The 110037-nt window shown below is 70.7% G+C and carries 103 protein-coding genes and 2 riboswitches (2 of these 105 only partly in view); of the genes, 31 read left to right on the forward strand and 72 right to left on the reverse strand.

Going from position 1 to position 110037, the window contains the following annotated elements:
- Positions 1-223, forward strand: the 3' end of a protein-coding gene (gene prsT / locus NYO99_RS07960; protein ID WP_268166626.1) for an XrtA/PEP-CTERM system TPR-repeat protein PrsT. 2555 nt of this gene lie to the left of the window's left edge; 223 of the gene's 2778 nt are visible here — the last part of the coding sequence; the start codon falls outside the window, past its left edge; it ends in the stop codon at positions 221-223.
- Positions 224-254: 31 nt separating this feature from the next.
- Here the strand turns inward: prsT and NYO99_RS07965 are convergent, their stop codons facing one another.
- Together NYO99_RS07965 and NYO99_RS07970 are read right to left on the reverse strand one after the other, a co-directional pair.
- Positions 255-1523, reverse strand: a complete 1269-nt coding sequence (locus NYO99_RS07965) for a D-amino acid dehydrogenase (RefSeq protein WP_268166627.1) — start codon at positions 1521-1523, stop codon at positions 255-257.
- Positions 1524-1536: 13 nt separating this feature from the next.
- Positions 1537-2166: a LysE/ArgO family amino acid transporter gene (locus NYO99_RS07970; protein ID WP_268166628.1), complete on the reverse strand. Its 630-nt coding sequence runs from the start codon at positions 2164-2166 to the stop codon at positions 1537-1539.
- A gap of 73 nt (positions 2167-2239) precedes the next feature.
- On the opposite strand from NYO99_RS07970, the gene NYO99_RS07975 reads away from it, so the two are divergent.
- Positions 2240-3145, forward strand: a complete 906-nt coding sequence (locus NYO99_RS07975; protein ID WP_268166629.1) for a LysR family transcriptional regulator ArgP — start codon at positions 2240-2242, stop codon at positions 3143-3145.
- A 208-nt stretch (positions 3146-3353) separates the two neighbouring features.
- Complete coding sequence (locus NYO99_RS07980) at positions 3354-3575, forward strand: hypothetical protein (RefSeq protein ID WP_268166630.1); 222 nt, start codon at positions 3354-3356, stop codon at positions 3573-3575.
- A gap of 15 nt (positions 3576-3590) precedes the next feature.
- On the opposite strand, the gene NYO99_RS07985 is transcribed toward NYO99_RS07980, so the two are convergent.
- The 4 genes from NYO99_RS07985 to NYO99_RS08000 are packed head-to-tail and all read right to left on the reverse strand — an operon-like array spanning position 3591 to position 6515.
- Positions 3591-4664, reverse strand: a complete 1074-nt coding sequence (locus NYO99_RS07985; protein WP_268166631.1) for a nucleotidyltransferase domain-containing protein — start codon at positions 4662-4664, stop codon at positions 3591-3593.
- Positions 4661-5572 (reverse strand): HprK-related kinase A, encoded by a 912-nt coding sequence (locus tag NYO99_RS07990; protein WP_268166632.1) that lies wholly within the window; start codon positions 5570-5572, stop codon positions 4661-4663. The genes NYO99_RS07985 and NYO99_RS07990 overlap by 4 nt, the downstream gene beginning before the upstream one ends.
- The gene (locus tag NYO99_RS07995; protein ID WP_268166633.1) at positions 5572-5889 is read right to left on the reverse strand and encodes a hypothetical protein; all 318 of its coding nucleotides are present in this window, start codon (positions 5887-5889) and stop codon (positions 5572-5574) included. The genes NYO99_RS07990 and NYO99_RS07995 overlap by 1 nt, the downstream gene beginning before the upstream one ends.
- Before the next feature lie 5 nt (positions 5890-5894).
- Positions 5895-6515: a hypothetical protein gene (locus NYO99_RS08000; RefSeq protein WP_268166634.1), complete on the reverse strand. Its 621-nt coding sequence runs from the start codon at positions 6513-6515 to the stop codon at positions 5895-5897.
- Positions 6516-6757: 242 nt separating this feature from the next.
- Here NYO99_RS08000 and NYO99_RS08005 point away from each other — a divergent pair, with 242 nt between their 5' ends.
- Positions 6758-7399, forward strand: coding sequence for a hypothetical protein (locus NYO99_RS08005; RefSeq protein ID WP_268166635.1), 642 nt, complete (start codon positions 6758-6760; stop codon positions 7397-7399).
- Here the strand turns inward: NYO99_RS08005 and NYO99_RS08010 are convergent.
- Positions 7389-9038 carry an alkaline phosphatase family protein gene (locus NYO99_RS08010; protein WP_268166637.1) on the reverse strand — a complete coding sequence of 550 codons (1650 nt, stop codon included), beginning with the start codon at positions 9036-9038 and terminating at the stop codon, positions 7389-7391. The genes NYO99_RS08005 and NYO99_RS08010 overlap by 11 nt on opposite strands.
- Positions 9039-9240: 202 nt before the next feature.
- Between NYO99_RS08010 and NYO99_RS08015 the strand changes: the two genes are divergently transcribed.
- The gene (locus NYO99_RS08015; RefSeq protein WP_056266878.1) at positions 9241-9477 is read left to right on the forward strand and encodes a hypothetical protein; all 237 of its coding nucleotides are present in this window, start codon (positions 9241-9243) and stop codon (positions 9475-9477) included.
- Between the two features lie 148 nt (positions 9478-9625).
- Entirely contained in the window at positions 9626-10339 is a 714-nt protein-coding gene (locus tag NYO99_RS08020) for a 16S rRNA (uracil(1498)-N(3))-methyltransferase (RefSeq protein WP_268166638.1), read from the forward strand.
- Positions 10340-10369: 30 nt separating this feature from the next.
- On the opposite strand, the gene NYO99_RS08025 is transcribed toward NYO99_RS08020, so the two are convergent.
- Together NYO99_RS08025 and NYO99_RS08030 are read right to left on the reverse strand one after the other, a co-directional pair.
- A complete protein-coding gene (locus NYO99_RS08025) occupies positions 10370-11902 on the reverse strand; it encodes an alkaline phosphatase D family protein (RefSeq protein ID WP_268166639.1) in 1533 nt (510 codons plus the stop codon).
- An 8-nt stretch (positions 11903-11910) separates the two neighbouring features.
- The gene (locus NYO99_RS08030) at positions 11911-13197 is read right to left on the reverse strand and encodes a THUMP domain-containing class I SAM-dependent RNA methyltransferase (protein ID WP_268166640.1); all 1287 of its coding nucleotides are present in this window, start codon (positions 13195-13197) and stop codon (positions 11911-11913) included.
- Positions 13198-13254: 57 nt separating this feature from the next.
- On the opposite strand from NYO99_RS08030, the gene NYO99_RS08035 reads away from it, so the two are divergent.
- Positions 13255-14124 (forward strand): alpha/beta hydrolase, encoded by an 870-nt coding sequence (locus NYO99_RS08035; RefSeq protein ID WP_268166641.1) that lies wholly within the window; start codon positions 13255-13257, stop codon positions 14122-14124.
- Between the two features lie 39 nt (positions 14125-14163).
- Here NYO99_RS08035 and NYO99_RS08040 read toward each other — a convergent pair whose 3' ends face one another.
- Positions 14164-15102 (reverse strand): alpha/beta fold hydrolase, encoded by a 939-nt coding sequence (locus NYO99_RS08040; RefSeq protein ID WP_268166642.1) that lies wholly within the window; start codon positions 15100-15102, stop codon positions 14164-14166.
- A 124-nt stretch (positions 15103-15226) separates the two neighbouring features.
- Here NYO99_RS08040 and NYO99_RS08045 point away from each other — a divergent pair, with 124 nt between their 5' ends.
- Entirely contained in the window at positions 15227-16063 is an 837-nt protein-coding gene (locus tag NYO99_RS08045; protein WP_268166643.1) for an AraC family transcriptional regulator, read from the forward strand.
- A 60-nt stretch (positions 16064-16123) separates the two neighbouring features.
- Here the strand turns inward: NYO99_RS08045 and NYO99_RS08050 are convergent, their stop codons facing one another.
- The 8 genes from NYO99_RS08050 to NYO99_RS08085 form a co-directional block, all read right to left on the reverse strand.
- Positions 16124-16603 carry a hypothetical protein gene (locus NYO99_RS08050; protein WP_268166644.1) on the reverse strand — a complete coding sequence of 160 codons (480 nt, stop codon included), beginning with the start codon at positions 16601-16603 and terminating at the stop codon, positions 16124-16126.
- 9 nt (positions 16604-16612) lie between these two features.
- Positions 16613-18106 (reverse strand): RNA polymerase factor sigma-54, encoded by a 1494-nt coding sequence (locus NYO99_RS08055; protein WP_268166645.1) that lies wholly within the window; start codon positions 18104-18106, stop codon positions 16613-16615.
- Between the two features lie 166 nt (positions 18107-18272).
- The gene (lptB, locus tag NYO99_RS08060; protein ID WP_268166646.1) at positions 18273-19055 is read right to left on the reverse strand and encodes an LPS export ABC transporter ATP-binding protein; all 783 of its coding nucleotides are present in this window, start codon (positions 19053-19055) and stop codon (positions 18273-18275) included.
- A complete protein-coding gene (gene lptA / locus NYO99_RS08065) occupies positions 19052-19657 on the reverse strand; it encodes a lipopolysaccharide transport periplasmic protein LptA (protein WP_268166647.1) in 606 nt (201 codons plus the stop codon). Before lptA ends, lptB begins: the two co-directional genes overlap by 4 nt.
- Positions 19658-19763: 106 nt before the next feature.
- Positions 19764-20417 carry a thiol:disulfide interchange protein DsbA/DsbL gene (locus tag NYO99_RS08070; RefSeq protein ID WP_268166648.1) on the reverse strand — a complete coding sequence of 218 codons (654 nt, stop codon included), beginning with the start codon at positions 20415-20417 and terminating at the stop codon, positions 19764-19766.
- A gap of 23 nt (positions 20418-20440) precedes the next feature.
- Positions 20441-21100, reverse strand: coding sequence for an SPOR domain-containing protein (locus NYO99_RS08075; RefSeq protein ID WP_268166649.1), 660 nt, complete (start codon positions 21098-21100; stop codon positions 20441-20443).
- Positions 21097-22812 carry an arginine--tRNA ligase gene (gene argS / locus NYO99_RS08080; RefSeq protein WP_268166650.1) on the reverse strand — a complete coding sequence of 572 codons (1716 nt, stop codon included), beginning with the start codon at positions 22810-22812 and terminating at the stop codon, positions 21097-21099. Before argS ends, NYO99_RS08075 begins: the two co-directional genes overlap by 4 nt.
- A gap of 27 nt (positions 22813-22839) precedes the next feature.
- On the reverse strand, positions 22840-23475 hold the full coding sequence (locus NYO99_RS08085; protein ID WP_268166651.1) for a LysE family translocator: 636 nt from the start codon (positions 23473-23475) through the stop codon (positions 22840-22842).
- 222 nt (positions 23476-23697) lie between these two features.
- Here NYO99_RS08085 and NYO99_RS08090 point away from each other — a divergent pair, with 222 nt between their 5' ends.
- Both NYO99_RS08090 and NYO99_RS08095 read left to right on the forward strand, forming a co-directional pair.
- Positions 23698-25044 carry a serine/threonine-protein kinase gene (locus NYO99_RS08090; RefSeq protein ID WP_268166652.1) on the forward strand — a complete coding sequence of 449 codons (1347 nt, stop codon included), beginning with the start codon at positions 23698-23700 and terminating at the stop codon, positions 25042-25044.
- Positions 25045-25120: 76 nt separating this feature from the next.
- A complete protein-coding gene (locus tag NYO99_RS08095) occupies positions 25121-25429 on the forward strand; it encodes a PsiF family protein (RefSeq protein WP_268166653.1) in 309 nt (102 codons plus the stop codon).
- Between the two features lie 58 nt (positions 25430-25487).
- Here the strand turns inward: NYO99_RS08095 and NYO99_RS08100 are convergent, their stop codons facing one another.
- The 15 genes from NYO99_RS08100 to NYO99_RS08170 all read right to left on the reverse strand — a co-directional run bounded on the left by NYO99_RS08100 (position 25488) and on the right by NYO99_RS08170 (position 44563).
- Positions 25488-28484: a TonB-dependent receptor gene (locus NYO99_RS08100; RefSeq protein WP_268166654.1), complete on the reverse strand. Its 2997-nt coding sequence runs from the start codon at positions 28482-28484 to the stop codon at positions 25488-25490.
- 135 nt (positions 28485-28619) lie between these two features.
- The gene (locus tag NYO99_RS08105) at positions 28620-29579 is read right to left on the reverse strand and encodes a peptide ABC transporter ATP-binding protein (RefSeq protein ID WP_268166655.1); all 960 of its coding nucleotides are present in this window, start codon (positions 29577-29579) and stop codon (positions 28620-28622) included.
- Positions 29576-30529: an ABC transporter ATP-binding protein gene (locus NYO99_RS08110; RefSeq protein ID WP_268166656.1), complete on the reverse strand. Its 954-nt coding sequence runs from the start codon at positions 30527-30529 to the stop codon at positions 29576-29578. Before NYO99_RS08110 ends, NYO99_RS08105 begins: the two co-directional genes overlap by 4 nt.
- A 661-nt stretch (positions 30530-31190) precedes the next feature.
- Positions 31191-32084: an ABC transporter permease subunit gene (locus NYO99_RS08115; RefSeq protein ID WP_268166658.1), complete on the reverse strand. Its 894-nt coding sequence runs from the start codon at positions 32082-32084 to the stop codon at positions 31191-31193.
- Entirely contained in the window at positions 32084-33097 is a 1014-nt protein-coding gene (locus NYO99_RS08120) for an ABC transporter permease (protein WP_268166659.1), read from the reverse strand. The genes NYO99_RS08115 and NYO99_RS08120 overlap by 1 nt, the downstream gene beginning before the upstream one ends.
- Positions 33097-34035 (reverse strand): N-acetylmuramoyl-L-alanine amidase, encoded by a 939-nt coding sequence (locus NYO99_RS08125; protein WP_268166660.1) that lies wholly within the window; start codon positions 34033-34035, stop codon positions 33097-33099. The genes NYO99_RS08120 and NYO99_RS08125 overlap by 1 nt, the downstream gene beginning before the upstream one ends.
- A 118-nt stretch (positions 34036-34153) precedes the next feature.
- Complete coding sequence (locus NYO99_RS08130; protein WP_268166661.1) at positions 34154-35059, reverse strand: hypothetical protein; 906 nt, start codon at positions 35057-35059, stop codon at positions 34154-34156.
- Positions 35056-35892 carry a pectate lyase gene (locus NYO99_RS08135; protein ID WP_268166662.1) on the reverse strand — a complete coding sequence of 279 codons (837 nt, stop codon included), beginning with the start codon at positions 35890-35892 and terminating at the stop codon, positions 35056-35058. The genes NYO99_RS08130 and NYO99_RS08135 overlap by 4 nt, the downstream gene beginning before the upstream one ends.
- A 263-nt stretch (positions 35893-36155) precedes the next feature.
- Positions 36156-36746, reverse strand: coding sequence for a DUF2894 domain-containing protein (locus tag NYO99_RS08140; protein ID WP_268166663.1), 591 nt, complete (start codon positions 36744-36746; stop codon positions 36156-36158).
- A gap of 2 nt (positions 36747-36748) precedes the next feature.
- Complete coding sequence (locus NYO99_RS08145) at positions 36749-37435, reverse strand: OmpA family protein (protein ID WP_268166664.1); 687 nt, start codon at positions 37433-37435, stop codon at positions 36749-36751.
- Positions 37428-40133, reverse strand: coding sequence for a coiled-coil domain-containing protein (locus NYO99_RS08150; protein ID WP_268166665.1), 2706 nt, complete (start codon positions 40131-40133; stop codon positions 37428-37430). Before NYO99_RS08150 ends, NYO99_RS08145 begins: the two co-directional genes overlap by 8 nt.
- Positions 40130-40813, reverse strand: a complete 684-nt coding sequence (locus tag NYO99_RS08155; protein WP_268166666.1) for a DUF3348 family protein — start codon at positions 40811-40813, stop codon at positions 40130-40132. The genes NYO99_RS08150 and NYO99_RS08155 overlap by 4 nt, the downstream gene beginning before the upstream one ends.
- 171 nt (positions 40814-40984) lie before the next feature.
- On the reverse strand, positions 40985-41962 hold the full coding sequence (locus NYO99_RS08160) for a DUF481 domain-containing protein (protein ID WP_268166667.1): 978 nt from the start codon (positions 41960-41962) through the stop codon (positions 40985-40987).
- A 104-nt stretch (positions 41963-42066) separates the two neighbouring features.
- Positions 42067-42318, reverse strand: coding sequence for a translation initiation factor IF-1 (infA, locus tag NYO99_RS08165; protein WP_268166668.1), 252 nt, complete (start codon positions 42316-42318; stop codon positions 42067-42069).
- A gap of 355 nt (positions 42319-42673) precedes the next feature.
- On the reverse strand, positions 42674-44563 hold the full coding sequence (locus NYO99_RS08170; RefSeq protein ID WP_268166670.1) for a M3 family oligoendopeptidase: 1890 nt from the start codon (positions 44561-44563) through the stop codon (positions 42674-42676).
- A 241-nt stretch (positions 44564-44804) separates the two neighbouring features.
- On the opposite strand from NYO99_RS08170, the gene NYO99_RS08175 reads away from it, so the two are divergent.
- Positions 44805-46055, forward strand: a complete 1251-nt coding sequence (locus tag NYO99_RS08175) for a diguanylate cyclase domain-containing protein (protein ID WP_268166671.1) — start codon at positions 44805-44807, stop codon at positions 46053-46055.
- 22 nt (positions 46056-46077) lie between these two features.
- On the opposite strand, the gene NYO99_RS08180 is transcribed toward NYO99_RS08175, so the two are convergent.
- The 14 genes from NYO99_RS08180 to NYO99_RS08240 all read right to left on the reverse strand — a co-directional run bounded on the left by NYO99_RS08180 (position 46078) and on the right by NYO99_RS08240 (position 59074).
- Positions 46078-47997, reverse strand: a complete 1920-nt coding sequence (locus tag NYO99_RS08180) for an ATP-binding protein (protein WP_268166672.1) — start codon at positions 47995-47997, stop codon at positions 46078-46080.
- Positions 47978-48793, reverse strand: a complete 816-nt coding sequence (locus tag NYO99_RS08185; protein ID WP_268166673.1) for an alpha/beta fold hydrolase — start codon at positions 48791-48793, stop codon at positions 47978-47980. Before NYO99_RS08185 ends, NYO99_RS08180 begins: the two co-directional genes overlap by 20 nt.
- 181 nt (positions 48794-48974) lie before the next feature.
- Positions 48975-49286 carry a DUF1330 domain-containing protein gene (locus tag NYO99_RS08190; RefSeq protein WP_268166674.1) on the reverse strand — a complete coding sequence of 104 codons (312 nt, stop codon included), beginning with the start codon at positions 49284-49286 and terminating at the stop codon, positions 48975-48977.
- 81 nt (positions 49287-49367) lie between these two features.
- Positions 49368-49673: an HNH endonuclease gene (locus NYO99_RS08195; protein ID WP_268166675.1), complete on the reverse strand. Its 306-nt coding sequence runs from the start codon at positions 49671-49673 to the stop codon at positions 49368-49370.
- Positions 49674-49790: 117 nt separating this feature from the next.
- Positions 49791-50753 (reverse strand): SRPBCC family protein, encoded by a 963-nt coding sequence (locus NYO99_RS08200; RefSeq protein ID WP_268166676.1) that lies wholly within the window; start codon positions 50751-50753, stop codon positions 49791-49793.
- Between the two features lie 90 nt (positions 50754-50843).
- Positions 50844-51107, reverse strand: a complete 264-nt coding sequence (locus NYO99_RS08205; protein WP_268166677.1) for a hypothetical protein — start codon at positions 51105-51107, stop codon at positions 50844-50846.
- 95 nt (positions 51108-51202) lie between these two features.
- Positions 51203-52858 (reverse strand): sensor histidine kinase, encoded by a 1656-nt coding sequence (locus NYO99_RS08210; protein ID WP_268166678.1) that lies wholly within the window; start codon positions 52856-52858, stop codon positions 51203-51205.
- On the reverse strand, positions 52855-53817 hold the full coding sequence (locus tag NYO99_RS08215; protein WP_268166679.1) for a transporter substrate-binding domain-containing protein: 963 nt from the start codon (positions 53815-53817) through the stop codon (positions 52855-52857). Before NYO99_RS08215 ends, NYO99_RS08210 begins: the two co-directional genes overlap by 4 nt.
- Positions 53814-54209 carry a response regulator gene (locus NYO99_RS08220; RefSeq protein WP_268166680.1) on the reverse strand — a complete coding sequence of 132 codons (396 nt, stop codon included), beginning with the start codon at positions 54207-54209 and terminating at the stop codon, positions 53814-53816. Before NYO99_RS08220 ends, NYO99_RS08215 begins: the two co-directional genes overlap by 4 nt.
- Before the next feature lie 96 nt (positions 54210-54305).
- Positions 54306-54833, reverse strand: a complete 528-nt coding sequence (locus NYO99_RS08225) for an LURP-one-related/scramblase family protein (protein ID WP_268166681.1) — start codon at positions 54831-54833, stop codon at positions 54306-54308.
- 249 nt (positions 54834-55082) lie between these two features.
- Positions 55083-55289 carry a retron Se72 family effector protein gene (locus tag NYO99_RS21365; RefSeq protein ID WP_422395482.1) on the reverse strand — a complete coding sequence of 69 codons (207 nt, stop codon included), beginning with the start codon at positions 55287-55289 and terminating at the stop codon, positions 55083-55085.
- A complete protein-coding gene (locus tag NYO99_RS08230; RefSeq protein ID WP_268166682.1) occupies positions 55282-56457 on the reverse strand; it encodes a reverse transcriptase family protein in 1176 nt (391 codons plus the stop codon). The genes NYO99_RS21365 and NYO99_RS08230 overlap by 8 nt, the downstream gene beginning before the upstream one ends.
- A gap of 4 nt (positions 56458-56461) precedes the next feature.
- Complete coding sequence (locus NYO99_RS08235) at positions 56462-56653, reverse strand: hypothetical protein (protein ID WP_268166683.1); 192 nt, start codon at positions 56651-56653, stop codon at positions 56462-56464.
- Between the two features lie 411 nt (positions 56654-57064).
- A complete protein-coding gene (locus NYO99_RS08240) occupies positions 57065-59074 on the reverse strand; it encodes a sigma-54-dependent Fis family transcriptional regulator (protein ID WP_268166684.1) in 2010 nt (669 codons plus the stop codon).
- Between the two features lie 284 nt (positions 59075-59358).
- On the opposite strand from NYO99_RS08240, the gene exaC reads away from it, so the two are divergent.
- Positions 59359-60882: an acetaldehyde dehydrogenase ExaC gene (exaC, locus tag NYO99_RS08245; protein WP_268166685.1), complete on the forward strand. Its 1524-nt coding sequence runs from the start codon at positions 59359-59361 to the stop codon at positions 60880-60882.
- A 77-nt stretch (positions 60883-60959) separates the two neighbouring features.
- Positions 60960-61370, forward strand: coding sequence for a DUF779 domain-containing protein (locus tag NYO99_RS08250; protein WP_268166686.1), 411 nt, complete (start codon positions 60960-60962; stop codon positions 61368-61370).
- A gap of 8 nt (positions 61371-61378) precedes the next feature.
- Here the strand turns inward: NYO99_RS08250 and NYO99_RS08255 are convergent, their stop codons facing one another.
- Positions 61379-62029 carry a PEP-CTERM sorting domain-containing protein gene (locus tag NYO99_RS08255; protein ID WP_268166687.1) on the reverse strand — a complete coding sequence of 217 codons (651 nt, stop codon included), beginning with the start codon at positions 62027-62029 and terminating at the stop codon, positions 61379-61381.
- 135 nt (positions 62030-62164) lie between these two features.
- Positions 62165-63121, reverse strand: coding sequence for a sodium-dependent bicarbonate transport family permease (locus NYO99_RS08260; protein WP_268166688.1), 957 nt, complete (start codon positions 63119-63121; stop codon positions 62165-62167).
- Between the two features lie 75 nt (positions 63122-63196).
- Here NYO99_RS08260 and NYO99_RS08265 point away from each other — a divergent pair, with 75 nt between their 5' ends.
- Positions 63197-64138, forward strand: a complete 942-nt coding sequence (locus NYO99_RS08265) for a LysR family transcriptional regulator (RefSeq protein ID WP_268166689.1) — start codon at positions 63197-63199, stop codon at positions 64136-64138.
- Positions 64139-64155: 17 nt separating this feature from the next.
- Here the strand turns inward: NYO99_RS08265 and NYO99_RS08270 are convergent, their stop codons facing one another.
- Together NYO99_RS08270 and NYO99_RS08275 are read right to left on the reverse strand one after the other, a co-directional pair.
- Positions 64156-66120, reverse strand: a complete 1965-nt coding sequence (locus NYO99_RS08270) for a phosphatase PAP2 family protein (protein ID WP_268166690.1) — start codon at positions 66118-66120, stop codon at positions 64156-64158.
- A 103-nt stretch (positions 66121-66223) separates the two neighbouring features.
- Positions 66224-67486 (reverse strand): glycerophosphodiester phosphodiesterase family protein, encoded by a 1263-nt coding sequence (locus NYO99_RS08275; protein WP_268166691.1) that lies wholly within the window; start codon positions 67484-67486, stop codon positions 66224-66226.
- 176 nt (positions 67487-67662) lie between these two features.
- Here NYO99_RS08275 and NYO99_RS08280 point away from each other — a divergent pair, with 176 nt between their 5' ends.
- Complete coding sequence (locus NYO99_RS08280) at positions 67663-68130, forward strand: M15 family metallopeptidase (protein WP_268166692.1); 468 nt, start codon at positions 67663-67665, stop codon at positions 68128-68130.
- Here the strand turns inward: NYO99_RS08280 and NYO99_RS08285 are convergent, their stop codons facing one another.
- The 4 genes from NYO99_RS08285 to murQ are packed head-to-tail and all read right to left on the reverse strand — an operon-like array spanning position 68131 to position 72716.
- Positions 68131-69429: a glycoside hydrolase family 10-like protein gene (locus NYO99_RS08285; RefSeq protein ID WP_268166694.1), complete on the reverse strand. Its 1299-nt coding sequence runs from the start codon at positions 69427-69429 to the stop codon at positions 68131-68133. It lies immediately after the preceding gene.
- A gap of 4 nt (positions 69430-69433) precedes the next feature.
- The gene (locus NYO99_RS08290) at positions 69434-70567 is read right to left on the reverse strand and encodes an acyltransferase family protein (RefSeq protein ID WP_268166695.1); all 1134 of its coding nucleotides are present in this window, start codon (positions 70565-70567) and stop codon (positions 69434-69436) included.
- On the reverse strand, positions 70564-71838 hold the full coding sequence (locus NYO99_RS08295; RefSeq protein ID WP_268166696.1) for an MFS transporter: 1275 nt from the start codon (positions 71836-71838) through the stop codon (positions 70564-70566). Before NYO99_RS08295 ends, NYO99_RS08290 begins: the two co-directional genes overlap by 4 nt.
- The gene (murQ, locus tag NYO99_RS08300) at positions 71835-72716 is read right to left on the reverse strand and encodes an N-acetylmuramic acid 6-phosphate etherase (RefSeq protein WP_268166698.1); all 882 of its coding nucleotides are present in this window, start codon (positions 72714-72716) and stop codon (positions 71835-71837) included. The genes NYO99_RS08295 and murQ overlap by 4 nt, the downstream gene beginning before the upstream one ends.
- Positions 72717-72920: 204 nt before the next feature.
- Here murQ and NYO99_RS08305 point away from each other — a divergent pair, with 204 nt between their 5' ends.
- Positions 72921-73448, forward strand: coding sequence for a peroxiredoxin (locus NYO99_RS08305; protein WP_268166699.1), 528 nt, complete (start codon positions 72921-72923; stop codon positions 73446-73448).
- Positions 73445-74824, forward strand: a complete 1380-nt coding sequence (locus NYO99_RS08310) for an amidase (protein ID WP_422395483.1) — start codon at positions 73445-73447, stop codon at positions 74822-74824. The genes NYO99_RS08305 and NYO99_RS08310 overlap by 4 nt, the downstream gene beginning before the upstream one ends.
- Here the strand turns inward: NYO99_RS08310 and NYO99_RS08315 are convergent.
- Positions 74814-75293 (reverse strand): hypothetical protein, encoded by a 480-nt coding sequence (locus NYO99_RS08315; RefSeq protein WP_268166700.1) that lies wholly within the window; start codon positions 75291-75293, stop codon positions 74814-74816. The genes NYO99_RS08310 and NYO99_RS08315 overlap by 11 nt on opposite strands.
- A gap of 185 nt (positions 75294-75478) precedes the next feature.
- On the opposite strand from NYO99_RS08315, the gene NYO99_RS21345 reads away from it, so the two are divergent.
- The 3 genes from NYO99_RS21345 (at position 75479) to metW (ending at position 78912) form a co-directional block, all read left to right on the forward strand.
- A complete protein-coding gene (locus tag NYO99_RS21345) occupies positions 75479-77038 on the forward strand; it encodes a methyl-accepting chemotaxis protein (protein WP_326494825.1) in 1560 nt (519 codons plus the stop codon).
- A 2-nt stretch (positions 77039-77040) separates the two neighbouring features.
- Positions 77041-77116: riboswitch (SAM riboswitch) on the forward strand.
- 45 nt (positions 77117-77161) lie between these two features.
- Complete coding sequence (gene metX, locus NYO99_RS08330) at positions 77162-78340, forward strand: homoserine O-succinyltransferase MetX (protein ID WP_268166701.1); 1179 nt, start codon at positions 77162-77164, stop codon at positions 78338-78340.
- Positions 78337-78912 carry a methionine biosynthesis protein MetW gene (metW, locus tag NYO99_RS08335; RefSeq protein ID WP_268166702.1) on the forward strand — a complete coding sequence of 192 codons (576 nt, stop codon included), beginning with the start codon at positions 78337-78339 and terminating at the stop codon, positions 78910-78912. The genes metX and metW overlap by 4 nt, the downstream gene beginning before the upstream one ends.
- 54 nt (positions 78913-78966) lie before the next feature.
- Here metW and NYO99_RS08340 read toward each other — a convergent pair whose 3' ends face one another.
- The 4 genes from NYO99_RS08340 to NYO99_RS08355 all read right to left on the reverse strand — a co-directional run bounded on the left by NYO99_RS08340 (position 78967) and on the right by NYO99_RS08355 (position 84254).
- The gene (locus NYO99_RS08340; RefSeq protein ID WP_268166703.1) at positions 78967-79194 is read right to left on the reverse strand and encodes a hypothetical protein; all 228 of its coding nucleotides are present in this window, start codon (positions 79192-79194) and stop codon (positions 78967-78969) included.
- Positions 79195-79241: 47 nt separating this feature from the next.
- Positions 79242-81053 carry an MORN repeat-containing protein gene (locus tag NYO99_RS08345; RefSeq protein ID WP_268166704.1) on the reverse strand — a complete coding sequence of 604 codons (1812 nt, stop codon included), beginning with the start codon at positions 81051-81053 and terminating at the stop codon, positions 79242-79244.
- Positions 81050-82396 (reverse strand): hypothetical protein, encoded by a 1347-nt coding sequence (locus NYO99_RS08350; RefSeq protein ID WP_268166705.1) that lies wholly within the window; start codon positions 82394-82396, stop codon positions 81050-81052. The genes NYO99_RS08345 and NYO99_RS08350 overlap by 4 nt, the downstream gene beginning before the upstream one ends.
- Before the next feature lie 76 nt (positions 82397-82472).
- Positions 82473-84254 carry a GGDEF domain-containing protein gene (locus NYO99_RS08355; RefSeq protein WP_268166707.1) on the reverse strand — a complete coding sequence of 594 codons (1782 nt, stop codon included), beginning with the start codon at positions 84252-84254 and terminating at the stop codon, positions 82473-82475.
- Between the two features lie 80 nt (positions 84255-84334).
- Between NYO99_RS08355 and NYO99_RS08360 the strand changes: the two genes are divergently transcribed.
- Together NYO99_RS08360 and NYO99_RS08365 are read left to right on the forward strand one after the other, a co-directional pair.
- A complete protein-coding gene (locus NYO99_RS08360) occupies positions 84335-85810 on the forward strand; it encodes a M20 family metallopeptidase (RefSeq protein ID WP_268166709.1) in 1476 nt (491 codons plus the stop codon).
- A gap of 13 nt (positions 85811-85823) precedes the next feature.
- Positions 85824-86771 (forward strand): LysR family transcriptional regulator, encoded by a 948-nt coding sequence (locus NYO99_RS08365; protein ID WP_268166711.1) that lies wholly within the window; start codon positions 85824-85826, stop codon positions 86769-86771.
- Here NYO99_RS08365 and NYO99_RS08370 read toward each other — a convergent pair whose 3' ends face one another.
- Complete coding sequence (locus NYO99_RS08370) at positions 86772-87290, reverse strand: hypothetical protein (protein WP_268166712.1); 519 nt, start codon at positions 87288-87290, stop codon at positions 86772-86774.
- Positions 87291-87372: 82 nt separating this feature from the next.
- On the opposite strand from NYO99_RS08370, the gene NYO99_RS08375 reads away from it, so the two are divergent.
- The 3 genes from NYO99_RS08375 to rsmA are packed head-to-tail and all read left to right on the forward strand — an operon-like array spanning position 87373 to position 91828.
- Entirely contained in the window at positions 87373-89739 is a 2367-nt protein-coding gene (locus tag NYO99_RS08375; protein WP_268167364.1) for an LPS-assembly protein LptD, read from the forward strand.
- Positions 89736-91049, forward strand: coding sequence for a peptidylprolyl isomerase (locus NYO99_RS08380; RefSeq protein WP_268166713.1), 1314 nt, complete (start codon positions 89736-89738; stop codon positions 91047-91049). Before NYO99_RS08375 ends, NYO99_RS08380 begins: the two co-directional genes overlap by 4 nt.
- The gene (rsmA, locus tag NYO99_RS08385; RefSeq protein WP_268166714.1) at positions 91037-91828 is read left to right on the forward strand and encodes a 16S rRNA (adenine(1518)-N(6)/adenine(1519)-N(6))-dimethyltransferase RsmA; all 792 of its coding nucleotides are present in this window, start codon (positions 91037-91039) and stop codon (positions 91826-91828) included. Before NYO99_RS08380 ends, rsmA begins: the two co-directional genes overlap by 13 nt.
- 247 nt (positions 91829-92075) lie before the next feature.
- Here the strand turns inward: rsmA and NYO99_RS08390 are convergent, their stop codons facing one another.
- From NYO99_RS08390 to NYO99_RS08400, 3 genes are all read right to left on the reverse strand, one after another.
- Complete coding sequence (locus NYO99_RS08390) at positions 92076-92471, reverse strand: barstar family protein (protein ID WP_056873061.1); 396 nt, start codon at positions 92469-92471, stop codon at positions 92076-92078.
- Between the two features lie 45 nt (positions 92472-92516).
- Positions 92517-92939: a guanyl-specific ribonuclease gene (locus NYO99_RS08395; RefSeq protein ID WP_422395484.1), complete on the reverse strand. Its 423-nt coding sequence runs from the start codon at positions 92937-92939 to the stop codon at positions 92517-92519.
- A 233-nt stretch (positions 92940-93172) separates the two neighbouring features.
- Positions 93173-95470 (reverse strand): NADP-dependent malic enzyme, encoded by a 2298-nt coding sequence (locus NYO99_RS08400; protein ID WP_268166715.1) that lies wholly within the window; start codon positions 95468-95470, stop codon positions 93173-93175.
- 105 nt (positions 95471-95575) lie between these two features.
- On the opposite strand from NYO99_RS08400, the gene thiL reads away from it, so the two are divergent.
- Genes thiL through NYO99_RS08415 form a run of 3 tightly spaced genes read left to right on the forward strand, consistent with a single transcriptional unit; the run spans position 95576 to position 97564 of the window.
- Positions 95576-96514, forward strand: a complete 939-nt coding sequence (thiL, locus tag NYO99_RS08405; protein ID WP_268166716.1) for a thiamine-phosphate kinase — start codon at positions 95576-95578, stop codon at positions 96512-96514.
- On the forward strand, positions 96511-97056 hold the full coding sequence (locus tag NYO99_RS08410; RefSeq protein ID WP_268166717.1) for a phosphatidylglycerophosphatase A family protein: 546 nt from the start codon (positions 96511-96513) through the stop codon (positions 97054-97056). Before thiL ends, NYO99_RS08410 begins: the two co-directional genes overlap by 4 nt.
- A 16-nt stretch (positions 97057-97072) precedes the next feature.
- Entirely contained in the window at positions 97073-97564 is a 492-nt protein-coding gene (locus tag NYO99_RS08415) for a CinA family protein (protein ID WP_268166718.1), read from the forward strand.
- Here NYO99_RS08415 and NYO99_RS08420 read toward each other — a convergent pair.
- The 6 genes from NYO99_RS08420 to NYO99_RS08445 form a co-directional block, all read right to left on the reverse strand.
- Positions 97561-98340 carry an ABC transporter permease gene (locus NYO99_RS08420; protein ID WP_268166719.1) on the reverse strand — a complete coding sequence of 260 codons (780 nt, stop codon included), beginning with the start codon at positions 98338-98340 and terminating at the stop codon, positions 97561-97563. The two genes, NYO99_RS08415 and NYO99_RS08420, sit on opposite strands and share 4 nt — an antisense overlap.
- A complete protein-coding gene (locus NYO99_RS08425) occupies positions 98337-100433 on the reverse strand; it encodes an ATP-binding cassette domain-containing protein (protein WP_268166720.1) in 2097 nt (698 codons plus the stop codon). Before NYO99_RS08425 ends, NYO99_RS08420 begins: the two co-directional genes overlap by 4 nt.
- A 10-nt stretch (positions 100434-100443) precedes the next feature.
- Positions 100444-101112, reverse strand: coding sequence for an ABC transporter permease (locus NYO99_RS08430; protein WP_268166721.1), 669 nt, complete (start codon positions 101110-101112; stop codon positions 100444-100446).
- Positions 101109-102008 carry an ABC transporter ATP-binding protein gene (locus NYO99_RS08435; RefSeq protein WP_268166722.1) on the reverse strand — a complete coding sequence of 300 codons (900 nt, stop codon included), beginning with the start codon at positions 102006-102008 and terminating at the stop codon, positions 101109-101111. The genes NYO99_RS08430 and NYO99_RS08435 overlap by 4 nt, the downstream gene beginning before the upstream one ends.
- Entirely contained in the window at positions 102005-102394 is a 390-nt protein-coding gene (locus tag NYO99_RS08440) for a GntR family transcriptional regulator (RefSeq protein ID WP_268166723.1), read from the reverse strand. Before NYO99_RS08440 ends, NYO99_RS08435 begins: the two co-directional genes overlap by 4 nt.
- Before the next feature lie 86 nt (positions 102395-102480).
- On the reverse strand, positions 102481-103683 hold the full coding sequence (locus NYO99_RS08445; RefSeq protein WP_268166724.1) for an HD-GYP domain-containing protein: 1203 nt from the start codon (positions 103681-103683) through the stop codon (positions 102481-102483).
- A gap of 83 nt (positions 103684-103766) precedes the next feature.
- Positions 103767-103837, forward strand: a riboswitch (S-adenosyl-L-homocysteine riboswitch).
- Between the two features lie 19 nt (positions 103838-103856).
- On the opposite strand from NYO99_RS08445, the gene metH reads away from it, so the two are divergent.
- Both metH and NYO99_RS08455 read left to right on the forward strand, forming a co-directional pair.
- Entirely contained in the window at positions 103857-106550 is a 2694-nt protein-coding gene (gene metH / locus NYO99_RS08450) for a methionine synthase (protein WP_268166725.1), read from the forward strand.
- 116 nt (positions 106551-106666) lie between these two features.
- On the forward strand, positions 106667-107269 hold the full coding sequence (locus NYO99_RS08455) for a glycine zipper 2TM domain-containing protein (RefSeq protein WP_268166726.1): 603 nt from the start codon (positions 106667-106669) through the stop codon (positions 107267-107269).
- Between the two features lie 7 nt (positions 107270-107276).
- Here NYO99_RS08455 and NYO99_RS08460 read toward each other — a convergent pair whose 3' ends face one another.
- Together NYO99_RS08460 and NYO99_RS08465 are read right to left on the reverse strand one after the other, a co-directional pair.
- Entirely contained in the window at positions 107277-107933 is a 657-nt protein-coding gene (locus tag NYO99_RS08460) for a pyridoxamine 5'-phosphate oxidase family protein (protein ID WP_268166727.1), read from the reverse strand.
- A 90-nt stretch (positions 107934-108023) separates the two neighbouring features.
- Positions 108024-109541, reverse strand: coding sequence for a YifB family Mg chelatase-like AAA ATPase (locus tag NYO99_RS08465; RefSeq protein ID WP_268166728.1), 1518 nt, complete (start codon positions 109539-109541; stop codon positions 108024-108026).
- A 286-nt stretch (positions 109542-109827) separates the two neighbouring features.
- Here NYO99_RS08465 and NYO99_RS08470 point away from each other — a divergent pair, with 286 nt between their 5' ends.
- Positions 109828-110037: the beginning of a TorF family putative porin gene (locus NYO99_RS08470; RefSeq protein WP_268166729.1), read on the forward strand. 510 nt of this gene lie beyond the right edge of the window; 210 of the gene's 720 nt are visible here — the first part of the coding sequence; it begins with the start codon at positions 109828-109830; the stop codon falls past the right edge of the window.

The following is a 110037-nucleotide window of genomic DNA, read 5'->3' on the forward strand; positions in this document are numbered from 1 at the left end:
CACCGTGCTGGCCAACGAGAAGCAGTTCAGCAAGGCGCTGACGGTGCAGCGCGCGCTGGTGTCCGACCAGCCCGACCAGCCCAGCTACAAGCTCAACCTGGCGCAGATCCTCATCCAGTCAGGCGACAAGGCCAAGGCCCGCACCGAGCTGGAGGCGCTGGCCCAGCTGGGCAAGAAGTTCCCACAGCAGGCCGAGGTCGAGGCGCTGCTCAAGACGCTCTGACGCGGCGCCGCCTCGGCCGCGGGCCGGGGCGTCAGTAGAAGCCGAACTGCAGGTCCGGCTTGCGGCCGGCGATGAGCTCCGCCATCGCCCGGCCCGAGCCGGCGCCATGCGTCCAGCCCAGCGTGCCGTGGCCGGCGTTCAGCCACAGGTTGCGCGCGCGCTTGCTGCGGCCGATGTACGGGATGTTGGTGGGCGTGCTGGGCCGCAGGCCGGTCCAGTAGTTGGGCTCGCTGGTGTCCGCCACGCCGGGGAACAGCTCCTCGTAGCGCCGCACCAACGCCGCGCAGCGCACGCGCGCCGTGGGCGAGTCCAGGTTCAGGTCGAAGCCCGACAGTTCGGCCGTGCCGGCGATGCGGATGTGGTCGCCCAGCCGCGAGATCGCGATCTTGCGGCTGTCGTCCAGCAGGCTGACGGTGCTGGCCGCCTCGGGCTTCTTGAGCCGCAGCGTGGCCGAGTAGCCCTTGGCCGGGTAGATGTTCAGGTGCTCGCCCAGCGGCTGCACCAGCGCGGCCGTGTACGAACCCATCGCGGCGACGAAGGCGTCGGCCTTCACGGTCTTGCGTTCGCCGCTGCGCACATCGGCGATCTGCACGGCCTCGATGCCGTCGCCACCGCGCTGCAGCGTCAGGATGTCGTGCTCGTACAGGAACTGCGCGCCGCGCGCCGCGCACAGCGCTGCCAGCTTCTGCGTGAAGACCTTGGCGTCGCCGCTCTCGTCGCTGGGCGTGAAGGTGCCGCCGGCCACCTGTGAGCCGAAGCTGGCCAGCGCGGGCTCCACCTTCAGCACCTCGTCGCGGTTCAGCACGCGGCGGTCCACGCCGTGGCGGCGCATGATCTCGGCGCCCGCGGCCCCGGCGTCGAAGTCTTCCTGGGTGGAGAAGAAGTGCAGGATGCCGCGCTCCAGCCGGTCGTACTCGATGCCGGTGCTGGCCACCAGGGCCTTCAGCGACTCGTGCGAGTAGCGGCCCAGTTGCACCAGCTGTTCCACGTTGCGCTCGAAGGCCGCCGTCGTGCATTGCGTCAGGAAGGACAGGCCCCAGCGCCATTGGTTGGGGTCGAGCCGCGGGCGGAACAGCAGCGGCGAGTCATCGCGCAGCAGCCACTTGGCCACCTTGAACGGCGCGCCCGCGTTGGCCCAGGGCTCGCAGAAGCTCACCGAGATCTGGGCACCGTTGGCGAAGCTGGTTTCCAGCGCGGCGTCGCGCTGGCGGTCGACGACGATGACGTCGTGACCCTCGTCGAGCAGATACCAGGCGGTGGCGATGCCGATGATGCCGGCGCCGAGGACAACGATCTTCATGAGCGGGTGGCCCTTAGAGCGGTTGCAGGAGGAGTTGTAAACCCAGGCTGGCCATCAGCAAAGCGACCAGCCCGTCGAGGACCCGCCAGGTGTGGGCGTTTTGCAGCTTCGGCGCCGCGGCCGCTGCGCCGAAGCCCAGCAGGCTGAACCACAGCGCCGACGCGACACAGGCGCCCGCCGCGAAGGCCGTGCGCAGCTCCGGCGGCTGGCGCGCGCCCAGGCCGCCCAGCAGTACGACGGTGTCCAGGTAGACGTGTGGGTTCAGGTAGGTGAAGGCGAACGCGGCTGACAGCGTTGCGCCCAGGCTCGTGGCCGAGCCGGCAGCGGAGAGCCCCGACGCTGGTCGCCAGGCGCGCTTGGCAGCCAGCACCGCGTAGCCCAGCAGGAAAGCGGCGCCGCCGAAGCGGAAAGCCTCCAGCAGCAGCGGGCTGCCTTGGATCAACGCCCCCAGGCCGAACACGCCCAGCGCGATCAGCAGCCAGTCCGACAGCGTGCAGACCGCCACGACGGCGCCCACATGCTCGCGCCGCAGCCCCTGTCGCAGCACCAGCGCGTTCTGCGCGCCAATGGCCAGGATGAGCCCGGCGCCCATGGCCAGGCCCTGCGCAAAAACGACGGCGGGCGTGGCGAGTGGTTCGGGCATCGCCAGATTCTCCGAAGCGAGGCCGAAATCAAGAAGCCCCATTCATATTCTTCGCCATACATTAGTGCTTCTTATGAACGACTTCGATCCTGCCGCCCTCGACTGCCTGGCTGCGCTGGCGGACGAGCAGGGCTTCGAGCGGGCTGCTCAGCGGCTGTCCATCACGCAGAGCGCCGTGTCGCAGCGCCTGCGATCCCTGGAGACCCAGGTGGGCCAGCCGCTGGTCGTGCGCTCCCGGCCGCTGCGGCTGACGGAGGCTGGCAAGGTGCTGCTGCGCTTCGCCCGCCAGTTGCAGGCGCTGCGCGTGGACGTCGCCCGGGAGTTGGGCGAGCGCGTCGCGCCGCAGTCGCGGCTGGCCATTGCCGTCAATGCCGACAGCCTGGCGACCTGGGTGCTGCCGGCGCTGGACGAGTTGGTTCAGCAGGGCCTGCGCGAGGGCTACGGGCTGGAGTTGGTGGTGGACGACCAGGACTTCACCCACGACAGCCTGCGCCAGGGTGCCGTGCTGGGCTGCGTGTCCACGGTGGCCGAGGCGCTGCAGGGCTGTCGCGTTCAGCCGTTGGGCGTGATGCGCTACGTGGCCGTGGCGAGCCCAGGCTTCCTGGCGGCGCAGTTGCCGGAAGGCCTGCACGCCGGCAACTTTGCCGACACGCCCTTTCTCGTCTTCAACCGCAAGGACGACAGCCAGGCGCAGTGGGTGGCCCAGGCCTTCGGCGTGCGTGCGCCGCGCCTGCGCGAGCGCTTCGTGCCGTCCAGCGAGGCCTATGTCAGCGCTGCCGTCATGGGCTGGGGCGTGGGCGTGGCGCCTGAGGTCCAGGTGCGGCCGCTCGTCGAGGCCGGACGGCTGGTGGTGTTGCGGCCGGAGGTCGGTGTCGACGTGGCGCTGTACTGGCACCAGTGGCAGCTGCAGGCCCGTGGCGCGCTGCTCGACCGCATCGGACAGGCGCTCGCCGACGGCGCGCGGCGGGCGCTGGGCTGATCCGCAGGCGCGTGATCGCGCCGATGTGACGTATGGCCGCGACAGCTGGCCTGAAGAACGTGGGGCGGGCCCCACCCTGAACGTGTGGTATTTGCAGGTGGGGCAATATTTACTCACAGTTGCAGGGTTCGCTTGTCACACGAATCCCGCACACTGCCCAGCACTCCAGCCGATGTGGTTGTCGGCGCTTCACCCCAAGAGGTTCGTCATGCGATTCGTCCCAGCGCTGCGCTTCTTCCGCCGTGACGCTGCCGTGCGCAGCGAGCCGGATCCCGCCGACCTCGGTACGGCCTTCGGCCTGGACGCGTGCCTCGATGGCGGCGGCATCAGCGAATACCGCAACCAGCCGCCGAGCGACTACCTGGAGTCGCAATCCGGTCGCGGCACGCCGGACTCGCCGCTGAGCTGGCTGTCGCGTCGCAGTGCCTAAGGGCAGGCGCGACGCTCAGGGCCGATCGACCAGCCGCTGGGTTTGTGCCGGGCGCAATGCCTTGCGCAGCAGGTGGTAGGTCAGCAAGGGCCAGGGCATGCGCAGCCAATGCGCGCGCACGTAGAGCGCCCGGCAGCACCAAGCCGTCCAGCCGTCAACCGTGCTGCTGTGCAGCGGGCGTAACACGCGGCCGTAGATGAAATCCAGGCGGCCGTCCGGCTGGTCGGCGCCGGTTTCGCGCAGCACCGAGTCGGGAATCGGGGTGTGCAGCACCCGATGGCAATGGCGCAAGGCCAGTCGCAGCGCTTGGGTCAGTCCATGGTGTTGGGCGCGAGCCACCAAGCGTGGCCAGAAGTTGGGCTCCGCGGCGAAATGCTGCATCAGCAAGTCGAGGTCGCTGAGGTCGCGCAGCAGGTTGTCCGGCTCGCCTTCGTGGAACAGATGGGTGGCACTGTGCAGCACCATGTCCACTGGTGCGAGCACGAAGACGCCAGGCATGCCGCTTACTGGCACCTTGTCCTCAAGCAGTGCGGCAGCGTCCACGTGGCTGCGGCTGGTGGGCGGCAGCAGCGTGTGGTGCACGTCGAGCGCCGAGCCGCGGAAGATGTGCTGCAGCGGGGGCAATTCGTGCATCCAGCGTCGGTAGTAGCGCTGGTCGTAAGCGTCGACGGTGTCTCCGCTCCAACCCTGCAGCGCAAGCAGCGATTCGGCTTCGTCCAGGGACTGACGAGGCAGCAGGATGTCCACATCCGCGAACACCCGGCCCGAGGCCGCCGGTAAGTCAGTGGCGACGTAGGCGGCGCCCTTGAGCAACACCAGTGGCGCCTTCAGCGGCGCCAGTGCTTCCAGCAGTTTGCCGACTTCCAGGTGCACTGACAGGTGCTGGCGTTCGGCCATCGCCGCGGCTGAGCGCAAATGGGCAGACGGCCGGACCGGCACGTCGATGCCGGTTGTGGCGAGCAGGTGGTGCAGCCGTCCCAGCAGGTTGGCATGCCGTGCCTGGCGCACGAGCAGATCCCAGTCCGACAGCGAGAGGTTGCTGGCGACCTTCGGCTCGCGCAGCACGCGTGTCAACAGCGGAATCATCATCCGGGCCGCCGTGCCAAGTCGTCGAACACCTGCATTGCTTCGTCGAGAAGACCGTAGCGAAAGCTGAAATGTTCGCAGCGCGCGGTCAGGTCGCCAACAGTCTCGAATCCTTGGCGGCCGAGGATGGCGTAGTTCATCGCGTTGTCGGCGATCTGCAGAAATGCCTGGCCCCGCGGCATGGGTTCAAGCGTGGCTGCGGCACCCGCCTGGTACTTGGGCAGCACCATCCAGCAGGGGCGTGCCGGTCGGGTGCCGGCATGCACGCTGGTCGCGGGTGGCGCCATCAGCGCCACCGTGCCCTTGGTGGTGTCGTGGATGGGGCGGGTCAGAAAGGCATCGGGCGCGAAGCGTCGGATGACGTCAATCGACGCATTCTTCAGGTTGACCGGGCGGGCCAGGCCGCGGACGAGGCCGGCATCCAGGTCCACCAGCGTCAATTCATCGCTGAGCAGGCGCCAGCCGCGGTTGACCAGTGCTGCGCACAGCGTGCTTTTGCCAGAGCCCGGCGGTGCGGGGAGGATGACGGCGCGGTCATCCCGCGCGACGCATGCTGCATGCAGCACGAGCAGGTGATGGCTGTAGGCTGTGACGCACCAGTTCAGCCCCCACTCCAGCATCGGCAGCGCCTGGGCGCGTGGCAGAGGTGTGAATGGGGAAACACCGTCCGCCAGGAACTGCACCTGGGGCCGCAGCCAACGCCGCAGCCCATGGGGCGCGGTCACTTCCACGTGGAAATCGACCATGTCGTCCGCTGGGGCCAGTTCATGCTCGCCATAGAGTGCCGCAAGCTCTTCGGCAATCGGGCCGACGTCGGTGCGCAATTGGCAGTTGAATGGCCCCGTGACGATGCGCAGTCCACGGCGCAGGGCTGCGCGACGATCGGCGGTGCTGAGTTCCTTGACGCGCATCAGCGGTTGGCAGCACAGGTTGCGAAGCCGGCCTGCTGGAGTTCTGCCAGCGCGTGTATCACCTGGCTGCGCGCTTCCACTGGGTTGGCGTTTGAGTCATCGGCGGCCAAGACTTCGGCAACGAGCGCATCCAGCGGCAGTAATTCGCCCAGGCGGCGTGTGCCGACGTCCAACAGAAAGTGCGCGAGATGGGAGATCAGCAGCGTCTCGCCTGAACCGGGGTCGAAGCACACCATGCCATCGTCGAACTCTCGCGACATCAGGCGCTGTGCGCTGGGCGCAAATTGCCAGTGCTGCCCCAGGCCGCTCACGGCCATCAGGCTCAGACGACCTGGTTGGTCAGGTACATCAGATAAGCGATGACCTTGGCCTTGGTCCAGGCCACCGTCTGGTTGGGGGGCGTGTAGCCAGTGCCCATGACACCGAGGTTCCACATGTCGACAAAGCGCTGCTTCGACGGCCAGTTGGAATCATTGCCGCTGTGCACCGCCTGCAGGTAGCAGGCCATCACCAAGCCGTACTCGCTGGTGTCGCCCTTGGCGAGCCAACTGCTCACGGTAGTTGCGCTGGTGTCCGCACCCAGCTTGAAGCCCAGGGAGGCGACAGTCGTGCTCTTGGTGATGGAGTACGTCGACGTGCCGTACTTGTACGCGAACGGGGAGGTGGTGTTGCAGTAGGTTGCCGAGTTCCAGTCGGACGCCTTCAGACCAGGCTGCGCGCAGTTCTTGGGGCCGCGGCTGAGATTGCCAGACACCGTGAAACCGGAGGGCAGCTTGCACGTGGTGGCACTGACCGAAGCCGGCTTGAGGGCCACCAGGGCCGGTGCGCCAATGGCGCCGGCGCGCAGCAGGCTGCGCCGTGTCTTGGAGACACCGGAGGCGGCCACGGGCGCAGGCTGCGCTTGCGGCGTCTGCTGCGGGTCGTGGGGTCGGTGTTCGCTCATGACGGGGCCTCGTGAATCCGTTTAGCCGTGTTCTGGACAGGGCGCCGATGCTAACGGAGGGGTCGACGCTTGGCCGGAAGTGTTTCACACAAGCCTCGGGCAGGGCGAGGGCGCGCCCCCTTGATTGGGTGGCAAATCGGCAGGTGAATCTGCGCATTGATGGGCTGCTTGACGAAAACCTGTCACACGAAGGCGCTGCGCGTGTGCGCACAGGCGGCCTGGACCTGGGTTCCAATGCGGACGTGAATCCAACCGATCTCTGGTGGCAGGTGTTTCGCGAAGGCCCTCTGCTGTTGGCTTGGTTCGATGCCGATGGGCGTCTGCAGCAGGCCAACACGGCCTACCGTCAGGCCTGGGCGTTGGGCGAGCGCGACGCGCCAAAGCGCTGCGACATGGCTGCTGCTGCGCATGTGGCCGGGGTCGGGCCGGCGGACCGCGCGGCGCGTCGGTCATCGTCTGATCGCCGTGGGTATGAGCAACTCTGGCTGGACGGCCGCCGCCTGTGGTGGGTAGAACAGCCGGCGCCAGACGGCGGCTGTATTTGCGTGGGCGTGGATATCAGCGGGCTGGATCGCCCGCGCCCGCCAGGTGGCCAACTGCTCGACGCACAGGCCGGGATGACACTGCTGCAGTCGCTGCTCAGCGACGCGCGTGCCTGGCCGCTGTGTGTCGCCACGACCTTGCCTGGCGTCGAGGCGCAGACGCTGCTGGCCAGCATCCGTGCCGACGATGGGTGTGCCCGCTTGGCCGACGGGCGCTTGCTGTTGATCCTGCCGTCCACCGGCCCGGCTCAGGCTGCTGCGCTGTGCGAGCGCCTGGGCGGGCTGGAGATGACCGAGGCGCAGTGGGGCGAGTCGGCGACGGAGTTGCTGCTCAGGGCTTGAGGCCCAGATCCCGCCCCTGCGATTGGGCTGGTGCCGGCAGCCCGGCCACGGCGGCCAGCGTGGGCGCCAGGTCGGCCACTTCTGCGGGCGTGCTGATTTCGCCGCGGCCCACGAACGACGGCCCCCAGAACAGCAGCGGCACATGGGTGTCGTAGCGGTGGGGCGTGCCATGCGTGCTGCCGCCGGGGCGGTAGCTGGCAATCCAGTGCGGCTTGAGCACGATCTGCAGCTGCGCGGCGCGCGTGGGGTCGAAGGACTTGCGCATCGCGGCCAGGTACGGGGTGGCCACGTCATCGCCCAGCAGCTGCTCGCGGGTGAAGACCGTCTCCACACCCGGCAGCTTGAGCAACTCCTCGCGTGCGGCGGCCTGCACGGCTGCGAAGTCCAGGCCGCGCTGTGCTGCGAGCTGGTCGTTGAGCAGCAGGCCGGCGGCCGAGAAATCGCGTGCGAGCTTTTCCACGCCGAACCGGCTGGCCAGCGCGGCATTGACGGCGGCCAGCGACGGCGCCGACGCAAAGCGGCCGGCGTCGCGGCCCTGGGTGAGCGCCCATTCGGGCGTGTCGGAGAAGCCGTGGTCCGCTGTCAGCGCCAGCACGTAGTTGCCTGCGCCCACGGTCTTATCCAGGAACTGGAAGAAGGCCTGCAGGTGGCGATCCAGGTGCAGCAGGTGGTCATGCGACAGCCGTGATTCGGGGCCGTAGGCATGGTTGATGTAGTCGTGGCTGGACAGGCTGACGGACAGGATGTCCTGCACGCCACGCTGGCCCAGCTTCTCGTTCGTGACGGCAGCGCGCGCGAACGCCAGCGTCAGCTCGTCGCCGAAGGGCGAAGCCAGCAGGTTGCCGTAGTAGCGTGGGCCAGGCGCATCCATCTTGTCGCCGATGACAGCAGGCAGGCGGTTGCCGTTGCCGCTGGCGACCTGCCAGGACTGGCCGTCGGGCACGGAGCGGGCATAGGCCGACTCGGGCAGCAACGGTGCCCAGGTTTTCTTGAAGAACGCGTCGGCCGGCTTGCCGGCGTTGAAGCCCTTCACCCAGGCCGGCAGCGCGGGCATGTAGTAGGTGCTGGACGAGAACTGGCCCGTCTCGCTCATGTACATGTAGGCGGTGCCCAGGTGTCCGGCCGGCAGGATGGCGCCGCGGTCCTTGCCGGAGATGCCGATGACCTTGGAGGCCGGCGAGCGCGTGCGCAGCACGTCACCCAGCGTCCGCACCTTCAGGCTGCGCGGGCTGGTGCCGGCCAGCGGCGCTGTCGGGTTGTCGAGGTAGGTGTGTGCCGCGTCTCCGGTGTTGTAGACCGGTGCGCCGGTGGCCGGGTCGCGCCACTCGTTGCTGATGATGCCGGTGCGTTGCGGGTGGGCGCCCGACAGCATCACCGCGTGGCCGGCCGCCGTGACGGTATGGCCGTGGCCGTAATGCGCGTCCGAGAACCAGCGGCCGCGGTCCAGGAAGCGGGCGAGGCCGTCGGCCGCGAGCTGGTCGCGGTAGCCGGTGACCTGGCGCATGGGCAGGCCGTCGACGACCATCAGCACCAGCAGTTGCGGGCGTTGCGGCGAGTGTGCGGTCGGCGGGGTGGAGCAGGCCGTGAGGCCCAGGGCCAGGCTCAGGCCCAGCAGGTGGCGGCGGGTTGGTAGCGGCATGGGAGGCGCATGGATGTCGTGGCCGCAAGCTTACGCCGCGCCGTTGGGTGGCCCGGTGCGAACGCCGCCGTGCGTGTGACGCCGCAGGCCAAATTCAAGGGGTGTTGAAAGCCCTAGGCCGGACACCCCGGACATGGTGGAAAATACAGGGCCCCAGCGCCTGCCCGGCGTTCCTCACTCACAACTCTTCGACAGGACCAGCGTGGCCAAAGAAACCACCAAGACCACCATCGAAGCGGATGGTCTGCGCTACCGCTCCAAAGCCCCGGGCTCGCCCTTCGCGGCGACCTCCTCCTTCGGCGCAGCAACCATGTCCTGCTTCCTCTGCGGCAAGCATCGCCCGCGCGCCATGCTCAAGTCCAAGAAGCTGCTGGGCAAGTCGCAGCCCGTGTGCTCGCCGTCCTGCAAGGAGCTGGACGCGCAGATCGCCGCGAAATGATGCCCCTCGCCCGGGCTCGCCGCTGAACGCGGGCGAGTCCGGTCGATCCCCCGAGGGGACGACGATGTCCGCAGCATCGAGCTGCGAACATCGCCAGACGGGCCGGCTTGGGAGCGGCCCGGCGCTCGGCCCGTGAAGGCACTACGTTTTGCCTCGATTCTTTGTTGATACCCCGTTGATCCAGCCCGGCGAGATTGCTTTGCCGGCGGGTGCTGCACGCCATGTGCAGGTGCTGCGTCTGCAGCCGGGCGACGCGCTGACGCTGTTCGACGGCAGCGGCCCGGAATGGCGGGCCGAGGTGACGGCAATGGGGCGCAGCGAGGTGCGGGTGAACCTCATCGACGCCGAACAGCCGCAGCGCGAGCTGGCGCGCGCCGTGACGCTGGCCGTCGTCATGCCGGCCAATGACCGCATGGACTTCCTCGTCGAGAAGGCCACCGAGCTGGGCGCCGTGGCGCTGCAGCCGCTGATGGGTGAGCGCTCGGTGCTGCGCCTGGCTGGCGAGCGGGCCGACAAGAAGCGCGCGCACTGGCAAGGCGTGGCCATCGCGGCGGCCGAGCAGAGTGGGCGCACGGTGCCGCTGCACGTCGAGCCCGTGCAGACGCTGCCGGCCTGGCTGGCCGGCTTGCCGGCACCTGCCGCCGACGAATGGCGCGGCCTGCTGAGCCCGCGTGCGGCGCAGCCACTGGCTGGCCTGGCGCCGTCGCGCGCGCTGTTCCTGAGCGGCCCGGAAGGGGGCCTGAGCGACGCCGAGGAAGCCGCAGCCCGTGCGCGGGGCTTCGTGGCCGTCACGCTCGGCCCGCGCGTCCTGCGGGCGGACACGGCGCCGCTGGCCGTGCTGTCCTGGCTGGCTTTGTCCTGAGCGGGCCGGGCGGCTCGCAGACCTTCTTGCTCAGGTTTTGACCAGGCGCGGCTGACCGGCCTCGACCGTGAAGCTGGCCGCCGTGCGCACGGCCGGCGTGTTGGTGGCGAGGCTGTCGACGACACGGAAATCGCAGCGCAGGCGCTGTGGCGTCACGTCGATCAGCGCGTAGCCGCAGGCGCTGCCGTCGGCGTAGCGGGCATGCGGGTTGGCGGCCAAGATGTCGGGGGTCATGCGCGGGAAGAAGGACTTCATCGTGATGCCGGCGCCGACGAACTCCGTGGCCACCGGCTTGCCGTCGGGCTGGCGGATCTCCGTGGCCCAGTTCTCGTGCAGGTCGCCGCCGAGGAATACGGCGCCCGGCGTGCGCTGCGCCTGCAGGCGCTCCAGCAGGCGCTGGCGCGAGGCGGGATAGCCGTCCCAGCCGTCGATCCAGACCCGGTGCCCGCCGCCGAAGGGGATGCGGCGCGGCGCCACCATGGTGGTCTGCAGCATCAGTTGCCAGGGGCGTTCGGTGTCGGCCAGGCCGTCGAGCAGCCAGGCTTCCTGCTCGCTGCCGAGCAGCGTGCGGTCGGGACGCTGCAGCCCCGCGCAGTCATCGGGGGCCACGAGGCCGCGCAGCCCGGTGCAGGCTGGCGCGCTGCGGTACTGCCGGCAGTCCAGCAGGTGCAACTGGGCCAGCCGCCCCCAGGCCTGGCGGCCGTACAGGCGCAGTTCGTCGCCCGTCTGCGTCAGCCCCGCGAGGCCGCGGCGCAAGGCCGACAGCGGCAGCGGCATGTGCTCGTAGTAGGCCTGGTAGGCGGCCGCGCGGCGGCGGGCGTCGCCGCTGCCCAGCCCCTGCAGCGGCGCACCGGCGTAGTCGTTGACGACCTCGTGGTCGTCCCAGGTCACCAGCCAGGGCACGGCGGCGTGGGCGGCCTGCAGTGTGGGTTCGAGCTTGTGGGTCTCGTGATGCAGCCGGTAGCCGCCCAGATCGGTGGCGGGCGTCAGCCCGCGCGGCAGGGCGGCCGTGGGCCAGGCGCCGGACTCGTAGATGTAGTCGCCGACGAAGGCGATCAGGTCCACACCGTCCTCGATCAGCCGCGTGTAGGCGCCGAACAGGCCGGTGCCCAGCCGCTGGCAGGAGGCCAGGCCCAGGCGCAGGCGGTCGACGGCCTGGTCGGCCGCCGGCAGCGTGCGCGTGCGGCCCACGGTGCTGGTCGCGTCGCCGATCAGGAAGCGGTAGAAAAAGTGCGTGTCAGCCGGCAGGCCCTGCAGCTCCACGTGCACGCTGTGCGCCAGCAGGGGCAGGGCCTGCACGGTGCCGGCGCGCAGCACCTGGGCGAAGCCGGGGTCGGCGGCCAGTTCCCAGCGCACGTCCAGCGTTTCGCGTGCCCAGGGGTTGTTCAGCGGGTTCAGCGGCATCAGCCGCGTCCACAGCACGACGCTGCTGGCCGTGGGGCTGCCGCTGGCCACGCCCAGCTGGAAGGGGTCGGCCTCCAGCCTGGGGGTGGCGCCATGGGCGCTCGTGAGCTGGCCGAGGCCGGCAGCAGCCAGGACACGGAAGAGGTCGCGGCGCTGCATGGGCGGCGTCAGGTGGGCGTGTCCGCGGGCGCGTCGCTGGGCTTGCGTGCCGAGCCCTTGATGAGGTCGAAGCGGAACAGCCGGCATTCGATGGGGCCGTTCCACATCGGCACGCGGCGCGCTTCCTTCAGCCGCATCTTGCTCGGCAGCTTCATGTCTGGGCTGAGCATCCAGGCCGTCCAGCCGGCGGGGTTCTCGGTGTATTGGCGCTTCCAGTGCGCAGCCAGGCGGGGGAAGAAGTCGTCGCCGCCGTCGCGTTCCTCGCTGCCGCCGGCATCGCGCGTCATCGCGGCCTTGCCGCGCACCTCGATGCGCTCGCCGTAGGGCGGGTTCATGACGATGGCGCCGGGCATGCTGTCGGGCAATTGCGGCGCAGGGCGCTCCAGCGCGTCGCCGCCGTTGAACTGGATGTACTGCGCCACGCCCGCGCGCTCGGCATTGCGGCGCGCGAAGTCGACCATGCGGAAGGCCACGTCGCTGGCGTAGATGGGCACGGCTGGCGCGTGGATGCGCGCGCGGGCGGCCTGCGCCATCTCGCCCCAGGCGACCTTCATGGCCGGCGTGGAGAAGGGCAGTTGGTGCTCGAACGCGAAGCGGCGCTGCAGGCCGGGGGCGGAGTCGCAGGCGATCAGCGCGGCCTCGATGGGGATGGTGCCGGAGCCGCAGCAGGGGTCGTGCAGCGCGCCGCCTTCCTCGGGCGTGCCACGCCAGCCGGCGGCGGCCAGCATCGCGGCGGCCAGCGTCTCCTTCAGCGGGGCGTCGCCCTTGTCGATGCGCCAGCCGCGCTTGAACAGCGGTTCGCCGGAGGTGTCGACGTAGATCGCCGCGCGCTCGGGGCCCACGTGCAGCACGACGGGCAGGTCGGGGCGCTGCGTGTCGACGCTGGGGCGCTCGCCGGTGTGCTCGCGCAGCTGGTCGCAGATGGCGTCCTTGATGCGCAGCGCGGCGAAGTTCAGGCTCTTCAGCGGCGAGCGCTGCGCGGTGGTGTCGATGCGCAGCGTGTGCTTGGGCGTCAGCCAGTCGCGCCAGTCGACACGGCGGGCCAGCGAGTAGAGGTCGTCTTCGTGGCGGTAGGGGCCTTCGATGATCTCGACGAGCACGCGCTGCGCCAGCCGGCTCTCGAGGTTGATGCGCATGACGTCCTCGGCCGTGCCGAGCACGCCGCAACCGCCGCGCAGGGCTTCGACCTTGCTGCGCACGCCGGGCGGCAGGAAGCGTTTGAGCTCGGCCTCCAGCAGCGGCTCGACGCCACCGGGGCAGGACACGAAAAGGGATAACTTGTTGGGCAGGCTCACGCCGGCATTGTCGCCGGCCCTAAACTGGATAGCGTTATCCAAGCCTGGAGCCTGACCGTGAAGCGAATCGTTCTGTCCCTGGCCTTCCTGTTCGGCGCTGCGCAGGTCCAGGCGACTGACCCGGCGCCGGCCTACCCTGCGCACACCATCCCCAACACCCAGCTGCGTGCGCTGCCCAAGAACGCCGACGGGCGGGCCTACCAGCTGCACATCCACCTGCCGGGCTCATTTGCCAAGGAGCCCCAGCGGCGCTACCCGGTGCTGTACGTGACCGACGGCTACTGGGACTTCGCCACTGTCGTCGCGTCGTACAACAACCTGGCCTACGACAAGGTCGTGCCGGAGTTCATCGTTGTCGGCCTGGGCTATGCGGGCGACAACCTGGACTACGGCGAGTTGCGTGGCTGGGAGCTGTCGCCGGTGAAGCTGGGGCCGCTGGCCTTTGGCACCGGCCATGCCGACAAGTTCATCGCGTCGCTGGAGAAGGACATCTTCCCGCTGCTGGAGCGCGAGTACCGCGCCGACCCGGCGCAGCGCTACCTCGCCGGCAGCTCGCTGGGCGGGCTGTTCACGCTGCATGCGATGTACGCCAAGCCGGAATTGTTCAAGGGCTACATCGCGGCCAGCCCGGCGGTGGTGGTGGGGGGCGACTGGATCGTTGGCCAGGCCAGGGCCTACGCCGCGACCGGCAAGCCGCTGAATGCGCGGCTGTATGTGACGGGTGCCGCGCATGAGTGGCCTGGATTCCTGGCTGGCATCCAGCGCTACCAGGCGCTGCTGCCGACGCTGAAGCACCCGGGCCTCGTGTTCCAGAACCGCACCATCGACGGCGAGCGCCACGCCGGCACCAAGGCCGAGAGCTACACGCGCGGCATGCGCTTCGTGTTCGAGCTGCTGGCGCCGGAGACGGGCAAGTCGAAGGACTGAAGAGGTCACCCGGCTCTTGGCCGGGTGACCTCTTGCTGCTTACTTGCTGATGAAGTCCAGCAGATCCTGGTTCAGGCGGTCCTTGTGGGTGTCGGTGATGCCGTGGGGGCCGCCGGCGTACTCGATGAGGCGTGCCCCCTTGACGAGCTTGGCCGTCGCGCGGCCGGTCGTCTCGATGGGCACGATCTGGTCGTCGGCGCCGTGGATGACTAGTGTGGGCACGTTCACCTTCTTCAGATCCTCGCGGAAGTCGGAATGGAAGAAAGCCTCGATGCTGTCGTAGGTCGCCTTGGCGCCGGCCTGCATGCCCTGCACGTAGAAGTTGTCGGCCAAGCCGGCCGAGACCTTGGCACCCGGGCGGTTGAAGCCGAAGAACGGGCCGCCCGCGATGTCCTTGTAGAGCTGGGCGCGGTTGTCGAGTGACGCCTTGCGCAGGCTGTCGAACACGGCCTCGGGCACGCCCTCGGGGTGGGTGGCGCTGGCGCCCATGATGGGCGTCACGGCGCCCACCAGCACAACCTTGGCGACGCGTGCCGTGCCATGGCGGCCGATGTAGCGGGCCACCTCGCCGCCGCCGGTGGAAAAGCCTACCAACGTGGCGCGCTTGACGTCCTTGGCGCGCAGCACGGCGTCCAGATCGTCGGCGTATTGGTCCATCGTGTTGCCCGCCCAGGGCTGGCCGGAGCGGCCGTGGCCGCGGCGGTCATGCGCGATGGCGCGAAAGCCGCGCTCGGCCAGGAACTGCATCTGCGACTCCCAGCTGTCCGAGCTCAACGGCCAGCCGTGGCTGAAGACGACGACCGGGCCGTCCTTCGGGCCCCAGTCCTTGACGTACAGCGGCGTGCCGTCGGCGGCGGTCACGTACTGGCTGGCGATCGCGGTGGCGGCGGTGGGCGTGGCGGCGGCTGCTTCGGTCTGGATGGCAAAGCTGCCGACGGCGATGGTGGCGGCGAGGGCGAGGCGGGTGACGGCGGACATGGCGGGCTCCTGTGCGTTGTGGCTGAAGGTGTTGGATCTGTCTTGCGACAGGGATGAACTGTGCCGGCGATGTGCGTACCCGAGGTGTCGTAAAGTACGTTAAACTTTGCATTTGGTACCGATCATGGCTGACCGACTTGCTGCGCTGTTCACGCACTTCGCCGTGCGCGCCGAGACCTTCCAGACCGGCGCGCTGTGCGGCGTCAACAGCCTGGCGCCGCAGGCCGGGCGCGGCCAGCTGCACCTGATCCGGTCGGGCGACGTGGCCGTCCACCATGACGGCGTGCCCGAGCCGCTGCGGATCACCGAGCCCAGCCTGCTGCTCTACCCGCGCCCGCTGGCCCACCGTTTCGTGACGGACCCAGCGTGCGGTGCCGAGTTCCTGTGTGCCCACATGGCCTTCGACGGCGGCGCGGGCCATCCCATCGCCGCGGCGCTGCCGGCCTGGGTGTGCCTGCCGCTGGTGTCAGTGCCCGCTTGCGCGCCGGTGCTGGCGCAGTTGTTCACCGAGGCCGAGGCCACGCACTGCGGCCGCCAGCTGATGCTGGACCGGCTGTTCGAGGTGTTGCTGATTTGGGTGCTGCGCGAGCTGATGACGCAGGGCAGCGTCGAGTCCGGCATGCTGGCCGGGTTGTCGCACCCGAAGCTGCGTGGCGCGCTGGTGGCTATGCACGAGGCGCCGCAGCGCGACTGGCCGCTGGCGGAACTGGCGGCGGCAGCGGGCATGTCGCGCACGGTGTTCGCCAACAGCTTCCGCGACGTTGTCGGCTGCACGCCAGGCGTCTACCTGCAGCGCTGGCGCATCGGTCTGGCGCAAAAAGGGTTGCGCGAGGGCCGCGCGCTCAAGCACATCGCGATGGACGTGGGCTATGGCGGCGAGGCGGCCCTGTCGCGTGCCTTCCGCACCCACACGGGCAAGTCGCCGCGTGAGTGGATCAAGGCCTTGGCGCAGCAGGGCTGACCGACCGGTGGGCCAGACGGACCGATCGCTTCGACGTGGTGCGCGTGCGCGGTGCTGATCTCAGCGGGCCCGCACCACGCGGACTTGGAAGGGCACGCCTTCGATCTCCAGGAAGTACGCGCCAAACAAGCCCCGATGCACGACAGCCTTGGGATCTTGCAGGTCGTACAGCGCCTCGCTGTCGTCCGCGATGCGCCAGACCTGGCCGTTCTCCAGCTCAATGCGCTGGTTGGGTCGCCAGCCCTGGAAGCGACCGCGGATGCGGCTCTCCATCTGCTGCAGAGCGGGTTGCGCGCCGGCCGGCGGCTTGACGGCCTCCTGGCCGAACTTCGCAATCGCTTCGGCGGCGGGTGCGCTGGGCTTGGTTGTTGCCGTTGCCACGGCTGAGCTGCCCGGCACGTTCATCGCGTCATAGCAGCGCAGCCGGCTCATGGCGTCGCCCTGCTGGCGGCAGGTTCTCACGTCACTGGCGAGGTCTTGAGCGCCAACGACGCTGGCGCCACCAATCAGCAACAGCGCGATGAACAGGTTGCGTGTCATGCAAGCTCCTTACAGCGCCTTGCGCAGGTTGGCCGGGGCGATCTTCATCGCCTCGCGGTACTTGGCCACCGTGCGCCGCGCGCACTGGATGCCTTGTTCGTCCAGCATGGCGGCCAGCGCGCTGTCTGACAGCGGCTTCTTGGTGTCCTCGGCCGCGACGAACTGCTTGATGAGCGCGCGTACGGCGGTGCTGGAGGCCTCACCGCCGGCCTCGGTGCTGAGCCCCGAGCCGAAGAAGTACTTCAGCTCGAAAGTGCCCCAACTCGTGGCCATGTACTTGGCGGTCGTCACGCGCGAGATGGTGGACTCGTGCAGGCCCAGCTCGTCGGCGATCTCGCGCAGCACCAGCGGCTTCATGGCCAGCTCGCCGTGCGTGAAGAAGCCGCGCTGGCGCTCCACGATGGCCTGGCTGACGCGCAGGATGGTGTCGAAGCGCTGCTGGATGTTCTTGATGAACCAGCGCGCCTCCTGAAGCTGCCCGCCCAGCGGCGAATTGCTGATGCCGCCGCGCGTGGCGCGCAGCGCGTTGGCGTAGAGCTCGTTGATGCGCAGCTTGGGCGCCACCTCGGGGTTGAGCATGACGCGGAACTCGCGGCCCACCTTGCGCACGATGACGTCGGGCACGATGGCCGCGCTGGCGCCCTGCGCGAAGCGGCGGCCGGGCTTGGGCTCCAGCCGCGTGATCAGCGCCTGGGCTTCGCGCAGCATGGCCTCGTCGGCGCCCGTTTCATTCATCAGGCGGCGCATGTCGCGGCGCGCCAGCAGCTCCAGGTGGCCCTGGCAGATGCGCAGCGCGATGACCTGGGGCACGCTGCGGGGCAGTGCGCGCAATTGCAGCGTCAGGCACTCGGCCAGGTCGCGAGCGCCGATGCCGGCGGGGTCCAGGCTCTGCAGCAGGCGCAGCGCGATGCGCAGGTGGTCCAGCAGCTCCTCGCGATCCTCGTCGTCGTCGGGCACCAGCGCCGCGGCCAGCTCTTCCAGCGTGTCTTCCAGGTAGCCGTCTTCGTTCAGCGACTCGATGAGCACATGCAGCGCGGCACGGTCCTCGCGCGACAGCGTCATGCCGGCCAGCTGTTCGGCGAGGTGTTCGGCCAGCGTCGTGCCGGCGGACTCCTGGCTCTCGCGTTCGCCGTCGTCGTCGCTGCCGGCCGAGCTGCTGCTGGGCAGCTCGCGGATGCCGTCGAAATCGTCTCGCTCGGTGCCGTTCTCCCAGTCCTCGCGCTCGGTGCCGCCGAAATCCTCACCGGACAACTCGGCGGTCTCACCGCCCTCGGATTCTCCGGCCGAGGCCTCGGTACCGCTCTCGGCGGGCGCGTTGGTGGCCAGCTCCGGCGCGCTGACGCTGAACTCCTCTTCCGCCTCCAGCAGTGGGTTGGCGGCCAGCATCTGCTCGACTTCCTGGTGCAGCTCCAGCGTGGACAGCTGCAGCAGCCGGATGGATTGCTGCAGCTGGGGTGTCAGCGCGAGGTGCTGACTGAGGCGGACCTGGAGGGTCTGCTTCATGCTGCGCCGCCAGCGTGTGGCGCATTCGGGCCGAGCGCCGGGCCGCTCCCAGGCCGGCCCGCCATGGCGATGTGCTTGCGGCTCGATGCCGCAAGCATCGCCGTCCCCTCGGGGGACCGGTCAGGCTGGCCCGCGTTCAGCGGGGCAAGGCTGGACGAGGGGCTCATTACATCCTGAAGTGTTCGCCGAGGTAGACCTTGCGCACGTCGGCGTTGGCCACGATCTCGTCGGGCGTGCCTTCGGCGAGCACCGCGCCCTCACTGATGATGTAGGCGCGGTCGCAGATGCCCAGCGTCTCGCGGACGTTGTGGTCCGTGATCAGCACGCCGATGCCACGCCCCTTCAGGAAGCTGATGATGCGCTGGATCTCCAGCACCGCGATCGGGTCCACGCCGGCGAAGGGTTCGTCCAGCAGGATGAAGCGCGGCTGCGTGGCCAGAGCGCGGGCGATCTCCACGCGGCGCCGTTCGCCGCCGGACAGCGCCGGTGCCGGGCTGTCGCGCAGTCCTTCGATGGACAGGTCGTGCAACAGGCCGTTGAGCAGCTCGTCGATGCGGGCCTTGGACAGCGCCTTGCCGCGCTCGTCCTGCTGCAGCTCCAGCACGGCGCGGATGTTCTGCTCGACGGTCAGCTTGCGGAAGATGGAAGCTTCCTGCGGCAGGTAGCTCAGCCCCAGCCGGGCGCGCGAGTGGATGGGCAGGCGCTGCACCTCGGCGCCGTCGATGCGGATGATGCCGGCGTCCGAGCGCACCAGGCCCACGATCATGTAGAAGCTCGTGGTCTTGCCCGCGCCGTTGGGGCCCAGCAGGCCCACTACCTCGCCGCAGTCCACGCGCACATGCACGTTCTTGACGACCTTGCGCACGCCATAGGTCTTGGCCAGGCCTTCGGCCTCGAGCCGGCTGCCGCCGCAGCTGGCCGGCGGAGTCTGGGCGACGCTGCTCGTCACGACGGCTTGCCCGGCTGCAGCGTCGTCGACGGCTTCAGCGGCAATGTCGGCGTGGGCGCCGAGCTGGCGTCGTCGGCCGCCTCGGCGCGCGGCATCACGACGATGCGGGTGCGGCCGTTGGGGTTGGGCGAGGCGCTGCCGCCTTCCAGCGTGGCCACCTCGGTGCGGCTGTTGTAGATGATGACCGCGCCGGCCATCTCGTTCATGACCATCGCGCCGCGCGTGGTGCGCACGCGGGCATTGCCGATGAAGCGCACGACCTCCGTGCGCGTGTCGTATTCGACCTGGTCGGCCGTGCCATCGATGGCCTCGCCGGGCACATCGCGGGCCTGGCGGAAGCTCACCGGCTGCTCGCTGGTGCCGCTGGCGTAGGCCTGGTGGTAACCGTCGCGGGTCTCGCGCACGTCCACCTTCTCGGCCCGCAGCGCCAGGCTGCCCTTGGTGACGACGACATTGCCCACCAGCTCCAGGCGCTGGTTGACCTGGTCGATCTGGCCCGGCTTGTCGGACGAGAACACAAGGGGCTTGCTGCGGTCGGCCTTCTCCGCGAAGGCGGCGCCAGCAGCAAGGGCGAGCAGCAGGGGAAGTAGGCGCAGAGACATGGCGGCACGGAAGTTGCAGGCCATTCTATGGGTGCCGCAGCGGCCTCAGCCTCTGCGTCGCGGCAACCGGATGAGTGGTTGCCGCGACGGCCGGGCCCGGCGCGGTTTACTTCTTGGCGCGCACGCGCTGGATCAGGAAGTCGGTGACCTGCAGGGCGCGCTGGCCCGACTCATGCTCGGCCAGGCGCTGGCCGGCGCTGGCGATCGCGGGCGAGGTGATGAAGCGGCCGGCAATGCCCAGCGCGGGCACGCCGTCGGCGCGGTAGGCGTCGAACAGCTTGTCGGCCTGCGAGCACTTGGTCTGCACGCCGAAGGAGTTGTAGGCGTCCAGGTACTTGGCCGCGTCCACGCCCAGGTTGGCGAGGAACTTGGCCTGCACCTTGGGGTCATCCAGGCTCTGGCCCTGCTGGTGCATCGCGGCAAAGATGGCCGGCCGCGCCTGGGCTTCCTTGCCCAGGGCTTCGAGCGCATAGAACATGCGCTGATGCGGCTTGAGGCTGCCGCGGAAGGCCACGTGCACCTTGCGGAAGGCGATGTCGGCCGGCACCTGCTTGGCCCAGGGTTCGATCAGCGGCTCGAAGGCGTAGCAGTGCGGGCAGCCGTACCAGAAGAACTCGATCACCTCGATGCGACCGGGTGCCGTGGGCAGCGGTTGGGCCAGCACGTTGTAGTGCCGGCCTTCGACCGGGCCGCCCTGGGCGAGGGCGGTGCCCGCGAGGGGCGTGGTGGCGAGCAGGGCAGAGAAATCGCGGCGCTTCATGGCGTCAGGTTCCTAGGGTGGTGTCAGCGTTGTACACGAACGAGGTTGGCCTCGAAGCCGGCGCCCTCGATCTTGCGTTGCAGGTCTTCGGCGGCGTCGCGCGTGTCCAGGGGGCCCAGGCGCACGCGGTAGACGGTGCGGCCGTTCTGCTCGCGCTCCATCAGCTTGGCCGTGAAGCCCTGGATGGCGAGCTTGGCCTTCTGGGCCTCGGCGTCCTCGGTGCGCGTGTAGGCGCCGGCCTGCACGAAGTAGACGAAGGCGTCGGCCGCTGCCGGGGCCGAGGCGGCCGGCGTGGCGGGCGCTTCAGCCTTGGCGGCTGGCTTGGCCGGGGCGGTGGCCGCCGTGGGCGTGCTCGCCGCAGCGACCGGGGCGCTGGCCGTTGCCGGCACGGCCGGTGGCGGCGTGGTGGCTGCAGGCGGCGCGTTGACGACACCGCTGGCGCTGCGGGTGCCCTTGCCGGCCAGCGGCGCGTTGGGGTCCCAGTTCTTGTTGCGCTCGGCCTCGGCCGCGTCCTGCTCGGCCGTGCGCTGCGGCACCTTGTCGACGAAGGGGATGGGCACCTTGGTGATGTACAGCGCCACGCCAAGGGCGACGGCCAAGCCCACCAGCAGGCCCACGATCAGGCCGAGGACGAAGCCGCCCTTCTGGTTCTTCTGGCCGGCGGGTTTGGACGCTGAGGTCATGCGCTCTCCGAGGTTTCCGAGGTGTCAGCAGTGTCGCGGTTCATTTGCTCGGGCGCGCTGACGCCCAGCATGCCCAGGGCGTTGGCCAGCACCTGGCGCGTGGCGGCCAGCAGCGCGACGCGGGCGCGGCTGAGTTCGGGCGCCTGGTCCAGCACGCGCTCGGCGGCGTAGTACGAGTGGTAGGCACCAGCCAGGTCGCGGGCGTAGAACGCGATGTCGTGCGGCGCCAGGCCGGCGGCTGCGCCGCTGAGCATGTCGGGGTAGGCGGCGAGCTTGAGCATCAGCGCCTCCTCGGTGGGGGCGGTCAGCAGGCTCAGGTCGGCGCTCATGGCCGATCCAACGTCGCCACCCCACTTGCGGATGACCGAGCAGATGCGGGCGTGCGCGTACTGCACGTAGAACACCGGGTTCTCGTCGTTCTGCTTCAGCGCCAGGTCGATGTCGAAGACGAACTCGGTGTCGGCCTTGCGGCTGATCAGGAAGAAGCGCACCGCGTCGCGGCTGGTCCAGTCGATCAGGTCGCGCAGCGTCACGTAGCTGCCGGCGCGCTTGGAGATCTTGACCTCCTCGCCGCCCTTCATGACCGTGACCATCTTGTGCAGCACGTAGTCCGGGAAGCCCTGCGGGATGCCGAGGTCAACCGCCTGCAGGCCGGCGCGCACGCGGGCGATGGTGCCGTGGTGGTCCGTGCCCTGGATGTTGATGCACTGCGTGTAGCCGCGCTCGAACTTGTTGATGTGATAGGCCACGTCGGGCACGAAGTAGGTGAAGCCACCTTCCTTCTTGCGCATGACGCGGTCCTTGTCGTCGCCGTAGTCGGTGGTGCGCAGCCACAGCGCGCCGCCTTCTTCGTAGGTCTTGCCGCTGGCCACCAGCCGCTCGACGGTCTTCTCCAGCTGGCCGCCCGCATACACGCTGGACTCCAGGAAGTAGCTGTCGAACTTCAGGCCGAAGGCCTGCAGGTCCAGGTCTTGCTCATGGCGCAGGTAGGCGACGGCGAACTGGCGGATGCTGTCGAGGTCGTTGACGTCGCCCGAGGCGGTGAACTCGCGGTCATCGGCCTTCACCGTCTCCTTGCGCAGGAAGGCGTCGGCGATGTCCTGGATGTAGTCGCCGTTGTAGGCGGCCTCGGGCCACTCGGCGTCACCGGGCTTGAAGCCCTTCAGTCGCATCTGCGTGGAGTTGGCGAGCGTGGCGATCTGCACGCCGGCGTCGTTGTAATAGAACTCGCGGGTCACGTCGTGGCCCTGGCTCTGGAACACCGAGCACAGCGAGTCACCCAGCGCCGCCTGGCGGGCGTGGCCCACGTGCAGCGGGCCGGTGGGGTTGGCGGACACGAACTCCACCATCACATGCTTGCCCGTCGCGGCGCGGTGGCCGAACTTGTCGGCGGCGCCCAGCACCTCGGTGACGACGGCCTGCTTGGCGGCGGGCTTGAGGCGGATGTTGATGAAGCCGGGGCCGGCGATCTCCAGCGCCTGCACCCATTGCTGGAAAGCCGGCTTGGCTTCGAGCGCGGCGATCAGGCGCGTGGCCAGTTCGCGCGGGTTGGCCTTGAGCGGCTTGGCCAGCTGCATGGCGGCCGTGCAGGCGAAGTCGCCGTGGGCGGCCTGCTTGGGGGATTCGAAGGCCGCCGGGGCGTTGGCGCCGGGGGCAATTTCCTGGAGGGACTCGGCGAGTGCGGCGAGCAGCGCCTGCTTGGCTTGGATCATGGGCGGGATTTTAGGAGGCGCGCCCGCTCAGGCATGGCGCGGCTGGCTCAACAGCCGCACGGCGAGGCCGCCCAGCACCAGGCCCATCAGCCAGCGCTGCACGGCCAGCCACAGGCGGTGGCGCCCGAACCAGCCGGCGATGCCCGCCGCCGACAGCGTGACCAGCAGGTTGATGCCGCCGCCGATGAATGCCTGCGTGGCGCCCAGCAGCAGGCTCTGCACCAGCACCGAGCCGCCGTCCGGCGAGATGAACTGCGGCAGCACCGACAGGTAGAACACGGCGACCTTGGGGTTCAGGACGCTGGTCAGCAGGCCCATCGTGAACAGCTTGCGGGGCGATTCTGGCGGCAGGTCGCGGGCCTCGAAGGGCGAGCGTGCGCCGGGCCGCAGCGCCTGCCAGGCCAGCCAGCCCAGGTAGAGCGCGCCGCCGAACTTCAGCAACTCGTAGCCCAGCGGCACGGCCATGAACAGCGCCGTCAGCCCGATGGACGCGCACACCACGTGCACCGTGAAGCCCAGCATCACGCCCGCCCACGACAGCAGCCCCGCGTTGCGGCCCTGGCACAGCGAGCGCGACAGCAGGTAGACCATGTTGGGCCCGGGCGTGAGGGCCATCAGCAGCGCAGTGGCGGCAAAGACGAGGTGGCTGGACGGATCGGTCATGGCGTGGCGGGCAGGGCGGCGCGCATCATGGCAGCCGCCGGGGGCGCCTGACGAAACGCATGGCGCGGCTGTCGGGCGAGTTCAGCCGTCTGTCGGCTCGTGGCAGGCCCGGCACCGCCCGGCCATCAGCGGCCGGCCGCAGGCGAGGGCGCGCGTGAAGTCGTTTGTGGCGACAACGGCGTGGGCGTACATCGGCCGGCTCCGTCATGGGCGGCCCGTATCATGACCCGCGTGAGTGCCCCAGCAGACGACCTGCCCTCCCACATCGGCCGCTATCAGGTGCTGAGGCGCCTGGGCGAAGGCGCGACCAGCGACGTGTTCCTGGCGCGCGACCCGTTCCAGGGCCAGGATGTCGCCATCAAGCGCATGCGCACCTGGGCGCCCGCGCCGGACGCCCCGAACAGCGACTTCAGCAACCGCTTCTTCAGCGCCGAGGCCGCGCTGGCCGGCCGCCTGCATCACCCCAATGTCGTCGCCATCCTGGACGCCGTGGCCGAGGACGCGTCGCCGTACCTCGTCATGGAGTACGTGCCCGGCGTCACGCTCAAGCACTTCTGCCGCAGCGACCGCCTGCTGCCGCTGGATCAGATCGTCGAAATGGCCTTCAAGTGCGCGATGGCACTGGGCTACGTCTACCGCCAGGGGCTCATCCACCGCGACGTCAAGCCGGCCAACCTGCTGGCGGTGCTGGACGCGTCGGGCCAGGTGGTGGACGTCAAGGTCAGCGACTTCGGCTCGGCGCTGAACCTGCATGCCGACTCCACGCAGATCCACCGCGTCGGCTCGCTGGCCTACATGCCGCCGGAGCAGATCGAGGGCGGCGATGTGGACTGCCGCGCCGACATCTACGCGCTGGGCGCCGTGCTGTACCACCTGATCGGCGGCCGCCCGCCCTTCGATGCGCCGCACCAGATGGCGCTGATGCACCAGATCTACCACCAGCCGCCGCTGCCGCTGATGGGCCAGCGCGAGGGCGTCACCGAGGCGCTGGACGCCGTCGTGCAGCGTGCGCTGGCGAAGGCGCCGCACGAGCGTTTCGCGACCTGGGACGCCTTCGCGCAGGCGCTGTCCAGCCTGGTGGCCACGCAGCAGGTGCCGCTGAACCGGCTGGGCGAGGTGCGCGACTCGGAGCGCTTCAACATGCTGCGCGCACTGGAATTCTTTGCCGAGTTCGGCGATGTGCAGCTGTGGGAGGTGGTGCGGCGCGCGCGCTGGAAGCGCTACCCCGAAGGCCACCCGCTGTTCAAGCGCGGGCAGGAGGGCAACAGCTTCCACATCATTGCGCAGGGCGAGGTGCAGGTGCACCGCGACAACCGCATCGTCGCGACGCTGGGCCAGGGCACCTCGGTGGGCGAGATGGCCTACCTGGCGCCCAACCCCGACCTGCGCCGCCACAGCACCGACATCAAGGTCACGCAGCCCTGCACGACGATCTGCTTCACGCCGGAGTCGCTGGGCCAGCTCAGCCCGGAGTGCCAGCACCGCTTCGACCGCGCCTTCATCCGCGTGCTGGTGCGCCGCCTGCATGCGGCCCACGAGGCGCTGGCCCATCCGCGCCGCATCCTCTGACGAGCGCTTGAGCCGCCGCGCGCGGCGTGCTGGAATCGACCCGCCCCATCACCCATCTCAGGAAGGAGTCCTCGCCATGAAACACCTCACGCTGGCCATCGCCCTCGGCTGCGCCGTGCTGACCGCGCAGGCGGCCGACAAGGCGCCCACCGCGCAGCAGTCCAAGATGACCACCTGCAACAAGGAGGCCGGCGACAAGAAGGGCGACGAACGCAAGGCCTTCATGAAGGAGTGCCTGTCGTCCAAGGGCAGCGCTGCTGCTGCCGAGTCGCCGGCCAACGCGGCCTGCGAGAAGTCCGCCGCCGACAAGAAGCTGCACGGCGCGGCCGCCAAGGCCCACATCAAGAAGTGCACCGCCGACGCGGCCTCGGCGCCCAAGGCCTGAGCCGGCGCGTCGCCAAAAAAAGCCACCCCGCGGGGTGGCTTTTTCGTGGCCGAGGGGCTCAGAACTTGTAGCGCGCCTCGACGTAGTACTGGCGGCCCGAGGTGTCCACCTTCTGCGGCTCCAGCTCGCTGTAGCGGTACTGGCCGCGCGACGGGTTGGTCAGGTTGGTGCCGCTGAAGGACAGGCTCAGGCCCGGCATCACCGTGTAGTTCACGCTCAGCGCGACGTTGGTGACCGGGGCCTGGATGGTGGGCGCCGTGGGCATGGTGATGCCCTGCACCACCGACAGGCCCTGGCTGTTGGCCGTGGGTGCCGGTGCCGTCGTGCTGTTGACGTACTCGCTGCGGTAGTTCCAGGCCAGGCGCACGCTGAACACGTCGTTCTCGAAGTAGCCCACCAGGTTGGCGCTCTTGCGCGACGCGCCCACCATGGGCCGGCCGTCTTCCACATGGGTGTCGGCGTAGCTGAGGTTGGACTGCAGCCCGAAGCCGCCCCATACCGGCTGCTCCCAGCTCAGCTCGGCGCCGCGGATGCGCGCGCGCTGGTTGCTGGTGGTGTTGATGAAGTAGGTGCGCACGACGTTCTGGCTGTCCAGCAGGTCCACGGTCACGTCCTGGCGCACGGCGCCGGTCTTGGCGTAGTTGCGGATCATGGAGTCGAACACGCTCAGCACCAGGGCCGAGCGCTTGCTGTAGTACCAGCCCAGCGACAGGTCGGTGTTGGCCGCGGTCATGGGCTGCAGCTGCGCGTTCGGGCCGTTGACGGTGCAGCCCTGCGCATTGCAGGTCTGGCCGGTGAAGCCGGCACCGTAGATGTTGTAGTTCTGCCGGCCCAGCGTCTTGGACAGGCCCAGCCGTGCGATCCAGCCCGGCGCCACCTGCCAGCGCGCGTTCAGGCTGGGCAGGATGTGGTCGAACTGCTTGTGGCTGGGCACCTTGTAGTAGATGGTGCCGGTGTTGGGGTTGAAGGGCACGCCGTCGAAGTAGCTGGCGCCGTCGCCGGCCGTCACGATGGCCGTCGGGAAGGCGGCGCAGGGCACCACGGGCTGGCCGGGCTCGATGCGCTGGCAGCGGCCGGTGGGCACGGGCGTGGCGATCTGCGCGTCCACCACCGTGCGGGCGTAGCGCAGGCCGATGTTGCCGCTCCAGGCGCCGTCGGCCGTTTCCAGGTTCTGCTGGAAATACAGCGCCGACTGCTGCTCGCGCAGCTCGATCTCGGCGGCCACGCGGCGCTCGAACTCGGGCGTCGTGGCCTTGGTGATGCCGTCGTAGAAGGAGCGCAGCACCTCGCGCGGGAAGTAGAAGCCATTGTTCTCGAAGCCCCGGCCGAGGTCGGCGCCGAAGTCGCCCGGGTAGCTCACGGCCAGCGAGGCATCGGGCGCCACGGTGGCCGAGCTCTTCAGCGCCGGGGCCGAGCGGCGGTGGTCGCGGCGGTGGTCGGCGTGGCGGAAGCCGAAGTCCAGCGTCTGGAAGATGCCGCTGTTCTGCTGGTACTCGGCATCCAGCGCCAGGCTGCGTTCCTTGTCGATGGTCAGGTAGCGCGTGGGCACCGAGCGCGAGATCAGCCGGTAGCCGCTGCCGTCGGCGTTCAGCACCGGTTTGCTGCCGTCACCGGCGCCCTGGTAGGCCCAGGTCGGCGCCTCGTTGACGCCCTGCAGCTCGAACGTGATGCCCGTGCCGTAGCGGGCGTAGGTGATGCCGCGGTCCTGGTCGGTCGTGCCCTCGCCGCGCGTGGTGCTGAACAGGGCCTTCACGGTCAGGTCGTTGCTGAGCTTGACCTTGGCGTCCAGGTCCAGGAAGCCGCTGCTGGCGCTGGCGCCGCTGCGGAAGAAGCCCTCCGAGTTGCCCACGTACTGCGGCGTGGTGCCGTTGGCGAAGGCGATGGTGCCGCCGCGCAGCACCTTGATCTTGTCGCCATAGATCGTCGTCTCCTCGACGATCTTGGGGTTCAGCAGGGACGCGTACACCCGCTGGCCGTTGGAGCTGGTGTTGGCCGCCGCGGCCGTCACGGCGCCGAAGGGCTCGGCCTTGCCCACCAGCATGGAGTACATCGCGCCCGAGGTCAGGCGGCCATAGTTGTCCGAGTTCATCTTGGACTGGAAGGCCGTCAGCCCCAGGTCCACGGCCTGGGTGGGGCGCCACTGCACCGACACCATGCCGCCCTTGCGGTCGCGCACGCCCTCGACGAACTCGGTGGACATGCTGCCCGGCAGCCGCACGCCGTTCAGGTCGGCAGCCGTGTAGCCGGTGCCGGCCAGCGATGCATTGGTGATGCCCAGCATGGTGGACGTGTTGATGACGTCCCAGCCGCTGCTGGCGCCGTAGGCGAAGCGCGAGGCCGAGTCGCGGCGCACGTAGCGCTTTTCGGCGAACACCTGGCCGATGACGCCCAGCCGGTTGTCATCACTTTTCCAGTTCAGGCTGGCGTTGAGCTGCGGGCTGGTCTTGTTGGGCAGCGTGGCGTGCACAGCGCCCACGCTGACGACGCCGCCGAAGCGTGCCTTGGCATCCAGCGGCTTGCGCGTCGTCACGTTGACGGTGCCGGCCAGGCCGCCGTCCAGCACGTTGGCCTGCGAAGTCTTGTAGACCGTGGCCGAGTTCAGCACCGAGCTGGGCATCAGGCTCAGCGACGTGGAGCGGCTGCTGGAGGTCTGGTCGGAGATGTACCAGTCGCCGCCGCTGACCGTGTGGCCGTTGAACAGGATCAGCGTCATGTCCGGGTTGGTACCGCGCAGGGCCACCTTCTCGGCCTCGTCGTAGTCGGTGCGCACGGCCACGCCGGCCAGGCGCTGCAGCGAGTCGGCCAGGTTCTTGTCGGGCATCTTGCCCACGTCCTCGGCGGTGATGACTTCGACGTTGGCCGAGGCCTCGCGCTTGGCGGTCAGCGAGGCCTCGGTGGACGCGCGGATGCCGGTGACGACGACCGCCTCCAGCGACTGCTTGGCCTTGAGGTCCGCCGCGCGGGCCGGCGCGGCTTGCTGCGCGAGCGCGGCGCCCTGCAGCGACAGCAGCAGGCCCGCCAGGCCGCAGGCGATGGGAGTGGGCTGGAATTTCATGCGCGTGATCCTCGTGTTGCCGAATGCGAGGATTCTTGTGACGCCGGTCACGCCGGGTCAGAGGTCAAGCGCGGGAAATCAGCGCCGCCGCAACAGTCGGCGCATCACGGAATGGGCGCCGGGCATGTGCGGCGGTTATAGGGTGTGGCAGGCCACGCGCCGGCCGTCGAGTTCGCGCAGCGCGGGCGCCTCCTCGGCGCAGCGCGCGGTGGCCAGCGGGCAGCGCTTGTGGAAGCTGCAGCCCGAGGGCGGGTTCAGCGGGCTGGGCAGCTCGCCGTGGATGACGATGTGCTCGCGCCGGTCGGCCGCGCGCAGCGCCGGGGTGGCGCTCATCAGCGCCCGCGTGTAGGGGTGCAGCGGGCGCGCGAACAGCGTCACCTTGGGCCCCACCTCCACGGCCGCGCCGAGGTACATCACCATCACCTCGTCGGCCACATGCTGCACCACCGACAGGTTGTGCGAGATGAACACATAGCCGGTGCCGAACTCGTCCTGCAGGTCCATGAACAGGTTCAGGATCTGGGCCTGGATGGACACGTCCAGCGCGCTGACCGGCTCGTCCGCAACCACGATGCCGGGGTTCAGCACCATGGCCCGCGCGATCGCGATGCGCTGCCGCTGGCCGCCCGAGAACATGTGGGGATAACGGCGCAGATGCTCGGGGCGCAGGCCCACCTTGGCCGCCAGCGCCTCGACGCGCTCCTGGCGCTCGGCGGCCGACAGCGGCGTGTTGATCAGCAGCGGCTCGGCCAGCGTCGTCGCGATGGTCTTGCGCGGGTTCAGCGACGCGAACGGGTTCTGGAACACCATCTGCACGTCGCGGCGCAGCGCCTGCAGCGTGGCCTTGTCGGCCGTGGCGGCATCCGTGCCGCGGATCTTGAGTGAACCCCGCGTGGGCGGCTCGATCAGCGTCAGCTGCCGCGCCAGCGTGCTCTTGCCGCAGCCGGACTCGCCGACGACGGCCAGCGTCTTCTTCGGCGCCAGCGTGAAGCTCACGCCGTTGAGCGCCTTCACGGTGGCCTTGGGGCGGAACAGGCCGCGGCTGACGCTGTAGTGGCGCGCCAGGTCGGTGGCTTCGAGCAGGAGTTCGGTCATGCGGCCTCCACCGCGGCATCCACCGGGAAGAAGCAGCGCACGCCGGCCTGCAGCGCCGGGCGCTCGGCGTGGCAGCGGGCCTGCACGCGCGGGCAGCGCGGGCTGAGCAGGCAGCCGGTGGGGCGGTCCAGCGCGCCGGGCACGATGCCGGGCAGGGCGGACAGGCGCCGGGCGCCCGCGCTGTGCTCGGGGATCGCGGCCAGCAGCGCGTTCGTGTACGGGTGGCGCGGCGCCTCGAACAGCGCCGGCACCGGGCCGGTCTCGACGATCTGGCCGGCATACATCACGGCCACGCGCTGGGCCATCTCGGCCACCACCGCGAGGTCGTGCGTGATCATGATCAGCCCCATGCCCTGCTCGCGCTGCAGCTTCAGCAGCAGCGCCATGATCTGGGCCTGGATGGTCACGTCCAGCGCCGTGGTGGGCTCGTCGGCGATCAGCAGCTTGGGGCCGCAGGCGATGGCCATCGCGATCATCACGCGCTGGTTCATGCCGCCGGAGAGCTGGTGTGGGTAGGCACTGGCGCGGTTGGCGGCGTCGGGGATCTCGACCAGCTCCAGCAGTTCGACGACGCGCTGCCGGGCCGCCTTGCTGCCAAGGCCGAGGTGAGTCTTGAGCACCTCGGCGATCTGCGCGCCGACGGTGTAGCTGGGGTTGAGGCTGGTCAGCGCGTCCTGGAACACCATGGCCACGTCGCGGCCGATGAGGCGGCGGCGGTCGCGCGGGCTGAGCTTCAGCAGGTCCTGGCCTTGGAACTCGATCGCGTCGGCCGTGACGCGGCCCGGCGCGTCGATGAGGCCCATCAGCGCGAGCATGGTGACGGACTTGCCGGAGCCGGATTCACCGACGATGCCCAGCAGTTCGCCTGGGTCCAGTTGCAGGTCGACGCCGTCGACGGCGGGGAAGGCGCCGAAGGTGACGCGGAGGTTGCGGAGGGTGAGCAGGCTCATGGTTTGTGGGTTGCTCTTGCCTGGAGCCTTTGCGTTCGGTGCACCGTGCCGGGAGTTCGCCCCGGCGGGCGACCTACTTTTTGAGCGACCAAAAAGTAGGCAAAAAGTCGCCCCCCGAACCGCCCGGCCCTGCGGGCTGCCCTGCGCTGCTCAGGCCTTGAGGGCCCGCGCAAAACTCGCTTCGCTACGCTGCGCTCAAACAGTTGCGCGGAGTCAGAGCTTGAAGCGCGCTGCGCGCGCGCCCTCAAGCCCTTGCGCTGCTCGGCGGGCTCCAGGGGGGACAGCAGGAACAGCCGGCGCCAGCCGGCGGGTGCGTTTGGCGGTTGGCTGTTTCGGCTGTTTGGCTGTTTCGGGGTCTCCCCTTCTAAACCGCCGAGAAGCGCAGAAGCCCGGGGCGCGCGCGCAGCGCGCATCAACATCTGACTTCGCGCCCCTTTGTCTGAACGTAGCGAACGCAGTGAGCGAAGTGAGTTGGGCGCGGCCCCGGGCTTCGAGCATCGCAGGGCACCCACCCGCAGGGTGGGCGGTTTTGCAGGGGCCGCTCTTTGCCTACTTTCTGGCGGGCCAGAAAGTAGGTCGCCCGCCGGGGCGAATTCCCGGCTGGGCCTGGCTACCAAGCCAAACCCACGCAGAAGCATCGAAGCGCCGCAGGCAACCTCCATCACGCCACCTTCTTCAACTTCGGATCGAGCGCATCCCGCAGCCCATCCCCCATCAGGTTGATGGCCAACACCGTCACGAGGATGGTCAGCCCCGGCAGCGTCACGACCCACGGCGCCCGTGTGATGTAGTCCCGCGCCGCCGACAACATCGTGCCCCACTCCGGCGTGGGCGCCTGAACGCCCAGGCCCAGGAAGCCCAGGCCGGCCGTCTCCAAGATGGCCGATGAAAAGCTCAAAGTCGCGTTGACGATCAACGGCGCCATGCAGTTGGGCAGCACGGTGATGAACATCAGCCGCCACACACCGGCACCGGCCACGCGGCTGGCGGTCACGTAGTCGCGGCCGATCTCGGCCAGCGCGGCGGCGCGCGTCAGCCGCACATAGCCCGGCAGCGCGCCGATGGCGATGGCGATGACCGTGTTGACGAGGCCGGGGCCCAGGATGGTGATGACGCAGATGGCCAGCAGCAGCGCCGGCAGCGCCAGCACGATGTCCATCACGCGCATGATGGCTGGCGACAACCAGCGCTGGAAGAACGCTGCCAGCAGCCCCAACAGCACGCCTGGCAGGAGCGACAGCGCCACCGCCGCCAGGCCGATGCCCAGCGACACGCGGCCGCCGTGCAGCAAGCGGCTCAGCATGTCGCGGCCCAGCTCGTCAGTGCCCAGCAGAAAGCGTGTGCTGCCGCCCTCGGCCCAGACGGGCGGCGTCAGCATGTGGTCGCGGTACTGCTCGATGGGGTCATGTGGCGCGATCAGCGGCGCGAACAGCGACGCCCCGGCGATCAGCGCGAACACCACCAGCGCGGCAAAGGCGCCGCGGTTGGCGGTGAAGCCCTGCCAGAACTCGCGCAGCGGGCCGGGCGGGTGTGCTTCGGTCACCAGGGTGCTCATCAGTGGCCACCTCCGCGGATGCGCGGGTTCACCACGCCGTACAGCACGTCCACCACCAGGTTCACGCCGATGAAGGTCAGCGCCGAGATCAGGATGCCGGCCTGCACGACGGGATAGTCGCGCCGCGCGATGGAGTCGATCAGCCATTTGCCGATGCCGGGCCAGCTGAAGATGGTCTCGGTCAGCACCGCACCGGCCAGCAGGCTGCCGGTCTGCAGGCCCACCACCGTCAGCACCGGGATCAATGCGTTGCGCAGCGCATGCACGACGACCACGCGCGTGGGCGACAGGCCCTTGGCGCGGGCTGTGCGCACATAGTCCTCGCGCAGCACCTCCAGCATCGACGAGCGCGTCATGCGTGCGACGACGGCCAGCGTGCTCGTGCCCAGCACCAGCGCCGGCAAGATGAGGTGCATCAGTGCTGACTTGAAGGCGCCTTCCTCGTCGCTCAGCGCCGCGTCGATCAGCATGAAGCCGGTCACGCGTGGCGGGTCGAACTCGATGCCGATGCGGCCGCTCACCGGCGTCCAGCCCAGCTGCACGCTGAAGAACATGATGAGGATCAGCCCCCACCAGAACACCGGCATGGAGTAGCCGATGGTGGCCGTGCCCATGACGCCCTGGTCCAGCAGCGAGCCGCGCTTGAGGCCCGCGCTGACGCCCAGCAGCAGGCCCAGGCTGACCGCGAAGATCAGCGCGGCCGCGGCCAGCTCGACGGTGGCCGGGAACAGCGCGACGAACTCCCTGGCCACCGGCTCACGGCTGACCAGGCTCTCGCCCAGGTCACCGCGCAAAAGCTTGCCCACGTAGTCCGCGTACTGCACGGGCAGCGGCTGGTCCAGCCCCATGCGCTTGACCAGGGCGGCGTGGGTCTCGGCGTCGAGCTGGCGCTCGCCCATCATGACCTCGATGGGGTCGCCGGGCACCAGGCGGATCAGGCCGAACGCGACCAGCGTGATGCCGATCAGCGTCGGCACCAGCGTGGCCAGGCGCTTGAGCAGAAAGCCCAGCATCACCAGCGCGAGGTGTAGGGGCGTGTCTCGCCCTCGCCCGCGCCCTTCACGCGCATCAGCGCGGGCGTGGCGGCCACGTCGATGAGCGCGGCCGTCTCGGCGTCCACGGTGCCGGAGATGTCGCGCGGCCGGTACTTCATCTGGAAGGTGGACACCACTTCCTTGGTCAGCGTGTCCATCTGGCCCGAGCGCGACACGTTGTAGCCGATTCGCGTCAGCCGCTCCTGCAGCCACGCCACGTCACGCGGCGCCACCTCGTGCTCCAGCGTCTTCACGAGCACGGCGGGGCCGTCCGGCCAGGGGATCAGCCCGGCGTCGGCCAACTGCTTCCACGGGAAGTTGGGGCCGGGGTCCTGCTTGCGGCCGGGCGCGATGTCGGCGTGGCCGATGATGCGTTCGGGGCGCACGTTGTGGCGCTTCTGGATGTCGCGCACCAGCGCGATGACCTCGTCGATCTGCGCCTGCGGGAAGGGCGCGTAGACGCGGCCGCCCGGGCCGTCCACGTAGCCGGCGTTGACGATCTCGATGCCGATGGACGAGGAATTCAGGTTGCTGTGCCCGGCCCAGAAGCTGGCGCCCGCGTGCCAGCTGCGGCGGTTCTCGTCCACCAGCGCGTAGCTGATGGCCGGGTTGTCACGCACCAGGTAGTGGCTGGAGACCTGGCCGCCGGTGGTCAGCACGCGCAGCGACTTCTCCCAGTCCAGCACCGTGTAGTGCAGCACGATGAAGAGGCTGCGACTGTCCTGGTTCTGCGACGTGTGGCTGCGGTCGATCTGCGGCGCGCGAATCTCGCCGCTGGCGCTGCGCAGCGGCGGGGGCAGCGTGGCGGGGGTGGCGGCGCCGGTCTGGGCGGGCGCGGAGGGCGAGGGCGGCGGGCTGGCGCAGGCGGCCAGCAGCAGGGCCAGCGCGGCGGCAAGGACGCGGGAGGGGGCGGTCATGGGGCTGGATTGTTGCAGTGCCCACCGCCTGCCCGGACCCGGGCCGGCCCGCAGCAGCCATGCGCGCCGGCCGGGTGGGTATGAGCGCAGGTGATGGCCGGGCCGCAGCCTCGGGCGCTCAATGCAGCCCGGCCAGCAGCTGCGCCTGCTCGGCGGGCCACAGCCCCGGCGCGCGGGCCAGCAGCGGTGCCACCTGGGCGGGGTCGATGTCGTGCAGGCTTTGCGCCAGGGCCTGCCAGGCGTGGCGGCGGCGGTCGGGGTCGGCAATGCGGGCCACCAGGTCCAGCGCCTCCAGCGGCGCATGGCGGGCCAGTTCGTCGCCGCTGGCGTGCCGGGCCAGGGCCTCGTCCAGCGCGGGTTGCGGGCCTTGCGAGCGCAGCCAGTCGCGCGCGGCCGGGCCGTCCTGCGCGGCCCAGCGCGCCCAGCCGTCGGCCAGCAGCGCGCCGCGCGTCTCACCGGCCGGCAGCATGCTGGCGAACACGGTGGCCGAGCGCGCATCCTGCTGCAGCCAGCGGTCGTGCAGCGGCGCCAGCAGGCCGGCCTGGCCCGGCGTGGCCTGGGCCCAGCGGGCGGCCTGGTCGGGCGTGGTCTCGGCCCAGTGGGCGAGCAGCGGCTGCAGCAGCCGCTCGCGGGTGTCGGCGTCCAGCGGCGCGCGGGCCAGCGCCTGCACGGCCAGCGGGTGCTGGCGCCGCTGGGCCCAGTGGGCCAGCAGCTGTTCGTACAGTGGCAGCGCCAGCGCGGGCTGGCGGGCAGCCAGGGCCTCCAGCGCCGGCAGCGCGGCGGCCGGGTCGCGCGCCAGCTGCTCGCGCAGCGCGGGCAGGCCCAGGGCCGGGTCGGCCGGCGCGGCGGTGGCGGCCTGTGGCGCCGCCACGGGCGCCGGCTTGAAGACGTGCAGCGGCGGCGGCGCCGCCGCCTCGGCCGCAGGCATGGTGGGCACAGGCGCTGGCGCCGGCCGCAGCGCCAGCGCCGCGAGACCGGCGCTGGCCGCCACCAGCCCCCAGGCCAGCGGGCGCAGGGCGCTCACTTGAACACGCAGGCGCGGGCGATGTTGCTGGCGTTGGTGTCCTTCACCGGCTCGCTTCCCGAGCCCGTGCCCACAAAGCCTTCGCACTTGGCCTTGGAGCCGCTGTAGACCAGGTCGGTGATGGTGGCCACGTCGTACTGGCCGGCGATGCCCGACTTGCTGTCGTAGCTGCTGTTCACGCCCACGCCGGACGAGTTCACCGTGCCCAGGCGCACGCCGGTCACCGTGATCTTGCGGGCGTACTGCGTGGAGCAGTTGCCGCAGGAGCGGGCCAGCTTGCCGATGTTGTCGGCGTAGAAGTCCTGGATCACCAGCGTGCCGTCGCTGTTGTGCTGGAACAGCTTGTCGGCCGCCTTGAAGGCCGCGCCGCCGCTGATGGTCAGCTTGCTGGTCACGCCGCTGAGCTTGCGCACCGTGGCGCCGTCCTCGCCCACATCGGCCCAGTACACATTGGTGATGTTGCAGACGCCGTAGCAATGCACGCCGTCAGCGCCGCCGGCGGCCAGGTTGGTGCCGCTGCCCAGCGAGCCGTCACCGATGACCACGTTCTTCACCGTCGCGCCGTTGTTCAGCTTGAACATCGGGATCTGGCTCTCGCTCTGCGTGCCCTTCATGTTGGACGCGGTGCCCACCAGGCAGACCCATTTGCCGTACTTGGCCACGCCGTCCCAGGTCGTGCCTGCAGGCACGTCGATGGTGGCGCTGACGTTGACCTTGGTGCAGGCCGGCACCGTGCGCACGCCGGGCGCGGCCGTCGCGCTGCCGGCAGCAGCCACCAGGGCCAGCGCCACCACACCGCGCCACAGGCGGCGCGCCATCAGGAATCCGTTCATGTCTTGTCTCCAGTCGTTGCTTGTTGTGTGAGGTCACGGCCACGGGCGTGGCCGCGGCTCGGCACGCGGGCGTCTGGGCAACGCGCGACGGATCAGGGCAAGGCGGGGGAGGTGAACAGCGGCTCCGGCCCGTCAGGCGCTGACGGTCGAGATGTCCAAAACGGCGTGTTGCGCCGAACGAAACGTAATTTCGTATTTTCGGAACGTAGTTCCAATTGGTGTTTGCCTGAGCCTGCTTGCAGGCTCGGCGCCCGCCGCCACCCTCAGCGCTTGCGCGCCGCCGGCTTGCGGGCGGCCGCCTTGGCCGGCGCCGTGCGGGCCGGCGCGCGCGCGCCGCGGGTGGGCTTGTCGTCGGCAGCGGGTTGCAGCGGCGCCAGTGCGGCCAGCGTGTCGAGCTGGGTCAGCAGGCGCTGCAGGTAGTCGGGCGCCAGGGCCTGCAGTTGCTGCAGCGCGCGCGTCACCAGCACCTGGCTGTTCAGCGGGCCCAGGTGCTCGGGCACCGGCGCGCTGACCTCGGCCATGCGCTGCGCGGTGCGCAGCTGGCGCCAGGTGCGCTGGTGGGCGGCCACGGTGCGCAGCTCGCCGCCGCCGGGCGCCTGGCTGTGCAGCAGCGCCAGCAGCGCGGTCAGCGGGCTGGGTGTGGGGACGGCGGCGGCGCGGGCCGGCGGGCCGGCCGGCGCGGCTTCGGCGCGCTGCAGCAGCCGGTCCACCAGTCGCTCGCGCAGGGCGCCGGGCGGCAGCGCGGCGGCGCGGCGCGCCAGGCCGTCCAGCACGCGCCGCTGCACCGGGTCGCCGGCCAGCAGGTCGGTGCGTGCCTGCAGCCAGGTCAGCGGATCGCGCAGCGCGTCGTCCATGCTCAGCGGGCCGGGGCTGATGCGGGCGCCGAGGCGGCAGCAGCGCGCTGGGGGCGCGGCGTGGGGGCGATCTCCACGCGCCGGTTCAGCGCGCGGCCGGCCGCGTCGTCGTTGGAGGCGACCGGCTGCTGCGGCCCGAAGGCGGCCGCGAACACCGCGTCTGGCGGCAGGCCCTCGGCGGTCAGCACGCGCATGACGGTCAGCGCGCGCTGGGCCGACAGCTCCCAGTTGTCGGCGAACTGCCCTGTCACCACGGCGCGGTCATCGGTGAAGCCGCTGACCATCAGGGCCTCGTCGCGCTGCGCGAGGTAGCTGCGCAGCGGCCCTGCGAGCCGCTTGAGCAGGGCCCGGCCGTCGCCATGCAGCTCGGCCGAGCCGGTGGCGAACAGCACCGCGCCGCTGATGCCGATGCGGCCCTCGGCCAGCGTGATCAGCCCGGCCTTCAGCGACTCGGCCAGCGGCCCCGCCAGCGCCTGCTCCAGCGCCTCGCGCCGGGCCTGCTCGGCTTCGCGCTGGGCCACCTCGGCCTGCAGCTGGTGGGCCAGGTCCAGCTGGCCCACCAGCGCGGCGGCCAGCACCAGCACGAAGGCACCCAGCACGCCGGCCATCAGGTCGCCGAAGGCGGCCCAGGCCGGCGCGCTCAGGCCGTCGGCCGGGGCGTCGTGCTCCAGGTCCAGCGGCTCATCCATGGGTGGCCGCCGTGTTCTGCAGCGCGTCCAGCACGGCCTTCTGCGAGCCCAGGCACAGGTCGATGACCTCGCGCGCCTGCGCCACGTAGTAGCTCAGCTGCTCGTCGCTGCGCGTCAGCGTGGCGCCCAGGCGTTCCTCCAGGGCGGCCAGGTGCTGCACCAGCTGCGCGTTGGCGCCCTGGAACTGCGCGACCGCCGTGCTGAAGCCCTCGCCCAGGCTGCCCATTTCGGCGGCGCTGGCGGCCATCGTGGTGACGGCGTCCGACAGCGCCTGGCCGGTGGCGCCGGCCTGCTCGGTGAAGCGCTGGCCCAGGCTCTCCAGCTGCGTGGCAGAGCTGCCCATCAGCGTGTGTACCTGCGTGGCGGTGCCGGCCAGCAGCGTCTCCACCTGGCCGGCGGCGCCCTGCAGCAGCGCGTCCACCTTGGCGGCGGCGCCGTCCAGCAGCGTGCCGACCTGGGCCGACGTGCCGCCCACCAGCGTGTCCATGCGGCCGGCGGCGCCCGCCAGCAGCGCGTCCAGCGCGGCGCGCTGTTCGCCCGCGGCCTGCTGCAGCGAGGCCAGCAGCGTGGAGACGGTCTGCATCAGCTCGGCGCGCTCGGCGAGCGCGGCGCGGTCCTGGGCCTGGCTCTGGGCCAGCTGCTCGCGCAGCGCGGCCACCACCTCCACGGCCGCGCGCGGCGCCTCGCCAGCTGCCTGCAGCAGGGCGCCGGCCTCGCTGAGCGTGGTCTTGGCCTGGGCCTCGGTCTGCGCGACGAGGTCGCGCGTGTGCTGCAGCAGGCCGTCGGCCAGCTGCTGTTGCTGCGCCAGCTGCGTGGCGCCGGCGGCCTGCAGCTCGTGGCGCCAGGCGGCCAGGCGCTCGGCGTCGTGGCTGGCGTGGGCCGTCTGCAGTTGGCTGTGGGCGGCGGCGATGGCGGCGATGGCGGCCTGCGTCTGCGCGGTGAAGCCGGCCGTCAGCTCGGCCAGCGCGTCCTGCGCCCGCTGGCCGCTGGCGGTGAGCAGCTGGTGGGCGGCGTCGCGCTGGGCGGCCAGCAGGCGCTCGTTGGCCTCGCGCTGTGCGGCCAGGGCCTCGGCCTCGGCCCGCGCCTCGGCCCGGGCCTGGGCGTCCAGCTCGGCCTGCAGCGCGGCGTGGCGGGTCTGGGTGTCGGCAATGCGGTCCAGCAGGTCCTGCGTCTGCGTCGCGAAGCCGGTGGTCAGCGCGGTCAGCGCGTCCTGCGCACGGGCGCCGCTGTCGGCCAGCAAGGCCTGCGCGGCCTCGCGCTGGGCGGCCAGCAGGCGTTCGTTGGCGCTGCGCTCGTCGGCCAGCGCCTGGCGCTCGGCCGACAGCGCGGCGCGGGCCTGCTCGGCCTGAGCCGCCTGCGCGGCCTGCTGGCGGGCCTGGTGCTCGGCCAGGCGCTCGAACAGGGCCTGCGCCTGCGCGGCCAGCCGCTCGGACGCCTCGGCCAGCGCCTGCTGGGTGGCGCTGCGCTGCTGGGCCAGCGCGTCGGCCTGCTGGCGCAGCACGTCGGCGCGCTCGGCATCGGCCTGGGCCTGGGCGGCCTGCTGGCGGCCGGCGGCCTCGGCCAGCGCGGCCAGCAGCGTCTGCGCGGCGGCGTCCTGCTGCTGGGCCAGGCGATCAACCGCCTGTTGCGTGGCGCTGCCGGTGTCGGCCAGCAGCTGGGCATGGGCCTCGCGCTGGCGGGCCAGCGCGTCGGCCTGGGCGGTGGCGGCGGCCTCGCCCTGCTGGGCGATGCGTTCGGCGCCGGCCTCGAAGCGCTGGGCCAGCGTGCCCAGTTGTTCGCCCACCTGCGTGCCCACGCGCTCATGCAGCGCGGCGGCCTCGCGGGCGATGCCGGCCATCACCGCCTTGGCGGCGGGCTGGATGGCGGCGCCGGCCAGGCGGGCGCTCTCGGTGAGGCTCTGGCGCAGCGTGGCGTCCACGCTGGCGGCCAGCGCGGTGTAGGCCGCGCGGGTGTCGGTGTGGAAGCGGTCGTTCTGCGCGGCCAGCTGGCAGGCCACCTGCTGGGCGAACTGCTGCAGCTGGTCCACCAGCGCCTGCTGCTGCTGGCGCGCGGCCTCGGCGGCGGCAGCAGCGGCGGCCTGCTGGACCTGCTCGCGGCGGTGGGCAGCGGTCAGCGGGCGCAGCGGGCCCAGCAGTGCGCTGTCCAGCAGCGCCACGGCGGCGGCGCGCTCGCGTCGTGCCAGCGCCACCATCAGGCCCAGCATGGCCGAGCCGGCCACGCCGGCCACGCTGGCGCTGAAGGCCAGGCCCAGGCCCTGCACGGGCGCGCCCAGGGCGGTGCGCAGCGCGGCGAGGTCGGCCGACGCGCCCAGCGCCGAGGCCGTGCTGCCCAGCGTCAGCACCAGGCCGATGAAAGTGCCCAGCATGCCCAGCAGCACCAGCAGACCGGCCAGCGCGGGCGCCAGGGCCAGGCCCGGCAGCGCGACGCGCAGGCCGTCCAGCCGCTGCTGCACGGCGGCCTGCAGCGCGGCGGGCACGCGGGCCGGGAAGTCGTCGCCCGTCAGCGCCTCGCGCAGCGCGCGGCTGGCGCGGCGGAAGGCGGTCAGCTCCCACACGCCCACGGCGAAGAAGGCGGCGATCAGCAGCGTCATCGCCAACGCCACCGGGTGGTGGCGCGCGGCGGACAGCGCCGCGCCGGCAATGGCCGCGAGGCCGGCGGCCAGGGCGAGGGGGTAGAGGGCGGTCAGGAAGCGGTTCATGGGGAGTCGGCCTGGTGCAGCGCCTCAAGGGAGTCCATGAGGCCCAGCACCGGTTGGAGTCGGAGGTCCAGCTCGGCCCGCAGCAGGCGCTGCAGGTCGGCCCAGAAGGGGAGGCGCCAGCCGCGCGCATCGGCGGCGTGGTGGGCCTCGGCGCGGCGCGTCAGCAGCGTGGCCAGGCCGGCCAGCGCCTGCTTTTCGGCGGCCAGTGTGGCGTGCTCGATCACGGCATCCAGCTGAGCCAGCCTCATGCCGGTGCCCGAGGCGTCGGCCAGGTGCGGGCGCAGCCGCTCACGCAGCGTGGCGATGCGGGCGGCCATCAGGCGCTGCTGCTGCGCGTGGTGCAGCCGGAACGGCGCCAGCAGGTCGGCCAGCGACACGCCGTCGGGCGCGGGCTCGGCGGCGTCGCGGGCCAGCAGGGCGTCGTCGAAGGCGTTGGCGAGGTCGCTGTGCAGGCGCTCCAGCGCGGCCGCCGCCCAGCGGCGCGCCTCCTCGGCCGCCGCGGCGTTGACGCCGCTGGCCGGTGGCGTGGCCAGCACCTGCGACAGCCCGATCGCGTCCGCCCAGCCCAGCCAGCCGCCCAGGCGCGGCGCCACCGGCGTGGCCGGCACCGGCGCGACGCCCCATTGCAGCAGCAGCCGGGCCAGCGGCTCGGGGGCTGTGGAAGGGGGGGAGGCTTGCATGCGGGCGGCGGTCGCGCACACGGGTCGCGCGCGAGGAAAAAGGGCGAGAGTTTAGTGAACCCCGATCAGCAGGCCCTTCCCGGCCCATGCCGGCAAGCCAACGAGGGGCTGCGCGCGCGTTGCCTGGCCCCCCAAGGGAGGCGCGCTGGGCGCCGCCCGGCCGTGGGGGGCTCAGAACGACACGCGCGTCGTCAGGCTCAGCCGGCGGTACTGGGCGGCGTCCAGGTTGACGGCGTTGCGGCGCAGCTCGTGGCGCAGGCCCACGCGCAGGCTGTCGGTCAGGTCGTAGCCGAGCTCGGCGTCGCTGTCGATGCCGGTCTCGCCCCCTGGCCACCGGTACAGGCGCAGCGTGTGATCCAGTCGCACCCTGGGGCTCAGCCGCAGGTGGTTCTCCAGCAGCAGCGACAGCGGCCGCCACGTGAGGCGGCGGTGCAGGCTCAGCACGTCCAGCGCCACGCGGTCGGCATTGAGCACCAGCAGCGTCTCGCTGGCCGGCGACCAGGCCTGCCGCCAGCCCAGGCCGGCTGTGGCCTGCACCAGCACGTAGTCCAGGTCGGGCAGCGGATCAAGGGCGAAGGTGCTGCGCTCCAGGTTCACGCTCAGCAGCCCCACCCAGGGGCCATGCAGCGCGCGCAGCCAGCGCAGGCTGCCGCTCTGCTCGTTGTTGTCCACGTTGTCATCGACCACCTTGTAGTCCGCCGCCAGCGTGGCCTGGATCTCGTGGCGCGCCGAGCGCCAGGTCGCGCCCAGGTCCAGGCTGAGGTTGCTGGTGGTCGAACCGTCCTTTTGCTGCCAGTAGCCCGACGCGCCGACCGACAGGTCCACCGGCTGCCAGCCCGGCGCCGGCCTCGCGGCCTCGGGCGGCGCCGGTGCCGTCGCCACGGCGGGCGGTGTCGCGGGCTCGAAGCGGGCCTCGGCGTCGCGGAAATCGATGTCGCCAAACCGGTCGGTGCGCACCCGGCCGCCGGCCGCATCGCGCGCCAGCAGCACGCCCGACAGCGTGTTGCCATCGGCAAACCGCAGCCAGCCGCGCACCGGCGCGGGCTCGGCGGCGCGAGCTGGCGCTGCCAGCAGCAGGGCGAGCAGCAGCGGGAGCAGGGGGCCCCGGCGCCAGCGATGGCGCGGGACGGACAGGCGAGGCGCAGGCATGGTGCGGGCGCGAGTGTGCCGCAGCGCGCTTGCGCCGCCACAAACGACAACTGCCGCCGGCCCGGTGTGGGCACGGCGGCAGCGTCGGGGTCAGCCGGGCGGGATCAGCGCGACGAGGTCGGCGCCGGGCCGCGGTTGGCCAGGTGTCGGAACGTGATGCGACCCTTGCTCAGGTCGTAGGGCGACATCTCCAGCGATACGTTGTCGCCGGCCAGGATGCGGATGTGGTGCTTGCGCATCTTGCCGCCGGTGTAGGCGATGACCTTGTGGCCATTCGTCAGCGTCACGCGGAAGCGCGAGTCCGGCAGGATTTCGTCGACGACGCCGTGCATTTCGATCAGTTCTTCTTTGGCCAAGTCAGTGGGCTCCGTAGGCGCGGGCGCGGCACGGGGCCACGCAGGATCTTTGGCAATGCCCGATCCGGTGCGGCGGGCGGCCGAGCCGGGGACATTGGACGGGCTCCGCCTGGCGGCTGCCGGGCGGGACAGAAACACTCAAGAGCTTCAGCAAGATTGCTGTGGCGAGCCGCTCAGGAGTCGGGCCAGGGGATGACCGGTGCGGCTGCTGGGAAGACCCCGGGGGTCTTGCGCGTATCTATGCCCGGATTGTACCGGCCACCCCCGCGATCCGTCCTGCCCGACGCGCGCAAGCCCCGCGAACCCGGGAAGATCGCGCGAAATCGGGCCGGCCGGCGGGCCTGCCCGGCGGCCGTCAGGCCTTCTGCGCCAGCAGCTTCTCGATCTCGTCCAGCAGCCGGTCCATGTGGCGCACCAGGGCCTGGTAGGGCGCGGGCGAGTCCATGTCCAGGCCGGCGGCGCGCAGGCGCGGCACCGGGTGCACGCTGCCGCCGGAGCGCAGCACCGACAGGTAGGTCTCGGGCATGCCGGGCTTCTTCTGCAGGATCTGCTCGGTGAAGTAGGCAGCGCCGGCCATGGAGGTGGCGTACTGGTAGACGTAGAACGGGCGGTGGAAGTGCGGCACGAAGGCCCACTCGCTGCAGACCACGGGGTCGATCTTCATCACGCCCTGGTCGGCGCCGTGGTACTTGCGCAGCAGGCCGCAGTACATCGCCGTCATGCGCTTGCCGGTCAGCGGCTCGCCGCGCTGCAGGGCGTCGTGCGTGGCCAGTTCGAACTCGGCGAACATGGTCTGGCGGAAGTAGGAGCTGCGCAGGCGCTCGACGGCCTCGGTCAGCAGGTACAGCCGCTCCTCGCGTGACTTGGCCTGGGCCAGCATGTGTTGCTGCAGCAGCAGCTCGTTGCTGAACGACGCGATCTCGGCCAGGAACAGCGGGTAGCCGGCCGTCTCGAAGGGCTGGGCCGCGTTGGCCAGCACGGTGTGCATGCCGTGGCCCCACTCGTGGGCGAAGGTGCTGAGGCTGTCGAACGTGCCCTGGTGGTTCAGGAACACCAGCGGCGTGAGGCCGTAGACGCCGCTCTGGTACGCGCCGGAGGATTTGCCCGGTGCCGGGAACACGTGCATGGTCTTCGCGCCCAGCGCCTCGCGCAGGCGGCGCTGGTAGTCCGCGCCCAGCGGCGCAGTCGCGGCCACGGTCAGGTCGCCCGATTCCTCCGGCGTGTAGCGGCGCTCGCTCTTCACGAGGTCGGGGTAGATGTCGTGATACGCCAGGTCGGGCAGGCCCAGCAGGCGCTGGCGCAGCTTCAGGTAGCGGTGCAGCGTGGGCAGGCCCTTGTTGGTCTCGGCCACCAGCGTACGGTAGACGGACTCGGGGATGTCGTTCTCCGCCAGGCTGGCCGCGACGGCGGACGGGTAGCCGCGCAGGCGGGCGTTCACCACGCCGGTCTCGACGCGCTGGCCCAGCAGGCTGCCCAGCGTGTTCTCCAGGCGGCCGTAGGTGCCGAAGAAGCGCTCGAACACCTGCTGGCGCACCGCGCGGTCCGGGTGGGCGCGCAGCCGGGCGTAGCCGATGTCGTTGAGCTTCTCGGTCTTGCCGTCCACCACCAGCGTGGGCCAGTCGGTGTCCACGGTGGTCAGCAGCGTGCGTGAGTTGGTGGCCGCACCCAGCACCGGGCCGAAGGCGGCCAGCGCGCCTTCCGCCTCGGGCGTGAGCTGGTGCGCGGCCTGGCGCAGCACCTCGCGCAGGCGCTTCTCGTGCTTCTTCAGGCCCGGCTCGGCGGCCAGCCAGGCGTTGACCTTGGCTTCGCCCAGCTGGCGGATCTCGCTGTCCACCCAGCTCAGCGCGCTGCCCCACTGGCCGCCCAGCGAGCGCAGCAGCGACTGGCGCTCCTGGTTGCGGGCGTCGCGGTTGTCGGTGGAGGCCATCGCGCTGGCGTAGACGGCCACGCGGCTGTAGCGCTGGCGCCAGCTGGACAGCGTGTCCAGCGCCTGGCGCAGGCTGGCGGCGTCGCGGGTGAAACCGTTGCGCAGTTCGCGCAGCGAGGGCAGCGCGGCCTGGATGGCCAGGCGCTCGGCGTCCCAGGCCGCGTCGTTCGCGAACATGGGCGTCAGGTCCCACACGTAGCGGGCATCGGGCGCCGCGGCGGCGGCCGGGGTGGCGGCCTGGGCGTGGGCGAGGGAGGGGCCGAACGCGGCGCAGGCGGTGGCCAGCAGCGCGGCGAGCAGGGTCGGGCGGGTCGTCATGGGTGGGCGAGGCGCAACGGGTTGAAAAACCCGGCAGCGTAGCCGCATGCGCCGCGGCGGGCCGATGGTCACGCCCGTTGAAAGTGAAGGGAAATTCGGGCAAGACCTGACACCAGGATCCGCTCGGGCGCCAACTTCGACCGCGGCCGGCGGCCCGCCTTGCGGCACACTCTCGCGACATTGCGCACGCCCGGCAGCTCGCCTCCACGAGCCAGATCAGGCGGCCGACAGGGAGGATTTCATGACTGACAAGCTCGGCCCGTCGTTGGCCGATGGCCCGCCCGCGACCCTGCTGGCGCACAGCCACGAGCTCTGGTGGCGCGAAGACGCGCAGGGCTGCCTGCAGGAGGTGTCGGCCTCGGTGCTGCCGCTGTGCGGCTGGCCCGCCGAGGCGCTGCTGGGCCAGCCCGTGAGCAGGCTGCTGGAGCCCGGGAGCGACGCCACCGATGCCGCGGGCCGCGCGCTGCTGCTGGCGCGCGAGCGGCCGCCTCGCTGGGTGGCTTTGCATGCGAGCCCGCTGGTGGATGCGCTGGGCCAGCCCGCCGGCCGCTGGGTGCTGGCCCGCGACCTCACCGAGCAGTTGCGCCTGGAGGCCCGGTTGCAGCACAGCGAGCGGCGCTACCTGGAGCTGGGTGAGACCGCCAGCGAAGGCGTGGCCGTGGTGCAGGACTGGTGCTTCAAGTTCGTCAACCGCCACCTGTGCGAGTTCGTGGGCTTCCCCGAGGAAGAGCTGTTGGGGCGCCCCTTTCTGGACTTCATCCTCGAGGAGGACCACGAGCTGCTCAAGAGCAACCACCGCAAGCGGCTGGAAGGCGTGCCCATGCCGATGCGCTACGAATACCGCGTCAAGACCCGGGCGCGCGGCGTGCGCTGGCTGGAGATGGGCGGCTCGCTGATCGACTGGCAGGGCCGCCCGGCCACCATCAACTACATCAACGACGTGACCACCCGCAAGGAGCTGGAGGCGCAGGTGCGCCAGCTGGCCTTTGTGGACGCGCTGACCGGCCTGCCCAACCGTCGGCTGCTGGACGACCGGCTGCGCATGGCCGTCCACCAGGGGCCGCGCACCGGCCTGCATGGCGCGCTGCTGTTCGTGGACCTGGACCGCTTCAAGCCGCTGAACGACACCCACGGCCACGCGGCCGGCGACCAGCTGCTGGTGGCCGTGGCCCAGCGCCTGCAGGCGGCCGTGCGGGCGTCGGACTCGGTGGTGCGCCTGGGCGGCGACGAGTTCGTCGTGATGCTGACGCCGCTGCCGTCCGACCCCGAGTTGGCCGGGCACCAGGCCGAGCGCGTGGCGGCCAAGCTGCGCGAGCGCCTGGCCCAGCCCTATGTCCTGCGCCTGCCCGGCGGGCCTGGCGGCGAGCGTTGCGTCGAGCATCGAGGCTCGGCCAGCATCGGTGTGGCGCTGTTCGGCCCGCAGGACGACAGCCCCGAGGCCGTGCTCCAGCGGGCCGACCAGGCCATGTACCGCGCCAAGGCGGCGCGCTGAGCACCGCCGCCGCGGGCGGCCGTCAGTCGGCGGCGGGCGCGGTGACGTGGCCGCGCAGCAGCACGGCGTCCAGGTCGTTGAGCAGCCGCACCACGTTCAGCGGCTTGGTCCAGTAGGCGTCGAAGCCGCAGGACATGGCCAGCTCGATGTCCTGCGGCATCGCGTCGGCCGACACGGCCACCGCCGGCACGCGCTCCGCGCCCGGGCAGGTACGCAGCTGGAACAGCAGCTGCATGCCGTCGGTGTCGGGCAGGTGCATGTCCAGCAGCAGCAGGTCGGGCACGCGCGACAGCACGGCCTGGCGCGCGTCGGCGCCGCTGCGGGCCACGCGCAGCGCCAGGCCGGGGCGGCGCATCAGGATGGACTCCATCAGCAGCACGTTGACCGGGTCGTCCTCGACATACAGCACCTCCACCGCACCCTGCGGCGGCGGGGCCGGCTCGTGGGCTGGCGGCAGCGGCGGCGGCAAGGCCGGCGCGGCGCCCTGCGCCTGGCGCAGCCGCAGCACGAAGCAGCAGCCGCTGCCCTCGGGGGACGCGAGGTCCAGCGCGCCGCCCATGCTCTCGGCCAGGCTGCGCGAGATCACCAGCCCGAGCCCCGTGCCTTCGGTCGGCGTGTACTCGGCGCCCAGGCGGTTGAAGGGCTGGAACAGCTGGCTGCGCTGCGCTTCGGTCAGGCCGGGGCCGTCGTCGTGCACCGACACCAGCACCTGTCCGTCGAGCGCGCGCACCGTGAGCCTGATCCAACCGCGCGGCCGGTTGTACTTGACGGCGTTGGACAGCAGGTTGTTGAGCACCTGGTGCAGCCGGCCCTCGTCGGCCTGCACCTGCAGCGTGTCGGCGTCGGGGCCGTCGGTGTGCAGCTCGACGCGGATCTGCCGTGCTGCCATCGCCGGCTCCAGCCCCTGCACCACGCGCCGCAGGCTGGGCAGCAGCGGCAGGTTGCGCATGTCGATGCGCAGCCGGCCGGCCTCGATGCGCGCGATGTCCAGCACATCGTCGATCAGGCGCAGCAGCAACTGGCCCGCGTTGTGGATGACTTCCAGCCGCGGCAGGGCGCCCGCTGCGGCGACGGCCGGTTCCTCGCTCAGCAGTTGCGAGAAGCCAATGATGGCGTTCAACGGTGTGCGCAGCTCATGGCTCATGCGCGCCAGGAATTCGCTCTTGCTGCGGCTGGCGCGCTCGGCGGTGTCGCGCTCTCGCTCGGCCTGCTCGACGGCGTGTTGCTGCGTCACGTCCACCACCATGCCGTGCCATACGGTGCGCTGGTCGGGCTCCGCATAGGGCTGGGCACGCAGCTGGTGCCAATGCCAGCCGTTGCCGGCGGCCCGCACGCGGTAGCGCGCCTGCCAGATGCCCAGCCGCCGGGCTGATTCATCGCGCGCGGCAAGCAGCGCGTCCACATCGTCGGCGTGCACGCGGGCGAGCCAGGGCAGGTCGCTGAACTCCAGCGCCTCGGGGCTGAGGTCGTACAGCGACACCAGGCCCGCGCTGGCATAGGGCATGGACGCGCGGCCGTCGGCCTCGCGCACGTACTCGAACAGCAGCAGTGGCGCCGCGTCGGCCGAGCGCTGCACGCGCAGCAGCGCCGTCTCCAGGCGCAGCCGCTCGCGCATGGGCGTCAGCACCAGCTGCATGCGCTCATCGGGCGGCGGCAGCCGGCTGGCGCAGGCCAGCACCTGCACGGGCCCGGCCGGGCTGCGCAGCTCCAGCGTCAGCTCCTGCACCGTGCGCCCCAGGTTCAACATGGGCAGCAGGTGCGTGTGATAGACCACCCGGCCCGCGCGGCTCAGCACCGCGTCCAGGGGTGTGCCGGCCAGCTTGGCCGGTGTGCAGCCCAGCCAGTCGGCCACGCAATGGTTGGCCGCCAGCACCTGCCCGTCGCGGTCGAGCTGCAACAGCCCGACCGGCAGGTGCTCCAGCTCAGCGCCGAGCACCGTCACGCAGCACGCCCTCCAGCAGCCGGATGGTCATCTCCGGGTGGCTGACGTGCGGGCAGTGGCCGGCGATGTCCAGCTCCTGCAGCGTGGACATCGGCACGTGCTGCTGCAGCCACCGGCCCACCGCCACGGGGGCGATGCTGTCGCGCATGCACTGCACCAGCGTGCTGGGCACCTGCAGCTGCTGCATTTGCGCGCGGACGTCCACGAGGAAGGTGATGCGCGCGAACTGCCGGGCGATGCGCGGCTCCAGCGTGCACAGCGTGCCTTCGAACTCGCGCACCAGCTCCACCGGGTTGGTCTCGCCCATGGCCATGGGCGCCAGCAGCGCCGCCCAGCCGAAGTGGTTGGACTCCATCAGCCGGAACATGCCGTCCAGGTCTTCGCGCTCGAAGCCGCCGACGTAGTCGGGCGGGTCGTTCAGGAAGCGGGGCGACGGCGCCAGGTGCACCAGGTGTTCAAAGCGCTCGGGCTGCTGGTGCGCGGCCAGCGCCATGACGACGCTGCCCACCGAGTGGCCCACGCACACCACCGGCGGCAGGTCCAGGGCCGCCAGCAAGTCCAGCAGGTCCTGGGCGTAGCCCTGCAGCGACGCATGGCGGCTGGCGTCCCAGGCGGGGATGGCGCGGCCGCAGCCGGCCTGGTCAAACACCACCACGCGATAGCGGGCCTCGAAGGCCGGCGCCACCAGTCGCCAGATGGAGCGGTCGCACCCGAAGCCGTGGACGAACACGATCGTGCGTTCGCCCGATCCGCTCACCTGGGCATGGAGGCGTTCGACAACGTGTTCTGCAGCCATGGGTCCTCCTTGTGCGTGCCCTTGACCGCCTGTGCTGCGGCAGGGCGCATGCGTGGCCGGCACGGTAGCACGGCAGCGGGGCGCCCGTCGCCTCTCGTCAGGGCGCCGCCCTGCCCAAAAACTCACGGATTGCGCGCGCCGGGAGCAGGCTGCTGTGACGGCGCTGCCGGGGCCGCCGCCGTCAGGCTTCGCCGGGCTGCGGGCCGTCGTAGCCTTCGACGATGACCACGTCTGCCTCAGCGGCCGGGCGGCGCAGCGCGATCTGGGCGGCGTACTCCGGCGAGCGGTAGCAGGCCAGCGCCACCTCGTAGTTCGGGAACTCGATCACCACGTTGCGGCCGCGGCTGCTGCCCTCGGGGTTCTCGAACTGCCCCGCGCGCACCAGGAAGCGGCCGCCGAACTTCGCGAACACCGCGTTGTTGCGTTGCGCGTAGAGCTTGTAGGTCTCGGCGTCGGAGACATCGACGCGGGCAATCCAGTAGGCCTTGGGCATGGGGCGGTGGTGGGCAGTGGGAAAGGGTGGGAACGTGTGGCGCACGGTGGTGCCGTGCGGTGCAGTGTGGCGCATCGCGCGTCAGCGCCGCCGCACCCGGGCGCTCTTGCGCGTGGCAACGAAGAAGTCATCCGGCTTGCGCTGCACCCAGCTCACAAAGCGCCGGATCTCCGGGTGCGCCAGCAATGCGTCCACGGTGGCGTACTGGCGCGCGAGTTCGGTCTCGGTGAGCAGCGCATGAATCTGGCGATGGCACACCCGGTGCAGGAACTCCGTGTGCCGGCCGCCCTTGCACTTGGGCACGAGGTGGTGGGCGTCGCGCTGCGCGGGCGGGATGGGGCGCTCGCACAGTGGGCAGACAACGATCGCGGGATCAGGCGACGGCATTGCGTGAAGCAGCGTTGCAAGCGGTGGATGGTGTCGGCAGGTTCGGGGTGTTGCACGGCGCGGCGAGCAAGACCCTGTGCTGCGGTGGGCTCCGCTTGAGTGGCAGTCGCTCAGCAGCTAGGCCTCGGCCCGATGTTTCATGAGTCCAAGGATGGACCGGTGAAAGTCCTGCAAGACCAGCCTGCCCCAAACGTTGCCGTAGAGCTGCAACCGGGATTTGTTGACAAAGCGCGTGGTCAGGCTGAGCGTCGAGCCGCCTGCCGGGTTGGGGGCGACTTCATAGCCGCCATCGATCAGGTCGAAATAGTCACCGCCCACCTCGACGTGGCGGTCCAGCGCATCGCGCGGGATGGCGCCGCGCGGAATCACGAACTTCCAGTGCATGACCGACGGCGCCTGCCACTGCGTGATGACCTCCTGGAACCAGACGTTCTTCTCCCACCGGCTGGTGCGAACAGCACCAGGGCCGCTGCCGTCCATCGCGGCCTGGATGGGCCTGGGCAAACCAATCGAGTGCACGAAGCTGAAGCCGAGCTCATCAGGGCGGATGTCGCGCACCTCGGCCAGGCGGGCGAAGACTTGCTCCGGTGTTGCAGCAATGTGGATGGTGTTCGTCACGCTCTGGATGTGTGTTTGTGGCGGCGAGAGGCCGTCTACGGGCGCCATCAGCAGGGGCAGCAAGGCAAACGCGGACAGCGTGGACGTCCGAGCTCGCAGGCGGTTGTGCGTCCATCCTGCCGCCAGTCCACCCACCATGGCAGCCACGTAAAACACGGGTGCCACCAGCACCAGGCAGATCAGCCCCTCCAGCAGGGTGATGAACATGGCGATGAGAAACAAGGACATCGCTGCGACCGACACACCCAGCTGGGTGCGCACCGAGACGTGCGCCGTGCCTGCACCCCACAGTACGGCGATCGCTCCGACGGACAGCGGGCAGACCACGAGGAACGCCGTCGAGATGATCTCCACGAATGGCAGTGGCTGGGCCCATTCAAAACCGGTTCGCAGCGCCAACCCGTAGAAGGTGCCGGCCAGGATGGCGCTTAGAACGCGTTGGGTTGACGTTGAGATGAGCATGGACAGATCGGGATCCCGGGGGGCGGTGTGTGCGGTTGTCGCGAGGCGAGCCAATAGAAGCGCAGCGCATGTTGGCCGCTTGAGCCAACGTCAGCCGCCGGTGCTCAGCAGCTTGTCAGTGTCTCTCGCGTCTCGAGCGTCTGCGGCCATGGCGTTCATCACGGCGATGGCGGCGCTGCGCCACACCTGAGCTGGCTCGCGCTCAACCCAGGCGGTCAGGATGCGCGCCAGGCGCGAGTCCAGGCGCCAACCGTGGTCGAGCCAAAACTCGGGCTTGCGCATCTCCTCAGGCAATTGGCGCTCCCATTCTTCGCGCAGCAGCGTGGACCAGCAGATGAAACGTTCGTCTTCCATGGCGGTTCGAGGTGTTGAGATGGTGCGTTCTGAGCTGTCAAAAGCGTAACCCCGCTATCCGTGTGGCGACCGGCGAAGCCGGGCCACACGGACCTTCAGCCGCCCTCGCCCGCCGCCTTCGGCAAGCGCACCGTGAAGCAGCTGCCCCCGCCCTCGGCCGGGGCGACGCTGATGCTGCCGCCGTGCACCTCCACGATGCGGCGCGCCAGCGCCAGGCCCAGGCCCGAGCCCTCGTAGCGGCGCCGGGTGTGCAGGCGCTGGAAGGGCTTGAACAGCCGGGTGGCCGCGTCGGCGCTGATGCCGATGCCGTGGTCGCGCACCTGCAGCACGCGCATCGGCCCGTCGTCGAAGGCGCTGAACGCCACCTGCGGCGCCTCCCCGGCGTTCACGAACTTCAGCGCATTGCTCAGCAGGTTCTGCAGCAGCGTCTGCAACATGGCCGCGTGGCCGTGCACCTGGCCCAGCGGCGTGGTGGTGATGCGGGCGTCGCTGTTCGCGATCTGCGCGGCCAGCGCGTCGCGGGCGGACTGCAGCGTCTCGTCCAGGTCAACCCGGCCCATCGTGGGCGCCTCGTGCTGCTGCAGCCGGGCAAAGGCCAGCATGTCGTCCAGCAGGCTGCGCATGCGCTCAGTGCCGCGCAGCATCAGCGCGAGGTGCTGGCGGGCCGCGTCGTCCAGCGGCTGGGATTCCTCGCGCAGCAGGCTGCCAAAGCCGGCAATGGTGTTGAGCGGCTCGCGCAGGTCGTGGGCGGCGAAGTGCACGAACTGCTCCAGCCCTTCATTGGCGCGCCGCAGTGCCTCACCGTGCTGGGCCAGGCGCTGCTGGCTGCGCCGCAGCTCATGCAGCGTGGCAGCCAGCAAATGCCCCGGCAGCAATGCAGCGGCGAAGGCGATGTAGATGAACACCTGCTGCCACGCGGCGCTCAGCGGCGGCGCCGGCAGCAGGCCACTGCCCAGCGCGGCGGCCAGCGCGATGGAGACCGCCAGCGTCAGCAGATAGGCGCCGCTCAGCGGCAGCACGACCGCCGCCGTCACCAGCGGCAGCGTGATGAACACCATGGGGTAGGGCAGGTAGGCCGCGGCCAGCAGCGTGGCGCCCACGGCGGCGCACAGCAGCGCCCAGGCCAGCGCATTGCCCGCCAGCCGCCGCAATGCCTGCGGCCCTTCGCTGGCCAGCAGCAGTGCCAGTGGCAGCGTGGACAGCGCACCGATGGCGCCGCCCTCCAGCCAGGGCAGCCACAGCCCGGTGAAGCCCTGGCCGATGAGCGGCCCCACCGTCAGCAGCGCCACCGTGGCGCTGACCACGGGCGCCGCCAGCGCCGCCATCAGCAAGGCCCAGCCCAGCGTGGTGGCCGAGCCGATGCCGCTGCGGTGCAGGCCTGCGCGCCGCAGCCCGGCCGCCGCCAGGCTCACCTCGGCCAGGTTGGCCGGCGTGAAGGACAGCGCCAGCAGCAGCTGGTCTCCCCACAGCGCATTCGCCGTGGCAATCGCCAGCGTGACGGCCGCCAGCAGTGCCGGCCAGTCGCGCCGGGGCCGGTGCGCCAGCGTCGCCACGGCCAGCGCGTTGGCATACCAGATGGACGCCACGCTGCCCGGCTGGCGCGACAGCTCCAGCGACAGCACGGCCGCCACCGTGTAGGCCAGGGCCAGGCCGGCGGCGGTGGGCAGCAGCGGCTGCAGCGCCAGCCACGAGGCGGGCGGTGGGCTGCCGTGCGTGGTGTCGAGGTGGCGGGGCGGGGTGGCGGCCGTCATGTCAGCGTGGACGGGCCGGTGTCGCGGGCCGCGTGCCGCCGCCGCCGACGCCACAGCAGCCAGGCCATCAGCAGCCCGGCCGCGCCCAGCCACACGGCCGCCCAGCCCACCAGGCGGTGCCAGCGCGGCTGCATCAGCGCGCTGCCATGCAGCGGGCCCATCCAGCGCTGCTGGATCTCGCTGCGGGCCTGCAGCGGCAGCGCGGCAATCGCGTCGTCCAGCCGCTCCACCAGGTCGGCCCGGGCCTTGGGCACGGCCAGGCTGAGCGCGTAGTCAAAGCCGATGGGGCCGGCCGCGCCGAGCTCGCCCAGCCCATGGCGCTGCGTGATGAAGGCGGCGCTGGCGGCGTCCACCACGGCGGCGTCGAAGCGCCCCTCGCGCACGCCGCGCAGCGCCTGCACGTCGTCGGGCACCGCCTCCCAGCGCACCTGCGGGAAGCGCGCGCGGGCAAAGCCCTCCACCGCATAGCCCGCGCCCACCGCCACCGGCCGGCCCGCCAGCCCCAGCAGGCGGGCCTGGCCGTCCATGCCCGGCAGCACGGCGCCCGCCCCGGCGCGCACCACCAGGATGGCCGGCACGGTCACATACGGCCGTGTGAAGGCCAGGTACTCGGCCCGCTCCGGCGTGGGGCGCAGCGACGACACCAGATCCGCCCCGCCCGCCCGCAGCAGCGCCAGCTGCTCGGCCAGCGGCGCGGGCGGCAGCGTCTGCAGCCGCAGCCCCGCCGCGGGCGCCAGGCGCGCCAGCAGGTCGACCGACAGGCCCTGCACGCGCCCCTGCTCGTCGGCAAAGACGAAGGGGCCGTAATCGCGCTCGGGCGCAAAGCGCACCGTCAGCGGCTCGGCGTCCGCCGCGGCGTTGGCGGCGCGGGCCGGCGGCACCAGGGCCGGCAGCAGGGCAGTCAGCGCCACCAGCAGCGCCCGTGCTGCTGCGTGCAGGGGCCAGGGCCGGACCGTCATGCTTCAGCCAGCCGTGGCGGCTGCCCCAGGTGCTGCGCTTGGGGCAGCGTCAGCGGCTTGACGAGGTAGTCCTTCACCACCGGGTGGGCCAGCGCGCGCTGACGCTCGGTGTCCAGTGGCGAGCTGCTGAGCACAACGATCTCCGTCCCGGCCCGCACGGCGGGGGGCAGGCGCTCGAAGGCGTCGATGAACTCGAAGCCGTCCATGCCCGGCATGTTGAGGTCCAGCAGCACAAGGGCGATGTGCCCGGGCGCCTGCGTGATGGCGTTCAGCCCCTCGGCGCCGCACTCGCACTCCTGCACCGCCCAGGGCAGGCCCGTGCGGCCGAGCACGATGCGCGTGTACATGCGATCGAACTCACTGTCATCGACGAGCAGGACGGGGATGGTCATCACCTGTCGGTCCGGGAGCGCTGACGCGTTGACTGAGTGTAGTCAGCCCGGGCGGCGCGGTGTGCATCGGCGTGAGCCCCGCCTGCCGGCCCCGCGTCAGTCGCCCGCGCCGGGGCCCGAGGCCTGACTTTCGGCCGACTGGTCGATCATCAGCCGTGCCATCAGCAGGGCCACCAGCGCCTCCACGGCGGGGTCATCGCTCAGCAGCTCCACGACGTGGCGGTTGCGCAACGTCAGCCATTGGCCCTGCGCCGTGGCCAGCAGCTGGCCGCGGTGCTCCACGCGGAACGACATGTCGATGAGGTTGCCGGTCAACGTGGCGCCGTCAAACGGCCCGCCCTCCACCACCAGCGTGCGCCGCAGCGTGAACACGCGCTGGCACAGCGTGAAGCTGCCCAGCGGCGAGCTGATGTCCCACCGCGGCACCCAGCTCAGGATGCGCCGCCGCATCACCGTCTCGGCCCCGTTGGCGGCCGTCAGCACCCACACCTCGCGGAACCAGGCGAAGCGCCAGGTGCAGTCGTACAGCTCCACGGGCTCGCTGCCGTCGCCGCGCTCCTCGCGGATCTTGAAGCGCTCCTTCAGGGACAGGCGCTTGGCGGCGATGCTGAGGTGGCGGGGCATGGGGGGGCAGAAGGGGGCGAGGGGGCTGGAGTCGGACCAGGTCAGTAAGTTGGGCGGAGCTCGCGACTCCAACAAGCAGCGCATCGGGCAACTCGAAGCGCTGGGACCGGCCATGAGTGAATCCAGGCGGTTTCCTCACCGAAGGGTTTAGATTTGAGAGCTGACCCCGAGCCTGCGCTCCAGCACCGGTGACGGTCGGTAGGCCCGTCCTACTCGGCTCGAGGTGCAACCCGCGCCGGCATCGATTCCTTAGCCAGTACGTTCGATACGAATAGCGCGGGGGCCCTTAGGCTCGTCTCTCAAGCCGAATGAAACATGTGCCCCGTCGAACAGAATATCTTCGCTGGCTGCGTCCAGTCTGTAGAAGAAGACGTCCTTGCCTTTCGGTCGACGAATGAACCCAAAGCCCTTGATAGGGTAATAGCAACGGATAACTCCGGTATGCCGTTCATCCATAGATTGCCTCGTCCTTGGTGCAAGTGGGTGCGTGACGCCCCAGCTTGGCGTGAAGTTCTGCGGCAAGCGAGGCGTTAGTGCGCGAAACGATATTAACGCGGTATCGAGCCTGATAATAGCGTTCAATATAGCTGACGTTGTCTCGCTTCCCTAGCGTCACTCGGCAAATGGAGTTGACAATTTTCTCTGTTTTGGCGATTTCGGAGGGGCTATAGAGAGGCGCGGCAAGGCGCAGCACTTTCCTGTACCTCTTGGCTTCAACATGTTTCAGCTGGGCCAACATCGCGACCTTACCTGAAGTCTGGTTGTGAAGGTCGTGAAACTCTTTGCTTGTCCTATCGAATTTGGCGAGCCGGATGCATTTCCTTACGGCTGTTCGGATCTTGGCTCGATCATCGCCTTTGACACGAGGTTGACCGAGATTCAACTGGAGGCCGGTCACCTCCATGGGTGTATGCGGATTCTCGCGCGATGCAACCTTCGTTTTCCGTCTCTTAGGCGCAAAGCCATGACACTTGAGCATCTCTGCTACCTGCTCTACCAATGACTGAATTCGCCGAGCTGACAATGGTCGGGTGGAAGAGATGGAGATATCATCGATAAGGCGGCTGTAAGTTAGCCCCTCATATCGCAGATTATTTACGAAGCGATGTTCGATATCGTAGAGCGCGAGATTTGCGATGTATGAGCTTGTGCAAGCACCTTGTGGCAGCTCGCCATTTCTCGTGCACAGATCGGCAAGCACTTGGGCAACTGCATCCGAGAAATGGAAGAAGTGCTTGAATATGTCGACTACCGCATTGCGCTTGATGGACGGAAAAAAGTCTCGAACATCCATCGCAACGATCACGTGCGCACGCGCGTGGCAGTGCGCATTGTGGATATAGTTCCTATCCTTTATGCTGCCGTACAGATAGGGCGGGAAGCTGACGTTCTCGAAAATCTGCCTGTTAATTCTACGTTGGACAGTCTTCAGCTCTTGGGTTGGGCCGGCTACTTTGCGAAAAGAGCCATCTCGCTTTGGGATGTCGAATTCGCGATAGTGACTCGTGGCAGAGCCAGCTAATGTTTTCAGCTGCTGTGTAGAAAGCAAGAGTGCGCGGGCAAGCGAATCTACGCTTCCAATGGGTTTGCTGTTGTAAACCGGGCGCATAAAAGAAACAGACACCTACTTAACCGAACAGATCACTCTGATCAAGAAAAGTTTTCAAAACCTCAATGAGTCGATACCAACTCGCGAGACTTTGAATACCTCGAAGAGCACCACCAACAACTTTGCCCCATTCAAGCTGGGCAGAGTTGTTCTTTTTAGCGGCATTCCTGCCGCAATTTGACGAACTTGACTTTTTGGACTTGCGTGCCATCGTTATCTCCTTAGTTTGGGTTTACGCCTTGCACACCAGCGTGCTCGGCTCGCTCACTCAACATCGGAGATAGGTAGAAAATAACGACTCTTCGTGGTCAGGTGTCTGCACATTCGCTCAACAACGGTGTACACCGGTTTCGATCTTCTCCGCCTTCTCGTGAGAGGGCAGGGCCGAAATCGGGGCATCCGGGTCTAGCCTTGAAAACAAGGCGCCTTTTGCAAGGCTTAGACTTTTCTACCCAAGTTCGCAAATTTTCAAAGAACGGTGATTCAGACTTTCGCCTGACGACGCCGACTAGCGACGCTCGCAGATGCTAACGCTTCAAGTCATCTGATTTGTTCGGTGCGTTATGTAATTTTTCACGTCGACGTTCGGGCGGATCGAGCGGGGCAAGCGCAGTTCGTCGCGCTAAGCGATGCGCCTGTACAGCGTGTTTCGGCTAATCCCCAACCTCCTCGCCGCCTCCGACACATTCCCCCCCGTCGCGGCCAACACCGCCCGGATTCGCGCGTCTGTCAGCCGCCGCAGATCCTCCGGCCCGTCGCCCTCGGCATCGCCGGCCGGCGCGGCAACCGCAGCCACCTCGCCCCCCGCCCCGCGCCCTGACACCTTCGCGCCGCGCGGGCTGTCCGCCGGCATCGCCGCCATCTCTGCCCGCACGTCATCCGGCAATTCCTCCGCCGTGATGACCTCTTCTCCATCCCCCAGCAGCGCCACCCCGGTCCTCACCACATTCGCCAGCTGCCGCACATTCCCCGGCCAGCGCAGGCGCGCAAATTCCGCCATCACCGCCTCATCCACCCGCAGCGCCCGCTCCGGCGCCTCGGCCTGCAAGAGCCGACCCACCAGCGCGGGCAAGTCACTGCGCTCGCGCAGCGGCGGCAGGGTCAGGGTCAGGCCGTTGAGCCGGTAGTACAGGTCTTCGCGGAAGCGGCCCGCGGCCACTTCGTCGGCCAGCCGGCGGTGGCTGGCGCAGATCAGCCGGAAGTCCACCGCCACCGTCGCGCCGCCGCCCAGCGGCGTCACTTCCCGCGCCTCCAGCACGCGCAGCAGCCGGGCCTGCAGGGCGAGCGGCATGTCGCCGATCTCGTCCAGGAACAGCGTGCCGCCGTGGGCCTCGCGGATGCGGCCCGGCGCGCCCTGGCGGCTGGCGCCGGTGAAGGCGCCGGGGCGGTAGCCGAAGAGCTCGGCTTCGATCAGCGTCTCGGGCAGTGCCGCGCAGTTGACGGCGACGAAGGGCTGGCTGCGCCGGGCGCTGCCGGCGTGCAGCGCGCGGGCCAGCACGTCCTTGCCGGTGCCCGTCTCGCCGTGCAGCAGCAGCGGGATGGCGGGCTTGTCGAGCACGCGGCGGGCGCGCGCCAGCGTGGCGTGGAAAGCGGCGTCGCCGGTGTCCAGCGCGGCGAGTGCGTCGGTGGCGGCGGGCGGTGTGGGGGGCGTGTGGGGCGCGGCGCGCGTGACGGCCGGTGTCGACAGCGCCACGGTGTGGCGCAGCGTGAGGCCGCGTTCCACGCGCAGCCACAGCGGGGCGCTGCCGCCGCCGCGTGGCAGCAGGCGCGGCGCGGCGCCCTGGGCCAGCAGGGCGCGCACGTCCAGCCCCAGTGCGCGCTCCACGGTGGCTGCGCCGATGTCGCGGCGGGCCAGGCCCAGCAGTTCCAGCGCGGCGGTGTTGGCGCCGGTCACCCAGCCGTCTTCGCTGACGGCCAGCAGGCCTTCGGTGACGCTGCCCAGGCCCTCGGCCTGCGGGTGCAGCCGCAGGTGCAGGCCGGCGGCGTGGCGGGCGGTAAAGAGCTGGTGCTCGATCATGCGGGCGCCGCTGCGCGCCAGCGCCAGCGTGTGGCGGTGGTAGCCGCGGCGGTCGCCGGAGATGTCCAGCACGCCGAGCAGCTGCCCTGCGGGGTCGGCGATGGGGGCGGCGGCGCAGGTGAGGAAGCCGTTGCGCGACAGGTAGTGCTCGCCGGCATGCACGACGAGCGGCTGGCCCTCGGCCAGCGCGGTGCCGATGGCGTTGGTGCCGCGCCATTGCTCGCTCCACACGGCGCCGGGCCGCAGCGCGACGCGGGCGGCGCGGTCGGCAAACGGGGCGTCGCCGCTGGCGTGCAGCAGCAGGCCGTGGGCGTCGGCCAGCAGCACGAGGCTGTCGCTGCCCTGCACCTGGTCGTGCAGGAAGGCCATCACGGGCTTGGCGTGGGCCATCAGCGTGTGGCGGTGTTCCAGCGCGCGGGCCAGCTGGGCGGCGCTGGCGTGGGGCGCGCCTTGCGGGCGGCCTTCGGGGGCGAGGCCGTAGTGGTCGCGGCAGCGGGCCCAGCTGGCCTGCAGCGGGCCGGCGATCAGGCCGCTGGCGACGGTGCCGGTGTCCAGCCACTGACGGCGGGCCTGGCGGATGCGGTCGGGCGGCGTTGGAGCCTCGGATGCGGGCATGGGGTGTCTCCAGTGCGGCGCCTCGGGAGGGCGCTCTGCGTGCCGGGCCAGCATGCCCGGCGAGCCGGACGCTAGCCTGACGCCGCGCGGCGTCAAGCGCTTGTGCCGCATTGGCGCAATGTGCCAGGGCAGGTGTGCCATTTCGTGACAGTCCGGCCGCGGGCGGCCCCGGGTTTGCGCCGCGTCAAGCCCGCGGCGGCGCAAGCGGCGCTGGCACGGGCTTTGCGCTGACGGGGGCAGCCCGGCCAACACGAGCCGGGCCCTTTTCATCGGAGACAAGCCCCATGACCGTTTACGCCGCACCCGGCCAAGCCGGCGCCAAGATCGCCTACAAGCCCCGTTACGACAACTTCATCGGCGGCAAGTTCCAGCCACCCGTGGAGGGCCAGTACTTCGACGTGATCTCGCCGATCAACGGCAAGGTCTACACCCAGGCCGCGCGCTCGGGCGCCGCGGACATCGAGCGGGCGCTGGACGCCGCCCATGCAGCCGCCGCCGGCTGGGCCGCCGTGCCGCCGGCCGAGCGCGCCAACATCCTGCTGAAGATTGCCGACCGGCTGGAAGCCAACCTGGAGCTGCTGGCCTACGCCGAGACCGTGGACAACGGCAAGCCCATCCGCGAGACGCTGAATGCCGACATCCCGCTGGCGGTGGACCACTTCCGCTACTTCGCCGGCTGCGTGCGGGCGCAGGAGGGCGCGCTCAGCGAGATCGACCACCACACCATCGCGTACCACTTCCACGAGCCGCTGGGCGTGGTGGGCCAGATCATTCCGTGGAACTTCCCCATCCTGATGGCGGCCTGGAAGCTGGCGCCCGCGCTGGGCGCCGGCAACTGCGTGGTGCTCAAGCCCGCGGAGAGCACGCCCATCAGCCTGCTGATCCTGACCGAGCTGATCGCCGACCTGCTGCCGCCGGGCGTGCTGAACATCGTCAACGGCTTCGGCCGCGAGGCCGGCATGCCGCTGGCCAACAGCAAGCGCATCGCCAAGATCGCGTTCACGGGCAGCACGGCCACCGGCAAGGTGATCGCGCAGGCGGCAGCCAGCAACCTGATCCCGGCGACGCTGGAGCTGGGCGGCAAGAGCCCCAACCTGTTCTTCGACGACGTGATGGCCGAGGACGACGCCTTCCTCGACAAGGCCATCGAGGGCCTGGTGCTGTTCGCGTTCAACCAGGGCGAGGTGTGCACCTGCCCCAGCCGCGCGCTGATCCAGGAAAGCATCTTCGACAAGTTCATGGACCGCGCCTTGAAGCGCGTGGCGGCCATCAAGCAGGGCAACCCGCTGGACACCGACACCATGATGGGCGCGCAGGCCTCGGCCATGCAGATGGACAAGATCGAGAGCTATCTGGCGCTGGGCAAGGACGAGGGCGCCAAGGTGCTGGCTGGCGGCAGCCGCGCGCAGCTGGGCGGTGACCTGGCCGGCGGCTACTACATCCAGCCCACGCTGTTCCAGGGCCACAACCAGATGCGCATCTTCCGCGAGGAGATCTTCGGCCCGGTGCTGGCGGTGACGACCTTCAAGACCGAGGCCGAGGCGCTGACCATCGCCAACGACACGCCCTATGGCCTGGGTGCCGGTGTGTGGACGCGCGACGGCAGCCGCGCCTACCGCCTGGGCCGTGCCATCCAGGCCGGCCGCGTGTGGACGAACTGCTACCACGCCTACCCGGCCCATGCCGCGTTCGGCGGCTACAAGGAATCGGGCATCGGCCGCGAAACCCACAAGGCCATGCTCGACCACTACCAGCAGACCAAGAACCTGCTGGTGAGCTACAGCCCGAACGCCTTGGGCTTCTTCTGATCGCCACCCGCGACCAGCAGGCAGGGGGCGGCTACAGCTGCCCCCTTTTTTCTTGGACCCGGTCTGAGCCCATGCCCATGCCTACGCCCATGAGCCCGACGATTCCCCGCGTGCAGGCCAGCGCGGCGGCGCTGCAACTCATTGCCGAGCTGCGCGCCGCGCATGGCGACATCCTGTTCTACCAGTCGCACGGCTGCTGCCTGGGCAGCGCGCCGCTGTGCTTCACGGTGCAGGAGCTGCGCCTGAGCGAGAGCGACCGCCGCCTGGGCGAGGCCGGCGGCGTGCCGGTGTACGCCAGCGTGTCGCAGTGCGACTACCTGGCCGGCCTGCAGATGACGCTGGACGTGGCGCCCGGTGACAGCGGCAGCTTCGGGCTGGAGGACGGCTCGGGCCAGCACTTCGTCGCCCGGCTGCGGCTATGGACGGACGACGAGCTCCCACACCTGGCGCCCATCACGGCGGTCGACCCCGCCGCCACGCCGCGCTGACGCGGGCGTCAGCGGCGCCGCCGGCCCAGGGCCAGCAGCCCGAGCGCCAGCGCCGCCAGCGGCAGCGTGCCGGGCAGGGGCACGGTGTTGCCGTCGCCGCGCAGGGCCACGCGCAGGTTGTCCAGCGTGGTCTCTTCGTTGCCGCCGCTGCCCTCGTGGGCTTCGGTCCAGCGGAAGCCGGTGATGGCGCGGTCGGCAACAACGCCAACGAAGATGCTGGCGCCGGTGGCGTTGCCGGCGATCTCCAGCAGTTCGGTGCTGCCGTCGCTGAAGGTGAACAGCAGCTGGCCGGTATCGACCGCCGTGCTGCTGTTGCCGGGGATGGACTCGAAGCTGCCGATGTCCAGCGCCACGGCGCGGTAGGGCAACGCGTACTGGGCCTCGTAATAGACGTTGCCGTTGTCGCGCCCGCCCAGCGCGAAAGCCGCCGGGTCGACGCCGAAGACTTCGAGCCGCTGGGTGTTGCTCGTCAAGCTCATGCCGGGCAGCAGCGTCTCGCCGAACAGGCTGGTGCCTGCCGCGTAGCCGGAGAAATCCTGCGTCTGCACGGCGCCGGTGAGGGCGGCCTGCCAAGTGGCCAGGTCGGTGTAGATGCTGACGGCGGCAGCGTGGGCGGTTCCTGCGGCAAGCAGCGCGAGAGCAGCGAGAGAGCGGCGCATGGAAGTCTCCTGAGGCGTGACAGACCGCGATTGGGCGCGGCGCCCCGCCACGCGGCCACCCCACATGTTTGGGGGCACCCCGCGGACATGCGCCCCGCGGCCTGCCGATGCGGGATGGCGGCGAGCCCGCGCGGGTCAGAGCACCCGCTGCGCCACCGCCGTGTAGACCGGGATGCCCACCAGGATGTTGAGCGGGAAGGTCAGCCCCAGCGACATGCCGAAGTACAGCGCCGGCCGCGCCTCGGGGATGGCGATGCGCACCACCGCCGGCACGGCGATGTAGGACGCGCTGGCCGCCAGCACCATCAGCAGCGCGCCATTGCCCACCGACAGGCCGCAGGCCGAGGCCAGCGCCAGCGCCAGCGCGGCATGCACGGGCGGCGCGATCAGCGCGTAGGCCAGCAGCCGGGGCGACTCGCCGCGCAGCGAGCCCACGTTGCGCGCGGCCAGCAGGCCCATGTCGAGCAGGAAGAAGGCGAGCATGCCCTTGAACAGGTCGCCGGTGAAGGGCTGCATCGCGGCCTCGCCCGAGGCGCCGGTGATCAGGCCCACGGCCATGGCGCCGATCAGCAGCAGCTGCGCGCCATCGGTCAGCGATTCATGCAGCACGGCCTTGAGGCTGTGCGAATGCGCCGTGCTGCCCTCGCGCTGGCGGGCCAGGTTGGCCAGCACCACGGCCATGATGATGGCTGGCGACTCCATCAGCGCCATGGCCGCCGCCATGTGGCCGCCGAAGGCGATGTCCTGGTTGCCCAGGTATTGCGTGGCGGTGATGAAGGTGACGGCGCTGACCGAGCCGTAGGTGGCTGCGATGGCCGCCGCGTCGAAGCGCGACACCAGCCGCTTCAGCAGCAGATAGCCCACGGCCGGCACCACGACGGCCAGCAGCAGCGCGCAGCCCAGGCTGACGGCCACCTCGGCCGTGAGGCCCGACTTGGCGAGGGCGAAGCCGCCTTTCAGGCCCAGCGCCATCAGCAGGTACAGCGACAGGAAGCGCGCGATGGGCTGGGGGATCTCGAGGTTGGATTTGACGGCGCCGGCCAGCAGGCCGAAGACGAAGAACAGGATGGCGGGATCGAGGAAGTTCTGCATGGCGGGGCGCGATGATGCGCAGGCCGGGGCTTCTGCACAATTGATGGATGTCGATGCCATTCATCGGATATGCCAATGCATGAAGCGCCGCCCCCGGGGCTGGAGAAGGCCTGGCGGGCCAACTGGCCGCAGCTGCGCAGCCTGGAGGCCACGGTGCGCCTGGGCGGCGTGGGCCGCGCGGCGCGAGCCCTGCACCTGGCGCAGCCCACGGTCTCCACGCAGCTCAAGGAGTTGGCGGCCAGCCTGGGCCTGGTGCTGTTCGAGCCGCACGGCCGGGGCCTGGCGCCCACGGCGGTGGCTGTGCAGCTGGCCGAGGCGGTGCGCGACATGGCCGCGCGCTGGCAGCGCTTCGAGGAAGATGCCGCCGCGCTGCAGGGCCTGCGCCAGGGGCGGCTGCGCATTGCGGCCGTCACGACGACCGAATACTTCCTGCCCGACCTGCTGGGCCCGTTTGCCCGCGCCTACCCGGGCATCCGCATCGAGCTGGCGGTGGAGAACCGCGACGCGGTCGTGGCCCGGCTGGAGCGTGGCGACGACGAACTGGCCGCCATGATGCGGCCGCCCGCACACCTGCCGCTGGCGCGCTGGCCTTTTCTGGAGAACCCGCTGGTGTTCATCGCCGCGCAGGACCACCCGCTGGCCGCGCGCCGCCGGCTGCGGCTTCAGGATCTGGCGAGCGAGCCGCTGCTGGTGCGCGAGACCGGCTCGGGCACGCGTGCCGTGCTGGAGGAGGCGCTGGCCGAGCACGGCATGGCCTGGCCGCCGCGCATGGCGCTGGGCAGCAACGAGGCCATCAAGCACGCGGTGCGGGCGGGGCTGGGGCTGGCGCTGCTGTCGCGCCATACGCTGGCGGCCGACCCGGCCAGCGAGGGGCTGGTGGTGCTGCCGGTGGCGGGCTTTCCGCTGCGCCGGCAGTGGGTGCTGGTGTGGCGGCAGGACCGCGCGCTGTCGCTGCCGGCGCGCACGCTGCTGGACGACCTGCGCACACGGCTGCGCGTGCGCGCCGCGCCGCCCTGACGGCGCGGTGCGCGGCCTCAGCCGCGGCGGCGGCGGGCCATGGCGCCGATGACAGCCAGGCCGCCCACCAGCAGCGCCCAGGTCTGCGGCTCGGGCACGGCGCTGATCTGGAAGCTCACGCCGTGGTCGTTGTAGCTCAGCGTGGTGTTCCACAGGCTGGCGTCGACGCCGGTCAGCTCGACGCTGTCGAAGCGCCCCTGCAGCGCACCGCCGGACGTGCTGATCAGCTGAAAGGCCACGCCTCCCAACACCTGGCCGGCGCTGGCCAGGTTCAGGCGCAGCGTGCCGTCCAGTTGCGTCAGGCCGCTGACCATCAGTGCGCCACCCACGCTGGGCATGTCCACCACGTACTCGAACGTGGCGCCGTCGGCCAGCGTCAGGTTGCCGCCGATCTGCAGATTGCCCGGCGCGTAGTCCACCAGCGTCGCACCGCCGGCCACGCTGACGTGGCCGCTGCCCAGCGCATGGGCTGATGCGGCCACCAGCTCGCCGCCCATGACGCTGACGCCGCCGCTGAAGCTGTTGTTGCCGGTCAGCGCCAGGCTGCCGTCGCCCTGCTTGACAAGGCCGCCCGCGCCGCCGATGTCGTTGTGCCAGGCGTCGCGCGCGGCCATGCCGCCGTCGGCGCTGTCCATGACGACGGTGACCGTGTTGTCGAAGCGGCCGTAGCCGTCGCCGGCAGCGTAGAGGTTGAGGCGACCCCAGCCCTCGGCGTCATCGGTGACGGCGTGGCCGGAGGCGATGGCGGTGGTGCGCAGCACCTCGCGGCGCTGCTCGGCGCTGAGGTAGTTGAGCTTGGTCTCCAGCAGCACCTCGGCGCCCTTGGGCACGACGGCGTCTACGTTCAGCGCCTGAGTCGTGGGCAGGCCGTAGGTCATGCGAAAGGTGTACAGGTCGCGGTTGGCGCGGTTGGTGGCGACCGCCGCCGCGTCCAGGCCGTCGAAGCGGCCGGCGCTGGCGCCGGCCATCAGGGCGGCGCCCTGCGCGCGCGCCTCGGCCTTCAACGTGGCATTGCCGGCCTCGTAGAGCTTGGCGGCCGACAGCGCCGTGCCCAGCATGCGGCCGCCGATGACGTCCAGCGGCAGGTGCTGGCCGGCCACGATGCGCAGGTCGCCCATCTCGGACGCGTTCAGCAGGAGAGACGAGAAGCGTTCGGGCGCTGCATAGGCCAGCGCGATGCTGGCCAGGTAGGCAGCGTTGGTGTGGCCGCTGACGAAGCCGCCGTCGGAGGTCGGCGTCGTGCTGCGCACGGCCATCAACGAGGGCGCGACGACGACGCTGCTGTTGTAGTCGGGGAAGTAGGTCAGCGGCTTGCTGAGGTCGGGCGTGCCGTCGGCCAGCACGGCCGTCGTGTAGCCGGTGGACTCCAGGCCGGTGGCTGTGACGGTGGCGCCGTCATCGCTCAGCCGCCATGGGCGCGGCGAGTTGAAGTAGTTCTTGGACGGGTTGGACGAGGTGTTGCTGCCGCGCAGCGTGTTCACCAGCGTGACCATCTTGCCCACGGTGGCGGAGGTGGTGTCGCCGGCGCCGTTGCTCTTGTCGTCGTACTTGGCCGTGTTGGCCAGGCCCAGCGAGGTTATGGTGGTGAAGGCGCCGGCGGCCGACTGGAAGGCGGCGGCACGGTCACCCAGGCCGGCGATGGCCGAGAAGCTCTGGTGGCGGCGGTCGTTGTAGTAGGCGGCCAACTCCTGCTCGGCCGTGCGGTTGCGCGTGACCTGGATGACATAGGCCTGGTTGGCGGCCAGCACCGGCGCGCCCAGCGCGGTGGCCGAGCCGGTGTTCCAGGCCGTGCCGGTGGTCCACAGCTGGCTGTAGCCCTGCAGCAGGTGGACGGCCGCATTGTTGGCAACGCTCTGGTTGGCGGTGGTGTTGGTGTTGTAGCTGTCGACGAACACCGACACGTCGGCACGCGCGCCGGCCGCGAAGGCGGCCAGGGCAAGGGCGATGCTCAGGGGGCGCAGGGTGGGTGGGAGGAGAGGCATGGCGTGACCGCGGGGCGTGAATGACGGGAGGCGCCATTGCAGCGCCCAGTGGTGACGCCAACATGAAACGGCGTTTCGGAAACGCCGTCAAACGGATCAGGCCTCAGCGCTGCCCGGTGCAGTTGGCGTAGAAGCTGGTGGTGGCCGGCCAGTCGGAGAACACACCCAGCACGCCCACCTGCTCGGCCAGTACGTCCAGCACGCGGTAGACGTCGCCCTCGCGCTTGATGGCGCTGTCGAAGGTCTGGAAGTAGAAGCCGTTGCCGCCGTCGGCCAGGATGCCGCTGCGCTCCAGCGTCCAGGTGATGATGTCCAGGCCGGCGGCGCGGGCGTCGCGGGCGTACTGCGAGGGCAGCAGGTTGCCGCTGGTGTCGGCCGTCAGCAGCGCGAACAGCGGCGGCGCGACGATGCGGATGCCCTGCGCGCGGTAGGCGCGCAGCTGCTGGGCGGTGGGCAGGTCGGCCACGGTGTTGGCGTCGTCCAGGTAGACGGCCTGGCGGCCGTAGGCGGGTTCGTTGTTGACCCAGTACAGCACGTCGTTGATGTCGAAGCTCTGCGGCCACAGGTCGCGCGGCGGCACGCCGGCTGCCTTGTGCTCGTCGATCATCTTCTGCGCGTAGGCGGCCTGGCTGAAGCCGTCGAAGGGCATGGGCACGCTGGGCGACTTGAGCTCCGGCGTCATCTTCACGCCCAGCTGCTTGAACAGCGCGATGGCCTCCTTCAGCGTCAGCAGCGTGCCGCTGGTGGGACCGGCCTGCATGTCGGTGCGCCAGTTGGCGGTGCCGGCCATGTACTCGGCCACGCTGCGGGCGCGCGGGTTGAAGGCGTCCATCTTGCCGCGCAGGGTCTTGAACTCGGCCAGCGTCAGCTCCGACGTGCGGCACTCGGCGGCGGCCGGGGCCACCAGCGTGCCGGCGGCGTCGAACACGGCCGGCGTGAACGGCTTGATGCATTTGGCCGCCAGCGGCGTGGCCAGGATGTTGGTGGTGGTGTGCAGGTCGTTCTGCGCGTGGCGGCAGACCAGGGCCTTGTCCTTGGTGAAGGTCACGTCGCACTCGACGATGCCCGCGCCGCTGCGCGCAGCCGCCACATAGCTCTCGCGCGTGTGCTCGGGGTACTGCAGCGGCGCGCCGCGGTGGCCGATGGAGAACAGCGTGGGCTTGAACTCGTCGCGCCGCGCGGCGCAGTGCTGCAGCCGGCGCTTGAGCGGGCTGTCGGCCATGTCGTCGGCCAGGAAGAAGGGGCGCGGGCCGAGCTGCACGCTGCCGACGCTGGCGCGGCGCTCGGCGTCGTGGTCATGGGCGCTGGCCGGCAGGCTGGCAGCGGCCAGCGTCAGCAGGGCCAGGTGGGCGAGGAAGCGGCGCATGGGTGTCTCCGTGGATCAGGTGGCGGCACGCTAGGCAGGCGCGATGAAGGCGGCATGACAGGCGGGCCATGACGCTGCGAGTTAGGGGGCCGCGCGCCGGCCTCCCCCGCGCTGTGGATGTGCGCCGCGAGGCCGGCGGGTAGAACCCGCGCCAGCCATCCCACAGGAGAGCCACCATGCCCCAGTTCACCCTCGGCAACCGCTCGCTGGCCGAGCTCAAGGGCGTCCACGCCGACCTGGTGGCGGTCGTCAAACGCGCCATCCAGCTGACGGTGCAGGACTTCTCGGTGCACGACGGCATCCGCACCGTGGCCGAGCAGCAGCAGCTGATCGCGGCCGGGGCCTCGCAGACCATGGACTCGCGCCACCTCACCGGCCACGCGGTGGACCTGGTGCCCTATGTGAACGGCAAGCTGCGCTGGGAGTGGGACCCGATCTACGTGATCGCCGATGCGGTGCGCATGGCGGCGCGCGAGAAGGGCATCCCGCTGCGCTGGGGCGGTGCCTGGGACGTGGATTTCACCGCCTCCGACGACACGCCCGAGGACCTGGTGGCCGCCTACGTGGCGCGGCGCAAGAAGCAGGGGCTGCGGGCCTTCATCGACGGCCCGCACTACGAGCTGCCCAAGGCCTTCTACCCCTGATCAGGGCGCGGCGTAGGCGCCGTTGCGCAGCGCGTCGGCGATGCCCTTGCGGTTCTGCGCCAGCGCCACCATCGAGAAATGGATGTGGCCGCTGCCCGGCGACAGCCGGCGGATGCTGTCGATCTGGCCGCTGATCTCGCTGGCCGGCCAGCTCTGCGGTGTGTCGTTGATGCGGCTGGTGAACAGGCCCGGGTGGATGGGGCGGTCCAGCGGGTTCAGCGCGCGCCAGGTCTGCAGCAGCACGTCGAAGGCCTGGGCCGTCTGCGCACGCGGCCAGTAGAGCTGCGGGGCGAGGTAGTCCAGCCAGCCCTCGCGCAGCCACAGCTCCACGTCGGCGTAGAGCTTGTCGTACTGGCTGAAGCCGGCGATGCCGGGCGGCCGCGCGGCCGGCTTGGGCAGGCCGAAGGGGCTGATGCCCACGCGCGTGCCGGGCCGCACCTCGTGCGCCAGCGCGTACAGGCGCTGCACCAGGCGGTTGACGTTGTCCCGCCGCCAGTCGTGCCGGGCCAGCGTGCCGCCCTGGGCGAGGTAGGCCTGCCAGCTGGGCTCGTCGGGGAAGTCGACTTCCTGCTTGGTGGCGGGGTCGGTGACGGGGTAGGGGTAGAAGTAGTCGTCGATGTGCACGCCGTCCACGGCGTAGCGGCTCAAGCAGTCGCGCACGACGGCCAGCGTGTGCTCGGCGGCGGCGGGCTCGCCGGGGTCCATCCAGAGCTGGTCGCCATAGCGCTTCACCCAGGCCGGGCGGCTGCGGCTGACGTGGTTCTCGGCGGCCGCCGAGCGGCCGGCGTTCTGCCGCGCGCGGTAGGGGTTGAACCAGGCATGCAGCTCCAGCCCGCGCGCCTTGGCCTCGGTCAGCCAGACGGCCAGCGGGTCGTAGCCCGGGTGGCGGCCCTGGGTGCCGGTGAGGTACTCGCTCCACGGTTCCAGCGCCGACTCGTACAGCGCGTCCGCGCTCGTGCGCACCTGCAGGATGAGCGCGTTCAGCCCCGTGCGTTTCGCGGCGTCGCACAGCGCGCGGATCTCGGCCTGCTGGGCCTCGGCGCTGAGGCCGGGCTTGCTGGGCCAGTCGATGTTGGCGACCGTGGCCACCCAGGCGGCCCGCCACTCGCGCGGCGGCGCGGGTGGCAGCGCGGGCGCGGCCGTGGGGGCGGGGTCTTGCACGGGCAGCGGCGCGCCCAGCGCGGCTTCGCCGGGCGAGGGGGGTGCGGGCGGGGCCGGCGGGAGCAGCGGCGCCGGGGAGCTGGCGCAGCCGCCCAGCACGGGCAGGCTGGCCAGGCTGAGGAGGTGTCGGCGTTTCATGGCTTCAGACTTTCACGAACCAGCGCTGGCGATGCATCAGCCAGGCCACGGCGTACATGACGGCCACAAAGCCCAGCGCATGCAGCAGCGAGGCGTTCTTGGCGCCGATGTCCAGGTCCAGCAGCGGCTGGTAGAGGTGGCGGCCCAGGCTGCGGCCGTCAGCCAGCTTGAGCGTGTACAACAGCTTGGCGAGCAGGCCCGACAGCGCGAACAGGAACAGCGCGTTCATGCCGAACACCACCAGTGGCTGCAGCCGCCGCGCCCAGCGCTGGCGCGACAGCGGCTGGGGCTGCGCGTCCAGCAGCCAGTAGAGGCTCGCAAACACGATCAGCGCCCAGCCCGCCATCGCGAACACGAAGCTCGGCGTCCACAGCGACTTGTTGATGGGCATCAGCCACGCATCCAGCACCTGGCCCAGCCACACCGCGGCCAGGCCGGCGAGCATCCAGGTCATGGCCTTCTCGGCGGGCTGCCGGTTGGAGGCGAGCACGTAGCCGCCCAGCACGCCCAGCAACTGCGAGGCCACGGCCGGCAGCGTGGAGAGCAGGCCTTCGGGGTCCCAGGTCTTGGCCTGGCGCCACAGGTGGCCGTCCATCAGCTGGCGGTCCAGCCAGGCGCCCACATCCTTGCCCGGCTCCAGCACGCCGGTGTGGACCACGCCGTCGGCGTCGGGCACGGGCACGCACAGCTGCACCGCCGCGTAGACCGCCATCAGCCCCGCGGCCCACAGCGCCACGCCACGCGCACCGCACCACAGCACGATGGGCGCTGCCAGCAGCGTGCACAGGCCCAGGCGCTGCAGCACGCCGGGGATGCGCATCGTGCTGACGTCGAAGCTGGGGATGAGGTTGAGCAGCAGGCCGATGCCGATGATGAGCGCCGCGCGCCGCCAGGTGGCCAGCAGCAGCGCGGGCTTGTCGGCGCCAGCCTGGGCGCGGCGGGCCAGGCTGATGGTCATTGCCATGCCGCTGATGAACACGAAGAACGGGAACACCCAGTCCGTGAACGTCCAGCCGTGCCACGGCGCGTGCAGCAGCGGCGCGTAGACCTGGCCCCAGTCGCCCGGGTTGTTGACGAGCAGCATCGCCGCGATGGCGAAGCCGCGGAAGGCATCCAGGCTGAGGACGCGGCCGTTCACTCGACCTTCTTCCCGAAGCCGTCGGGGATCTTGATCAGCGCGGCCATCGCGACGCTGGGCACCGTGGCCACCAGCACCCACGCGAAGAAGGGCACGTAGCCGATGTGGTCCTGCAGCCAGCCGCTCCACATGCCGGGGATCATCATCCCGAGGGCCATGAAGCCGGTGCAGATCGCGTAGTGCGCCGTCTTCTGTGGGCCATCGGCCACGTGGATCATGTACATCAGGTAGGCCGTGAACCCCAGGCCGTAGCCGAACTGCTCGACGGCCAGCGCCGCGCTGATGACGGCCAGGCTGGTCGGGTGTGTCAGTGCCAGCACGAGGAAGGCCACGTTGGGCACGTGCATGGCCGCCACCAGCGGCCACAGCGCCTTCTTCAGGCCCACCTTGGAGATGACCCAGCCGCCGCACAGCCCGCCCAGCGTCAGCGCCGTCAGGCCGACGGTGCCGTAGGCAATGCCGACGTCCTTGGTCGACAGGCCCAGGCCGCCCTCGCTGACCGGGTCCAGCAGGAAGGGTGTGGCCAGCTTCAGCAGCTGCGCCTCGGGGAAGCGGTACAGCAGCAGGAAGCCCAGCACGACGAGGATGCCAGGCTTCTTGAAGTAGCTGGCGAACACCGCGAAGAACTCCGCCACCAGCCCACGCGCAGCCGCGCCGCCCGCGCCGCGCACATCCGCAGCCGGGCGCGGCAGCATCAGCCCGTGCCACAGCGCCAGCAGCACGAACAGCCCGCCCAGCAGCCAGAACACCCAGGTCCAGGCCTGCGCCGCGCTGCCGGTGCGCTCGGTCAGTTCGCCGGCCAGGTAGACCAGCCCGCCCTGGCCGCCGATGTTGGCCAGCCGGTAGAAGGTGGAGCGCACGCCGACGAACGCGGCCTGCTGGTGCTGCGGCAGCGCGAGCATGTAGTAGCCGTCGGCCGCGATGTCGTGCGAGGCCGACGCGAACGCCATCAGCCAGAACACCGCCAGCGACATCTGGAAGGCGCGCTCCATCGGCAGCGTCAGCGCCACGCCCGCGAGCGCCGCGCCGATGAAGAACTGCAGCACCGTGACCCAGGCCCGCTTGGTGCCGAACAGCTCGGCCAGCGGCGACCACAGCGGCTTGATGACCCAGGGCAGGTAGAGCCAGCTGGTGTAGAGCGCGATGTCGGTGTTGGAGATGCCGAGGTTCTTGTACATGACGACCGACAGGGTCATCACGACGACATACGGGATGCCCTGCGCGAAATACAGCGTGGGGATCCACGCCCACGGTGAGCGCTGCCCGCTCATGCGCCGAGCGCCCGGCTCACGCTGCCGTCGGCGGCGTCCAGCAAGGCCCGCGCGTCGCTGGCCGACACACCGCGCTTGAGCATCACCAGCGCTGTCTTCACGTGATGGTCGCATTGCGCCAGAGCAGCCTGCGCCTGCGCCTCGCTCGCGCCCGACGCGCGCACCGTCAGCGCCAGCGCCCGCTTCACGAGCTTGGCGTTGGTGGCCTTCAGGTCCACCATCAGGTTGCCGTACACCTTGTTGAGCTTGACCATCAGCGCCGACGAGAAGGTGTTCAGCGCGATCTTCTGCGAGGTGCCGGCCTTCAGCCGCGTGCTCCCGGAGATGACCTCGGGCCCGGTGTCCAGCGTGATGCCAATCTCGGCCTGCTGGGTGACGGGCGCATCCGGGTTGTTGGCGAACGCGATGGTCAGCGCGCCGGCAGCGCGGGCGGCCTCGATGGCACCCAGCACATACGGCGTGCCGCCCGAGGCGGCCAGCAGCAGGGCCACGTCGTTCGGGCCGGGGTTCAGCGCGGCGAGGTCGGCGGCGCCCTGGGCGCGGTCGTCCTCGGCGCCCTCGACGGCGACGAACATCGCGCCCGCGCCGCCGGCCATCACGGCCACCGCCCGCTCGCGCGGCCACGAGAACGTGGGGTACAGCTCCACGCTGTCCAGCACGCCCAGCCGGCCCGAGGTGCCAGCGCCGGCATACAGCAGTCGCCCGCCGGCACGGATGCGCGGCAGCGCGGCATCCACGGCCGCGGCCAGTTGCGGTGCCGCCGCCTTCACGGCCGCGACGGCGGCGGTCTGGTCGGTGATGAAGGCGTCCAGCAGGGCCGGCGTGGCGTAGGTGTCCAGGTCGGGGTGGCGGTTGCTCGGGGTCTCGGTGTTCAGCATGGGGCGGCGGCAGCGGGGCTGGCGGCACTCTAGCCGCTGGCGCCGCGCGCTGACGAATGCCACCCGCCGGTGCGGCCATAACGGCAGGTAATCCGGCGCTGCAACGCGCCACAGCGCGAGGCCTGGGCCGGGCTTGACCGGGCGGATCGATGGGCTTTGTCGGCTTGGCTATCCTGCCGGCACCCGACCACGCGAGGTAGCTCCATGTCCCGACTGCTGACGGCCCTGCTTGCGGCCCTGTTCATCCCCACCGCCCATGCCGCGCTCGCCGTCGGCGCTCCGGCGCCGGACTTCACCACCGAAGCCGCCGTGGGCGGCCAGCCCTTCAAGTTCAAGCTCGCCGACGCGCTGAAGCAGGGCCCGGTGGTCGTCTACTTCTACCCCAAGGCCTTCACCAGCGGCTGCACCGTCGAGGCACATCAGTTCGCCGAGGCGACCGACAAGTTCAAGGCGCTCAACACCACCGTCATCGGCCTGTCCAACGACAACATCGAGACGCTGAAGAAGTTCAGCGTCGAAGCCTGCCGCAGCAAGTTCGCCGTCGGCGCCGATGCCGCGGGCAAGGTCATCAAGGCCTATGACGTGGAGCTCAAGATGGTGCCCGGCACCATGGCCGACCGCGTGTCCTACCTGATCTCGCCTGACGGCAAGGTCGCCGCCGTGCACGCCAGCATGAACCCCGACGGCCACATCGACGCGATGCTCAAGGCCGCCGAGAAGCTTAAGAAGTGATCGCCGCGCTGTCGGTTGCCGAGCTGCTGGCGGGCTACCGCAGCGGCGCGCTGTCACCCGTCGATGTGATGCAGGCCGTGCTCGCGCAGGCCGATGCGCGCGAAAGCCAGCTGCATGCGCTGTGCGCGCTGGACGCCGACGCTGCGCTGGCCGCCGCCCGCGCCAGCGAGGCCCGTTGGCGGGCCGGCACGCCGCTAGCGCTGGACGGTGTGCCCGTCACGCTGAAAGAGAACATCGCCGTGCCGGGCGCGGCCTACCGGCTGGGCACGGCCGCCACGCCCGCCGATGCGGTGGCCGGTTTTGAGGCCCCACCCGCCGCCCGGCTGCGCGAGGCGGGGGCCATCGCGTGGGCCCGCACCACCATGCCTGACTACGGCATGTTGAGTTCGGGCCTGAGCAGCCTTTACGCCGAGCCGGCGCGCAACCCCTGGGACACGGCGCTCACGCCGGGCGGCTCCAGCGCCGGTGCCGCCGCCGCGGCTGCCGGCGGCTATGGCCCGCTGCACCTGGGCACCGACATCGGCGGTTCCATCCGGCTGCCGGCGGGCTGGTGCGGCCTCGTGGGCCTCAAACCCAGCCATGGCCGCGTTCCCATCAAGCCGGGCTATGCCGGCCGCGTGGCCGGCCCGCTGACGCGCACGGTGGCCGACGCTGCCGCGATGCTGGCCGTGCTCGCGCAGCCCGACGCGCGCGACCCGACGCAGCTGCCGCCCGGCGACGTGGCCCCGCGGCCGATGGACGTGCGCGGCCTGCGCATCGGCCTGATGCTGGACGCCGGCTGGGGCGACGCCGTGCAGCCCGAGGTGCGGGAGGCCATCACGGCGGCCGCGCGCGCCTTCGAGCAGGTCGGTGCCATCGTCGAGCCGTTGGCCGGCTTCACCACGCGCGACATGGCCGACGGCATCGACCGCTTCTGGCGCATGCGCTCGTGGCTGGACATCTCGGCGCTGCCTGCGGCGCAGCGCGAGCGCGTGCTGCCCTACATCCTGGACTGGGTGGCGCCCGCTGCCGGCTACGACGGCGGGACGGTCTTCCACGGCTACAGCCAGATGCAGGCGCTGCGCGAGGCTGCCAACGCGGCCTGCGAGCCGTTCGACTTCGTGCTGTCGCCGGTGTCGCCCATGCCAGCCTATCCGGCCCGCCAGGCCAGCCCGCGGCACGACCCGGCGCGGCCCTTCGAGCACATCGCGTTCACGCTGCCGTTCAACATGAGTGAGCAGCCGGCACTGGCCATCAATGCCGGCTGCACGGCGGCGGGCTTGCCGATCGGTTTGCAGATCATTGGCCGGCGCTTTGACGATGCCGGCGTGCTGGCGCTGGGTGCGCTGTGGGAGCAGTGGCGGCCGGCGCCGCCGCCCTGGCCGTTCAGGGCCTGACGGGCGGGGCCTGTGCCGGCAGGCCGGCGGCCTTCAGGTCGGCATTGACCAGCGCCCAGGCGGCGTCGAAGGTGTCGGCGCGGCGCACAGGGCGGCTGGCCCGCCAGATGTCCATCAGCGCCGGCAAGCGCTCGATGCCGGGCAGGCCGGGCGGCACCAGAAACACCGTGGACACGGCCACGACACCCCGGCGCGCAAAGCTGTCGATGCTGGCCCGCAGTGCGGCCAGCGCATCGGCGTCCATCACCAGGCTGCTGCGGATCTCCAGCAGGTCGCCAAAGCGCCGGTCCTGCGGCAGGCGCTTGCCCGCCAGTGCGATGGCGCGCTTGGTGGCCGTCATCAGCGCGGCGTCGAACGGGCCCTCGGCCACCGACAGCATCACCCGGCCGTACACGCCCACGCTGACGCGGCCGAAGCTTGTGCGCGTCGGCGTGCGTCGAAACGGGGGCAGGGCTTGCGAGGCATTCATGGCGGTGGTTGATTCTGCACCGCTCGACAGTGCCGTCAGGTGCCTGTTTGCGACACCCTGTCGACGGCTCGGGATTGCAGCCGTGAATTTGGCGCCCCGCTGTGTTCTGCGTCAATTGACCGGCGGTGGCAATTCACTACGATTTGATGAACCCGTCGCCCGAGCGGCCGAACAAGGAGACACCCATGAATATTGCGACCTGGATGCGTGGCTTCACCATCAGAACCCGCATGCACGGCGCCATCGCGATGGTGTTGTTCATGTTCGCGCTGCTGGGCCTGACCGGTTGGCTGGGCGGGCGCCAGCTGATGGCGCTGAACCTCGAGGTCACCACGCACGGCATCAACGAGCTCCAGCAGCTGGGTGCCATCCGCCAGGCGCTGGGCGAGCTGCGGCTGGAAGAGAAGCAGATGGTCATCGCCTATGAGGAGCCGGAGCAGGTCAAGCAGTTCCGCCAGCGCTGGGACGGTGCGGCGCAGCGGCTCGCGGCAGCGTTGAAGTCGCTGCAGGAAGCCAGCCGGGGCGAGAACCAGACCCTGTCCGCCGAGGCGCAGAAGTTCCTGGAGGACTATCGCAAGGGCGCGCAGCCGGTGCTGAGCCAGATCGAGTCCGGCGGCTTCGACACCGCGCGGGTGGCCGACCGCATGCTGAACCGGCCCAAGGCCGCGATGACCGAGATCGAGAAGCGCGTGGACCGGCTGGGCACTCTGGTGAATGAGCAGACGCGGGCGGCCGAGGCGGAGTTCCTCGCCGAGATGGGCCGCATCGGCTGGCGCTCGGCCGCCGTGCTGGCCATCGTGATGGTGCTGGTGGTGCCGCTGACACTGATCAACTCCGCCACCATCACCAGCCCGATGCGCTACGCCGGCACGGTGGCCAAGTCCATTGCCAGCGGTGACCTGAACAACCTCATCCGCGCCGAGGGGCGCGACGAGGCGGCCGACCTGTTGCGGGCGCTGGACGCCATGCAGGGCAGCCTGCGCGGGCTGGTGAGCCAGGTGAAAACCTCGGCGCAGAGCATCGAGACGGCCAGCAGCGAGGTGGCCTCGGGCAACCAGGACCTGAGCCAGCGCACCGAGCAGGCCGCGTCCAGCCTGCAGCAGACCACCAGCTCCATGGAAGACCTGACCAGCGGCGTGCGCCACGGCGCCGATGCGGCCAGCAAGGCGCGCCAGTTGGCGGCAGGTGCGGCCGAGGTGGCGCGGCGCGGCGGTCAGGAGGTGGGCGAGGTGGTCACGACGATGGACCAGATCAACGAGAGCTCGCGCCGCATTGCCGACATCGTGGGCCTGATCGACAGCATCGCCTTCCAGACCAACATCCTGGCGTTGAACGCCGCGGTGGAGGCGGCGCGCGCGGGTGAGCAGGGGCGTGGCTTTGCGGTGGTGGCCAGCGAGGTGCGGGCGCTGGCCCAGCGCTCGGCGGGCGCGGCGCGCGAGATCAAGACCTTGATCGCCGCCAGCGTGGACCGCACGGAGGCCGGCGCACGCCTCGTGCAGCATGCCGGCATGACGATGAACGAGATCGTCGAGAACGTGCAGAAGGTCAGCGACATGATTGGCGAGGTGGCCGAGGGCGCGGCCGACCAGAGCACCCGTATCAGCCAGATCAACAGCGCCGTCACGCAGCTGGACCACATGACGCAGCAGAACGCCGCGCTGGTGGAGGAATCCGCCGCCGCCGCCGACAGCCTGCGCCAGCAGCTGCAGCTGCTGACGGGCGCGGTGGCGCAGTTCAGGTTCTAGAATCCCGTCACAGCGCCGATTTGTTCCGGATTGCGGGCGCTCTACAAATGCCGCTAAACAGGGCGCTCCGGTCAACCGGCGTCCCGCAAGTGGCGCCGGTTTTGTTTTTTCTGGAGTGAGGCCATGACGGGCCGTAGCGTCGGCGACGTGTCGCCGCAGACTTTCCATTTCGACGAGCCGCTCAAGCTGCGCAGCGGCGCCAGCTTCGGGCCCTACGACCTCATGGTCGAGACCTATGGCCAGCTCAACGCCGAGCGCAGCAACGCGGTGCTGGTGTGCCATGCGCTGAACGCCAGCCACCATGTCGCCGGCACCTACGCCGGCCAGGCCAAGAGCGAGGGCTGGTGGGACAACCTCATCGGCCCGGGCAAGCCGCTGGACACCGACAAGTTCTTCGTCATCGGCGTCAACAACCTGGGCTCCTGCTTCGGCTCCACGGGGCCCATGCACATCAACCCGGCGACCGGCAAGGCCTGGGGCGCGGACTTTCCCGTCGTCACCGTGCACGACTGGGTGGACGCGCAGGCCCGCGTCGTCGAGCGCTTCGGCATCCTGAAGCTGGCGGCGGTGCTGGGCGGGTCCCTGGGCGGCATGCAGGCGCTGGACTGGGCGCTGCGCTACCCCGACCGCATGGCGCACTGCATCGCGATCGCGACGGCGCCCAACCTGTCGGCGCAGAACATCGCGTTCAACGAGGTGGCGCGCCGCGCCATCGTGACCGACCCCGACTTCCACGGCGGCCACTTCTACGAGCACGGCGTGGTGCCCAAGCGCGGCCTGCGCGTGGCGCGCATGATCGGCCACATCACCTACCTGTCCGACGACGTCATGGCCGAGAAGTTCGGCCGCGAGCTCAAGACCGGCGAGTTGGGCTACACGACGCAGGACATCGAGTTCCAGATCGAGAGCTACCTGCGCTACCAGGGCGACAAGTTCAGCGACTACTTCGACGCCAACACCTATCTGCTCATCACCCGCGCGCTGGACTACTTCGACCCGGCCGCCGCGCATGGTGGCGACCTGACGCGCGCGTTCGCCGCGGCCAAGGCCAAGTTCCTCGTCGCGAGCTTCACGACCGACTGGCGCTTCTCGCCGCAGCGCTCGCGCGAGATCGTCAAGGCATTGCTGGATAACCGGCTAGACGTGTCGTACGCGGAGATCGATGCGCCGCACGGCCATGACGCCTTCCTGCTGGACGACGCGCGCTACCACGGCGTGCTGCGCGCCTACTTCGAGCGCGTCGCCGGCAACCTGTGCCCGGCGGCGCGGCCGTCGCTGCAGATCAAGGGGGTGGCCGTATGAGCTTCGATCCCGCCATTGCGGCGCTGGTGCCGCCTGGCTCCCGCGTGCTGGACCTGGGCTGCGGCACCGGCGAGCTGCTGGAGCACCTCATCAAGCACAAGGGCTGCACCGGCTACGGCGTGGAGCTGGATGACGCCAACCTGCTGGCCTGCGTGAAGCGTGGCGTCAACGTCATCCAGCGCAACCTGGAAGAAGGCCTGTCCATCTTCGAGGACCAGAGCTTCGACGTCGTGCTGCAACTGGAAACGCTGCAGCACCTGCGCAATGCCGAGCAGATGCTCAAGGAGACGGCGCGCGTCGGCAAGATCGGCATCGTCAGCTTCCCCAACTTCGCACACTGGCCCAATCGGCTGCAGGTGGCGCTGGGCCGCATGCCCGTGACGCGCGCGCTGCCCTACGAGTGGTACGACACGCCCAACATCCGCGTCGGCACCTTCGCCGACTTCGGCGTGCTGGCGCGCAAGAACCGGCTCAAGATCCTGGACAGCTTCGGCCTGCAGAACGGTCAGGTGCACCGCACACTGCCCAACCTCACCGCCAGCGTGGCGGTGTTCAAGTTCGAAAGGGAATAGGCGCGCCTCGTCCGGTCCGCCGTGCCTGAACGCGCGGCGGCCCGGCGGCGGGGGTCAGCCCTTGCGGGCGGCCTTCTTGCCGGCCTTCTTGTGCTTGGCCTTGGCGCCCGCCTTCTTGGCGTTCTTCTTCAGGGCCTTCTTGCCCGTTTTGGCTGCCTTGGCGGCCTTGGCCTTGACGGTGGCGCTGGTGTGGGGCTGGCCGTGGGTCGGGCTGACGCGGGCCTCGGCGGGCACGGCCAGGAAGGCGATGGCCAGGGCAGCGGCGATGAGCAGGTGTTTCATGGGGTCCTTGGTCTCAGGGGTTCACAGTATCCCGGGCTGCGCCGGCCTCAGCCGCCCTTGCGGATGGTGTGGCCGTCGTCAGTGCGTTCGTCGTCCTTGAACACACCCTCCCAGCGGTCGCCGCTGGGCCAGTGGAAGGTGCCCTGGCCGTGCTTGAGGCCGCGGGCCCAGGCGCCTTCGTAGCGCTCGCCGCCCTTCCACGCGTACTTGCCCGTGCCGTGCGCCTTGCCGGCCTCGAACTCGCCCTCGTAGACGTCCCCGCTCGGGAAGACCATGCGGCCCTTGCCGTGCGGCAGGCCGGCGCTGAGCTGGCCCTCGTACTGGTTGCCGTTGGCAAAGCGCATCTTGCCGTTGCCTTGCGGCTTGTCCTGCACCCAGTCGCCCTCGTAGCGCTGGCCGCTGACCCAGGCATAGCTGCCCCGCCCGTGCGGCTGGCCCTGCTTGATCTGGCCGGTGTAGACGTCGCCGGACGCGTAGGTCATCTTGCCCTCGCCCTCGGGCTGGCCATCCACCAGGCTGCCCTCGAACTGGTTGCCGTTGGCGAAGGCCATCAGCCCCTTGCCGGTGGCGCGGTCATCCACCCAGTCGCCCTTGTAGCGTTGGCCGTTGGCCCAGCGGATTTCCCCCACGCCGTGGCGGCGGCTGCGCGTCAGCGGGCCTTCGTAGACGTCGCCGTTCTTCCATTCGACGCGGCCGGTGCCGCTGACCGTGTCGTCGTCCTCGCGCACGAACCGGCCGACGTAGCGCGTGTCGCCGGCCGTGCGGTCGAAGAGCTTGGGCTCGGGCGCCGCCGCAGCAGCAGCCGGCGGCGCGGCGGCCACCGGCGGCGTGGCGGTGGGTGCGGGCGCGTTCACGCTCGGGCGCGCGGCAGGCGTGGTTGCTGCGGCCGCAGTTGCCGCCACGGTGGCTGCGGTGGTTGCGGCCGTGGCCGTGGCGGGGCGCGCCCCCGGCGCAGCGGCAGGCGTCGCTGGCTTGCCGGCCGGGGCCGCGGCTGCGGTGGCCGGCGCCGGTGCTGCCTTGGGGGCGGGCGGCGCGCCGGGCAGTGGCGTGGACACCCAGGGCGTGCCGCGCTCGCGGGCCAGCGCGAGCGCGTTGTTCATCGCCAGTTCCTGCGCGTTGCCGCGGCACTGCGCAGCGGTGTCGCGCCACAGCGTCTCGCCGATCTGGCTTTGCGTCTGGCGTTCGGCCAGCGGCAGCGCGGCGGCACTGTTGCGCAGCTTGCCGGAGAACTCCCGCGCCCGCTCGAAGGGCGGCGCGCAGAACTCTGCGTTGTGGCCGTCCACTTCGCTCTGCTCGCGGCGTCGTTGCGCGGTCTGCTGCTGGCTGCCGCTGCATTGCTCGGCGGCCAGCTCCCACATGCCCTCGGCCTTGCGGTAGAGGCTGGCGGCGTCGGCGAAGCGGCGCTCGCTGAAGGCGGTGCCGGCCAATTCCTGCAGCGCGCTGGCGTCACGGTGGGCGCCTTCGCACTGGCTGCCGGCCTGCAGCTTCTCGACCAGCGCGTCATGGGCCTTTTGGCTGTCGGCGAGGTTGCGCTGGGCACGGTCGCGGGCGCGGCCGTCGCAGGCCGCGATGGCTGCGCCCCACTGCGCCACGGCCTCGTCGTAGAGCTTGACCTGGGTCTGCAGCGGCTGGTTCTGCGACTGGGCCGTGGCAGCCTTCAGGTCGGCCGACAGTGCGCGGCTGGTGAGCTGGGCGCAGCTGGGCGGCGGCGGGGCCGGCGTGGGGACGGGCTCGGGCAGGGAAGGCGCGGAGGCGGCCGGCTCCGGCGCGGACGCCGCAGGCTCGGGCGGTGTCTGGGCCTGCGCGGGCGCGGTCGCAGCGAGCGCCAGGCACAGCAGGGCAGCGAGTCGGACAGTCATTTCTTGCGTCGGCCCGATTCGGCGGGCATGTCGAGCATGGCGTCCACCAGGCCGCGCGAGAAGCGGCCGGCGCCGGGGTCGTCGGGGCTGTCGAACGAGAAGGCGGTCTGCGTGGAGGCCAGCGGCATGGCGCCGATCTGGGCCGCCAGCGTGTCGGCGCGGAAGCCACCCAGGATGGCCGTCACTTCGCCCTCGAAGCCGCGCCCGGCGGCCAGCTTGTTCAGCGCGGTCAGGCGGTCGGCGTCGAACAGCAGCGCGTTCTGCGCCAGGCTGCGTTCGATGAGCTTCTGGTGCAGCGTGAAACCGGCCAGTGGCGGCGCGCCGAGAGCGGCCATGCGCGTGAAGGCCCAGGCGTCGGCGCGCTCGAAGGCGGTGGCGGCGATGCGCGAGATGCCCGACAGCGAGCCGCGGTTGGCGGCCGCCGCCTGCATGACGTTGAGCACCTGCTGGCGGGTCAGGTTTTGCGCGGCATCCATCAGGCCTTCGCGCAGCTTCTGCGCGGCCAGCGCCCGGCCCTGCTCGATGAGCTGGTTTTTCAGGAACTCGCTGGCCACGTTCGCGGCCGCGCTCTTGGCGGCGCTGAGCGCTGCGTCGGCCGCCAGCGCGGCGGCCTTGACGCCCGAGGCCAGCGTGGCCAGGTTGTAGAGCGTGCCGGCGATCTTGACCGCGTAGTGGTAGGTCTTCATGCGCGCGCCGCCCTCCTCGGACAGGCCCTGCGTCCACAGCACCGCCCACAGGGCCTCGTCGGGCGTGGGCTCGGCCTGGATGACCTCCAGCGGGTGCAGGCTGAGCAGCCAGTGGTAGTCCTGCATCTGCGGCGTGTTGGGCGGCGCGAAGCGCGTGTAGCCGCGGCAGACCTCGAAGGGGTGGATCAGCACGGTCTTGCCGGCGGCCGTGCCGACGTTGAAGGGCTGGCCGGCGTCGCGCACCTCGGCCAGCCATTCCAGCAGTTGCTCGCCGTCGTCGCTGGCGCGCCCGGCAATGTTGACGAGGCGGGTGCCGGCGGGCAGCGGCGAGTCCTGTGTGACGGCGATGACGGTGAGGCGCTCATCCACCTGCAGCGCGCGCGCCCAGGCCACGCGGTCGTTGTCGCTCCAGCCGGCGCTGGTGGCCACCGCGAAGGGCAGCTCCCACTGCTTGTCGCAGTCCTTGTCCTTCAGCGCGGCGCTGCGGGCGATGGCCGGGCGGATGAGGCGTTCTCCGGCCCCGTAGGCCCGCATGCCGGCCAGCAGCTGCTCGTTGACCGGGCGGCCATCGTCCACGGTGAACTTGGGGCCGGAGGCGCAACCTGCCAGCAGCAGGCTGATGAGGGCGAGCAGGGCATGCAGCAGCTGACGTGTCATCGTGACCGGAGACTAAGTGGCGACTCTGCGGCCCTGGGCCGTCGTTTTCCCCGATCTTGCCGCAGGCTTGATGACGCTAGCCCGCTTCCCGCAGCGGCTGTGGTGGCGGGTCTGCACAGCGCACCTGGTTGCGGCCGTCTGACTTGGCGGCGTAGAGCGCGCGGTCGGCGTTGCGGTAGAGCTCGTCCAGCTCGACCGGCTGGCGCGCTTCCACCCAGGCCAGGCCGAAGCTGGCGGTGATCTGCAGTGGCGTGCCGTCGGGCAGCTGCACGGGCTGCGTGGCCAGGGCCAGGCGCAGCCGTTCGGCCAGCTGGCGGGCTTCGTCGGGCCGGCAGCCCACGGCCAGCAGGATGAACTCCTCGCCGCCGTGGCGCGCCAGCAGTTCCCCCTGGCGCACCTGGCCGCGCGCAATCTCGGCGGCCGCGCACAGCACCGCGTCACCGGCCGGGTGGCCGTGCTCGTCGTTGATGCGCTTGAAGTGGTCCATGTCGAACACGATGAGGGCCACCGGCCACCCGTGGCGGCGTGCCTGGGCGAGCAGCCGTGCCGCCTGCTCGCTGAAGGCGCGGCGATTGAGCAGGCCGGTCAGGAAGTCGGTGTCGCTGGCCTGGCGCAGCTGCGCGATGAGCTGCTCGCGCTCGGCCTCGAGCGCGCGGCTGCGCTGGGTGGCCTCCTGCAGCGCGGTGACCGCCCGCGCCATGTCGCCGATCTCGTCGGTGCGCAACATGGTGGCGGAGTTGGCCGCGGGCTGGATGTGTTCGCCACGCATCACGGCGTTCATGGCGCGCGTGCTGCGCAGCAGTGGCAGCAGCACACGGTGGCGGATCAGCAGGAACACCGTCAGCTCGATGCACAGCACCGCCAGCCCCAGCCCGGCATTGATCGCCATGCGCAGGCGCGCCGCAGCGACACGCTCGGTGGCGCTGTCGCGCGCGGCGGCGAACAGCGCATCGCGCAGCGCGACGATGCTCTTCATCGGCGGCACGTAGCGGGCGACAAACGCGGCCGAGTCCAGGCCATAGGGCTGGCCGGTGATGCCGCGCTCGGTGAGCTGCTCGATGAAGGGCAGGTCGGCGGCGAAGTACTGCGCCTCCATCGCGGCGATGGCGGCCTGCAGCGGTGCCGGCGTGTGGCCCGCGCGGGCCTGCAGCTCGATGAGCTTGCGCAGTTGCTCGATGCGCCCCAGCAGCAGTGGAATCTCGCGCTGTTCCTCGCGGCCCAGTGGCTGGCCGGTGGCCAGTGGGGCGGTGAACTGCGAGCCCAGCCGGCCGGCGTACTCGCGCAGCTCGGCCGCGTAGCGCGCGCCGACCAGCGGCATGGCCAGTTCGGGGTAGACCGCCTCGGCGGCGGCGGACTGCGTGGTGACGCCGGCCAGCACCGTGTCGATGACGGCAAACATCAGGTCGATGGGCGCGCGCGTCAGCCGCTGGCCCGGTGCGCTGCGCCGGGCGTGGGGCAGCGCGGCGACGCGGTCGACCTCCACGCGCGCATGCGCCAGCTCCCGCCGCGCCTTCTGCAGCTGGGCCAGTGTGGACAGCGAGGCGGCGTCGCTCAGGCCGGTGAGCGCGGTCAGCGCTTCGTCGAAGGCGGCGTCGGTGGTGTGGCGGAAGGCCTGCAGCCGCTCGCGTTTGGCGGGGTCGGCAGGCTCGGTGTCGTTGAGCACCGGGATGGCCGGCCCGCGCTCGGCAGAGGCCTTCTCGGCCACCTTCATCACCAGATAGGCGCGCTCCATGGCGGCCAGCCCCAGCTCCGCGGCCGCCACCTGCCGCCCATCCATCCAGATGGAGCGCAGCAGCAGCGCGGAGACGAGCGCCAGCAGCAGGCCGGTCGTCAGCAGGAACAGGCGGGTCAGGCGCATGGGTGAGGGTGTAACAGCCCATTATGGGAGCGCCTAAACTGGCCGGCGCGCGCCACAAGCGCCGACACAGGAGTTCCGCCATGAATGCACGAGATCCCCACCTGCCCCTGCAGGCCGACGAGGCCACCGCGCTCGGCGCGTTTGCCGCCCAGGTCTGGGACGACGAGATCGTCCCCGCGCTGACCGACTACATCGCCATCCCCGCCAAGAGCCCCATGTTCGACGCCGACTGGGCGGCCAATGGCCACCTGGAGAAGGTGTTGACCCAGGCCGCGGCGTGGGTGGAGAGCAAGAAGGTCGCGGGCCTGACGCTGGAGGTGGTGCGCATCCCGGGTCGCACGCCGGTGATCTTTTTCGAGGTGCCGTCCACCAAGCCGGGCAGCGACGACACCATCGTGCTGTACGGCCACCTGGACAAGCAGCCCGAGTTCAGCGGCTGGCGCAACGACCTCGGCCCCTGGACGCCCAAGTACGAGAACGGCCTGCTCTATGGCCGCGGCGGTGCGGACGACGGCTACGCGGTCTACGCCTCGCTCACCGCCATCATGGCGCTGGACCAGCAGGGCATTCCGCGCCCGCGCTGCGTGGGCATCATCGAGACCTGCGAGGAAAGCGGCTCCTACGACCTGCCGGCCTACATCGACATCCTCAAGCCGCGCCTGGGCAATGTGTCTTTGGTGGTCTGCCTGGACTCCGGCGCCGGCAACTACGACCAGCTGTGGCTCACCACCTCGCTGCGCGGCATGGTGTCGGGCGTGCTCAAGGTCGAGGTGCTGAGCGAGGGCATCCACAGCGGTGATGCGTCAGGCTGCGTGCCGTCCTCCTTCCGCATCCTGCGCCAGGTGCTGGACCGGCTGGAAGACAGCAAGACCGGCCGCCTGCTGCCCGAGAGCTTCCACTGCGAGATCCCCGGCGCACGCCTGGAACAGGCCCAGGCCACCGCGGCCATCCTGAAGGACGAGGTCTACAAGCGCATGCCCTGGGCCTGCGGCGCCGATGGCGGACCGGTGCTGCCGGTGACGACCGACCCGGTGGAAGTGCTGCTCAACCGCACCTGGCGGCCGACGCTGTCGGTGGTGGGCGTGGACGGCTTCCCCGAGCTGAAGAACGCCGGCAATGTGTTGCGCCCTTACACCGCCTTCAAGCTCAGCCTGCGCCTGCCGCCGCTGATCGACGGCAACGAGGCCGCACTCAAGCTCAAGGCGCTGCTGGAAGACAACGCGCCGTACAACGCCAAGGTCACCTTCGTGCCCGACGGCCGCGCCGGGGCCTTCGGCGCCACTGGCTGGAACACGCCCGACCTGTCGCCTTGGCTCAGCCAGGCGCTGAACGACGCCAGCCAGACGCACTTCGGCGCGCCGGTGGGCTACATCGGCCAGGGCGGCACCATCCCGCTGATGAGCATGCTGCAAAAGGGCTTCCCGAGCGCGCAGATGATGGTGTGCGGCGTGCTGGGCCCCAAGAGCAACGCCCACGGCCCCAACGAGTTCCTGCACGTGCCCTACGGCAAGCGGCTGACCGCTGCAGTCGCGCAGGTGATGGCCGCCCATCCCTGATCGCCCGCGCCGGATGGACCAGCTCCGGGCCATCAAGGTCTTCGTCCGCGTCATCGATGAGGGCAGCTTTGCCGGCGCGGCGCGGGCGCTGGACCTGGCGCCGGCCGTCGTCACGCGGCTGGTGGCCGAGCTGGAGGAGCACCTCGGCACGCGGCTGCTGAACCGCACGACGCGACGGCTGGCGCTGACCGAGATCGGCGAGGCCTACCTGGAGCGCGCGCGGCGCATCCTGGCCGATGTGGACGAGGCGGCGGCGCTGGCCGCGTCGGCCACGCAGGAGGTGCGCGGGCTGCTGCGCATCCTGTGCCCGCCGGCCATCGCGGTGCACCAGCTCGCCAAGCACCTGCCGCGCTTTCACCGCGACTACCCGGCCGTGACGCTGGAGATCACGTCGCCCGGGCCGGTGGAGACGGTGGACGATGGCTACGACCTCACCATCTTCCTGACCCGCGACCTGCCCGACGGTGACTTCATCGCCCGCCGCCTGGCGCGCAGCGAGTTCATCATGTGCGCGTCGCCGGACTACCTGGACCAGCGCGGCCGCCCGCAACACCCGCTGCAGCTTAAGGAGCATGACGCGCTGCTGCCGCCCACGTCCATCCTGATGCGCGGGCTGACGTTGCAGCGCGGCGACGGGGCCGAGGAGGTCACGCTGCCCATCGTGCCGTCGCGCGCGGCGCTGTCCACCACGCACATGGACACCAACTACGCCGCCGCCCTGCACGGCCTGGGCGTGGCCGGCCTGCCCAGCTTCATGGTGGAAGACGCGCTGCTGGAGCAGGCGCTGGAGCGCGTCATGCCGCAGTGGCGGCTGTTCAGCACCACGCTGTGGGCCGGCATGCCCACGCGCAAGTACGTGCCGGCGCGCACGCGCGCCTTTCTGGACTTCCTGCTGCAGGTCTTCGGCGGCGAGGACCGCGACCCCTGGCTGGTGGCAGCCGGCTGCGCGACCTGCCCCTGACTACCTGAGGCTGAAGCCCAGCTCGAAAAACTCGGGGAAGCGCGCCTCCATCGCGCGCTTCAGCGCGCCCAGCGCCACGTAGCGCGAGGCCGTCTTGACGATGTAGGCCAGCAGCCGGCGTTCCTCGGCATGGCCCTGGCCCAGCAGCGTCAGGTGGTGGCGCAGCGCGCTCCATTCCAGGCGTCGCCAGTACTCGCCGAAGTCGGCGGCCAGCTCGTCGTGCAGTTGCCCGGCGGCGCGGCAGGCCTCCCAGTGGCGCACGGCGACGTCGATCTCCTCGGCCTCGTCCCGGCTCTGCGTGGCCGGGCGCAGCAGGGCGGCGATGCCGTCGGTGGGCGAGCCCTGCGGCGCCTCGTCGATCAGGCGCTGCAGCACGGTGTCCAGCCCGGCCTCGGCGATGCGCGCCAGGCCGGCCTGCAGCGCGGCCGCGTCGGGCGGCAGCCGGGCCGGCGGCTGCGCGCGCAGGGCGGCGCAGGCGTCGCGCAGGAGGGTGTCGGCGGAGGTGGCTGGGGAGGTCATGGGCAGGAAAGGGCTCGTGGATAATGAAATTCTAAGAAGCCGGCCCCGGCAAACCCACTGACTTCGTGCCCCCTTGCCGCCTGTGCCGCGCCTGCCCCGAACGCCCCACCCCCGCCCGCTGTCCGCGCTGATCGCCCTGGCCCTGTGTGCCTGGGGGCCGGTGTCGGCCCGGCCGGCCGAGGAGGCCGTGACGCTGCGCGGCAGCCGGCTGCTGACGGCGCCGGCCAAGCCGACCACCAAGCCGGCCATGGTCATCACGGCCGGCAAGCTCACGGCCCAGACCGACCAGGATGCCCAGGCCGAGGACGGCGTGGAGCTGCGCTATGGCGAGCTGCTGCTGAATGCCGACAAGCTGAGCTACCGCGTCGTCGAGGACCTGGCGCGCGCCGAGGGCAACGTCCGCATCCAGCACAACGGCAACCTGTTCACCGGCCCGCTGCTGCAGATGTATGTGAACCGCTTCGAGGGCGAGTTCCTGACCCCGAGCTTCTTCCTGGCGACGACCGGCGGCGCCGGCAAGGCGCAGGTGGTGCGCTTCCACGACAGCAACCGCTTCAGCGCCACACAGGCCAGCTACAGCAGCTGCCCGGTTGTGGAAGATCAGGAGCCTGCCTGGCAGATCACCGCCAAGCAGCTGCGCCTGGACATGGCCGGCAACGAGGGCCAGGCCGATGGCGCCGTGCTGCGCTTCCTCGGCGTGCCGCTGCTGGCCGCGCCGGCACTGAGCTTCCCGCTGAGCTCGGCCCGCAAGTCGGGCTGGCTGCCGCCCAACATCTTCCTGGACAACCGCTCCGGCCTGGAGCTGGGCGTGCCCTACTACTGGAACATCGCGCCCAACCGCGATGCCACGGTGGCGCCGTTCGCGATGACCAAGCGCGGTGTGGGCGTGGACGCCGAGTTCCGCTACCTGGAGCCCGGCCACGCCGGCCGTATCAACGTCGACCTGCTGCCCGGCGACCGCGTCTACGGCAACTCGCGCTGGAGCCTCAAGCTCGAGAACGACGGCACGCTGGGCGACTGGCGCTACCGCCTCAAGAGCGAGCGCGTGTCCGACGACGACTACTGGAAGGACTTGTCGCGCCGTGTCGAGAGCCAGACGCCGCGGCTGCTGGCCAACGACTTCTCGCTGCAGCGCCACCGCGAGCTGTCCTGGGGCGTCATCGACAGCTACGCCCGCGTGCAGCGCTGGCAGACGCTGCAGGGCAGCGACGCGCTGTCGCGCTTCGACTCGCCCTACCAGCGCAGCCCGCAGCTGGGCGTGCGCGTGTCCACCGCCGCCGACGAGGCCGTGCTGGACAGCTTCCGCCCCTGGGGCCGCAAGGCGCGGCTGGAGGGCGGGCTGGAGCTGGAATACAACCGCTTCGACCTGCCGGGCTCGGCACTGGCCGGCCAGGCGCAGGGCGGCCAGCGCATGCACGCGCTGGGGCATGTGGCGGCGCCCGTGGGTGGCGAGGCCTGGTGGCTGATCCCGCGCGTGTCCGTCAACGCGGCGGCCTATGACCTGGATCAGCCGCTGGCCGATGGCCGCCGTCGCATGAGCCGGCTGATCCCGACGCTCAGTGTCGATCACGGCTGGGTGTTCGAGCGCGACACCAAGCTGTTCGGCCGCGCGATGCGCCAGAGCCTGGAGCCGCGCCTGCTGTACGTGAACACGCCGTACCGCGACCAGCTGAGCCTGCCCAACTTCGACTCGGCGCCCAAGGACTTCAACTTCGACTCCATCTACACCGACAACCAGTTCTCGGGCGTGGACCGGGTGTCGGACATGCATGCGCTGAGCTTCGGCGCCACCAGCCGCTGGATCAGTGCGTCGCAGGGCGAGGAGATCCTGCGCGTGGGCGCCGTGCAGCGCGTGCTGTTCCGCGACCAGCGCGTCACGCCCGATGGCCAGCCGGTCACGCAGCGCTTCTCCGACCTGCTGCTGGCCGCCGCCGCGCGCCTGGACGAGCGCTGGTGGGCCGACAGCACGCTGGAGTTCAACCCTGAGACCAACCGCTACGTGCGCTCGGTGGTGCGAGCCCGCTACTCGCCGGGGCCGTTCAAGACCTTGAGCGTCGCCTACCGGCTGGCGCGCGCGCAGAGCGAGCAGGTCGAGCTGGCCTGGCAGTGGCCCATCTACGGCCAGCCCGTCACCCAGCGCGGCGCCAACAGCCAGAGCTGCGGCGGTGCGTGGTACAGCGCCGGGCGCGTGCAGTACTCGCTGCGCGACAAGCGGCTGACCGACTCCGTGGCCGGCTTCGAGTACGACGCCGGCTGCTGGCTGCTGCGCTTCGGCGTCGAGCGGCTGTCGACCGGCCGGGCCGAGACCAACACCCGGCTCATGCTGCAGCTGGAGCTCGTGGGCCTCAGCCAGCTGGGCTCCAATGCCCTGAAGGTCTTGAAGGACAATGTGCCCGGTTACCGCCGGCTGAGTTCCGACCGTTCGCCGAGTTCAGACTTCCTCCCATGATCCATCGCCTTGCTCCCACTTTCCTCGCAGTGACGCTGGCCCTGGCCGCCCTCGGCGCCACGGCCCAGACGGCTCCCACGCTGCAGCCGGGGGACTACATCGCCGCCGTCGTCAACCAGGACGTCGTGGCCGCCAGCGAGGTCATCGCCCGCACGGAGCGGCTGCGCCAGGAGGCCCGCCAGAAGGGCGAGGTCATGCCCGAGACGGCTGGCCTGCGCAAGCAGGCGCTGGAGGCGCTGATCGAGGATCGCGTGCTCGTGACCCATGCGCGCGAGACCGGCAACAAGGTGGACGAGGCTGAGCTGGACCGCGTCGTTGCCAACGTGGCCGCGCAGAACAAGCTGACCATGCCGCAGCTGCTGCAGCGCCTCAAGCAGGACGGCACCGACTACAAGAGCTTTCGCGAGAACCTGCGCGACCAGATGATGACCGAGCGCGTGCGTGAGCGCGAGGTGCAGGGCCGCATCAAGGTCAGCGATGCCGAGATCGACGCCTGGCTGGACAAGAAGCGCCAGGCGCTGGAGCAGGGCGGGCAGGTCAACCTGGCGCAGGTGCTGGTGACGGTGCCCGACGGCGCCGCCGAGGCCGTCGTCGCTGAGCGGCGCGCGATTGCCGAGGCGGCGCTGGCCCGTGTCCAGGGCGGTGAGGATTTCGCCAAGGTCGCGCGCGAGGTCTCGGAGGACGGCAACAAGGCCCGTGGCGGCGAGATCGGCCTGCGCCCGGTCGACCGCCTGCCTGACATCTTCGTCAGCGCCGTCAAGGACCTGAAGAGCGGCCAGGTCGCCCCGGCCCTGCTGCGCAGCGGCGCGGGCTTCCACATCCTCAAGGTCGTTGAGCGCCAGGGCGCCGGGTCCATGACGCAGAGCCTGCAGACGCGCGCCCGCCACATCCTGCTGCGCCCCTCGGCCCAGCTGACCGCCGAGGTCGCCGCGCGCCGCCTGGCCGAGATGAAGCGTCAGATCGAGGCCGGCCAGGCCAAGTTCGAGGACCTCGCCAAGGCCAACTCCGAGGACGGCAGCGCCGAAGGCGGTGGTGACCTGGGCTGGATGGGCGCGGGTGGCTTCGTGCCCGAGTTCGAGGAGGCCATGAACGCGCTGGCGCTGAACGGCATCTCCGGCCCCGTCATGTCGCGTTTTGGCGTGCACCTGATCCAGGTGCTGGAGCGTCGCACCGTCGAGGTGGACCCCAAGGTGCTCCGCGACCAGGCCCGCGGTGCGCTGCGCGAGCAGAAGTACGACGAGGTCTACCAGGACTGGGTCAAGGAACTGCGCGCCAAGGCCTTCGTCGAAGTGCGTGAGTGGCTGGATTGAAGAGCCACATCCCCCGCAAGCGCTTCGGTCAGCACTTTCTGACCGACACGGCGCTGATCGACGCCATCATCGACCTCATCGCGCCGCAGGCCGGCGAGACGCTGGTGGAGATCGGCCCGGGCCTGGGCGCGATGACGCTGCCGCTGCTGGCGCGCATCCCGGCCGAGTCGCCCAAGCTGACCGTCATCGAGCTGGACCGCGACCTCGCCGCGCGCCTGCGCAAGCGTGACGACGTGGAGGTCATCGAGAGCGACGTGCTCAAGGTCGACTTCCGCGCGCTGGCCGTGGCCAAGGGTGCGAAGCTGCGCGTTGTCGGCAACCTGCCCTACAACATCTCCACGCCCATCCTGTTTCACCTGCTGGACGCGGTGGACGATGTCGTCGACCAGCACTTCATGCTGCAGAAGGAAGTCGTCGACCGCATGGCCGCCGGCCCTGGCAGCAAGGACTACGGGCGCCTCAGCGTCATGCTGCAGTGGCGCTACGACATCGAGTCGGTGCTGGATGTGCCGCCCGAGGCGTTCGATCCACCGCCGCGCGTGGACTCGGCCATCGTGCGCATGCAGCCGCTCAAGGCCCCGCCGGCGCTGGACCCGGCGCTGCTGGGCGAACTCGTCGCCAGCGCGTTCTCGCAGCGCCGCAAGCTGCTGCGCCACAGCCTGGGCAAATGGCTGGCCGAGCGCGGCTACCAGGGCCGCTTCGACCTGCAGCGCCGGGCCGAGGAAGTGCCGGTGCACGAGTTCGTCGCGCTGGCGCTGGAAGTGGCGCCGCCGCAATGACAAACGGGACCCAAGGGTCCCGTTTTCTTTTGGCTGGCGTTCGGCGCGTCAGGCCGCCGAACGTGACGTACGCGCGGTCAGGCCGCGCTCAGCCACATCGACGTGTCGAAGGCGCTGCACATCATCGGCATGTTCACGCCGAAGTTGGGGTTGCCAATTGTCGACTTCGCGCTTTTCGGCGCAGGCTTTTCAACCACCGGGGCCACCTCAGCAGCCCGCTCCCATGACCCGTTTTCTTGGGAGCGGGCTACTGAAAAGAATAGAAGCACCGGAAGGGGATCTTCCTGTCGGCCCAGTAGTCGGCCGTGTCGCGGAAGACGTCGAGCAGCTGCTCGCGGGCCTCGCGATCGAAACGCACGTTGTCGGGCAACTGCTCCAGCACCACGACGAAGCCCGGCTGGCTGCCGGCCTTGTGGACGAGGTCGGTCATGCAGTCATGCAGGGCGTCCAGGTTCTTGCCGAAGTGAGCAGGGAAGAGGAAGGCCTGCGCGATGCCGTCCAGCACGTCCTGCTTGGACTGCGCCTCCGACAGATTGGCGTACAGGAAATGCTGGCCCGCCTCTTGAGCGGCCTGCATCAAGTCCTCGACCCGGTAGGCCCGTATGGCCTGCACGATATTGGGACGGACGGTCTGCAAAAGCATGGTCGCGTTCCTCCTTTCAAGTCACAAAACAGCTGAACCTTGGCTTCACCGGCCGGCCCCGGCGCGAATGCGCTGGAAGCTGGCGTAGTGGTCACCGGTGTAATAACAGACCTCGGGCGACGTGGGCGGTGTGCCGCCACAGACGAGGCGGCGAGCGCCCCGGTTGCGTGCGCCAGGGGTCTTGACCGTGTATTCGCGATAGAAGCCGCGCGCCTTGCGGGGCAGCAGTCGTTCGCGATTGCCGAACACCGTGCCGTCCTTGCTGTAGGGAAATGGGCCGCCGGCCAACACGAGCCGGTGGGTTTCCTGAGCCTGGGCGGGCAGCTCGCTCAGCGATATTTCAGCCAGAGCGGGCGAGTCGGTGGGGGCTGCTTCCCTGGCCTGCACACCTCCGGCGAGGCCGGAAAGCAGCAGGGCGGTGGTGACCGCCGAGGCGCCGGAGCGCGCCAGCCACGAGAGCAAAGACACGGGTTTACCCTTGATTCGAAACCGATATGGTACCGAAGCGACCCCGAAAGCTCAAGCCGGCTCGGGGTGCCGGAGTTCCGCGCAAGGGCATGTGAGCCCGTGCTTACATGCGCGCAAGTGCTTGTTCTGAAAAGAGTTGTGACGGGGCGGTGACAGAAATTTTGGAATGAAAACTTCTGTCAATTGGGGGAGTCCGGGCGAGCTTGTCCGGCCCGTCCCAAGCCCAGCGCCCCTCAGCCTCGTGCCGCGTTGGCGTCGGCAACGGTCAGCGCCGTCATGTTGACGATGCGTCGCACGGTGGCCGATGGCGTCAGGATGTGCACCGGCTTGGCCGCCCCCAGCAGCACCGGGCCGATGGCGATGCCGCCGCCGGCGGCAGTCTTCAGCAGGTTGTAGGAGATGTTGGCGGCGTCGATGTTGGGCAGCACCAGCAGGTTGGCTTCGCCAGTCAGCGGGCTGTGCGGCATCAGCTGCTTGCGGTAGCCGGCGTCCAGCGCGGTGTCGCCGTGCATCTCGCCGTCGACTTCGAGCCACGGCGCCAGTTGCTGGATCAGCGCCAGCGTGTCGCGCATCTTGATCGCCGAGGGCTTGTCGCTGGTGCCGAAGTTGCTGTGCGACAGCAGCGCGGCCTTGGGCACCTGGCCGAAGCGGCACATCTCCTGCGCGGCCATGATGGTGATCTCGGCCAGCTGCTCGGCGGTGGGGTCGTAGTTGACATGCGTGTCGACCAGCATGACCTGACGGCCCGGCAGGATCAGGCCGTTCATGCACGCATACGTCTTGACGCCGGCGCGCTTGCCGATGACCTGGTCGATGTAGGACAGGTGGGTGGCCGTCGTGCCCCATGTGCCGCACAGCATGCCGTCGACCTCGCCCTTGTGCAGCATCATGGCGCTGATCAGCGTCAGGCGGCGGCGCATCTCGATCTTGGCGAGTTGCTGGGTGACGCCCTTGCGCTCGGTCATGCGCAGGTAGGTCTGCCAGTAATCGCGGTAGCGGTCGTCGTGCTCGACGTTGACGACGTCGTAGTCGCGGCCGTGCTGCAGGCGCAGGCCGAAGCGCTCCACGCGCTCGGCGATGACGGACGGGCGGCCGATCAGCGTCGGGCGGGCCAGGCCTTCGTCGACGACGACCTGGGCCGCGCGCAGCACGCGCTCTTCCTCACCTTCGGCATAGGCGACGCGCTTGTTGGGCGCGCGCTTGGCGGCGGTGAAAATGGGCTTCATCGTGTTGCCGGACGCGTAGACGAAGCTCTGCAGCTTCTCGCGGTAGGCATCCCAGTCCTGGATGGGGCGGGTGGCGACGCCGGAGTCCTCGGCCGCCTTGGCCACGGCCGGCGCGATGCGCGTCATCAGGCGCGGGTCGAAGGGCTTGGGGATCAGGTATTCCGGCCCGAAGGACAACGTCGCGCCCACGTAGGCGGCGGCCACCACTTCACTCTGCTCGGCCTGGGCCAGCTCGGCGATGGCGTGGACGGCGGCGATCTCCATCTCGACGTTGATGGTCGTCGCGCCCGAGTCCAGCGCGCCGCGGAAGATGTAGGGGAAGCACAGGACGTTGTTGACCTGGTTGGGGTAGTCCGTGCGGCCCGTGGCCATGATGGCGTCGGAGCGCACCTTCTGCACTTCCTCGGGCAGGATCTCGGGCGTCGGGTTGGCCAGCGCGAAGATCAGCGGCTTGTCGGCCATCGCCGCCACCATGTCGGCCTTCAGCACGCCGCCAGCCGACAGGCCCAGGAACACGTCGGCTCCCTGGATGACCTCGCGCAGCGAGCGCGCGTCGGTCTTCTGGGCGTACTCGGCCTTGTCCGGGTCCATCAGCTCGGTGCGGCCCTCGTAGACGACGCCGGCCAGGTCGGTCACGAAGATGTTTTCGCGCGGCAGGCCCAGCTTGACGAGCAGGCCCAGGCAGGCCAGCGCCGCAGCACCGGCGCCGGACGTGACGAGCTTGACCTGCTTGATGTCCTTGCCAACGACCTTGAGGCCGTTCAGGAAGGCCGCGCCGACGACGATGGCCGTGCCGTGCTGGTCATCGTGGAAGACGGGGATCTTCATGCGCTTGCGCAGTTCGCGCTCGACGTAGAAGCAGTCCGGCGCCTTGATGTCCTCGAGGTTGATGCCGCCAAAGGTCGGCTCCAGCGCGGCGATCACGTCGACGAGCTTGTCCAGGTCGTTCTCGGCCACTTCGAGGTCGAAGACGTCGATGCCGGCGAACTTCTTGAACAGCACGCCCTTGCCTTCCATCACCGGCTTGGACGCCAGCGGGCCGATGTTGCCCAGGCCCAGCACGGCCGTGCCGTTGGAGATGACGGCGACGAGATTGCCGCGCGAGGTGTAGCGGAAGGCGTTGGCCGGGTCGGCGACGATTTCTTCGCAGGCGGCGGCCACGCCGGGCGAGTAGGCCAGCGCCAGGTCACGCTGGTTGACCAGCGACTTGGTGGCCGCGATGGCCACTTTGCCGGGCGTCGGGAACTCGTGATATTCGAGGGCGGCCTGGCGGAGTTGGGCGCGTTTTTCTTCGGAGCTGGGCATGGCGGAACGGGCAGAACGGAGGCGCAAGGCCGGCGGGGTGGGAATCATGCCACCGCCATCCGGGCGTGGTCGCTGCGGATGTCCACACGCAAGACAATCGCGGCGATGGGTGAATTCGATCTGATCCGGCGCTACTTCCAGCGCCCTGCGGCTGCCGGCGTGGATGTCGGCGTGGGCGACGACTGCGCGGTGCTGGCGCCCACGCCGGGCGCACGCTGGCTGGTGTCCAGCGACATGCTGGTGGAAGGGCGGCATTTCCTGTCGACTGTCGATCCGGCGCGGCTGGGCCACAAGGCGCTGGCCGTCAACCTCAGCGACCTGGCCGCCTGCGGCGCCGCGCCGCGAGGCTTCACTTTGGCGCTGGCGCTGCCGCGCGTTGACGAAGCCTGGCTGGCCGGTTTCTCGCGCGGGCTGCTCGCGCTGGCCGATGCACACGGCTGCCCGCTGGTGGGCGGCGACACGACGCAGGGCCCGCTGAACCTGTGCATCACCGTGTTCGGCGAGGCGCCGGGCGGCCAGGCGCTGCTGCGCAGCGGCGCGCGGGTGGGCGACGAGATCTGGGTGTCCGGCATGCTGGGCGATGCGCGGCTGGCACTGGAGGTGTTCCGCGGCACGGTGGCGCTGGCCGGCGATGCCTTCGAGCGCGTGCGCCTGGCGATGGAATGCCCCACGCCGCGCGTCGCGCTGGGCCAGGCGCTGCGCGGCGTCGCCACGGCGGCGCTGGACCTCTCCGACGGCCTGCTGGGCGACCTGGGCCACCTGCTGGCCGCGTCCGGCGTCGGCGCGCGCCTCGATGTCGACGCGTTGCCGCGCAGCGCCGTGCTGGCCGCGCAGCCCGCCGCGCTGCAGCACACCTGCGTGCTCGCCGGTGGCGACGACTACGAGCTGGTGTTCACCGCGCCGCCCGGCGCCCGGCTGCCGGACGTGGGCGTGCCGCTGACGCGTGTCGGCGTCATCGAGGCCGCGCCGGGCCTGCGCGTGGTGGACGCCCAGGGCCGCGACCTCGCGCATGGCCTGCGCAGCTTCGACCATTTCGCCGCATGAGCGCCGCGCCGTTCGAGCCGCAAGCGCCCGTGCGTCCCACGCTGGGCTTCATGGTGCGCCACCCGGCGCGCTGGATCGCGTTGGGCTTTGGCAGCGGCCTGGCGCCGCGCGCGCCTGGCACCGTCGGCACGCTGTGGGCCTGGGCCGCGTTCAGCCTGTTGTCGATCTGGCTGGGCGACGCCGGCTGGGCGCTGCTGATCGGCCTGGGCACGCTGGTCGGCTGGTGGGCCTGCACGCGCTGCGCCCAGCACCTGCACACGCCCGACCCGGGGTCCATCGTCTGGGACGAGGTGCTGGCCTTCTGGCTGGTGCTGTGGCTGATCGCGCCAAGCGGCCTGCTGGCCCAGGCCGTGGCCTTCGGCCTGTTTCGCTTCTTTGACGCGGCCAAGCCCGGCCCGGTGGGCTGGGCGGACCGTCTCTTCAAGGCCGAGCGCGGTGCGCCCATCGGCTGGGCGCAGGGGCTTGGCATCCTGGTGGACGATTTCGTGGCGGCCGGCTGCACGCTGGTCGTCGTGGCGCTGTATCGCGTGCTGATGGGGTGAGGCGATGGATGAACGGATGGACCGCATTGCGGCCGGCCTGCTGCGCCGTGGCGAGCGCCTGGGCACGGCGGAGAGTTGCACGGGCGGGCTGATCGCCGCGGCCTGCACGGACATGGCCGGCTCCAGCCAGTGGTTCGAGCGCGGCATCGTCAGCTACAGCAACGCGGCCAAGGCCGAGCTGCTCGGCGTGCCGCCTGCGCTGATCGAGGCGCACGGCGCCGTCAGCGCCGCGGTGGCCGAGGCCATGGCGCTCGGGTTGCTGGCGCGCGCGCCCGTGGACTGGGCGCTGGCGGTCACCGGCATTGCCGGGCCTACGGGCGGCAGCCCGGCCAAGCCGGTCGGCACCGTGTGGCTGTCGCTGGCGCGGGCCGGCGGCGCCGTGCGGGTGTGGCGCGAGCGCTTCGACGGTGATCGCCAGGCCGTGCGCGCGCAGACCGTGGCGTCGGGGCTGGCGGCGCTGGATGCCGCCTTGGACGCCGCCACGAACGCTGCGTTGGGCGACGCCTAAGCCGCCTGCCGCAGGCGCCATAGCGCCACGCCGCTGCACAGCACCGTGAAGCCCAGCAGCACGGCGAAGGCCATCTCGGGCGGGATCCAGCGGAACTTGGCGACGCCGCCGGCCGCGAACACCAGCTGGTCCAGGTGGAACTGCGGCCACAGCACGGTCTGGAAGTGCATGGACTTGGGCAGCGGGAAGAACAGCCCCGACAGGTAGATGCCCGGCAGGTAGACCAGGTTGGCGTAGGCCGGTGCGGCCGAGCCGCTGGTCAACGAGCCCAGCATGACACCCAGCGCGCAGAACGGCAGGGCGCCGGCCAGCAGCACGGCGCTCATGGCCGCGAGCTGCATGCCGCTCAGATGCGCCTGGCCGGTGCAGGCGGCCAGCACGAGGATGGGCAGGTAGGCGATGGCACCGCTCACCAGGCCGGCGACGATCTTGGCCGCCAGCCAGGCGCCGGGCGGTGCGGGCTGGGCGCGCTTGAGGGTCAGCAGGCCCTGCTCGCGCTCCAGGGCCAGGTGGGGGGCGGTGGCGAACAGCGCGGCCATGGTGACGGCCATCACCGAGAAGCCGGCGAACATGAAGCGGCCGGTGTCGGGGTCCTTGGCCACCGCCTCGCCCGCGACCGCGAATGCGAACAGCAGGTAGGTGCCCACCGGCAGCAGGAACATCGGCAGCGCGAAGGCCGGCGAGCGCAGCAGGCGCAGCAACTCCAGCCGCATCTCCACGGCGTAGGGTGACGTGCGGCGCGCGGGCGCCGCGAGCGGGTGGGTCAGGGTGCTCATGCGGCCTCCCGGGTCAGTTGATGGAAGGCCTCGTTGAGGCCGGCCTGCTTCACTTCCAGGCGGGACAGCTGAGGGTCGGCCGCCAGCAAGCGGCGCACGACGGCCTCGGCGTCGGTGGTGACGATGGACAGCTGGGTCGGGTCGCCGGCCACGTCGACGACGCCCGGCCAGCGCCGCACCTCGCCCTGGGGCAGCGTCGTCGCGCAGCGGATGTGGCGGCGCGACACCAGCGTGCGCATCGCGTCCACGCTGCCCGAGGCGATGACGCGGCCCTGGGCCAGCACGGCCACGCGCGTGGCCAGCGCCTCGGCTTCCTCCAGGTAATGCGTGGTCAGCAGGATGGAGCAGCCCTCGTCCAGCAGCGCGCGGATGCGGGCCCACAGGGCCTCGCGGGCCGGCAGGTCCAGGCCGACGGTGGGCTCGTCCAGGAACAGCACGCGCGGCCGGCCGCACAAGGCCAGCGCGAACTGCACCTGGCGCTTCTGGCCGCCTGAGAGCTGGCCGTAGCGGCGCTCCGCCAGCGCGGCGATGCCGGCGCGGTCCAGCGCCTGCGGCACCGTCAACGGCTGCGGGTAGTAGCTGCACGACAGCGCCACCAGCTCACGCACCTTCAGGTCCTTGGGGCACTCGACGTCCTGCAGCATGACGCCCAGGCCCTGCCGGCGCGCGATGTCCTGCGGCGGGCCGCCCAGCAGCTGCACGCGGCCCGCGTCGGCTTCCTGCAGGCCCAGCCACAGCGCGATGGCCGTGGACTTGCCGGCGCCGTTGGGGCCCAGCAGCGCGAGCAGCTCGCCGCGGCGCAGCTGCAAGTCCACATCGCACAGGGCTTGCAGCGTGCCGTAGCGCTTGGACACGCCGGTCAGCGACGCGACGACACTGTCGCCGTCGAGCACCGGCGTGGCTGCTGGGGGCGCTGCACGGCGCGGGTGGGCGCGGCCGTTGAGCACCCGGCCGATGACGGTTGGGCGCACGAGCAGGTGGTAGCTCGCCAGCAGCAGCGCCAGCGTGGCGGCGACGACGAACGGGTACTTCAGCCCCCAGGGCAGCGGCCAGTGGCCCACCCAGACCTGCAGCGCCGCGACGACGGGCAGGTGCGCGAGGTAGATCCAGTAGGACGCGTCCGCCACGTAGCGCACGGCGGCGTTGGGCGTCGACAGCCAGCGCAGCGCCAGGCCGGTGAGCGCCAGGGACCAGGCCCAGCTGGACGTGACGAAGGCCAGCGTGAAGGCGAGCCTGGGTGCGTCGGGCATGCCCAGCGGCGGCTGCGTCTTCATGAGGTACAGGCAGATGGCCGACGACGCGACGGCCAGCGCTGCCTGCAGCAGCCCGCTGCGGCGCAGCGCGGCCAGCGCGCCGGGCGCTCGCTGCACCAGCCAGCCGAACACGAAGGCCACGCCATAGGCGACCGTGGCGGGCAGCTGGGGGATCAGCGAGCGGTCGGGCGTCGGGATGCCGCCCCAGGGAAACCAGGCAGGCGTGGCCAGCAGCACGGCCGCCAGCGGCAGGCCCAGCAGCAGTGTGGCGGCCGGCCCGCGCAGTGCGCCGGTGACGGCGCGGTCCAGCAGGCTGCGCAAGGCCTGGCCCCGGTCCAGCCGCACGATCACGCCGCGCGCCAGCAGCGTGCCGGCATACAGCCACAGCAGCTGGTAGAGGAACCACAGGTGCGTCAGCGGGAAGGCGCCGGGCGCCTGGGGCAGTGCGGGCAGGGCCGGCGGCGCGCCGTGGAAGACCTTCTGCAGGCCCAGGTGCCACACGAATGCGATGGCCGGGAACAGCAGCAGCCAGCCGACGATCAGTGGCAGGGCGATGCGCTGGCCGCGGTTTGCCCAGAAGCCGCGCGTGCCCAGCCGCTGGTGCAGCAGGCGGCCGAAGAACCCGGCGATGAAGAAGAACAGCGTCATGCGGAAGCTGTGCGCGACGAAGCTCGCATCGCCGAGGAAGGCGCTGGGCGAGTGGTCCGTCATTGCCCACAGGCCCGGGGGCAGGCCGGGGATGAAGGACAGTGCCGCGTGGAAGGCCACGCCCAGCAACAGGGCAAAGCTCCGCACGGCGTCGAGGGCATGGAGCCGCTCGGCGTTGGGGTGGGTGGACATGGAGTTCCTTCTAGAGGGCGTCTCGCCGTCGCGCGGCGACGAACAGCGGCAGGCACAGGGCCAGCAGGGTGGCGGCCAGCTCGGCGGCCAGCAGCAGCCAGAACGTGGCCGTCCACACGGGCGCGGCGGCGCCCATGTGCTCGCCGATGCCGGGCAGGCGGCCGACGCCGGCCAGGAACAGCGACACCGACATGTTGGTCAGGATGATCACGCCGCCCATGCCGGCCTCGGACGCGATGTGCAGCGCCGCGCTCAGCACCACCGCGTAGTTCAGCAGCAGGTAGACGCACAGCAGCACGGTGTAGGGCAGCAGGCCGTCGGCCAGGCCCGGCAGCGCCACCACCAGCACCACGGCGCCCGCGCTCAACACGGCCCAGGGCAGCGCGAAGCAGGCCACCAGCCCGAGCAGCTTGATGCGCACGTAGTCGAGCGGCGACAGCGGCAGGCTGAGCACGAACAGGCGCGCGCGCTCCTTGCGCTCGTTGCTGACGCCGAACATCGCCAGCATCACGCCCAGCGCGATGACCGCCGTGAGCCACACGACGAAGGCCACATGAAAGCCGCCGCCTCCGGTGAGCGCCAGTGGCAGCGCGGCCAGGCCGGCGGCGGTGGCGGCGGCCATCAGCGCGCGGTGTTGTTGGAACTCCTTGGCGAGCAGCCGGGTGGTGAGGGCGTTCATGCGGCGAGGCCTTCCTGGACGTGGCGGCTGTGCATGACGGCGGCGACGAAGATCTCCTCCAGGCTCATGCGCTGCACGGCCTGCACCGGGGCGCCCAGCCGGGCCAGCCAGGCCTCGCTGAAGCCGTCCACGGTCAGGGTGGCGAGGCCGCCGTCGCGCTCGCAGTGCACCACCTCGGGCAGCGTCGCCAGGCCCTGCCCGGGCGGCAGGCGCAGCTGCACGCGGCGCCAGCGTTCGAGGAAGTCCGCCGTGTCGCTGGCCGCCACCACGCGACCGCGGTCGATGAAGGCGAGGCGGTCGGAGATGCGCTCCACGTCCAGCGTGTTGTGGGACGAGAACAGGATGGCGCGGTCCTCGTCGCGCAGCACGTCCATGAACTCGGTCAGCAGCTCGTGGCGGGCGACGGGGTCCATGCCCGATGTGGGCTCATCCAGCACCAGCAGGCGCGGGCGGCGTGCCAGCGCCAGCAGCAGCAGCGCCTTGCCATGCTCGCCGGTGGACAGGCCCTTGACCGGCTGCTCGGCGCGCAGGCCGAAGCGCTTGAGCAGCTGCGCGGCGTAGGCCGCGTCCCAGCCCGGGTAGATGGCCGCGGTGAAGTCCATGTGCCAGGCCAGCGTGGCGTGCGGGAACAGTCGCATGTCGTCGCTGACGAAGCCCACGTCGGCCTTGGCGGCGGCCTGCTCGCGCGGCATGGCGCGGCCCAGCAGCCGCACCTCGCCAGCGTCGGCCGTCAGCAGCCCCATCAGCAGCCGGATGGTGGTGCTCTTGCCGGCGCCATTGGGGCCCACCAGTCCCATGATCTGGCCGGGCGCCAGGCGCAGCGACACGTCGTTCAGCGTGAAGAAGGGGAAGGCCTTGCTCACGCCGGTCATCTCGAAAACGGGGGACGCGCTCATGCCGCGGGCTCCTGGGTGGTCAGCGCATGGCGCAGTCGGTCGAGCAGCTCCTGCTCGGGCAGGGCCAGCGAACGGGCGATCTCGGCGGCCGCGCCCAGGTGCTCGTCCAGCTGCGCCAGCCGCATGTCCACGGCCAGCCCCTGGGCGTCGGCGACGAAGGAGCCCTTGCCGTGCCGGGTCACGATGACGCCCTCGGCCTCCAGGTCCAGGTAGGCCCGCTTCACCGTGATGACGCTGACCTTCAGGTCCGCCGCCAGCGCACGGATGGACGGCAGCTCCTTGCCCGGCGGCCAGTCTCCGGCGGCCACGCGCTGGCGGATCTGCTCGGTGATCTGCAGATACATCGGCCGCGCGTCGGCCTGGGAGATGAGGAGACTGCTGTGCATATTGTGTATACACAGAATATATGCCCGGCCGTGCGAACGCAAGCCCGCGGGCGGATGGGGCCGAGCGCCCGGCAGCTGGGCGAGGGCTACAGCTTCAGCAACGCGTCCAGGTTGACCCGCAGCCTCAGCTCCACCGGCGCGAGGCTGGCGGCGATGGCCTGCGTGGCCAGGCGGGTGTCGCGCGGCACGGGCGCCGACAGCGGGCTGCCGCTCTTGCCGATCAGGGCCGCCACCAGCGGCTCGTTGGCGCTGTAGCCGCGCTTGAACACCATGCCCACCTCGCCGTTGGTCAGCCGCACCAGGGTGCCCGGCGGGTACAGGCCGACGGCCTTGATGAGGGCGGCGCCGGCCTCGTCGGGCTGGCCCAGCTCGTCCAGGAACACGGCGCGGGCCGCAGAGGCGCCGCTCATGGCCGTGCGGCTGCGGCGCGGGGACAGACGGGCGCCGAACAGGTCGATGCGGCGCAGCAGCCGCGCGAGCTTCTCGCCGTCGCCGCGCGCTGCCAGCGGGCCGGGGCCGGCGTCGTGGTGCAGGCGCACGGCCGTCAGCCAGACCTCGTCGGTCACGCCGGCCTGGGCCAGCCGCTGCGCGGCGCGTTCGCCGTGGGCGCTGAGCGCGTGGCGCTGGGCGGGCGTGGCGCGGTCGACCTGGTTGGCCAGGCGGTCATGGGCGGCGCTGGCGCCGAGGTTCATCGTCAGCGCGGCGTTGTGCAGCGTCTCGCGCAGCGGCGCGGCCAGCTGCAGTTGCTGGGCGACAAGGTCGCACAGCGCCAGTGTCAGCAGCGCATGGCGGGCGCTGTAGTCCTCGAAGGCCTGGCTGGTCTCGAACACCAGCAGCATCAGCGTGGCATCGGGCTGGGCGTGCAGGCGCTTCAGTGCGGCGTCGCGCAGCTGGGCCACGCGGGCGGGGAAGTCGTCGTGCTCGCCGTCGCGCAGCAGGTGGTGGGTGTGCAGCAGCAGGTCCGACCAGGCCTCCCGCGGCCCCACCTCCGGGCGGGGCGGGGCCGGCGGCTCCAGGCGGAAGCTGGCGTCGGCCTTGGCGATGTCGGCGATGGGCACGTCCTGCATCACCAGCGTGTCCAGCCGGTGCGCGCGGGCGCGCTGGTATTCCACGGTGTCGGCCGCGTTGACCCACGCACCGCCGGCCATGAGGCTGCGCACCAGCGGCGAGTCGCGCAGCACCTGGCCACGGGCGAACAGCAGCTTGCCGCCGGCGTCGAACAGGTCGTAGGGCAGCGTCATGCCCAGGCGCAGCGTGTGGGCGGGCAGGGGGATGAGGTCGGCAGCCATGGCGCCGCGGATTCTGCGGGGCCTTCGGGGCCTGCGACCTGCTCTTGAACCCTGGCGAAGGCCCCGCTGCGTAGAATTCCCGGCTCTCCGAGGAGCGCTGCGACGGGTGTTCGGCCCGCCAGGCTCGGATACCGACGAACGGCGCTCATCGACCCTCAGCCCGAGCCGCCTCGATGACCATTTCGCCGCCCCCCCTGAAGCTCTCCGGCCTGGAGCCCGTCGCCATCGGCGAGGGCTCGCTGTTCGTCAACATCGGCGAGCGCACCAACGTCACCGGCTCCAAGGCCTTTGCCCGCATGATCCTGGCGGGGCAGTTCGAGGAGGCGCTGGCCGTGGCCCGCCAGCAGGTGGAGAACGGCGCCCAGGTCATCGACGTGAACATGGACGAGGCCATGCTGGACAGTCAGGCGGCCATGGTGCGCTTCCTGAACCTGATGGCCAGCGAGCCCGAGATCGCCCGCGTGCCGGTGATGGTGGACTCGTCCAAGTGGAGCGTCATCGAGGCGGGCCTGAAGTGCATCCAGGGCAAGGGCATCGTCAACTCCATCTCACTGAAGGAAGGCGAGGACGAGTTCCGCCGCCAGGCGCGGCTGGTGAAGCGCTACGGCGCGGCGGCGGTCGTCATGGCCTTCGACGAGCAGGGCCAGGCTGACACCTTCGCCCGCAAGACCGAGATCTGCGCGCGGGCCTACCGCATCCTGGTGGATGAGGTGGACTTCCCGCCCGAGGACATCATCTTCGACCCCAACATCTTCGCGATCGCGACGGGCATCGAGGAGCACGACAACTACGCGGTGGACTTCATCGAGGCTACGCGCTGGATCAAGCAGAACCTGCCCGGGGCCAAGGTGTCGGGCGGCGTGTCCAACGTGTCGTTCAGCTTCCGCGGCAACGAGCCGGTGCGGGAGGCCATCCACACGGTGTTCCTGTACCACGCCATCCAGGCGGGCATGGACATGGGCATCGTCAATGCCGGCATGGTGGGCGTCTACGACGACCTCGACGCCGAGCTGCGCGAGCGCGTGGAAGACGTGGTGTTGAACCGCCGCCCCGATGCGGGCGAGCGCTTGATCGAAATCGCCGACCGCGCCAAGAGCGCGGGCAAGGACGACTCGGCCCGCCTGGCTTGGCGCGCAGGTGATGTCAACGCGCGGCTGTCGCACGCGCTGGTGCACGGCATCACCGACTTCATCGTCGACGACACCGAAGAAGCCTGGCAGGCCATCAAGGCTACCGGCGGCCGGCCGCTGCACGTCATCGAAGGCCCGCTGATGGCCGGCATGAACGTCGTCGGCGACCTGTTCGGCCAGGGCAAGATGTTCCTGCCCCAGGTGGTCAAGAGCGCCCGCGTGATGAAGAGCGCGGTGGCCCACCTCGTGCCCTACATCGAGGAAGAAAAGCGCCAGCTGGAAGCGGCCGGCGGTGACGTGAAGCCCAAGGGCAAGATCGTCATCGCCACCGTCAAGGGTGATGTGCACGACATCGGCAAGAACATCGTCACGGTGGTCCTGCAGTGCAACAACTACGAGGTCGTGAACATGGGCGTGATGGTGCCGGCCCAGGACATCCTGAAGAAGGCCAAGGAAGAGGGCGCGGACATCATCGGCCTGTCCGGCCTCATCACGCCCAGCCTCGAAGAGATGCAGCACGTGGCGGCCGAGATGCAGCGCGACGACTACTTCCGGTCGCGCCACATGCCGCTGCTGATCGGCGGCGCCACCACCAGCCGCGTGCACACCGCCGTCAAGATCTCGCCGCACTACGACGGCCCGGTGGTCTACGTGCCCGACGCCTCGCGCGCCGTGGGCGTGTGCTCGGAGCTGCTGTCCGACGAGCGCGCGGCCGCCTACATCGCCGAGCTGCGCGCAGACATCGAGAAGACCCGTGCACTGCACGCCAACAAGAAACAAACCCCCTTGGTCACGCTGGCCGCCGCCCGCGCCAACGCCGCGCCGCTGGACCTGAGCCGCGTGCCGCCCGCCCCGAAGTTCACCGGGCGCCGCGTGCTGAAGAACCTGGACCTGGCCGAGCTGGCCAAGTACATCGACTGGGGCCCGTTCTTCCAGACCTGGGACCTGGCCGGCCCCTACCCCGCCATCCTGGACGACGAGATCGTCGGCACCGAGGCGCGCAAGGTGTTGGCCGATGCGCAGGCCATGTTGAAGAAGATCATCGACGGTCGCTGGCTGCAGGCGCATGCGGTGTTCGGCCTCTACCCGGCGGCCCGCGAGGGCGACGACATCGCCATCCACAGCGAGCCGCCCATGACCTGGCGCGGCCTGCGCATGCAGTCCGAGCGTCCGGTGGTGGACGGTGTGAAGCGCCCCAACCGCTGCCTGTCCGACTTCGTCGCCGAGCAGGGCGACCACATCGGCCTGTTCGCCGTGACGGCGGGCCTGGGCGTGGACAAGAAGGAGGCGCAGTTCCTGGCCGCGCATGACGACTACGCGTCCATCATGCTGAAGGCGCTGGCCGACCGCCTCGCCGAAGCCGCCGCCGAGTGGCTGCACGAGCGCGTGCGCCGCGAGTTCTGGGGCTATGCGCCGGACGAGGCGCTGAGCAACGAGGCGCTGATCGCCGAGCAGTACAGCGGCATCCGCCCGGCGCCGGGCTACCCGGCCTGCCCGGACCACCTTGCCAAGGCCGACCTGTTCAAGGTGCTGGCGCCGGACGAGATCGGCATGGGCCTGACCGACAGCATGGCCATGACGCCGGCCGCCAGCGTGAGCGGCTTCTACCTGGCACACCCGGATGCGGCCTACTTCAACGTCGGCCGCATCGGCGACGACCAGCTGGCCGACTGGGCCGCGCGCTGCGGCCTGAGCGAGGCCGACGCGCGCCGCGCGCTGGCGCCGCTGCTGGGCTGATCCCGCTCCCGAAGCATCTGCTTACCTTGCGGCCGGCGGGCCGGGGCGCTGTCCTACAGGGGCGCCCGGCGGCGCTGGGCATGCTGACGGCATCTCAAGAACCGTTGGAGCTCCGCATGTCCACTGCCCCCATCAAGGCCCCCCAGATCGTTGCCGGCGTTGCCGTCGTGATGGCGCTGCTCGGCGGCGCCTACGCGGTGGGCCGCTCGCAAGGCGTCGACAGCCCGCCGCCGGCCGAACTCGCCGACAGCCCCGCCGCCACCGCCAATGCCGGCCCGCAGCGGCAGGCAGCGGCTGAGTTGCCGCGTGAACACCGCCGCGAAGACGCCTCGCGCGAGCCGGCGCGCACCGCGCCCATCGCCGCCAAGCCCGTGGCCGCGGCGCTGTGCCAGGGCTGCGCCCGCGTGACCGCCGTGCACACCGAGACCCGCCGCGGCGAAGCCAGCGGCGTGGGTGCCGTGGGCGGCGCCGTCGTCGGCGGCCTGCTGGGCAACATGGTGGGTGGCGGCAACGGCAAGAAGCTGGCCACCGTGGCCGGCGCCGTGGGCGGCGGCTATGCCGGCAACGAGATCGAGAAGAACCAGACGAGCTACACGGTCTGGGTGCTGCAGATGGAAGACCGCGACGGCCGCACGCGCCGCTTCGAGCGCCGCGCTGACCCGGGTCTGCGCGTGGGTGACGAGGTGCGCCTGAGCGAGAACGGCTTCAGCCGGCTGTGACGGGCGCTCAGTACAGCGTCTTGCGGTAGGCGTCCTCGAGCGCGTCGTCCAGCCTGCGCATCTCGGCCTCGGCCGGGGCGCCGGTGGTCTCGTCCAGGATGATCTTCACCAGCGAGGGCATGTCGCGCCGGTTCTGGAAATGCGCCGGATCCCAGAGGTGGGAGCGCCGGAAGGCCTTGGCGCAGTGCATGAACACCTCGGTCACCCGCACCACGATGGCCAGCGTGGGAATGCGGTCCTGCACCGCCATGCTGCGCAGCAGGGACGGCTCGGTGACCAGCGTGGCCTGGCCGTTCACGCGCAGGGTCTCGTCATAGCCGGGAATGATGAAGATGAGCCCCACGCTGGGGTTGGCCAGGATGTTGGACAGGCTGTCCAACCGGTTGTTGCCGGGGCGGTCGGGAATGGCCAGCGTGCGCTCGTCCAGCACCTTGACGAAGCCGGGAGGGTCGCCGCGCGGACTCACGTCGGCTCGGCCGTCGCGGTGCTGGGTGCCGATGCACAGGAAGGGCGAGCGGCGCACGAAGTCCTGCGCATGCCGGCCCAGCCGGTCCTGGCATTTCTGCAGCGCCAGCGCGTGCGTGGGTTCGAACAGGCCGCGCAGGGTCGCTTCGTCGGCGATGACGTGCGCCGGGTCGACGGCATAAGGCGTCGTGGTGTCCAAGTGCTGTGCCTCCCGCTGTCAGGCCCGCAGCCTGCGGGCGCGCGGATTTCAGCCGTTCGCTGCGCGGCTGTCGAGCCGCCTTTTTCCGGCTCAGGCCGCCAGCGCGCCGGGCAGCGCGCGGCGCAGCTGGATGGCTTCGGCCACATGGGCTGTGCCGATGAGCTCGGCGCCCGCCAGGTCGGCCACGGTGCGCGCCACGCGCAGCACGCGGTGGAAGCTGCGGGCCGACCAGCCCAGCTTCTCCGCCGAGCGTTCCAGCAGCGCCTTGGCTGCGGGCTCCAGCACGGCGTGCTCGGCCAGGTCCTGTGCCAGGAGCAGCGCGTTGGCCACGCCCTGTCGCGCCATCGCCCGCTCGCGCGCCGCCGCCACGCGCCGCGCCACCACGGCGCTGGGTTCGCCGGGGGCGAGGTCCTGCAGTTCGCGCGGCGGGATGACCGGCACTTCAATCAGCAGGTCCAGCCGGTCCAGGAACGGCCCGCTGAGCCGTGCCTGATAGCGCGCGATCTGGTCCGGCGAGCAGCGGCAGGCGCGCAAGGGGTTGCCCAGGTGGCCGCAAGGGCAGGGGTTCATCGCTGCGATGAGTTGGAAGCGCGCCGGGAACTCCGCCTGCCGCGCGGCGCGAGAGATGAGGATGCGGCCGGTCTCCAGCGGCTCGCGCAGGGCTTCGAGGGCTTGCCGGTTGAACTCGGTCAGCTCGTCGAGGAACAAGACCCCATGCTGGGCCAGCGAGATCTCGCCCGGCCGTGGCGGCGATCCCCCGCCCACCAGCGCGACGCTGGAGGCCGAGTGGTGCGGTGCGCGAAATGACCGCAGCCCCCAGCGCGCGATGTCGAACTGGCCGGTCAGGCTCAGGACGGCCGCGGACTCGAGGGCTTCGCTGTCGTCCAGCGGTGGCAGCAGGCCGGCCAGGCGTTGCGCGAGCATCGATTTGCCGGTGCCGGGAGGCCCGCTCATCAGCAGCGAATGCCCGCCCGCCGCGGCAATCTCCAGCGCCCGCTTCGGCGCGGCCTGGCCTTTGATGTCGGCCAGGTCGGGCAGGCCGGCCTGTGCCTCGCGCGGCAGCGCCGCCGCGCGGGGCAGGGCCTCGCCCTCGGGCTGCAGCGCGGCCACGACGTCCAGCAGGTGGTTGGCCCGGCGCACCACCAGGCCGTCGACGAGCGCGGCCTCGGCGGCGCTGGCCTCGGGCAGCAGCAGCTCGCGCCCCGCACCAGCCTGGCGCAACGCCAGGGCCATCGCCAGTGCGCCGCGCACCGGGCGCAGCTCGCCGGCCAGTGACAGCTCGCCCGCGCACTCCAGCCCGGCCAGCCGGGCCGGGTCGATCTGGCCGTTGGCGGCCAGCAGGCCCAGGGCCATGGGCAGGTCGAAGCGGCCGCCTTCCTTGGGCAGGTCGGCCGGGGCGAGATTGACCGTGATCCTTTTATTGCCCGGGAAGCCCAGTCCGCTGTTGGCCAGCGCGGCGCGCACGCGCTCGCGGGCTTCCTTGACCTCGGTGTCCGCCAGGCCCACGACCGTGAAGGACGGCAGGCCGTTGGCGAGATGCACCTCCACGGTGACCGGCGCAGCCGCCAGGCCGTCGAGGGCGCGGGAGTGGACGGTAGCCAGGCTCATCGATAGCGGGAGTGGATGGTGCTGGGCAGCTCGATTTGGTTGCGGGCCAGTCTAGCGGGGGCTTGCGGGCCTGTCCGCAGCGTCGGGCGTGTGCTTTTTGCACACGGCGCACCGACAAGGTGCGAAATTGGGCATCAGGGCGCTGCCCTGGTGCGGCCGCCTGGGTTGTGGGCGTGCGGCGCCCAGATTTGTGCGGCTGCGCCCGTGGCGTGACGCTTGGCACGGAAGCTGCAATGAAGGGCTGGAGTACCCCCTACCTTGACCAACTTGAACTAGGAGCCCCGCCATGAAGTTTTCCCCGTCGCTGATCGCCCTGGCACTGTCTACGGCGCTGCCGGCCTTTGCTCAGGAGGCCTCGCCGCTGACCTTCAATGCCAGCGTCGTCAGCGATTACCGCTATCGCGGCATCTCGCAGACCCGCGTGAAGCCGGCGCTGCAGGGCGGCCTGGACTACGCGGCACCGGCCGGTTTCTACATCGGCGCTTGGGCGTCAACG

Origin of the sequence: Roseateles hydrophilus, assembly GCF_026712245.1 — a bacterium.
Classification (GTDB): Bacteria; Pseudomonadota; Gammaproteobacteria; order Burkholderiales; family Burkholderiaceae_C; genus Pelomonas; species Pelomonas hydrophilus.

What these genes read in the sequence shown, in the direction of transcription:
- NYO99_RS07965 (WP_268166627.1), bottom strand. Translation starts at nt 1,523, where the DNA reads ATGAAGATCGTTGTCCTCGGCGCCGGCATCATCGGCATCGCCACCGCC.
- NYO99_RS07970 (WP_268166628.1), bottom strand. Translation starts at nt 2,166, where the DNA reads ATGCCCGAACCACTCGCCACGCCCGCCGTCGTTTTTGCGCAGGGCCTG.
- NYO99_RS07975 (WP_268166629.1), top strand. Translation starts at nt 2,240, where the DNA reads ATGAACGACTTCGATCCTGCCGCCCTCGACTGCCTGGCTGCGCTGGCG.
- NYO99_RS07980 (WP_268166630.1), top strand. Translation starts at nt 3,354, where the DNA reads ATGCGATTCGTCCCAGCGCTGCGCTTCTTCCGCCGTGACGCTGCCGTG.
- NYO99_RS07985 (WP_268166631.1), bottom strand. Translation starts at nt 4,664, where the DNA reads ATGATGATTCCGCTGTTGACACGCGTGCTGCGCGAGCCGAAGGTCGCC.
- NYO99_RS07990 (WP_268166632.1), bottom strand. Translation starts at nt 5,572, where the DNA reads ATGCGCGTCAAGGAACTCAGCACCGCCGATCGTCGCGCAGCCCTGCGC.
- NYO99_RS07995 (WP_268166633.1), bottom strand. Translation starts at nt 5,889, where the DNA reads ATGGCCGTGAGCGGCCTGGGGCAGCACTGGCAATTTGCGCCCAGCGCA.
- NYO99_RS08000 (WP_268166634.1), bottom strand. Translation starts at nt 6,515, where the DNA reads ATGAGCGAACACCGACCCCACGACCCGCAGCAGACGCCGCAAGCGCAG.
- NYO99_RS08010 (WP_268166637.1), bottom strand. Translation starts at nt 9,038, where the DNA reads ATGCCGCTACCAACCCGCCGCCACCTGCTGGGCCTGAGCCTGGCCCTG.
- NYO99_RS08025 (WP_268166639.1), bottom strand. Translation starts at nt 11,902, where the DNA reads ATGCAGCGCCGCGACCTCTTCCGTGTCCTGGCTGCTGCCGGCCTCGGC.
- NYO99_RS08040 (WP_268166642.1), bottom strand. Translation starts at nt 15,102, where the DNA reads ATGTCCGCCGTCACCCGCCTCGCCCTCGCCGCCACCATCGCCGTCGGC.
- NYO99_RS08045 (WP_268166643.1), top strand. Translation starts at nt 15,227, where the DNA reads ATGGCTGACCGACTTGCTGCGCTGTTCACGCACTTCGCCGTGCGCGCC.
- NYO99_RS08050 (WP_268166644.1), bottom strand. Translation starts at nt 16,603, where the DNA reads ATGACACGCAACCTGTTCATCGCGCTGTTGCTGATTGGTGGCGCCAGC.
- NYO99_RS08055 (WP_268166645.1), bottom strand. Translation starts at nt 18,106, where the DNA reads ATGAAGCAGACCCTCCAGGTCCGCCTCAGTCAGCACCTCGCGCTGACA.
- lptA (WP_268166647.1), bottom strand. Translation starts at nt 19,657, where the DNA reads ATGTCTCTGCGCCTACTTCCCCTGCTGCTCGCCCTTGCTGCTGGCGCC.
- NYO99_RS08070 (WP_268166648.1), bottom strand. Translation starts at nt 20,417, where the DNA reads ATGAAGCGCCGCGATTTCTCTGCCCTGCTCGCCACCACGCCCCTCGCG.
- NYO99_RS08075 (WP_268166649.1), bottom strand. Translation starts at nt 21,100, where the DNA reads ATGACCTCAGCGTCCAAACCCGCCGGCCAGAAGAACCAGAAGGGCGGC.
- argS (WP_268166650.1), bottom strand. Translation starts at nt 22,812, where the DNA reads ATGATCCAAGCCAAGCAGGCGCTGCTCGCCGCACTCGCCGAGTCCCTC.
- NYO99_RS08085 (WP_268166651.1), bottom strand. Translation starts at nt 23,475, where the DNA reads ATGACCGATCCGTCCAGCCACCTCGTCTTTGCCGCCACTGCGCTGCTG.
- NYO99_RS08090 (WP_268166652.1), top strand. Translation starts at nt 23,698, where the DNA reads ATGACCCGCGTGAGTGCCCCAGCAGACGACCTGCCCTCCCACATCGGC.
- NYO99_RS08095 (WP_268166653.1), top strand. Translation starts at nt 25,121, where the DNA reads ATGAAACACCTCACGCTGGCCATCGCCCTCGGCTGCGCCGTGCTGACC.
- NYO99_RS08100 (WP_268166654.1), bottom strand. Translation starts at nt 28,484, where the DNA reads ATGAAATTCCAGCCCACTCCCATCGCCTGCGGCCTGGCGGGCCTGCTG.
- NYO99_RS08105 (WP_268166655.1), bottom strand. Translation starts at nt 29,579, where the DNA reads ATGACCGAACTCCTGCTCGAAGCCACCGACCTGGCGCGCCACTACAGC.
- NYO99_RS08110 (WP_268166656.1), bottom strand. Translation starts at nt 30,529, where the DNA reads ATGAGCCTGCTCACCCTCCGCAACCTCCGCGTCACCTTCGGCGCCTTC.
- NYO99_RS08115 (WP_268166658.1), bottom strand. Translation starts at nt 32,084, where the DNA reads ATGAGCACCCTGGTGACCGAAGCACACCCGCCCGGCCCGCTGCGCGAG.
- NYO99_RS08120 (WP_268166659.1), bottom strand. Translation starts at nt 33,097, where the DNA reads ATGCTGGGCTTTCTGCTCAAGCGCCTGGCCACGCTGGTGCCGACGCTG.
- NYO99_RS08125 (WP_268166660.1), bottom strand. Translation starts at nt 34,035, where the DNA reads ATGACCGCCCCCTCCCGCGTCCTTGCCGCCGCGCTGGCCCTGCTGCTG.
- NYO99_RS08135 (WP_268166662.1), bottom strand. Translation starts at nt 35,892, where the DNA reads ATGAACGGATTCCTGATGGCGCGCCGCCTGTGGCGCGGTGTGGTGGCG.
- NYO99_RS08140 (WP_268166663.1), bottom strand. Translation starts at nt 36,746, where the DNA reads ATGGACGACGCGCTGCGCGATCCGCTGACCTGGCTGCAGGCACGCACC.
- NYO99_RS08145 (WP_268166664.1), bottom strand. Translation starts at nt 37,435, where the DNA reads ATGGATGAGCCGCTGGACCTGGAGCACGACGCCCCGGCCGACGGCCTG.
- NYO99_RS08150 (WP_268166665.1), bottom strand. Translation starts at nt 40,133, where the DNA reads ATGAACCGCTTCCTGACCGCCCTCTACCCCCTCGCCCTGGCCGCCGGC.
- NYO99_RS08155 (WP_268166666.1), bottom strand. Translation starts at nt 40,813, where the DNA reads ATGCAAGCCTCCCCCCCTTCCACAGCCCCCGAGCCGCTGGCCCGGCTG.
- NYO99_RS08160 (WP_268166667.1), bottom strand. Translation starts at nt 41,962, where the DNA reads ATGCCTGCGCCTCGCCTGTCCGTCCCGCGCCATCGCTGGCGCCGGGGC.
- NYO99_RS08170 (WP_268166670.1), bottom strand. Translation starts at nt 44,563, where the DNA reads ATGACGACCCGCCCGACCCTGCTCGCCGCGCTGCTGGCCACCGCCTGC.
- NYO99_RS08175 (WP_268166671.1), top strand. Translation starts at nt 44,805, where the DNA reads ATGACTGACAAGCTCGGCCCGTCGTTGGCCGATGGCCCGCCCGCGACC.
- NYO99_RS08185 (WP_268166673.1), bottom strand. Translation starts at nt 48,793, where the DNA reads ATGGCTGCAGAACACGTTGTCGAACGCCTCCATGCCCAGGTGAGCGGA.
- NYO99_RS08190 (WP_268166674.1), bottom strand. Translation starts at nt 49,286, where the DNA reads ATGCCCAAGGCCTACTGGATTGCCCGCGTCGATGTCTCCGACGCCGAG.
- NYO99_RS08195 (WP_268166675.1), bottom strand. Translation starts at nt 49,673, where the DNA reads ATGCCGTCGCCTGATCCCGCGATCGTTGTCTGCCCACTGTGCGAGCGC.
- NYO99_RS08200 (WP_268166676.1), bottom strand. Translation starts at nt 50,753, where the DNA reads ATGCTCATCTCAACGTCAACCCAACGCGTTCTAAGCGCCATCCTGGCC.
- NYO99_RS08205 (WP_268166677.1), bottom strand. Translation starts at nt 51,107, where the DNA reads ATGGAAGACGAACGTTTCATCTGCTGGTCCACGCTGCTGCGCGAAGAA.
- NYO99_RS08210 (WP_268166678.1), bottom strand. Translation starts at nt 52,858, where the DNA reads ATGACGGCCGCCACCCCGCCCCGCCACCTCGACACCACGCACGGCAGC.
- NYO99_RS08215 (WP_268166679.1), bottom strand. Translation starts at nt 53,817, where the DNA reads ATGACGGTCCGGCCCTGGCCCCTGCACGCAGCAGCACGGGCGCTGCTG.
- NYO99_RS08220 (WP_268166680.1), bottom strand. Translation starts at nt 54,209, where the DNA reads ATGACCATCCCCGTCCTGCTCGTCGATGACAGTGAGTTCGATCGCATG.
- NYO99_RS08225 (WP_268166681.1), bottom strand. Translation starts at nt 54,833, where the DNA reads ATGCCCCGCCACCTCAGCATCGCCGCCAAGCGCCTGTCCCTGAAGGAG.
- NYO99_RS21365 (WP_422395482.1), bottom strand. Translation starts at nt 55,289, where the DNA reads ATGGATGAACGGCATACCGGAGTTATCCGTTGCTATTACCCTATCAAG.
- NYO99_RS08235 (WP_268166683.1), bottom strand. Translation starts at nt 56,653, where the DNA reads ATGGCACGCAAGTCCAAAAAGTCAAGTTCGTCAAATTGCGGCAGGAAT.
- NYO99_RS08240 (WP_268166684.1), bottom strand. Translation starts at nt 59,074, where the DNA reads ATGCCCGCATCCGAGGCTCCAACGCCGCCCGACCGCATCCGCCAGGCC.
- exaC (WP_268166685.1), top strand. Translation starts at nt 59,359, where the DNA reads ATGACCGTTTACGCCGCACCCGGCCAAGCCGGCGCCAAGATCGCCTAC.
- NYO99_RS08250 (WP_268166686.1), top strand. Translation starts at nt 60,960, where the DNA reads ATGCCTACGCCCATGAGCCCGACGATTCCCCGCGTGCAGGCCAGCGCG.
- NYO99_RS08255 (WP_268166687.1), bottom strand. Translation starts at nt 62,029, where the DNA reads ATGCGCCGCTCTCTCGCTGCTCTCGCGCTGCTTGCCGCAGGAACCGCC.
- NYO99_RS08260 (WP_268166688.1), bottom strand. Translation starts at nt 63,121, where the DNA reads ATGCAGAACTTCCTCGATCCCGCCATCCTGTTCTTCGTCTTCGGCCTG.
- NYO99_RS08265 (WP_268166689.1), top strand. Translation starts at nt 63,197, where the DNA reads ATGCATGAAGCGCCGCCCCCGGGGCTGGAGAAGGCCTGGCGGGCCAAC.
- NYO99_RS08270 (WP_268166690.1), bottom strand. Translation starts at nt 66,120, where the DNA reads ATGCCTCTCCTCCCACCCACCCTGCGCCCCCTGAGCATCGCCCTTGCC.
- NYO99_RS08275 (WP_268166691.1), bottom strand. Translation starts at nt 67,486, where the DNA reads ATGCGCCGCTTCCTCGCCCACCTGGCCCTGCTGACGCTGGCCGCTGCC.
- NYO99_RS08280 (WP_268166692.1), top strand. Translation starts at nt 67,663, where the DNA reads ATGCCCCAGTTCACCCTCGGCAACCGCTCGCTGGCCGAGCTCAAGGGC.
- NYO99_RS08285 (WP_268166694.1), bottom strand. Translation starts at nt 69,429, where the DNA reads ATGAAACGCCGACACCTCCTCAGCCTGGCCAGCCTGCCCGTGCTGGGC.
- NYO99_RS08295 (WP_268166696.1), bottom strand. Translation starts at nt 71,838, where the DNA reads ATGAGCGGGCAGCGCTCACCGTGGGCGTGGATCCCCACGCTGTATTTC.
- murQ (WP_268166698.1), bottom strand. Translation starts at nt 72,716, where the DNA reads ATGCTGAACACCGAGACCCCGAGCAACCGCCACCCCGACCTGGACACC.
- NYO99_RS08305 (WP_268166699.1), top strand. Translation starts at nt 72,921, where the DNA reads ATGTCCCGACTGCTGACGGCCCTGCTTGCGGCCCTGTTCATCCCCACC.
- NYO99_RS08315 (WP_268166700.1), bottom strand. Translation starts at nt 75,293, where the DNA reads ATGAATGCCTCGCAAGCCCTGCCCCCGTTTCGACGCACGCCGACGCGC.
- NYO99_RS21345 (WP_326494825.1), top strand. Translation starts at nt 75,479, where the DNA reads ATGAATATTGCGACCTGGATGCGTGGCTTCACCATCAGAACCCGCATG.
- metX (WP_268166701.1), top strand. Translation starts at nt 77,162, where the DNA reads ATGACGGGCCGTAGCGTCGGCGACGTGTCGCCGCAGACTTTCCATTTC.
- metW (WP_268166702.1), top strand. Translation starts at nt 78,337, where the DNA reads ATGAGCTTCGATCCCGCCATTGCGGCGCTGGTGCCGCCTGGCTCCCGC.
- NYO99_RS08340 (WP_268166703.1), bottom strand. Translation starts at nt 79,194, where the DNA reads ATGAAACACCTGCTCATCGCCGCTGCCCTGGCCATCGCCTTCCTGGCC.
- NYO99_RS08345 (WP_268166704.1), bottom strand. Translation starts at nt 81,053, where the DNA reads ATGACTGTCCGACTCGCTGCCCTGCTGTGCCTGGCGCTCGCTGCGACC.
- NYO99_RS08350 (WP_268166705.1), bottom strand. Translation starts at nt 82,396, where the DNA reads ATGACACGTCAGCTGCTGCATGCCCTGCTCGCCCTCATCAGCCTGCTG.
- NYO99_RS08355 (WP_268166707.1), bottom strand. Translation starts at nt 84,254, where the DNA reads ATGCGCCTGACCCGCCTGTTCCTGCTGACGACCGGCCTGCTGCTGGCG.
- NYO99_RS08360 (WP_268166709.1), top strand. Translation starts at nt 84,335, where the DNA reads ATGAATGCACGAGATCCCCACCTGCCCCTGCAGGCCGACGAGGCCACC.
- NYO99_RS08365 (WP_268166711.1), top strand. Translation starts at nt 85,824, where the DNA reads ATGGACCAGCTCCGGGCCATCAAGGTCTTCGTCCGCGTCATCGATGAG.
- NYO99_RS08370 (WP_268166712.1), bottom strand. Translation starts at nt 87,290, where the DNA reads ATGACCTCCCCAGCCACCTCCGCCGACACCCTCCTGCGCGACGCCTGC.
- NYO99_RS08380 (WP_268166713.1), top strand. Translation starts at nt 89,736, where the DNA reads ATGATCCATCGCCTTGCTCCCACTTTCCTCGCAGTGACGCTGGCCCTG.
- NYO99_RS08390 (WP_056873061.1), bottom strand. Translation starts at nt 92,471, where the DNA reads ATGCTTTTGCAGACCGTCCGTCCCAATATCGTGCAGGCCATACGGGCC.
- NYO99_RS08400 (WP_268166715.1), bottom strand. Translation starts at nt 95,470, where the DNA reads ATGCCCAGCTCCGAAGAAAAACGCGCCCAACTCCGCCAGGCCGCCCTC.
- thiL (WP_268166716.1), top strand. Translation starts at nt 95,576, where the DNA reads ATGGGTGAATTCGATCTGATCCGGCGCTACTTCCAGCGCCCTGCGGCT.
- NYO99_RS08410 (WP_268166717.1), top strand. Translation starts at nt 96,511, where the DNA reads ATGAGCGCCGCGCCGTTCGAGCCGCAAGCGCCCGTGCGTCCCACGCTG.
- NYO99_RS08415 (WP_268166718.1), top strand. Translation starts at nt 97,073, where the DNA reads ATGGACCGCATTGCGGCCGGCCTGCTGCGCCGTGGCGAGCGCCTGGGC.
- NYO99_RS08420 (WP_268166719.1), bottom strand. Translation starts at nt 98,340, where the DNA reads ATGAGCACCCTGACCCACCCGCTCGCGGCGCCCGCGCGCCGCACGTCA.
- NYO99_RS08425 (WP_268166720.1), bottom strand. Translation starts at nt 100,433, where the DNA reads ATGTCCACCCACCCCAACGCCGAGCGGCTCCATGCCCTCGACGCCGTG.
- NYO99_RS08430 (WP_268166721.1), bottom strand. Translation starts at nt 101,112, where the DNA reads ATGAACGCCCTCACCACCCGGCTGCTCGCCAAGGAGTTCCAACAACAC.
- NYO99_RS08435 (WP_268166722.1), bottom strand. Translation starts at nt 102,008, where the DNA reads ATGAGCGCGTCCCCCGTTTTCGAGATGACCGGCGTGAGCAAGGCCTTC.
- NYO99_RS08440 (WP_268166723.1), bottom strand. Translation starts at nt 102,394, where the DNA reads ATGCACAGCAGTCTCCTCATCTCCCAGGCCGACGCGCGGCCGATGTAT.
- NYO99_RS08445 (WP_268166724.1), bottom strand. Translation starts at nt 103,683, where the DNA reads ATGGCTGCCGACCTCATCCCCCTGCCCGCCCACACGCTGCGCCTGGGC.
- metH (WP_268166725.1), top strand. Translation starts at nt 103,857, where the DNA reads ATGACCATTTCGCCGCCCCCCCTGAAGCTCTCCGGCCTGGAGCCCGTC.
- NYO99_RS08455 (WP_268166726.1), top strand. Translation starts at nt 106,667, where the DNA reads ATGTCCACTGCCCCCATCAAGGCCCCCCAGATCGTTGCCGGCGTTGCC.
- NYO99_RS08465 (WP_268166728.1), bottom strand. Translation starts at nt 109,541, where the DNA reads ATGAGCCTGGCTACCGTCCACTCCCGCGCCCTCGACGGCCTGGCGGCT.